The 115,343-nt window shown below is 58.8% G+C and carries 113 protein-coding genes, 1 pseudogene and 1 riboswitch (1 of these 115 running past the window's edge); of the genes and pseudogenes, 60 read left to right on the forward strand and 54 right to left on the reverse strand.

From position 1 onward, the window contains the following. The first annotated feature begins 306 nt into the window (after nt 1-306). Nucleotides 307-2,769 (forward strand): sensor histidine kinase, encoded by a 2,463-nt coding sequence (locus SMC1_RS06425; protein ID WP_207799335.1) that lies wholly within the window; start codon nt 307-309, stop codon nt 2,767-2,769. Here SMC1_RS06425 and SMC1_RS06430 read toward each other — a convergent pair. The 3 genes from SMC1_RS06430 to SMC1_RS06440 all read right to left on the reverse strand — a co-directional run bounded on the left by SMC1_RS06430 (nt 2,766) and on the right by SMC1_RS06440 (nt 5,008). Further along, nucleotides 2,766-3,215 (reverse strand): CGGC domain-containing protein, encoded by a 450-nt coding sequence (locus SMC1_RS06430; RefSeq protein WP_119085956.1) that lies wholly within the window; start codon nt 3,213-3,215, stop codon nt 2,766-2,768. The genes SMC1_RS06425 and SMC1_RS06430 overlap by 4 nt on opposite strands. A gap of 202 nt (nt 3,216-3,417) precedes the next feature. After that, nucleotides 3,418-4,341, reverse strand: a complete 924-nt coding sequence (locus SMC1_RS06435; RefSeq protein WP_207799336.1) for an Mrp/NBP35 family ATP-binding protein — start codon at nt 4,339-4,341, stop codon at nt 3,418-3,420. Further along, on the reverse strand, nt 4,268-5,008 hold the full coding sequence (locus tag SMC1_RS06440) for a NifB/NifX family molybdenum-iron cluster-binding protein (protein WP_119085957.1): 741 nt from the start codon (nt 5,006-5,008) through the stop codon (nt 4,268-4,270). Before SMC1_RS06440 ends, SMC1_RS06435 begins: the two co-directional genes overlap by 74 nt. Nucleotides 5,009-5,329: 321 nt before the next feature. Here SMC1_RS06440 and SMC1_RS06445 point away from each other — a divergent pair, with 321 nt between their 5' ends. Next, nucleotides 5,330-7,648 carry a plasma-membrane proton-efflux P-type ATPase gene (locus tag SMC1_RS06445; protein ID WP_207799337.1) on the forward strand — a complete coding sequence of 773 codons (2,319 nt, stop codon included), beginning with the start codon at nt 5,330-5,332 and terminating at the stop codon, nt 7,646-7,648. On the opposite strand, the gene SMC1_RS06450 is transcribed toward SMC1_RS06445, so the two are convergent. The 10 genes and pseudogenes from SMC1_RS06450 to SMC1_RS11285 form a co-directional block, all read right to left on the reverse strand. Next, nucleotides 7,556-8,725, reverse strand: a complete 1,170-nt coding sequence (locus tag SMC1_RS06450; RefSeq protein ID WP_119085959.1) for a hypothetical protein — start codon at nt 8,723-8,725, stop codon at nt 7,556-7,558. The genes SMC1_RS06445 and SMC1_RS06450 overlap by 93 nt on opposite strands. 136 nt (nt 8,726-8,861) lie before the next feature. After that, on the reverse strand, nt 8,862-9,464 hold the full coding sequence (locus tag SMC1_RS06455) for a glycerol-3-phosphate acyltransferase (RefSeq protein ID WP_119085960.1): 603 nt from the start codon (nt 9,462-9,464) through the stop codon (nt 8,862-8,864). A gap of 24 nt (nt 9,465-9,488) precedes the next feature. Next, a complete protein-coding gene (locus SMC1_RS06460) occupies nt 9,489-9,992 on the reverse strand; it encodes a hypothetical protein (protein ID WP_119085961.1) in 504 nt (167 codons plus the stop codon). A 131-nt stretch (nt 9,993-10,123) separates the two neighbouring features. Further along, entirely contained in the window at nt 10,124-12,319 is a 2,196-nt protein-coding gene (locus SMC1_RS06465; protein WP_165849278.1) for an ABC transporter substrate-binding protein, read from the reverse strand. Between the two features lie 314 nt (nt 12,320-12,633). After that, nucleotides 12,634-13,998, reverse strand: coding sequence for an oxaloacetate decarboxylase subunit alpha (locus SMC1_RS06470; protein WP_119086087.1), 1,365 nt, complete (start codon nt 13,996-13,998; stop codon nt 12,634-12,636). Nucleotides 13,999-14,498: 500 nt separating this feature from the next. Further along, nucleotides 14,499-14,753, reverse strand: coding sequence for a hypothetical protein (locus SMC1_RS06475; protein WP_119085963.1), 255 nt, complete (start codon nt 14,751-14,753; stop codon nt 14,499-14,501). 64 nt (nt 14,754-14,817) lie between these two features. Next, on the reverse strand, nt 14,818-15,333 hold the full coding sequence (locus SMC1_RS06480) for a hypothetical protein (protein WP_119085964.1): 516 nt from the start codon (nt 15,331-15,333) through the stop codon (nt 14,818-14,820). Between the two features lie 273 nt (nt 15,334-15,606). Then, nucleotides 15,607-16,128: a hypothetical protein gene (locus tag SMC1_RS06485; protein WP_119085965.1), complete on the reverse strand. Its 522-nt coding sequence runs from the start codon at nt 16,126-16,128 to the stop codon at nt 15,607-15,609. A 143-nt stretch (nt 16,129-16,271) separates the two neighbouring features. Beyond that, complete coding sequence (locus tag SMC1_RS11025; RefSeq protein WP_243626516.1) at nt 16,272-16,664, reverse strand: hypothetical protein; 393 nt, start codon at nt 16,662-16,664, stop codon at nt 16,272-16,274. A gap of 222 nt (nt 16,665-16,886) precedes the next feature. After that, a pseudogene (locus tag SMC1_RS11285) lies at nt 16,887-16,988 on the reverse strand (zinc-ribbon domain-containing protein); the annotation flags it as partial. A gap of 481 nt (nt 16,989-17,469) precedes the next feature. On the opposite strand from SMC1_RS11285, the gene lysA reads away from it, so the two are divergent. Then, nucleotides 17,470-18,657: a diaminopimelate decarboxylase gene (lysA, locus tag SMC1_RS06495; RefSeq protein ID WP_207799338.1), complete on the forward strand. Its 1,188-nt coding sequence runs from the start codon at nt 17,470-17,472 to the stop codon at nt 18,655-18,657. A gap of 189 nt (nt 18,658-18,846) precedes the next feature. On the opposite strand, the gene SMC1_RS06500 is transcribed toward lysA, so the two are convergent. Further along, nucleotides 18,847-19,875, reverse strand: coding sequence for a 3D domain-containing protein (locus tag SMC1_RS06500; RefSeq protein ID WP_119085968.1), 1,029 nt, complete (start codon nt 19,873-19,875; stop codon nt 18,847-18,849). Nucleotides 19,876-19,986: 111 nt separating this feature from the next. Then, on the reverse strand, nt 19,987-20,715 hold the full coding sequence (locus tag SMC1_RS06505) for a Bax inhibitor-1/YccA family protein (RefSeq protein WP_119085969.1): 729 nt from the start codon (nt 20,713-20,715) through the stop codon (nt 19,987-19,989). Between the two features lie 275 nt (nt 20,716-20,990). Here SMC1_RS06505 and SMC1_RS06510 point away from each other — a divergent pair, with 275 nt between their 5' ends. Beyond that, nucleotides 20,991-21,404 (forward strand): hypothetical protein, encoded by a 414-nt coding sequence (locus SMC1_RS06510; RefSeq protein WP_119085970.1) that lies wholly within the window; start codon nt 20,991-20,993, stop codon nt 21,402-21,404. Between the two features lie 68 nt (nt 21,405-21,472). Here SMC1_RS06510 and SMC1_RS06515 read toward each other — a convergent pair whose 3' ends face one another. The 4 genes from SMC1_RS06515 to SMC1_RS06530 are packed head-to-tail and all read right to left on the reverse strand — an operon-like array spanning nt 21,473 to nt 25,179. Next, complete coding sequence (locus SMC1_RS06515) at nt 21,473-22,135, reverse strand: hypothetical protein (RefSeq protein ID WP_119085971.1); 663 nt, start codon at nt 22,133-22,135, stop codon at nt 21,473-21,475. A 12-nt stretch (nt 22,136-22,147) separates the two neighbouring features. Next, nucleotides 22,148-23,101, reverse strand: a complete 954-nt coding sequence (locus SMC1_RS06520) for an ArsA family ATPase (protein ID WP_119085972.1) — start codon at nt 23,099-23,101, stop codon at nt 22,148-22,150. A 9-nt stretch (nt 23,102-23,110) separates the two neighbouring features. Beyond that, nucleotides 23,111-23,389, reverse strand: coding sequence for a hypothetical protein (locus SMC1_RS06525; RefSeq protein ID WP_119085973.1), 279 nt, complete (start codon nt 23,387-23,389; stop codon nt 23,111-23,113). A gap of 11 nt (nt 23,390-23,400) precedes the next feature. Continuing rightward, a complete protein-coding gene (locus SMC1_RS06530; protein ID WP_119085974.1) occupies nt 23,401-25,179 on the reverse strand; it encodes a carbon starvation protein A in 1,779 nt (592 codons plus the stop codon). 400 nt (nt 25,180-25,579) lie between these two features. On the opposite strand from SMC1_RS06530, the gene SMC1_RS06540 reads away from it, so the two are divergent. Beyond that, complete coding sequence (locus SMC1_RS06540; RefSeq protein ID WP_207799339.1) at nt 25,580-28,195, forward strand: PAS domain S-box protein; 2,616 nt, start codon at nt 25,580-25,582, stop codon at nt 28,193-28,195. Between the two features lie 101 nt (nt 28,196-28,296). Here SMC1_RS06540 and SMC1_RS06545 read toward each other — a convergent pair whose 3' ends face one another. From SMC1_RS06545 to SMC1_RS06560, 4 genes are all read right to left on the reverse strand, one after another. Continuing rightward, nucleotides 28,297-28,476, reverse strand: coding sequence for a stalk domain-containing protein (locus tag SMC1_RS06545; protein WP_119085977.1), 180 nt, complete (start codon nt 28,474-28,476; stop codon nt 28,297-28,299). After that, nucleotides 28,430-29,332 carry a cation diffusion facilitator family transporter gene (locus SMC1_RS06550; protein ID WP_165849283.1) on the reverse strand — a complete coding sequence of 301 codons (903 nt, stop codon included), beginning with the start codon at nt 29,330-29,332 and terminating at the stop codon, nt 28,430-28,432. The genes SMC1_RS06545 and SMC1_RS06550 overlap by 47 nt, the downstream gene beginning before the upstream one ends. Beyond that, nucleotides 29,325-29,627, reverse strand: coding sequence for an ArsR/SmtB family transcription factor (locus SMC1_RS06555; protein WP_165849284.1), 303 nt, complete (start codon nt 29,625-29,627; stop codon nt 29,325-29,327). The genes SMC1_RS06550 and SMC1_RS06555 overlap by 8 nt, the downstream gene beginning before the upstream one ends. A gap of 100 nt (nt 29,628-29,727) precedes the next feature. Then, complete coding sequence (locus tag SMC1_RS06560; RefSeq protein ID WP_119085980.1) at nt 29,728-30,798, reverse strand: lipocalin-like domain-containing protein; 1,071 nt, start codon at nt 30,796-30,798, stop codon at nt 29,728-29,730. A 334-nt stretch (nt 30,799-31,132) separates the two neighbouring features. Between SMC1_RS06560 and SMC1_RS06565 the strand changes: the two genes are divergently transcribed. The 5 genes from SMC1_RS06565 (at nt 31,133) to SMC1_RS06585 (ending at nt 35,874) form a co-directional block, all read left to right on the forward strand. Continuing rightward, a complete protein-coding gene (locus SMC1_RS06565) occupies nt 31,133-33,205 on the forward strand; it encodes a RecQ family ATP-dependent DNA helicase (RefSeq protein WP_119086088.1) in 2,073 nt (690 codons plus the stop codon). Further along, nucleotides 33,202-34,413 (forward strand): DNA-processing protein DprA, encoded by a 1,212-nt coding sequence (locus SMC1_RS06570; protein WP_119085981.1) that lies wholly within the window; start codon nt 33,202-33,204, stop codon nt 34,411-34,413. Before SMC1_RS06565 ends, SMC1_RS06570 begins: the two co-directional genes overlap by 4 nt. Then, on the forward strand, nt 34,400-34,897 hold the full coding sequence (locus SMC1_RS06575) for a virulence RhuM family protein (protein ID WP_207799341.1): 498 nt from the start codon (nt 34,400-34,402) through the stop codon (nt 34,895-34,897). Before SMC1_RS06570 ends, SMC1_RS06575 begins: the two co-directional genes overlap by 14 nt. Before the next feature lie 22 nt (nt 34,898-34,919). Beyond that, the gene (locus SMC1_RS06580; RefSeq protein WP_165849285.1) at nt 34,920-35,258 is read left to right on the forward strand and encodes a type II toxin-antitoxin system death-on-curing family toxin; all 339 of its coding nucleotides are present in this window, start codon (nt 34,920-34,922) and stop codon (nt 35,256-35,258) included. Between the two features lie 91 nt (nt 35,259-35,349). Then, nucleotides 35,350-35,874, forward strand: a complete 525-nt coding sequence (locus SMC1_RS06585) for an AAA family ATPase (protein ID WP_119085983.1) — start codon at nt 35,350-35,352, stop codon at nt 35,872-35,874. Here SMC1_RS06585 and SMC1_RS06590 read toward each other — a convergent pair. The 5 genes from SMC1_RS06590 to SMC1_RS06610 all read right to left on the reverse strand — a co-directional run bounded on the left by SMC1_RS06590 (nt 35,871) and on the right by SMC1_RS06610 (nt 43,109). Further along, complete coding sequence (locus SMC1_RS06590) at nt 35,871-36,884, reverse strand: FecCD family ABC transporter permease (protein ID WP_119085984.1); 1,014 nt, start codon at nt 36,882-36,884, stop codon at nt 35,871-35,873. The genes SMC1_RS06585 and SMC1_RS06590 overlap by 4 nt on opposite strands. Further along, nucleotides 36,881-37,672, reverse strand: a complete 792-nt coding sequence (locus tag SMC1_RS06595) for an ABC transporter ATP-binding protein (RefSeq protein WP_119085985.1) — start codon at nt 37,670-37,672, stop codon at nt 36,881-36,883. Before SMC1_RS06595 ends, SMC1_RS06590 begins: the two co-directional genes overlap by 4 nt. Nucleotides 37,673-37,675: 3 nt before the next feature. After that, nucleotides 37,676-39,115, reverse strand: coding sequence for an ABC transporter substrate-binding protein (locus SMC1_RS06600; RefSeq protein WP_119085986.1), 1,440 nt, complete (start codon nt 39,113-39,115; stop codon nt 37,676-37,678). A 349-nt stretch (nt 39,116-39,464) separates the two neighbouring features. After that, nucleotides 39,465-41,171, reverse strand: coding sequence for a peptide ABC transporter substrate-binding protein (locus SMC1_RS06605; RefSeq protein ID WP_119085987.1), 1,707 nt, complete (start codon nt 41,169-41,171; stop codon nt 39,465-39,467). Nucleotides 41,172-41,399: 228 nt separating this feature from the next. Next, the gene (locus SMC1_RS06610; RefSeq protein WP_165849286.1) at nt 41,400-43,109 is read right to left on the reverse strand and encodes a peptide ABC transporter substrate-binding protein; all 1,710 of its coding nucleotides are present in this window, start codon (nt 43,107-43,109) and stop codon (nt 41,400-41,402) included. 203 nt (nt 43,110-43,312) lie between these two features. On the opposite strand from SMC1_RS06610, the gene SMC1_RS06615 reads away from it, so the two are divergent. After that, nucleotides 43,313-45,046 (forward strand): peptide ABC transporter substrate-binding protein, encoded by a 1,734-nt coding sequence (locus tag SMC1_RS06615; RefSeq protein ID WP_165849287.1) that lies wholly within the window; start codon nt 43,313-43,315, stop codon nt 45,044-45,046. Nucleotides 45,047-45,130: 84 nt separating this feature from the next. Here the strand turns inward: SMC1_RS06615 and SMC1_RS06620 are convergent, their stop codons facing one another. Next, nucleotides 45,131-45,988 (reverse strand): M55 family metallopeptidase, encoded by an 858-nt coding sequence (locus tag SMC1_RS06620; protein ID WP_119085989.1) that lies wholly within the window; start codon nt 45,986-45,988, stop codon nt 45,131-45,133. A gap of 274 nt (nt 45,989-46,262) precedes the next feature. On the opposite strand from SMC1_RS06620, the gene SMC1_RS06625 reads away from it, so the two are divergent. Genes SMC1_RS06625 through SMC1_RS06635 form a run of 3 tightly spaced genes read left to right on the forward strand, consistent with a single transcriptional unit; the run spans nt 46,263 to nt 49,833 of the window. Then, nucleotides 46,263-46,835 carry a GNAT family N-acetyltransferase gene (locus tag SMC1_RS06625; RefSeq protein ID WP_119085990.1) on the forward strand — a complete coding sequence of 191 codons (573 nt, stop codon included), beginning with the start codon at nt 46,263-46,265 and terminating at the stop codon, nt 46,833-46,835. Then, a complete protein-coding gene (locus tag SMC1_RS06630; RefSeq protein WP_119085991.1) occupies nt 46,832-48,550 on the forward strand; it encodes a DUF4910 domain-containing protein in 1,719 nt (572 codons plus the stop codon). Before SMC1_RS06625 ends, SMC1_RS06630 begins: the two co-directional genes overlap by 4 nt. Further along, nucleotides 48,547-49,833, forward strand: a complete 1,287-nt coding sequence (locus tag SMC1_RS06635) for an AAA family ATPase (RefSeq protein ID WP_119085992.1) — start codon at nt 48,547-48,549, stop codon at nt 49,831-49,833. Before SMC1_RS06630 ends, SMC1_RS06635 begins: the two co-directional genes overlap by 4 nt. Before the next feature lie 239 nt (nt 49,834-50,072). On the opposite strand, the gene SMC1_RS06640 is transcribed toward SMC1_RS06635, so the two are convergent. From SMC1_RS06640 to SMC1_RS06685, 10 genes are all read right to left on the reverse strand, one after another. After that, nucleotides 50,073-50,999 carry a GNAT family N-acetyltransferase gene (locus SMC1_RS06640; protein ID WP_119085993.1) on the reverse strand — a complete coding sequence of 309 codons (927 nt, stop codon included), beginning with the start codon at nt 50,997-50,999 and terminating at the stop codon, nt 50,073-50,075. Nucleotides 51,000-51,071: 72 nt separating this feature from the next. Then, a complete protein-coding gene (locus tag SMC1_RS06645; RefSeq protein ID WP_119085994.1) occupies nt 51,072-51,413 on the reverse strand; it encodes a DUF3795 domain-containing protein in 342 nt (113 codons plus the stop codon). Between the two features lie 713 nt (nt 51,414-52,126). Next, a complete protein-coding gene (plsY, locus tag SMC1_RS06650; protein WP_119085995.1) occupies nt 52,127-52,717 on the reverse strand; it encodes a glycerol-3-phosphate 1-O-acyltransferase PlsY in 591 nt (196 codons plus the stop codon). Next, on the reverse strand, nt 52,714-53,706 hold the full coding sequence (locus SMC1_RS06655; RefSeq protein ID WP_119085996.1) for a ketopantoate reductase family protein: 993 nt from the start codon (nt 53,704-53,706) through the stop codon (nt 52,714-52,716). The genes plsY and SMC1_RS06655 overlap by 4 nt, the downstream gene beginning before the upstream one ends. Nucleotides 53,707-53,827: 121 nt before the next feature. Continuing rightward, nucleotides 53,828-54,871: an NAD-dependent epimerase/dehydratase family protein gene (locus tag SMC1_RS06660; protein ID WP_119085997.1), complete on the reverse strand. Its 1,044-nt coding sequence runs from the start codon at nt 54,869-54,871 to the stop codon at nt 53,828-53,830. Then, nucleotides 54,868-55,470: a TetR/AcrR family transcriptional regulator gene (locus SMC1_RS06665; RefSeq protein WP_165849288.1), complete on the reverse strand. Its 603-nt coding sequence runs from the start codon at nt 55,468-55,470 to the stop codon at nt 54,868-54,870. Before SMC1_RS06665 ends, SMC1_RS06660 begins: the two co-directional genes overlap by 4 nt. Before the next feature lie 133 nt (nt 55,471-55,603). Then, nucleotides 55,604-55,786, reverse strand: a complete 183-nt coding sequence (locus tag SMC1_RS06670) for a DUF1294 domain-containing protein (RefSeq protein ID WP_165849289.1) — start codon at nt 55,784-55,786, stop codon at nt 55,604-55,606. A 442-nt stretch (nt 55,787-56,228) separates the two neighbouring features. Further along, nucleotides 56,229-56,522, reverse strand: coding sequence for a hypothetical protein (locus SMC1_RS06675; protein ID WP_119086000.1), 294 nt, complete (start codon nt 56,520-56,522; stop codon nt 56,229-56,231). Between the two features lie 72 nt (nt 56,523-56,594). Further along, entirely contained in the window at nt 56,595-56,930 is a 336-nt protein-coding gene (locus tag SMC1_RS06680; RefSeq protein ID WP_119086001.1) for a pirin family protein, read from the reverse strand. Nucleotides 56,931-57,129: 199 nt separating this feature from the next. Beyond that, nucleotides 57,130-57,825: a RibD family protein gene (locus SMC1_RS06685; protein WP_207799343.1), complete on the reverse strand. Its 696-nt coding sequence runs from the start codon at nt 57,823-57,825 to the stop codon at nt 57,130-57,132. A 266-nt stretch (nt 57,826-58,091) separates the two neighbouring features. On the opposite strand from SMC1_RS06685, the gene pxpB reads away from it, so the two are divergent. Genes pxpB through SMC1_RS06700 form a run of 3 tightly spaced genes read left to right on the forward strand, consistent with a single transcriptional unit; the run spans nt 58,092 to nt 60,631 of the window. After that, nucleotides 58,092-58,808, forward strand: a complete 717-nt coding sequence (gene pxpB / locus SMC1_RS06690) for a 5-oxoprolinase subunit PxpB (protein ID WP_119086003.1) — start codon at nt 58,092-58,094, stop codon at nt 58,806-58,808. Next, nucleotides 58,750-59,871 (forward strand): biotin-dependent carboxyltransferase family protein, encoded by a 1,122-nt coding sequence (locus SMC1_RS06695; RefSeq protein ID WP_279386569.1) that lies wholly within the window; start codon nt 58,750-58,752, stop codon nt 59,869-59,871. The genes pxpB and SMC1_RS06695 overlap by 59 nt, the downstream gene beginning before the upstream one ends. Further along, a complete protein-coding gene (locus SMC1_RS06700) occupies nt 59,855-60,631 on the forward strand; it encodes a LamB/YcsF family protein (RefSeq protein WP_119086005.1) in 777 nt (258 codons plus the stop codon). The genes SMC1_RS06695 and SMC1_RS06700 overlap by 17 nt, the downstream gene beginning before the upstream one ends. Here SMC1_RS06700 and SMC1_RS06705 read toward each other — a convergent pair. After that, nucleotides 60,621-61,103: a methylated-DNA--[protein]-cysteine S-methyltransferase gene (locus SMC1_RS06705; RefSeq protein WP_119086006.1), complete on the reverse strand. Its 483-nt coding sequence runs from the start codon at nt 61,101-61,103 to the stop codon at nt 60,621-60,623. The two genes, SMC1_RS06700 and SMC1_RS06705, sit on opposite strands and share 11 nt — an antisense overlap. 49 nt (nt 61,104-61,152) lie before the next feature. Further along, complete coding sequence (locus SMC1_RS11115) at nt 61,153-62,277, reverse strand: DapH/DapD/GlmU-related protein (protein ID WP_165849291.1); 1,125 nt, start codon at nt 62,275-62,277, stop codon at nt 61,153-61,155. A gap of 329 nt (nt 62,278-62,606) precedes the next feature. Between SMC1_RS11115 and SMC1_RS06715 the strand changes: the two genes are divergently transcribed. From SMC1_RS06715 to SMC1_RS06735, 5 genes are all read left to right on the forward strand, one after another. Beyond that, the gene (locus SMC1_RS06715) at nt 62,607-63,911 is read left to right on the forward strand and encodes an MFS transporter (protein WP_207799344.1); all 1,305 of its coding nucleotides are present in this window, start codon (nt 62,607-62,609) and stop codon (nt 63,909-63,911) included. A 38-nt stretch (nt 63,912-63,949) separates the two neighbouring features. Beyond that, on the forward strand, nt 63,950-64,759 hold the full coding sequence (locus tag SMC1_RS06720) for a phosphotransferase family protein (protein WP_165849292.1): 810 nt from the start codon (nt 63,950-63,952) through the stop codon (nt 64,757-64,759). A gap of 130 nt (nt 64,760-64,889) precedes the next feature. Continuing rightward, nucleotides 64,890-65,219, forward strand: coding sequence for a hypothetical protein (locus SMC1_RS06725; protein WP_119086009.1), 330 nt, complete (start codon nt 64,890-64,892; stop codon nt 65,217-65,219). Further along, the gene (locus SMC1_RS06730; protein WP_126855184.1) at nt 65,216-65,608 is read left to right on the forward strand and encodes a hypothetical protein; all 393 of its coding nucleotides are present in this window, start codon (nt 65,216-65,218) and stop codon (nt 65,606-65,608) included. The genes SMC1_RS06725 and SMC1_RS06730 overlap by 4 nt, the downstream gene beginning before the upstream one ends. Before the next feature lie 90 nt (nt 65,609-65,698). Further along, entirely contained in the window at nt 65,699-67,171 is a 1,473-nt protein-coding gene (locus SMC1_RS06735; protein ID WP_119086011.1) for a pyridoxal-phosphate dependent enzyme, read from the forward strand. Nucleotides 67,172-67,633: 462 nt separating this feature from the next. On the opposite strand, the gene thrB is transcribed toward SMC1_RS06735, so the two are convergent. Continuing rightward, on the reverse strand, nt 67,634-68,563 hold the full coding sequence (thrB, locus tag SMC1_RS06740; RefSeq protein ID WP_165849293.1) for a homoserine kinase: 930 nt from the start codon (nt 68,561-68,563) through the stop codon (nt 67,634-67,636). Nucleotides 68,564-68,732: 169 nt separating this feature from the next. Between thrB and SMC1_RS06745 the strand changes: the two genes are divergently transcribed. Then, a complete protein-coding gene (locus SMC1_RS06745; RefSeq protein ID WP_207799345.1) occupies nt 68,733-69,443 on the forward strand; it encodes a metal-dependent hydrolase in 711 nt (236 codons plus the stop codon). Nucleotides 69,444-69,516: 73 nt separating this feature from the next. Then, on the forward strand, nt 69,517-70,977 hold the full coding sequence (locus SMC1_RS06750; protein ID WP_119086013.1) for an aminotransferase class I/II-fold pyridoxal phosphate-dependent enzyme: 1,461 nt from the start codon (nt 69,517-69,519) through the stop codon (nt 70,975-70,977). 52 nt (nt 70,978-71,029) lie between these two features. On the opposite strand, the gene SMC1_RS06755 is transcribed toward SMC1_RS06750, so the two are convergent. Continuing rightward, nucleotides 71,030-71,941: an IMP dehydrogenase gene (locus SMC1_RS06755; RefSeq protein WP_320409815.1), complete on the reverse strand. Its 912-nt coding sequence runs from the start codon at nt 71,939-71,941 to the stop codon at nt 71,030-71,032. 78 nt (nt 71,942-72,019) lie between these two features. Next, a complete protein-coding gene (locus SMC1_RS06760; RefSeq protein ID WP_165849294.1) occupies nt 72,020-72,523 on the reverse strand; it encodes a DUF4388 domain-containing protein in 504 nt (167 codons plus the stop codon). A 108-nt stretch (nt 72,524-72,631) separates the two neighbouring features. Between SMC1_RS06760 and SMC1_RS06765 the strand changes: the two genes are divergently transcribed. The 4 genes from SMC1_RS06765 (at nt 72,632) to SMC1_RS06780 (ending at nt 75,528) form a co-directional block, all read left to right on the forward strand. Beyond that, a complete protein-coding gene (locus SMC1_RS06765) occupies nt 72,632-73,105 on the forward strand; it encodes a COG2426 family protein (protein WP_165849295.1) in 474 nt (157 codons plus the stop codon). Nucleotides 73,106-73,203: 98 nt separating this feature from the next. Continuing rightward, complete coding sequence (gene rsmG / locus SMC1_RS06770) at nt 73,204-73,896, forward strand: 16S rRNA (guanine(527)-N(7))-methyltransferase RsmG (RefSeq protein ID WP_165849296.1); 693 nt, start codon at nt 73,204-73,206, stop codon at nt 73,894-73,896. Next, nucleotides 73,893-74,657, forward strand: a complete 765-nt coding sequence (locus SMC1_RS06775) for a ParA family protein (RefSeq protein WP_320409814.1) — start codon at nt 73,893-73,895, stop codon at nt 74,655-74,657. The genes rsmG and SMC1_RS06775 overlap by 4 nt, the downstream gene beginning before the upstream one ends. Next, nucleotides 74,644-75,528, forward strand: a complete 885-nt coding sequence (locus SMC1_RS06780; RefSeq protein WP_119086019.1) for a ParB/RepB/Spo0J family partition protein — start codon at nt 74,644-74,646, stop codon at nt 75,526-75,528. Before SMC1_RS06775 ends, SMC1_RS06780 begins: the two co-directional genes overlap by 14 nt. 139 nt (nt 75,529-75,667) lie before the next feature. Here SMC1_RS06780 and SMC1_RS06785 read toward each other — a convergent pair whose 3' ends face one another. Genes SMC1_RS06785 through SMC1_RS06800 form a run of 4 tightly spaced genes read right to left on the reverse strand, consistent with a single transcriptional unit; the run spans nt 75,668 to nt 79,187 of the window. Beyond that, nucleotides 75,668-76,696 carry a radical SAM protein gene (locus tag SMC1_RS06785; RefSeq protein WP_126855185.1) on the reverse strand — a complete coding sequence of 343 codons (1,029 nt, stop codon included), beginning with the start codon at nt 76,694-76,696 and terminating at the stop codon, nt 75,668-75,670. Beyond that, nucleotides 76,680-77,513 carry a hypothetical protein gene (locus tag SMC1_RS06790; protein ID WP_119086021.1) on the reverse strand — a complete coding sequence of 278 codons (834 nt, stop codon included), beginning with the start codon at nt 77,511-77,513 and terminating at the stop codon, nt 76,680-76,682. The genes SMC1_RS06785 and SMC1_RS06790 overlap by 17 nt, the downstream gene beginning before the upstream one ends. Nucleotides 77,514-77,518: 5 nt before the next feature. Next, entirely contained in the window at nt 77,519-77,776 is a 258-nt protein-coding gene (locus tag SMC1_RS06795; RefSeq protein WP_119086022.1) for a hypothetical protein, read from the reverse strand. 37 nt (nt 77,777-77,813) lie between these two features. Continuing rightward, on the reverse strand, nt 77,814-79,187 hold the full coding sequence (locus tag SMC1_RS06800; protein WP_119086023.1) for a response regulator: 1,374 nt from the start codon (nt 79,185-79,187) through the stop codon (nt 77,814-77,816). A gap of 154 nt (nt 79,188-79,341) precedes the next feature. Between SMC1_RS06800 and SMC1_RS06805 the strand changes: the two genes are divergently transcribed. From SMC1_RS06805 to SMC1_RS06870, 14 genes are all read left to right on the forward strand, one after another. Beyond that, the gene (locus SMC1_RS06805; protein ID WP_119086024.1) at nt 79,342-80,034 is read left to right on the forward strand and encodes a hypothetical protein; all 693 of its coding nucleotides are present in this window, start codon (nt 79,342-79,344) and stop codon (nt 80,032-80,034) included. Nucleotides 80,035-80,106: 72 nt separating this feature from the next. Continuing rightward, complete coding sequence (locus SMC1_RS06810) at nt 80,107-80,289, forward strand: hypothetical protein (protein ID WP_119086025.1); 183 nt, start codon at nt 80,107-80,109, stop codon at nt 80,287-80,289. Between the two features lie 3 nt (nt 80,290-80,292). Further along, nucleotides 80,293-80,925 carry a TIGR01906 family membrane protein gene (locus tag SMC1_RS06815; protein ID WP_119086026.1) on the forward strand — a complete coding sequence of 211 codons (633 nt, stop codon included), beginning with the start codon at nt 80,293-80,295 and terminating at the stop codon, nt 80,923-80,925. A gap of 76 nt (nt 80,926-81,001) precedes the next feature. Beyond that, the gene (locus SMC1_RS06820) at nt 81,002-81,808 is read left to right on the forward strand and encodes an S-methyl-5'-thioadenosine phosphorylase (protein WP_119086027.1); all 807 of its coding nucleotides are present in this window, start codon (nt 81,002-81,004) and stop codon (nt 81,806-81,808) included. Nucleotides 81,809-81,811: 3 nt separating this feature from the next. Further along, complete coding sequence (locus SMC1_RS06825; RefSeq protein ID WP_119086028.1) at nt 81,812-82,495, forward strand: rhomboid family intramembrane serine protease; 684 nt, start codon at nt 81,812-81,814, stop codon at nt 82,493-82,495. 14 nt (nt 82,496-82,509) lie between these two features. Further along, nucleotides 82,510-83,343 carry a 5'/3'-nucleotidase SurE gene (gene surE / locus SMC1_RS06830; RefSeq protein ID WP_165849297.1) on the forward strand — a complete coding sequence of 278 codons (834 nt, stop codon included), beginning with the start codon at nt 82,510-82,512 and terminating at the stop codon, nt 83,341-83,343. Between the two features lie 38 nt (nt 83,344-83,381). Then, complete coding sequence (locus tag SMC1_RS06835; protein WP_119086030.1) at nt 83,382-84,941, forward strand: MBL fold metallo-hydrolase; 1,560 nt, start codon at nt 83,382-83,384, stop codon at nt 84,939-84,941. Nucleotides 84,942-85,008: 67 nt separating this feature from the next. After that, a riboswitch (TPP riboswitch) is annotated at nt 85,009-85,108 on the forward strand. Nucleotides 85,109-85,160: 52 nt separating this feature from the next. Next, nucleotides 85,161-85,967, forward strand: coding sequence for a bifunctional hydroxymethylpyrimidine kinase/phosphomethylpyrimidine kinase (gene thiD / locus SMC1_RS06840; RefSeq protein ID WP_119086031.1), 807 nt, complete (start codon nt 85,161-85,163; stop codon nt 85,965-85,967). Next, complete coding sequence (gene cytX, locus SMC1_RS06845) at nt 85,960-87,174, forward strand: putative hydroxymethylpyrimidine transporter CytX (protein WP_119086032.1); 1,215 nt, start codon at nt 85,960-85,962, stop codon at nt 87,172-87,174. The genes thiD and cytX overlap by 8 nt, the downstream gene beginning before the upstream one ends. 23 nt (nt 87,175-87,197) lie before the next feature. Then, nucleotides 87,198-88,016 carry a hydroxyethylthiazole kinase gene (thiM, locus tag SMC1_RS06850; protein ID WP_119086033.1) on the forward strand — a complete coding sequence of 273 codons (819 nt, stop codon included), beginning with the start codon at nt 87,198-87,200 and terminating at the stop codon, nt 88,014-88,016. Continuing rightward, entirely contained in the window at nt 88,006-88,653 is a 648-nt protein-coding gene (thiE, locus tag SMC1_RS06855; protein ID WP_119086034.1) for a thiamine phosphate synthase, read from the forward strand. The genes thiM and thiE overlap by 11 nt, the downstream gene beginning before the upstream one ends. Continuing rightward, complete coding sequence (locus tag SMC1_RS06860; protein ID WP_119086035.1) at nt 88,646-89,290, forward strand: HAD family hydrolase; 645 nt, start codon at nt 88,646-88,648, stop codon at nt 89,288-89,290. The genes thiE and SMC1_RS06860 overlap by 8 nt, the downstream gene beginning before the upstream one ends. A gap of 210 nt (nt 89,291-89,500) precedes the next feature. After that, nucleotides 89,501-90,763, forward strand: coding sequence for a S1C family serine protease (locus SMC1_RS06865; RefSeq protein WP_165849298.1), 1,263 nt, complete (start codon nt 89,501-89,503; stop codon nt 90,761-90,763). Between the two features lie 189 nt (nt 90,764-90,952). Further along, nucleotides 90,953-91,408, forward strand: coding sequence for a hypothetical protein (locus tag SMC1_RS06870; protein WP_119086037.1), 456 nt, complete (start codon nt 90,953-90,955; stop codon nt 91,406-91,408). Between the two features lie 6 nt (nt 91,409-91,414). Here the strand turns inward: SMC1_RS06870 and SMC1_RS06875 are convergent, their stop codons facing one another. The 5 genes from SMC1_RS06875 to dnaA all read right to left on the reverse strand — a co-directional run bounded on the left by SMC1_RS06875 (nt 91,415) and on the right by dnaA (nt 96,339). After that, nucleotides 91,415-91,816 (reverse strand): methylglyoxal synthase, encoded by a 402-nt coding sequence (locus tag SMC1_RS06875; protein WP_119086038.1) that lies wholly within the window; start codon nt 91,814-91,816, stop codon nt 91,415-91,417. 252 nt (nt 91,817-92,068) lie between these two features. Beyond that, nucleotides 92,069-92,629, reverse strand: coding sequence for a DUF721 domain-containing protein (locus SMC1_RS06880; protein ID WP_119086039.1), 561 nt, complete (start codon nt 92,627-92,629; stop codon nt 92,069-92,071). Nucleotides 92,630-92,646: 17 nt separating this feature from the next. After that, nucleotides 92,647-93,714 (reverse strand): DNA replication/repair protein RecF, encoded by a 1,068-nt coding sequence (gene recF / locus SMC1_RS06885; protein WP_119086040.1) that lies wholly within the window; start codon nt 93,712-93,714, stop codon nt 92,647-92,649. Between the two features lie 18 nt (nt 93,715-93,732). Beyond that, the gene (dnaN, locus tag SMC1_RS06890; protein ID WP_119086041.1) at nt 93,733-94,812 is read right to left on the reverse strand and encodes a DNA polymerase III subunit beta; all 1,080 of its coding nucleotides are present in this window, start codon (nt 94,810-94,812) and stop codon (nt 93,733-93,735) included. Nucleotides 94,813-94,998: 186 nt separating this feature from the next. After that, nucleotides 94,999-96,339: a chromosomal replication initiator protein DnaA gene (gene dnaA / locus SMC1_RS06895; RefSeq protein ID WP_119086042.1), complete on the reverse strand. Its 1,341-nt coding sequence runs from the start codon at nt 96,337-96,339 to the stop codon at nt 94,999-95,001. A gap of 236 nt (nt 96,340-96,575) precedes the next feature. Here dnaA and SMC1_RS06900 point away from each other — a divergent pair, with 236 nt between their 5' ends. The 7 genes from SMC1_RS06900 (at nt 96,576) to SMC1_RS06930 (ending at nt 102,285) form a co-directional block, all read left to right on the forward strand. After that, complete coding sequence (locus SMC1_RS06900; protein WP_165849299.1) at nt 96,576-97,904, forward strand: GerMN domain-containing protein; 1,329 nt, start codon at nt 96,576-96,578, stop codon at nt 97,902-97,904. A 10-nt stretch (nt 97,905-97,914) separates the two neighbouring features. Next, on the forward strand, nt 97,915-99,432 hold the full coding sequence (locus SMC1_RS06905) for a DnaB-like helicase C-terminal domain-containing protein (RefSeq protein ID WP_119086044.1): 1,518 nt from the start codon (nt 97,915-97,917) through the stop codon (nt 99,430-99,432). An 82-nt stretch (nt 99,433-99,514) separates the two neighbouring features. Beyond that, nucleotides 99,515-100,027, forward strand: a complete 513-nt coding sequence (locus SMC1_RS06910) for an RNA polymerase sigma factor (RefSeq protein WP_119086045.1) — start codon at nt 99,515-99,517, stop codon at nt 100,025-100,027. Beyond that, nucleotides 100,024-100,479 carry a hypothetical protein gene (locus SMC1_RS06915; protein WP_119086046.1) on the forward strand — a complete coding sequence of 152 codons (456 nt, stop codon included), beginning with the start codon at nt 100,024-100,026 and terminating at the stop codon, nt 100,477-100,479. Before SMC1_RS06910 ends, SMC1_RS06915 begins: the two co-directional genes overlap by 4 nt. Continuing rightward, the gene (locus SMC1_RS06920; protein ID WP_119086047.1) at nt 100,476-101,348 is read left to right on the forward strand and encodes a hypothetical protein; all 873 of its coding nucleotides are present in this window, start codon (nt 100,476-100,478) and stop codon (nt 101,346-101,348) included. Before SMC1_RS06915 ends, SMC1_RS06920 begins: the two co-directional genes overlap by 4 nt. Next, entirely contained in the window at nt 101,345-101,875 is a 531-nt protein-coding gene (locus SMC1_RS06925; protein ID WP_119086048.1) for a hypothetical protein, read from the forward strand. Before SMC1_RS06920 ends, SMC1_RS06925 begins: the two co-directional genes overlap by 4 nt. Further along, nucleotides 101,872-102,285, forward strand: coding sequence for a PspC domain-containing protein (locus SMC1_RS06930; RefSeq protein WP_243626517.1), 414 nt, complete (start codon nt 101,872-101,874; stop codon nt 102,283-102,285). Before SMC1_RS06925 ends, SMC1_RS06930 begins: the two co-directional genes overlap by 4 nt. Nucleotides 102,286-102,417: 132 nt before the next feature. Here SMC1_RS06930 and SMC1_RS06935 read toward each other — a convergent pair whose 3' ends face one another. Then, a complete protein-coding gene (locus tag SMC1_RS06935; RefSeq protein WP_119086049.1) occupies nt 102,418-103,302 on the reverse strand; it encodes a hypothetical protein in 885 nt (294 codons plus the stop codon). Between the two features lie 180 nt (nt 103,303-103,482). Between SMC1_RS06935 and SMC1_RS06940 the strand changes: the two genes are divergently transcribed. The 11 genes from SMC1_RS06940 to purL all read left to right on the forward strand — a co-directional run. Then, a complete protein-coding gene (locus SMC1_RS06940) occupies nt 103,483-104,013 on the forward strand; it encodes a DUF2179 domain-containing protein (protein ID WP_119086050.1) in 531 nt (176 codons plus the stop codon). A gap of 3 nt (nt 104,014-104,016) precedes the next feature. Further along, nucleotides 104,017-105,150: a carboxypeptidase regulatory-like domain-containing protein gene (locus tag SMC1_RS06945; protein ID WP_119086051.1), complete on the forward strand. Its 1,134-nt coding sequence runs from the start codon at nt 104,017-104,019 to the stop codon at nt 105,148-105,150. Nucleotides 105,151-105,160: 10 nt separating this feature from the next. Then, on the forward strand, nt 105,161-108,607 hold the full coding sequence (gene dnaE, locus SMC1_RS06950; RefSeq protein WP_165849300.1) for a DNA polymerase III subunit alpha: 3,447 nt from the start codon (nt 105,161-105,163) through the stop codon (nt 108,605-108,607). A gap of 211 nt (nt 108,608-108,818) precedes the next feature. Beyond that, nucleotides 108,819-109,268, forward strand: coding sequence for a ribosome maturation factor RimP (rimP, locus tag SMC1_RS06955; RefSeq protein ID WP_165849301.1), 450 nt, complete (start codon nt 108,819-108,821; stop codon nt 109,266-109,268). Further along, nucleotides 109,258-110,346: a transcription termination factor NusA gene (gene nusA, locus SMC1_RS06960; protein ID WP_165849302.1), complete on the forward strand. Its 1,089-nt coding sequence runs from the start codon at nt 109,258-109,260 to the stop codon at nt 110,344-110,346. Before rimP ends, nusA begins: the two co-directional genes overlap by 11 nt. Then, entirely contained in the window at nt 110,324-112,327 is a 2,004-nt protein-coding gene (gene infB / locus SMC1_RS06965; RefSeq protein ID WP_119086054.1) for a translation initiation factor IF-2, read from the forward strand. The genes nusA and infB overlap by 23 nt, the downstream gene beginning before the upstream one ends. A 576-nt stretch (nt 112,328-112,903) precedes the next feature. Further along, complete coding sequence (gene purE, locus SMC1_RS06970) at nt 112,904-113,428, forward strand: 5-(carboxyamino)imidazole ribonucleotide mutase (protein WP_119086055.1); 525 nt, start codon at nt 112,904-112,906, stop codon at nt 113,426-113,428. Continuing rightward, on the forward strand, nt 113,425-114,141 hold the full coding sequence (gene purC, locus SMC1_RS06975) for a phosphoribosylaminoimidazolesuccinocarboxamide synthase (RefSeq protein WP_119086056.1): 717 nt from the start codon (nt 113,425-113,427) through the stop codon (nt 114,139-114,141). The genes purE and purC overlap by 4 nt, the downstream gene beginning before the upstream one ends. Next, nucleotides 114,138-114,389, forward strand: coding sequence for a phosphoribosylformylglycinamidine synthase subunit PurS (gene purS, locus SMC1_RS06980; protein WP_119086057.1), 252 nt, complete (start codon nt 114,138-114,140; stop codon nt 114,387-114,389). The genes purC and purS overlap by 4 nt, the downstream gene beginning before the upstream one ends. Next, nucleotides 114,386-115,102, forward strand: coding sequence for a phosphoribosylformylglycinamidine synthase subunit PurQ (gene purQ, locus SMC1_RS06985; protein ID WP_119086058.1), 717 nt, complete (start codon nt 114,386-114,388; stop codon nt 115,100-115,102). Before purS ends, purQ begins: the two co-directional genes overlap by 4 nt. Beyond that, nucleotides 115,083-115,343 carry the start of a phosphoribosylformylglycinamidine synthase subunit PurL gene (gene purL, locus SMC1_RS06990; protein WP_119086059.1) on the forward strand. Its footprint extends 1,950 nt past the window's final position, so 261 of the gene's 2,211 nt are visible here — the first part of the coding sequence; the start codon lies at nt 115,083-115,085; the stop codon falls past the right edge of the window. Before purQ ends, purL begins: the two co-directional genes overlap by 20 nt.

The following is a 115,343-nucleotide window of genomic DNA, read 5'->3' on the forward strand; positions in this document are numbered from 1 at the left end:
GGCAACCTTGATGAACACAACGACTGCCGCGATCAGCAGCCAGCCAATAATGACATCAGCCCACAGTTTCCATTTGCTCACGGGCATATCCATTGTCGAACCACCTCCATGTGCTGCCGTCCATGCCTCATTTGGCAGTATAGTACTACATCGTTAACGCAACGTTAAAACGAGAGCGTCTCTGGACACAACACCTCAATACAGTTAACGTTGTCTTAACGCAGACCTGCTATGGTAGAAGAGCGGCCCCACTTTGGTGAGAGTCGGAGACTTTGGGGACAATCCCTGGCAAGCGGGAGGAATACAATGGTCTGGATGAAGCGAATGCGACACCTTGGAGCACTTGGAGTAGCTATATTGCTACTCATTACTGCGATCGTCCTGGGCAGTCTCATGCGCAGCTCTACACGGGGCGCCGCCGACCCGGATACCCAGGAGATCACGACGGCCGAAGTGAATACCACGGTCAGGGAGCGTATCACAAGTCTCGACCCCGACGTGATGACCGAAGCAGCAGTACGGGGTGCGATCGAAGACCAGCTGCCGGCCCTCGGAGCCAGAGGGTTCATCCGCCTGAGCATTCCGAGCAAGCACATCGATGTTCTGATAGGAACCGACTACAGCCTCGACAACGTCATGGGAATTTCTGTTCAGCAGAACACGTGGCAGTACCGCCTGTCGCTGGCCCCCGTGAATGCGCCGGAAGAACTCCAGTCGCTGTACGTTACCTACATGAGTACCGGCATGGGCAACATCTCGGGTGAGCTCATGATCGGCAGCGCAGGTCCTACTGCCGCACAGGTCAGGACCTCGTTGTCACTGATGATCGCCATGTGGGCGTGTCTGTGCCTTGCAGCTGTCTGTATCATCGCGGTGTTTGTAACGCCTGCGAACCACATCGCTCACAGAACGAGGGCCTGGACGCCGCTGCGTCGCGGATTGACCATGACGCTGGTTGGCGCGCTCGTCGCCGTTCCCGTCGTGTGGACCCTCGCCAGCAGGACACACGCCGCCGCGCGGGAACAGTTTGCCAGAGGAACGGACCTCGTCGTGACGTCTGCAGTAAACACTATGTCCGAGTGGCTCTCAACAGGCGAGGTTTCGGCGGCGTACCTGCACGCGACGTATACCATGTCGTACCCGGATTGCTCGTTCCGTATCCTGGTGGACGGCAAGCTGCAGGATCGGGCGGGCGTGGACTACGGTCCCGCCGCATATCAGAAACCTGGCGACCCGGCCACGTGGCGCCAGTTGGCCCCCTTCATCGAGGGTGGCACGCCGCGGCCCGCCTACCTGACGACCGCCACCAAGGGTGGCGTCCGCGTGGAGCTGGTGGCTCCGGAGCCAGACTACTGGCAGGACATCCACCTGCGCCATATGCTCTTCTGGGCTATTCCAGCCCTCTTTGCCGTCCTCTTCGCACTGGGATACCTGACGGGCCGCCGGCCCGAGTCCACCGTCCCATCTTCCGAAGAGATCCTCCGTCATGCTGTCGCGCGCCAGGCGGTCCTCACGGTCCTCGTCGTCTGCCTGGCGCTGGTGCCCGCTGCCGGCTGGTTTGTCCAGACGTATGAGGCAGCAGCCGTCGGCCAGCTCGACAAGACCCTGCAACATGATGCCGCGGCTCTCAGCAGCCTGCTGAGCAGCCTCGACCCATCAGTAGCCGCCAAGAAATCCCTCCAGATTGCAGATTCTACGCTGGCTGTCGCCCGGACCGGCATGGTCTTCTCACTGAAATTTCAGCTGAAGGATGGGCGAACGGACGGTTTCAACATCAACCCGGCGGAGAGTATGCTCAGTGTCGTGACGGGCACGGACACACCCACGGTCCGCATCATCGCAAATAACTCCGACTGGTCCGTCCCACCCGGCCACAGCCTGGCCGTACGTGTCATCGGCGCAAGCGGCCGGCTGAAGGACGGCACGGTCTACACATTCCTGCTGGGAACGACGATGCGGCCTGTCCAGCAGGACATGCAAGAACTGTGGAAAGCTGCCGCATGGGCTGGACCCGTCGCTTTCCTGTTCATCGTCCTGGCCGGTCTGATCGCGGCCAGCCTCGCCCTGCACCCGGTCGCCGAGTCGATGCGCCGGCTGGAGCGATTCACGGGGGACGCTGGGCATGAACTGCGGACTCCGCTCAGTTCCATCCGCCTCAACGCGCAGGTCGCACTCAACCAGGACCAGCAGCCGGAAGAATTCCGCAGACACCTGACCGCCATCACATCACAGGCGGAGCGCTCCACGCACCTCTCGGAGTCACTGCTCCTGCTGGCAGGTCTCGACCGCGAGCAGTCTGCTCCACTGGCCCCCGTTCAGCTGCTGGACATCTGGACTGACCTGCACAGCGCACATGCTGAAGCATTGAATGCGAAGTCGGTGACACTGCAAACGCCGTCCAAGGCACTGACCGTCACCGCCAATCGCGAATTGCTGACCATCGCACTGGACAACCTGGTCGAGAACGCCGTCCGCTATGCGCCCGAAGGGACAACTGTCGCCATCACGGCTCTGCGAACCGGAGGGACGGTGACCATCGCCGTCGCCGACCAAGGCCCCGGCGTGCCGCCCGAGGCTTTACCCCACATCTGGAACCGCTTCACCCGCATCGACCCCAGCCGCAGTCGGGAGTCGGGGGGAAGCGGCCTGGGCCTAGCCATCGTCCGCAAGGCAGTGGAGGCCATGCATGGCCGTGTCGCCGTCACCAGCGAGGTCGGCAGGGGAAGCACGTTCTCCATCATCCTGCCGGCTAGAACCGCAGACCTCTAGTCGTATGCCAGGCGGATCTCCTCGGTAGCAAGCGTGGGCTGGATGAGCTCCTGCCATAGCGGGCTTTTCCAGGAACCCAACGCGTCGTGGATCTTGAAGTACTTCTGAGGGATGGGATGGGTTCCGACGACGACAGGGATGCCGTACTGCTCCCGGATGAACTGTCGGAAGTAGTCGATCCGCGTGCAGGGCGGGTAACCGACAAGCATGCCCGTGGCCAGATGGATGACCGTCACCCCGTTCTTCTTCATCTCGGCGGGAGCATATTCGATGTTGCCCCCGGGACACCCGCCGCATGTGGTACAGCCGACGAGTTCGACTTCTTTCCCCGCATAGATGCTGAACGCACCCTCACGGTTCCTCAAGGCACGCAGGCATTTGCCGGCCGCGCAGGTATGGTACCTGTTGCACATGATCATCCCCACACGCACGATTTCGTCGCTCATTGAACCTCCTCATCACACAAAACAGATCTACACCACAATTCTAGCCATATTCGGTCTGGCAGGCCAAAGCAAGACGCCGACCGACGATGCAATGGCGTACCTGCAAACACAAAGAAATCCCCAGGCCAAGAACCTGGGGATCTGACTCACATGCTGCGACAGGGCTTGCACCGTCTGTCTATCAGATGATATCCGGCTGACGTCAGCCCGTGCTGTCGCCGGAACACGGCGAGCATGACACCTTAGGAGCAGGTGCAGGATTCGGAGCGGGAGGAACTGTGGACGGCGTGGCAACATACTCCGCCAGTGCCTCGGCGACCGGGGCGAAGGCTGCCATCTTCACGTCCTCCACATGTCCCGTGTCGGCAAGAGCGGTCACCGTGGGGTCGATGGGCAGCCGTGCAAGGACGGGAGCTCCGATATGATCTGCCAGTTCCTCGGCATGACTAGGCCCAAACAGCTCAAATGCCTCACCACAGTGAGGGCACGTGACCATCGCCATGTTCTCGACGATGCCCAGAATCGGCTTGTGCATCTGCTTTGCCAGGCCTGCAGCCTTCTCGACGATCATGCTGGCCAGCTCCTGCGGCGTCGTGACCATGAGGATGCCGTCGACAGGCAGGGACTCGAAGGTCGTCAGGGGGACATCGGCCGTTCCCGGCGGCAGGTCTACGATGAGGACGTCGAGGTCTCCCCACGCCACGTCAGTCCAAAACTGCTTGATGGCGGACGTGAGCAGCGGGCCGCGCCAGATGACCGGTTGGCCGGAGTCGTACAGGAACAGGTTCATCGAGATGATCTTGACGCCGGTCTCCGTCTCGGGCGGGATGATCCCGCCCATCGAGGACGCGGGACGCGCGGTCATGCCGAACAGGCGCGGGATGGATGGGCCTGTGATGTCGGCATCCATGATGCCTACTTTCAGTCCGCAACGTGCCAGCTCGACTGCCGCCATGGCGGACACCAGGGACTTGCCCACGCCGCCCTTGCCGCTGGCAACCGCGAGCACGTGCCGCACGTGGTTGACCTGCGAGGACATGTTCTGTTCATTTTCAGCGGGTGCGATGTCCTTCTCCTTCGTGATGGCAGGATACCTCTCCAGCGAGGTTGACGAAACTCCTTGCACAGTAGGCCTCCACAATGTCGTCCAGATTGCTCATGTCCGTCTGCATCACGGTGTAGCCGGCAGCAGTCAGTGCGTTCATGGCACCCATCCCCATTCCGCCAGCGATGATGGTGTCGCAGCCGTGAGCTGCGTCGGCCATGCGGCCGTGCACCTCTTCGTGGCTCACATCGGATTCTCCATGATTCTCCTCACCATGAACATGCGCAAACTTGTCACGCAATTCTGATGAAGTCACCTTGCCGTCCGCGATCTCGACGACCTTGTAGTAGTGAGCGCGGCCGAAGTGCTGACACAGCCTCGTGCCATCGTCTGTCGGTAGTGCGATACGGGTTATCATGCTGATACCTCCTGTGCGATTTTCCTGGTGTCTCCGGACTCGTGCGCCGTTCAGGTCTGCGTCCCACGCCCGGGCGACCGTCAGCGGATAGCCGCCGACGAGCGATGCCACGACCTTGTGGCGGGCGCCCATAAGGATGCGATGGAACGTACTCTGGGAAATACCCATGCCGCGTGCCGCTTCCGTTTGGTCCAGGTCCAGCAGGTCGCTGAGACACAACGCCTCCATTTCGTCGGCCCCAAGGAGGTGCAACGTCCCTGCAGCCTCCGGACAGAAGGGCTGTGCTCGGTCATATGTACCGCACCTGCGGGCAACCTGTCGTCCTGGCATGTCATCTCCTTGTACGAAATGAATATATATTCATTTCGCTAAAACGTCAAGTCAGGTGCAACTGAACATTAACCTCCGGTTGCATGTACACAGGTCAGACGTGCTCTCACATACCGTGATGATCATGTCCCCATTAGACCCCACATCCAGGCGGTCCAGGCAGAGGAGGTCCCGTAGAGCAGAGCCGTCGCATCCAATGCAGTAGTCGGAGTCCTCGAGGGAATTGACTCATGCACATCGTCAACGAAATGGTATACCATGTTGGCACACCTGCAGGAGACCGCCGACAAAATGAACAGTCCACAGGTACGGGAGAAACCCATGGAACCAGGGTTGTCAAGCACAGAAGCACAGAAAAGACTTGAACAGATCGGGCCTAACGAGATTCCTGAGCACCATGACCCCTCGTGGCTGGTCCTGTTCCGTAAGGTATGGGGTCCTGTCCCGTGGACGCTCGAAGTCAGCCTGATTCTTGAACTGGTTACGCACCACTACACTCAGGCGACCATCATCGGCGCGCTCATCGTTTTCAACGCCGTCATCAGCTTTGTCCAGGAGCACCGGGCACAGGACGCGCTGAGACTTCTACAGCAGCGTCTGGTGGTTCACGTCAGGGTCCTGCGTGACAGTACGTGGCAGGCCATGGATTCACGGCTAGTGGTGCCCGACGATATCGTCCACCTGCGCATGGGAGACCTGGTTCCTGCAGATATGACCCTGTCAGACGGCAATCTGTCTATCGACCAGTCTGCACTGACCGGTGAATCGCTGCCGGTAGATGCGGCCGTCGGCAGTAGCATCTATGCCGGCAGCGTGGTGAAGCGCGGCGAGGCAAGCGGCAAAGTCACGGGCACCGGCACCCATACCTATTTCGGGCGGACTGCCCAACTGGTCGGTTCGGCAAAGACCGCCAGCCATCTGCAGGAAACCATTCTCGGCATTGTGAAGTACCTGCTTGTCCTGGATGTGCTGCTGGTCATTGGCGTCCTGGTCTACTCGTGGGTACACGCCATCCCGCTGCTGGACACGGTCTCCTTTTCGCTAATGTTATTGGTCTCCTCTGTGCCCGTCGCGCTGCCCGCCGTCTTCACTCTTGCCTCCGCAGTCGGCGCTCAGGAGTTGGCCAGCCGTGGAGTTCTGGTGACTCGCCTTTCAGCCATCGAAGAAGCGGCTGCCATGACTATCCTGTTCAGTGACAAGACAGGAACGATCACCGAAAACCGACTGAGGCTGGTCGATATGGTTCCAGTGTCAGGCATGACGCAAGATGATGTTCTGCGTCTTGCGCTGCTGTGTTCGGACGAGCGTTCGCAGGACCCTATCGACCTTGCCGTCATCACACACGCACGCGAGTCAGGCATCTCACCCGGTACGGCCACCATTTCCAGCTTCATCCCGTTTGATTCGGCGACCAAGCGCACGGAAGCGATTGTTGCTCAGAACGGTGTCAGCACTCGAATTGTCAAAGGCTCTCCGCAGATCATTGAAGCTCTCGTCACAGACGGTCAGCCCTTTGCACAGGATGTCGAGCGCCTTGCTGCGATGGGAAACCGCGTACTCGCTGTGGCGGCCGGGCTCGAGGGTCATCTGGCTATGGCTGGATTGTTGGCACTGGAGGACCCGCCACGCAGTGACTCGGCAGAGCTGATCCATAATCTGAAGGACCTCGGCATCAGGGTTGTGATGGTCACCGGCGACACGCCCGAGACTGCTCGCACAATCGCCGCGCAGATCGGGCTGGGCACACGCGCATGTGATGCGGTCACACTGCGGGACAACACGCCTGGCACAGGTGCTCTGGACTGCGACGTCGTGGCCGGAGTTCTTCCGGAAGACAAGTATGCGCTGGTTCAGCACTCTCAGCATACCGGTAGCATCGTCGGCATGACCGGCGACGGTATCAACGACGCGCCCGCTCTCAAGCAGGCGGAGGTAGGCATCGCCGTCTCCAACGCGACGGATGTCGCAAGAGCAGCTGCAAGCGCTATTCTGACCAGCCCCGGTCTCAGCGGAATCGTTACGGCCGTGACGACGGGACGCCAGATCTATCAGCGCATGCTGAGCTATACCCTCAACAAGATCATCAAGACCCTGCAGATAGCCCTGTTTCTCGCCGTAGCATTCTTCCTGACCGGCCACTTTGTAACGTCGCCGCGCCTCATTATCCTGCTCCTGTTCGCCAATGACTTTGTGACCATGTCCCTTGCCTCTGACACGGCAACAGCGTCGCAACTGCCGGACCGGTGGCGTGTGTCGCAGCTGACCGGTAGTGCTCTCCTGCTGGCAGTCGCCTGGCTGGCAGTCGCATTTGGCACGCTGTACGTCGGAACCAGCATCCTGCACTATGACCTGCCGCACCTGCAGACTCTGGTCTTTGGCATGCTGGTCCTGACTGGACAGGCCAACGTGTATCTGGTCCGCGAGCGTCGCCACTTCTGGCAATCGCGGCCGGGACGGGCGCTTATCCTGAGCACGCTGGGAGATCTGCTGGTGATTGGGTTCATGGCTTCACGTGGAATTCTCATGGTGCCACTGCCACTGAACGTTCTAGCAGTCATGCTCCTGGGCATCGTGTTGTACAGTGTCCTGCTCGACTTCTACAAGCTGGTCGTCTTCCACTGGTTTCGCATCGCCGGTTGAAGCAGGCGCGTGCCCGGTCTGGGCGCTACACCATGCGGATGCGTTCCCGGGGCCCCAGGGACTGGATGACAGCGCGCTCACCTTCCAGGCGCCACCGCCCTGCGGGATGAGTTCCACCCAGCGGACGTTGCAGCCGTTCTCCCACCCATACTTCTCCGGCAGTTCGGACGTCTGCACGTCCAGCGTCACCTTGTAGAACTCGCGTTCCGCCGTCCATTGCTCCAGGCTCGCCTGCTCCACGCTCACGATGGTCAGCGAGTTCAGGCTCCGGAAGTTGGCCAGCCACATCTGCGCGGTGGCGTCGTCGGGCGATGCGGCGTAGGCAAGCTGACGTACTGCCCATTCGGGCTGGCCTGTGCTGATGAAGCCGAAGAACTGGCGGAGGTCCTTCTCGTGGTTGTCCGTCCGCGGCTTCTGCAGTGCTTCGCGGTCGATGGGCAGCGTCATGCGCTCCTCCCTCTCGTTGAGGGCCAGGAGGACCTTACCCGTGATGCCGTCCACAAAGACCCTGTAATTCAGCGTGCCGCCAGAGCTGAGCGTCTCGGAGAAGGCGAACACCCACACCGGCTTGCGGCGGACGTCGCTGGCCGGATAGTCGCACGTAAACTCCGTCCATGTGAAAGCTGCAAGCTCTACGCCCTGTGCTGCGGCGGCCTTTGCAGCATCCTTCATGGCGACAGCGGGGTGCTCCCTCAGCCAGTCAGCGCCCATGGACATCTGCGATCCTCGGGTCCCGATGTCCCTGCTGACGATGGCCGTACCGTGGATGCTGAACATCATCCAGTTCTCGCCGGCGGGGTCGGCGTACCAGACGAACCAGGCCGCCGACCGGTCGCTGTCCTGCCAGTCGGCGGCAAGGCCCATTGTAGCCGCCTCAGGTTCCTCAGTTGGCGCGAGCCGCCACAACACGGCGTCACCAAAATCACGCTTCGCCTCTGGCCACGCGAGTTCGGCAGCCTCGACGGAGGTCAGGCCGGCTGTCTGCGACGGACCGCCGGACGTGCGCCGACATCCGGCCAGTGAACACGAGACGATACACAGCAGAACACAGAGTACCAAGAGACGACGAGACGTCATAGCCACCTCCGGTGGACGATGTCCTTGGGTTTCTGCCCTCAGTGTGGACGGAGCAGGACGTCTGTCAAAAACGCCCGGCGCGCGCTCGTGTGTTCCCTCGCGACAGACTCTTTTCGGTACCAGGTATGGCAGGTTTCTACACCAGGCCGGACTGGCGATGCTGGATCGCAAGGCGCCGGTGACGGTCGAGCAACTTCTTTGTGGGGACAGCCACCAGCGACGTCGCCATGTGGAACAGCAGCACCTGTGAGCGCCCCCCTCGGTACTCGATGTATAGGCCACACGCCAAGCCGATGCTCGCGCCTAGATCGGAGTTGTGCGTCAGCAGGTACAGACCGCCGAACAGCCCCAGCGCCACCGACATCTCAAGTGGCATCAGCACGAGCAGGGTCCCCAACGTGGTCGCCAGGCCCTGCCCCCCGCGGAAGTGTGCGAACAGCGGGAAGTCGTGGCCAAGCACGGTCGCCCAGGCTGCCGCAAGGAGCCAGCCCTGCGAGAGGCCGAGAGCCCGTGCCAGCAGGACTGCCGCCGCTCCCTTGAGGAAGTCGCAGATTGCCACGATCACGGCGGGACCGGCTCCGATGGTGCGCGCCACGTTGCGTGCCCCCATGTTCCCGTCGCCCACCTCCCGGATGTCGACACCTTTCCGCCATGCCACGATGACCGCCGACGGGATGGACCCCAGCAGATAGGCAACAGTCACTACAAGAATGGCCGGAAACAGTTCCAAGTACGTCATACCACCCACCTCCTCGTCGGACGGCTACCGGACGAGGAGCGCGACGACGAACAGCACGACCATCAGAGCGGAGGCGATGAACAAGATCTGACGCTCCTGCTTCGTGGGTGTGGGGATGGAACCCAGCCACCATGAGCGCGCAGGGAACCGGGCCGGCTGGAACGCAGACCATGAGGTGCCCCGGCTCGTCGTCGACCACGAGTCCCCCGGAACGGAGCGCACTCTCGTCCAGGAACGCCGCCCGGCGCGCAGCATGGCCTCTCGGACACGTGCCAGCACAGGACGTGCGCCGGATGACCACCACGAGATCCGCCTCGCCGAGCGGGACACAGACGGAGGTATCTGTGAGGGACCACGCCCTACGCGCTCTATCAGGACGCGCCCGCAGGACGGGCACCGTTCGGACTCCCATGGGATGACGGAATGGCAGAAAGGGCAGGGACGGTGGCCGGTGGGCATGTCTCCGCCGGTGCCGTTCGTCCGTTGCTGATACTCCTGTCCCTGCACATGCGATGGACCGTAATCCATGACGACCTCCTGTCGTGGCAGACAGTATACAGCGGTCGCGCTGGACATGAAGGGGGCCCCACGTCCTTGCCGACGTGGGGCCTTGAGGCTATGCGATGTCTTTTCTCGTGGTGCTATGTGTCAGGTCTTGCCTACTTGAACCAATACCAGTACTGGACGTTCCAGTTGTTGTAGATGGTGCAAGAGAAGAAGTGATCGTAGCCCTTGAGACCCTTGCGGACTTCGTCGGGATAGATGCGCTGTTCGAGATACAGGCACGGAAGATCTTCAGCAAAGATGTCCTGGATGTGAGAGTAGGCTTCCTTGAGGGCAACGGCCGTGGTGGCCTTCTCCGCTGTGTTGAGCCACTTGTCCATATCAGCGCTGCTGTAGCGGTAGTTGTTCTGGCCGTTCATGCCATTCTTCTCAGTGGGAATCTGATCGCTCCGGAAGGCGAGCACTGATCCGAATACGTCATAGTTGTCGAAGCTGACACCGTGCAGGTTGACGATGAAGGTTCCGGCAGTGGCAGCATCCAGGATGCCGTCGAAGTCCTTGGGGTCCTGCTCGACCGTGATACCGAGCTTGGCGAGCATGGGCTGCATGAGGGTGACTTCGCGTTCACGGAAGGTGGCACCAGTCGAATACGGAATCTTCAGGGTGGCCGGGGTACCATCCGGAAGGGCGCGCGCCGTCTTGGCGGCGTTCCACTTCCAGCCGGCGGCATCCAGGAGCGCGTTTGCCTTGGTGGGGTTGTACGCATACTTGGCCAGGACCGGCTTGAAGTAGACGGAACCGGAGGACAGGGGCGACAGGACGGCTTCAGTACCAACCAGAGCCTTCAGGGTGATGGTCTTGCGGTCGATACCGTAGTAGAAGGCCTGGCGAACGCGCTTGTCCTTGAACCACGCGGAGGTCAGGTTCCACTCCATGATACCTGCAGAAGTGGACTTGTTGTAGTACACGTTGAAACTCTTGCCCATCTTTGACTCGAACTGCTGGGCAAGGTCAAGGGTCAGCGATTCGGAGGAGACGTCGGGCTGACCGGTCAGCATGTTAATCAGCAGGGTGTTGGTGGCGAGGATGAACTTCTCGGTGATGGTATCGAAGACGGGCTGACCACCGAACCAATTCTTGTTCGCAGCAAGGGTCATGTACTGGCCTTGGACGTTGGTCTTGACGGTGTACGGGCCACAGTAGACCGGTTTGTTGTTGAAGGCGGAGGTGTTGATGCTCTTGGGATCCTTGACGAACTGAGGTCCCAGGATGTGCTTCGGATAGATGGTCCAGCCCACGGGGATGTAGGTATTCCAGCTCTTCCAATAGATGCGGCACGTGTAGTTGTTGATCTTCTGGATCTTGGTGACGAGGTCCATGGGTGAGCGCGTCACGACCTGGATGGCGTCGGACATGTAGAGCTGATGCGAGAAGATGTAGTCGTCGATGGTGACAAGCTGGCCATCGGACCACTTCATGCCCTTGCGGAGCTCCACGTCGGAGATGACGGTGCCGTCAGCGTTGCGGATGAGGTGCTTGTTCGCAAGCGTCGGAACGTACTTGGCCATCTCGGGGAAAGGAACGCCGTAGGGGGTCACCGAGATCGGAGCGCTGGCCAGGAAGGTCACGGCCTTCATCGTATACGCGGAGTCGGAGATGAGCGGGAACAGGTTCTCGGGGGCGTTCTCATCAACCATGGTTATCGTCTTCTTGCCGGTGGCAGGAGGCGTTATGGTGTTGTAGATAGCGAACGCGCAGTCGCCACGGGTGGCGGACATGGTGGGGTTCAGGTTGCGGGATTTGTCCCACGTCAGGAGCTGGACACGCGGGCGGACAGCGATGGTAACGGCGCCGATCGCGTAAGTACCGATCTTGGGCTCGTCGTTGGCGAAGGCGACGGACTCCTTGATGGTCTTGGACTCAGCTTCCTTGCCGATGACGCGGACCAGCAGGACAGCCATGTCCTGACGCTTGATCTGGGCAGCGGGAGCGTACTTCCCGCCACCGATGCCCTTAATGTAGCCGGCCTTGACGGCGGCTTCGACATAGCCATATGACCAGCGGGATGCTGCAACATCGGTGAACGAGGCCTTTGCGGGCTTCACGAGGGCGAGACCCTTGGCGACAACGATCATCTTGGCGAACTCTTCGCGGGTGACCTTGCCCCCGGGCTTAAAGGTCCCATCGGTGTAGCCGGCGAGAACTTTCTTCGCGGCCAGGGCGGTGATCTCATCAAATGCCCAGTATGACGCGGCGACATCCTTGAAGCCGGCGGCGCGCGCGGTCAGTACTGGAGAACAAACGGCAAGCAGCATAACAACTGCAAGAACGATAGATAGGAATCTCCTCATGTAATTCTCCTTCCTTAGCAGGGTAGTTGCTGAAATAGTTGCTGCAGATGGTTTCAGGTGGAACGGTGGTTGGCAAGCACCTCCTTCTTCGCAGGCAGTTATCGCATTCATTGACCTGAGTTACTCAGGCACGGTTACCAATTGGAAAAGATGCACCAGCAGCCTCCTAACATAGTGCACGTTCATGTTGCACCACAACGCACGGCAAGGCACGTCAACGTCTACTTGAACATTACACGAACGGCTATTTTTGTCAAGCAACAGGTGGGGCCCTGAGCACTGAACCCGACAACTGGTGGACAAGAAATGGTCGATCAGACCTTGTTCTCCTGCTGTTCCTTGCGCCACTTGAAGAAATCGAGTGCGACCTGTGGGAAGATGGCATAGGACAGGACGTCTTCCTCCTGCTGGGTATACTCCTTGATCTCTTCGCGGAACTTGGCCATCTGGGGCTCAATCAGGTCTGCAGGGCGACAGTCGATGGTCGGTTCGTCACCGATGATCAGCTGCTTGATTTCGTCGGAGATTGGCACCGACGCGCGGCCATACTCGCCCTTGACGAGAGCCTTGGTTTCCTTGGTGCACTGGACGTACCGGCCCATCATCACGTTGAACACGGCCTGCGTGCCGACGATCTGTGACGTAGGGGTGACGAGGGGTGGGTAGCCCAGATCCGCGCGCACCTGTGGAACCTCCTTGAGAACCTCCTCGTACCGGTCGAGCATGTTGGCTTGCCTGAGCTGGCTGACCATATTGGAGATCATGCCGCCGGGCAGCTGGTAGATGAGCGCGTTCACGTCGACCCCCATCACTTTGGCGTCCAGCAGACCCGACTCCAGCGCCTTCTCGCGGACCGGGATGAAAAACTGTGCCACAACGTTCAGGGCTTCAAGGTCGATACCGGTGTCGTATGGCGTGCCTTTGAGTGCGGCCACCATCGTCTCCGTACAAGGCTGGGAGGTCGCCATCGCGAAGGGCGAGATGGCGCAGTCGACCACGTCGGCGCCCGCCTCGATCCCCTTGAGGTACGACTGTCCAGCCAGCCCGGTCGTGTAGTGGCTGTGGATCTGGATGGGCAGGCTGGTCATCTTCTTGAGTGCTGCCACCAGGTCATAAGTCGCATAGGGGGTCAGCAGACCGGCCATGTCCTTGATGGCGATGCTGTCCACACCCATCTGCTCAAGTTCGCGGGCGATACCCACGTACTTGTCGACCGTATACGTCGGGGCAATGGTGTAGACAATGCAGCCCTGTGCGTTCCCGCCCAGCTTCTTGGTCGTCCGGATAGCGCGTTCCACATTGCGCATGTCATTGAGCGCGTCAAAGACGCGGATAATGTCGATACCATTTGTGAGCGACTTCTCGACAAAGGCGTCCACGACATCGTCGGCGTAGTTCTTGTAGCCGAGAACGTTCTGGCCGCGCAGCAGCATCTGCAGCTTGGTATGCTTCATGGCATGGCGTACCGTGCGCAGACGTTCCCATGGGTCTTCGTGGAGGAAGCGCAGGCAGGAATCGAAGGTTGCCCCACCCCACATCTCGATGGAGTGATATCCGACCGCATCGATCGCCTCGAAGGCAGGCTCCATCTCCTTGGTGGTCATGCGGGTGGCAATGAGCGACTGCTGCGCATCCCGGAGGACCGTCTCCATGATGCCGACCTTGTGAGCCGGAGCCATACTGGAGGATGGGGATGCTAAGTCGGGTCTGCTTTCGGCGCTAAGTTCCTCAATCTCGACGTCGAACGACTTGCTACCGACGTTCATGCTGAACTTGTTTGACACGTGAACCCCCTCTGCAGCGATTTCTCCATCTCGAACCCGGCAGGACAGCGGTACCCCCGGCCACCAGCGTTTTGTCATTATACCCTATTGTGTCCGATGTGACACAACACTCCAGCCCACACGCCCCGGGGTGAAGACTCTCTGTCATCATGCCGGTGGACCCCCGCAGTGCCCGGACCACCGACAGCCTAGTCCACCGGGCCGGTGTGCTCGCGCCGAAACACCGAAGGCCGAGCCACTCCGCGCAGTGAGTTTCATGTGCATCTCTGCCAGTAGTGTAGTCAACGGTTTCCAGGACGTCAACAACGCACCTGTCGTCAAGGAACTACGAGAGCCCCAAATGCTCGACCCCCGCTTCGGCGGGGGTCGACTTACGTCCTATGAGGAAGAGCGTGCTATGTGTTGGACGGTGTCGAGAAGCCCGAGGCAGATCCTGGCCCCTTCATGCCGCCACCGAACCCACGGCCATCACCCCGGTCGCCACCTCCAAATCCTTTGCCACCAAGAGTTACGGTCTTGCCGTCTGTGCCGGTGAAGGACGTAGCCATGATGGTGTTCGCGTCCGCCGACGTCTTGAAGCCTTTGATCTTGACCTTCTCGCCGACCGTCACGGTGATGCTGCTCGCATCACGTCCGAGGATCACTATCACGATGGTGCCGTCGTCCTAGCTGACCTTGATCGTCGCCATTGCCTTTGGAGCTGGCTTCGTCGTATCACCCAGTCGCGGGGGTCGTCGTGGTCGGCACGTTGACTTCAGTAACGGTTCCAGCGACGCTCACCGTCTCGATGTTAGGCGTTCCGTCGGCCTTGCACAACGTAACGGTCTTGTCGTCAGCGCCCGTGAACGTCCAGACGTAAAGCTCATTGACGCTATTTCGTGTTGCCGACGTCCCTTCGACGGTGACGGTGTCACCGGCCTTCATCGTCATGCTTGCAGCCTCTCCGCGGCCAAACTCAAGCGTGTAGATCGTCCCGTCCGCATTGTCCTTAATCTTCGCATAGCCCGCAGGTCCACGGCGGAACATGCCCATGAAGCCGTGGCTGGACTCAGCCGTGCTGGGCGTCGAAACCTCCGTTACTGTGCCGGTTACCGAGATGACATCGACAGTAGTTCCTTGTGGCGTCGTCACGGTCCGTACCTTGGTCGCTGCTGATACTATGGCGATACCGCCTGTAAGGAGCCCGGCGATGACAACCGCCAGAACAACCTTTCCCAACGTCTTCCTCATGGTGTTCTTCCTTCTTACGGGGTCACCCCCGGAGTACAGCACCCATAGATGTTGCCACCTGTAGTACGCCGCAGGGAGGGGTTTCATACGCGCTAGCCTGTGAAGAAAGCGCACGTCGGTCGTGATACTGATTCGGCCGCGCGGACTCGACGCAAACCGCAACCCAACTGTCAAACGACTGCGCCCACACGTCCGCGGAAATGACGCGTGCGAATGACAGGTCAACTACAGCGGAAAAAGGGAAAGGTCAGGAGTGGAACTGGAAACCGAGATCTATGGAGCGGCAAACTCCGCGGTGAACGTAATCGTCTCTGCGGCGCGACCCAACTGCGAACCCACCGGTGCAACGCTGAGCAGCCTGGCATCGGGAGGTCCGCCTCCGGTCACGGTCAGGGTGTAGACACCTGGGCGCACAAAGACCTCGTAGGGGACCATTGAGCCGGTCCACTGCTGCGCTCCATTCAACCGGAAGGTGAGGCGTCCCGACCATGCCGTCCCCTTCTGGGTCGCCTCGATGTGGACAACGGTCTCACCGTCCGGCACCATGACGCGCCTGACCTGTCCGAAGAAAACGGGCAGAACCATCCCCAGAACAACGCAGAACGCCAGGAAGACCGGCAAGCCGCGCTTCGCCTTTGACAGTTTCTCCGAATCGCGCCAGCCGGAGCGTGCCTGTTCCGACCTAGCCGAAGGCGCCACCTTGTAGCGGGATCGACCATGATAGCGGGCACCATCTGCACTCCTAGATGGGCGAGGAGCTGTCGTGTATGAACTGCGTGACTTGTAGAGTCTCATCTATTCTCCATCTTCAGTATAGCAGGCTTCGATGCACTGCCAATCCTGGCGCGACAGTTGACAGGGTCGGTATGTCCCGAACCTGTCGAGGCGATCCTTGAGTGTGAGACACTGCAGCTCTTCGGACGTGCCGCCCGCTCGCGCTATGAGTGACGGAACAGACTGACCAGCGCAACCAAGAACCCAACCAGAACCATCACCATCGCTGTCACCGACACCCACGCTCCTGACGACAGAAACGTTCCGAGGCCGCTGGACCCGCCGGCGGCTATCGCCGCGAAAACTGCCCACAGAAGGATCAGGTCGACGACCGATACGGCCAGACTCGCCACGAAGGCAAGCGCGACGCTGAGCCCCCCGCGGGCAAACAGCATGAGAAAGCCGCATACGATGATGGACAGATCAACACCCACGTTCGACGGGGTCAGCCCCCCTTCGAGCACCAGGGCATGCATTGCCAGCATGATGATTCCGGCGATCAGAGTCAGTGCTCCACCACCAACGCGCTTCCGGGACGGCGCTCGCTGTGCTGTCATCCTCCCCTGCTGTGATCCAGCACGATAAACGCCGACAGTGGGAGGGGGACCAGCATATGTTTCCTGCGGCGGGGTAGTAGCGATTTCACCATGTGGAGCACGCTGCTGCGAGGCAGGCGTGCCATACGGTCCTGCTGACGGCGTCTGCTGAGGAACAGGCGGCGAGGGGGGAACGGGTCGCTCGACTTCGCCAGGCCCTGGCGTCTGCACGACCGTGACTTCCGCCCCACAATGTGGACAGTGCTTCACCCCAGGTGGCAACGTCTCACCGCACTGAGTACAGAACTTCGCAGTTTCCATGCTTACACCCCCATAGAATAACATGTAGCAGCTCTGACAGCTGCCTGGACCTGCCTGAAGTAACCCTCGATAGCGCCAGTATACGGAACGCCTCTCTTGCTACAAGAGCGCATATGGACTCCTTCAGAACATATGAACTGACTGCCTCCCCTGCTGGATGCCATCCGGCGTCGCCGGATGAAGGCCGGCGATTTCCGGTCCACAGTTCGGGCAATGCTTCCCCTCGGGGACAGAGGTTTGCCACACTCGATGCAGAACTTCATAGGTTCCATCGTTGGTCCTCCGGGGCCGTCTGGTCTTCTCCATGCAAGTTCGGCGGTCATGTGATCATCCATGCTGCGCTCAGTATACGGGGTGGGCGACGGGTTTCAACGACGACTGCGACTTACTTGACAGGGCGGGGCACAAGGTCATGATAAAATGATCGGTCTGGGTGCAGCCCGGACGCGCGGACCATCGTCTCGTCCAATCACAGATGTGCCGTATTGTGCTAGAAAGGACCAGGATGAACAACGACCTCATATATCAGAGCTCGGATCTTATGCTTGACCGTTTGCCTCTCGCCACTATCGCGAGGAAATATGGCACACCCGTCTACGTCTACTCGGCCTCCTCGATCCGCGGGCAGGTCACACGTCTGATGCAGAGTCTGGGCACGATCGGATCACTGCGCTACGCCGTCAAGGCCAATGGGAACCCTGCTCTCCTTGCACTCATCTTCAGCATGGGCATCGGGGCCGACACGGTGAGCCGCGGAGAAATCCAGGCGGCCCTGGATGCCAGATGTCCTGCGGACCGCATCGTCTTCTCCGGTGTCGGAAAGACACCGGACGAACTGGCATTTGCGCTGGACCACGGCATCTTCATCAACGCCGAAAGCGAGGAGGAGTTGACTGCGATTGCCCGCCTGCGAGCGGGCGCCCATGTCGGCATCCGCATCAACCCCGGCGTCGATGCACGCACCCATCACTACATCACCACCGGAACAGAGGAGAACAAGTTCGGCATCCCGGTCGACGCCGCCCCTGACGCGTTCCGGCTGGCAATGGACGCTGGGCTGGTGCCCGACACCATTTCCTGTCATATCGGCAGCCAGATCACGAGCCTCGAGCCCTATCGCAAGTCTCTGGCGCGCCTGCTGGAGCTGCATGACTCGCTGATGGGCGACGGAATCCCTGTGAGCAGTCTGGACATCGGCGGAGGATTCGGCATCAACTATGGGGAAGGCGCCGACTTCGCCGTGGAGGACCTGCAGGCTCTCCTGCGCCGCGACGTTCCCCAAGGCATGAAGCTGTGGTTCGAACCAGGCAGGTACATTGTGGGACACGCAGGCACGCTGGTGACACGTGTCCTGTACCGAAAACGCTATGCCAGGACATTTGTGATTGTCGACGCTGGCATGAACGACCTCATTCGTCCCGCGCTGTACCAGGCGCATCATGCGATCCTCCCAGTGACCCGGAGGGATGCGGAGCCGACCCCGTGCGACATCGTCGGCCCCGTCTGCGAGTCCGCAGACTGCTTCGACCGGGACGTCCCCATGCCACTGCCTGAGCAGGGAGACCTTCTTGCTATCTGCGACACGGGCGCGTATGGATGGTCTATGAGTTCAACCTACAACGGTCGTCCGCTGCTGCCAGAAGTCCTCATCGAAGATGGAGAGCCAGTCCTCATCCGCGAACGCGGCCTCTGAGCGTACCATGATCCGCACCTGTGTCCTCTGACTGTCATGCTACGATACCACACGGGACGAACCCACACACAGAGTCGTGCTGGACGGTGACAACGTCAGAATAGACGTGACCCGAAGCAAGTACGGGGAGACCAAACCAGTGAACCCCCAGCATCGCTGCCGGGGGTTCACTGTTACACAGTATCTATCTTACTTTATGCCAAGTTTCTTGTACAGCTGACTCCGTGTGATGGGAAGGACGTAGACTTTGACCGATTGGCGGCCCCAGTGGCACGCGTCGCCAAACGAGTTGAAGAACAGGTCGATGCGGTTTCCGTTGATGCTGGAACCCGTATCCGCTGCGACCGCGTAGCCGTATCCTTGGACATACAGCACCGTCCCCATGGGGATAAGGCGCCGGTCGACTGCACAGGTGCCGTAGTGAAGCGACAAGCCCGAGTAACCATAAAGGTGGTCCTTGCCGTCGAGGATTGCGGATGATCTATTGGAATAGGCAGTGGCAGACATGGTGTAGGTGCGCGTAGGCTTGAGGTCCAGACGAGCCGTACCGACGTCATAGACCTCATGGACGACGGCCTTGATGGTCTGCGTCTTGACGACAGCTGAACCGACTGCCTGCTGGCCGACCTTGGTCACCTTGATGGTCCTCTTGAGGAAGCCGTTCTGACCCATGACGCTGAGATAGCTGCGTCCGACTTCCATGTATGGGTTTTTCTTGTAGACACGCTGATATGCGATGGCCTCGGTCTTGCTGGTGTAGGCATACGTCGTGCGCTTGACGACGACATCCTCGGTGTACGGCACGGGATCCTTTGGATCCGGGCTAACCTTGTCTTCCGTGTTCAGTTTGACGCCGTTGTCCGCCAGAAGCTCTCCGACCGTCCAAACGGTCGAGTAGATGGTTTCGCTTGTATGATCAATGGTGAGTGTGACCGGCTTGGCGCGCACGATAGCGATTTCCCCCTGGGGGATGACCGCGGCGACATCCGGTGTTACCACATCTTCCGGGCGCAGGACACGAGTGTTCGCCTTCGCCAGGACCGTGCTCACCGACATGCTGTGGAACGCGACGATCCGCGTCTTGTTGCCCGCATCATTGACAACATAAGTGTGAACGCCTGCACTCCAGAGGAAGAGCCCACCAAGAAGGACACCCAGGACAGCAAAGAGGATGGCCTTTCTCCTGTGGAACACCCTCACGAGTCGTGTTGTGTCCATAGTGAGCAGATTATATCACCCACTAAAGCGGCTGTAAAGGTCCCCTTGAACAAGCAATGGCTGGGCCGCTATCTGGAGGGGTCCAGCCGCATTCACAACATAGGGGCTGAGTCAGTCGCGCCTTCGGCCACCGAAGAACCTGAGGACGAACAGGAACAGGTTGATCAGGTCCAGATATAGACTCAGAGCGCCGATGACTGCCGCCTTCTCGGCCTGCGGGTTGCCTCCGGCCATGGTAATCGGGCTATCGCCGGTGGGGTCCAGGCTAAGTGCCATCCTGCGCAGCTTCTGGGTATCCCAGGCGGTCAACCCCAGGAAGACGACGATGCCGATGATGCTGATCAGGAAGTCCAGACCAGAGCTCTTCGTGAAGATGTTGATGATGGACATGCCAATGATGCCAAACAGCCCGAAGAGGGCAATGTTGCCGACCCTCGACAGGTCCATGCGCGTAGCCGACCCAATCAGCGACATGGCCAGGAACATGCCTGCCGAGGCGACAAACGCCATCGTGATATCTCCCTTTGCATACACCATAAAAATGGACGACAGCGTGAGTCCATTCACTGCGGCATACGTGAGGAACAGGAGCCCCGCCGTCTGCGGAGACATCCTGGCGATAGCGCGCGAGAGCCCAATGACCAGACCGAACTCGGCAACAATGAGGAGTATGAACACAAGCGAGTTGCCAAAGATGGCCTGCTGGATCGCCTGGTTGCTTCCGACGAACCAGGCAATAGCTGCGGTCAGAGCGAGTCCTCCGGCCATCCAGCCATAGACCCGGTTGAAGAATGCCCGGACACTGTCCTCCGGACGTATGACGGTTCCCTGATATTCCATGGAATCATCTCCTTTCTAATGCGCCAGATGCCGCTGTGCGGCTTCCAGGTGCGCAGCAATCATAGTCGGCCACTCTGCCTTGTCAAGCACGGGTCGACCCGGCGGACGTACGCGGCCCTCTGCTTATCAATACAGCGGTTACCGGATTTTCGTGTAGATGGATTGTGAAGCCGCCAGCCTCTCGTTGCAAATCCTCTACCACTTAATAACATAGACGAAGTGATGCGTTGCAACGGAAATGGGCGCTGTCTCTAACGTTACAGGGAGGTGTCACGATGTTCGCCGACTATGCACGAGTCTGGCCAGTTCACGCAATCCTTATGGGCAGCAGTGTCCTGTCGCTTCTCACGGCCGCCTGGGCTGTCACGTTCGGACACCACCGCAAGGGATCCTTCCGCATTCATAAGGCTGCCGCCGTGACAGCGTTTGTGCTGCCTGCAGCAGGGCTCGTCGTGGCCGCCGGCATGGTCCAAGCCAGTGGCGGACCACACCTCCGCGTCCCCCACGGTGTCTTCGGTGCCATAACCATCGTAGTCGGATTCTTGACGGGCGCGGGAGGGCACATAACGACCAAGGCGCGCTCCAACAGGAAGCAGCTACGGACCGTCCACCTGTGGGTGGGCCGCGTTGCTGTCTTACTCTTCCTGCTCACCGTTTTCGCCGGACTGCGCCAGGTGGGCATCCTCTAGAACCTGTCTGTCGATCGGTCCCCCGGGTGCGGTCACCGTGCACACACAACGACGAGTACGCCTGGAACCTAGCTGGGCGTTCCCCCGTTTGAGAAGTACTTGGGAAAGTTCTCAACGAGTTGCTTCAGCTCATCAGGAGTCTTAAAGGGATCTGGCTTTATGAGGCAGTACAGAACATTGGTCTCCTTGACAACCGCTATGTGCCGTAGCCTCTTTGGGTCCATCGACGCCTCGACGAGTTTCCTCAGCTTTGCAATGTCGCCTTCTTCTTCGTAGAGAGTATAGAAACCCTTTGCGTTTGGAAACTCGGCCTTTCCCTTCGTGAGGTCTTTGACCTCCCTGATGGCAGGCCCAAAAAGGTAGTAGAAGTTCCTGATAATGTGCGCATCGGCATGTACCTTGAAGCTGGGCCTGAGCACGATGTACAGCCGATCTCCCCTCTTCACGGGATACGAGAACGGCAGCCAGAAGAGGCTCTGCCGCGCCAGAAGCGTCAAGGTCATCTCGACTTTCTTGATGGACTTCTCGTTCACGTCATAGTCCGCCTTGAAACCGGAATACCCGCCAATCCAGGTATAGAGCTGGTCACGGATTGTGAGGTTGCTCTCGAAACCATGAACATAGTGCTTGATCAGGGCAATATTCAATCGGCGCCCCTGGTAGAACTGCAATACCGCAACTCCTGCAAGAACAACGAGAACCAATATCCAATTGCCGCTTATGTCCTGCATCTTTTCTCCTTGTCAGACCAGATACTTCAAGTACACGTGAAGAAGCTCATCAATGCCCCTCGGAGACTTCCTCAACAATGGAATGTCCTTGACCTCGATTCCCCTTATCTCGGCTTTCATTCTCTTGATAACCCCCTCCTGCTCTTCCATTTTGCCCTTGATCTCCTCGGGGGGGTTGGCCATCGCGAAGAATTTGTTCAGAAAGATAGTCCTCACTCGTATCTTGAATGTGCCGAGTGATTCGATGATTCTCTTCGTTTCAAGCAGGGCAAGGTCCTCTGCCATCGTCACTATGTTGACGTAAGACTGCTCGGAGGAGAACATGTCCCTCAAAGCCCTCAGTTCCTCTCGGTAACTGACCAGTTCCTGCATGATGGGGTCTTCTTTCTCGTTCGAGGAGAGCACGACTCTCTCTCCATCGACTTCGGCCTCGAATTTCCCCTGAACATTTTCGACCATTCCCCGTGTCGAAAGAATCCTCTTGCGCATCTTGACCAGCTGGTCGGTCCACAAGAGAGACACACGAGGCATTGCAAGCACTCGTATCGTCATGCCTGTCGGGGGTGTGTCGAACACCACCGCGTCGTACCCTTTGAGGGCGACAAATTTCTTGATTGCCTCCATTGTGGCGTATTCCTCAATGCCGGGCGAGTTCTTGAGAATGTCGAAATACCCGTCAATGTTCATCGCCGACAGGTACCTGTAGGTATTCTTCATTTTGGCCGAGAGATCATCGAGATATGCTCTGATCATGTCTTCGATATTCACCTCGACTGCGTCAAGGTTGTCACCGACGTGCATGATCCTGTCACCGATTCGGACGGCGAACGCATCGCCAAGGTTGTGTGCCGGGTCGATGGATGCAACAAGCGTTTTCAGACCGCTTTGTGCCAGACCCACGCTCCAGGCCGCTGAAGCGGTCGTCTTGCCGACGCCGCCCTTGCCAAGAAAAAAGTAGGTTTTCAACCGACTCTCCTAGTCGATGTCGAATGTCCCCAACGTCTGGGCAAACACATCATCGAGACCAGCGCTTCTCCTGGTCATAACAGAAATCTCCCGGGACATATGCGGGAGGATTCTCAGGACAACGCCTGTCGGAGGGGACGGTATGCCTGAGAAAACGCCCATCGTAAGAAGGGCAAATATGTTCTCTTCTTCGTCGAGCTGCTTACGGATGAGGAAGGTAGCATCCTCCCTCATCCCTTTGTCAAACGTCTTGAAACTCTTTTTCAACGAATCGAGGAGTCGCCTCATTCAGTTGATACTTATGCCTCTCCTGCCCTGTTCTGCTGCCCCTGATTCCAGCTCCTGAAGAAATTGATCACAAGCATGATATCAAGAATAAGCATGAGAACCACAAATCCGCCCAGTACTACCTGCAGTGCTGCGGCAGTGACCGGGACAATCACGAACAGGAACCAGACTAGAGCGGCAAAGACGGTGACCCAGAGAACGAATGTAGGAATAAGGACTGCTGCAAGCATGCCTTTGCCTACTTTCTGTACCTTCTTGACCCAAGTTGCGGCAGTGAGCATTGCGATGGACGCAAGCAACTGGTTTGCACCTGCAAAACCTGCCCACAGTGCAGTGTACATATTGCCACCCTTTGTAATCAACCACAGACCAAGGACTGCCGCTAAGATCGAAGCAACCCATTTGTCTGCAAGGATTCCATGGAGCCCTTTAGAAACTTTCTTGAGCGGCTCAACAAGTTCCTGGAAGGCATACCTTGCAAGACGATTGGTCGTATCGAGCGTCGTGAGAACAAACGCGGAAGCCCAGAGGCCGCCGAGTGTCTCCCCAAGCTTCACGGGGACTTTAATAACATTGAGCAGCTGTCCAAATGACTTGGTGAAAATGCCGAGTGCTCCGCCGATGCCGATGTCTTTGGAGTTGATAACGGCGGCGCCCACCTGACCGAAATACCCAGCATCAGATTGCATTTTTGCCAGATCAAAACCAGCTGCGGCAATTTTGTCGGCAAAACCCTGGAACACCGTGAACCCAAATGCTCCAATGGAGGTGATGACGATGGTGGAAAGCATGCCCTCCATGAACATGGCACCGTACCCTACAAACAGTCCACTCAGTTCGCTATCAAGCTGCTTGGAAGTCGTGCCTGACCCGACGATGGAGTGGAATCCCGATAGGGCGCCACAGGCAATGACAAGCGGAACAGTGGGCCAGAACGGCGAAGGCTGCCCCGAAATGACTCTGGCTGCGAAACTCGTGTACGCGGGCCAGCTGAATCCACGGAACGCAAACACCGCTGCGATTGAAGAGATGATAATGCCGCCCCACAGGATGTATGAGTTGAGGTAGTCTCTTGGCTGAAGCAGAAACCACACAGGAAGTGCTGCAGCAAGGATAATGTAAATAACCTGGAACACGTAGAGAAGGTTGATGTTGGGGCACTTGATGAACGGCCACAAGAACCCGACCACGATCGAAAGGATCGTAAGGGCGACGCCGATTGCTGACGAAAGCCAGAATGGAAGCTTCGTCTTGTAGAGCAGCTGCCCTTCAACGACTGCTGCAACCATGAATAAGACAGAAGCAGTAAGGATTTCAGGGCTCTTTGAGGCAAGGGCTCCATAGACGCCCATAAATGCGGCGACGATAAGGATCATCGTGAAATAGATATACACCTCGAAGATGTATTTTGATGATTTCCCCATCAACTCGCCCGAGACATGCTGGATGGATTTGCCGTCATAACGAACGGACGCCATCAGGGACAGGTAGTCGTGGATGCTACCGATGAAGAGGTTGCCAAACCACACCCAGAGCAGTGCGGGTAACCATCCCCATACTACTGCGATTGCAGGGCCCACGATTGGACCTGCACCTGCAATGGATGCAAAGTGGTGACCGAAGAGAACGAACTTGTTTGCAGGCACATAGTCGACATCATCACGCAACCTTACGGCGGGTGTTGGTCTCGTGCCATCTGCCCTGACGACATTTCTCTCTAGCGACTTGCCGTACGTAAAGTAGAAAAAGATGTAGAACGCTGCGGCAAACAGGACAATCAATGCGGTCATCTTTCAGTACCTCCTTATAGATTCTTGCTACCTGCGACTCCTCTGCTTCGCAAACTGCGTTTCCTTCTTGCTACGCCCTTTTCGATGTCAACCCGTTACGTCTCCCCTCCTTATGCCGAATATGCCCTCTGTCCTCCTCAACATATCCCTTCTCATTTTTTTCACAATACCCCCCATTGACCACTCCGAATATGCCCACATGGGATACTGCTCCCGCTTGTCCGCCGACCAGGTCCTCCAGGGAGAGGGGGACACTTGCAAATCGACGACAGGATATGGAATAGCGTCCGATACCGTGAGCGTCATCACAGCAGGACACCTTGGTTGATTTTTCAGATCCGTCAACGTATACTTGGCTAGCACCACGCTATGTGTCATGACTCTGCAACAGGAGGTCCTCGTGGAGGAGCGATCGGACAAGCACCTGGAAGGAAAGCACGACGACTTCTCTGCGTGCGCCGAGCCAGTCGATGCCGTAAGATTCGCTGCGCACCAGTGGCAGGAGTTCCTGGAGTCCTCCCCCGACCCGATGTGGATCAAGGATACTCAGGGTCGCTATGTTGCTGTCAATAAAGCCTACCTGCGCGCCGACCCGGGACAGACACAAGACGTTATCGGCAAGACTGATTTCGAGGTTCAATCCCGTGATAAAGCCGAGATGTACCTCGCCGACGATCAGGTCGCCATCCATGACGGCGTGTGCGAGCACGAGTTCAGCGCGGTGGATCAGGAAGGCAACCTGAAGTACTACAATACGAAGAAGACCGCGCTGCATGATGTTGACGGCCTTCTGACCGGTGTCCTCGGCCAGGCTCGTGATGTCACCAGTCAGCGGCGCCTCGAACTCGCGCTCGCTCTGGAAAACCGCCGGTTCCGTCTGTTTCAGCGCATTCTCGAGGCAGCGGCCACAGCCACTTCTGTCGGTTCGTTCCTTGCAGACGTCCTCACTACGGCACATGAACTGTTCGACTACGACCGCGGTGGCGTCTATATGCTGACCCCCGACGGGAAAACGGCACACCTGGTGTCCGCACAGGGAGACTCTCAAGCAGTGCAGGAGCAAGCCACGTCCGTCCCCTCGGACGAAGAACCATTCTCCCGGGTGTACCGGACTGCCGAGCCCTTCTTCAGCAACACCTGGCACAACCTAGGATCTTCGGGCCGTCCTGATGACCAACCCCTGGCACTTGCCGTCGTGCCCCTTGTCAGCCTGGGAAGCGTCGTCGGTTCGCTCAACATGGCATGGCGTGTGCCACCGAAACCCGAGGAGAACTGGGAGGAGGCGCTGGCGACCATCGCCCGCGAAATCACTATCGGTATGGACCGCATCCAGACGATGGCAGCACTGCAGGATAACAGGGCGAACCTGCAAGCGTTCTTCAACTCTGTGCAGGGATTCTTCTTTGTCGTCGGCCGGGACGGCAAGATCCTGGCTGTCGGAGAGCAGGGAGCCCGTCGGCTGGGACGGACACCCACAGAGCTGGGCGGAACGGACATCAACGACCTGCACCCACAGGAAGAGCGCGAGTTGTCGCGCATCATCCTGGGCGACATGATCAATGGCACGAGGACGAGTAGCACACAAACACTTGTGGCCGCAGATGGCACGCAGATCCCCGTCAACACCCTTGTGACGCGTGGCTCCTGGAACGGTAGCCTTGCGCTGTTCACCACCAGTCAGGACATCACCGCATCGCGGAGGGCGGCTGAGGCGCTTGCAGCCGACCGGAGGCGGGCGGACGCCCTCTATCACATCATTGAGGCAGCAGGCAGGGCGCGGTTGATGGAGGAGTTCCTGCCCGCGGCGCTGACCATCGCTCTCGAGGCTACACCATTTGAGGGCGGCGGCATCTACATCATCGACGGGGACCACGCCGCGCTCGCCTGCACGACAGGCCTTGGCAGAGAACTCATCGAACGGGTCCGCTCCCTTCCCATGGACGAACAGCCCTATCGCACCGTCCTCCGCGAAGGAAAACCCACGGCGTTCACCAAACTCGACCAGCTACCACCCGACATTACCCAGCAGTACGGCGTCGTTTCATTGATCTCCATCCCCATCGGGGCAGGCGACACCGTCGTCGGCGCCCTGAACCTCGCCAGCACCCACAGCCATAACGCGGAACTGCAAACCGAACTGCTGATGTCGATCGGCCGCACCATTGGCGAAGCCGTCGTCCGCCTCCGCGCCGACGAATCTGCGCGAGTCAGCCTACAGGAGTTCAAGACGCTGTTCGAGGCCATGCCACATCTTGTGTTCATACTGCAAGAGGACGGAACGATCGCCAGGATCAACACCGCAGCAGCAGAAAGGCTGGGGCGGAAACCAGACGAATTGTGCGGCACATCGGTGCTGGACCTCTGCCCGCCGGACCGACGAGCAGAGACCGCTTGCATTCTGGCCGACATGATCGCGGGCAAGGCCAGCATCTATACCCTCTCCCTCGTGAGCCACGAAGACGAGCTCATCCAGATCGAGACGCGGGTCGTTCGCACTACGTGGGGCGGCAAGCCTGCCATCTTCGGGGTGAGTCGTGAGTTGACATCACATGGGCTGGACGAACAAACCGTGCTGAACGACAAGCTGACCGGCCTGTACAGTGCTTCCGGTTTTTCCGCCATCGCCAGCCAGCAGCTCAAGATGGCACATCGAGGACACATCAACGCGGCGCTGGTCGTCACAGAAATCGTCAGCGGGGCCGATGCGGGACCCCCGGAACCTCATATGCTCGCCGACTTCGCGGGCGTCCTTCGTCAGACATTCCGGGGCTCTGACACCATCGGGCGTATTGGCACGGCTCGATTCGGCGTCCTGGCTATCCAGACAGACAACACTTGCCTTGATCTCCTTGCACAACGCCTGCAGGAATCTGTCGCAACTCTCAATGCCCAGCGGCCGACCGGCAAACCCGAGCTGGTGGCGCACGTCGTGGTCATGCCGGTGGATGCCATGAGACCAGCTCTCCTAGACGACCTCCTGTTTCAGGCCGACGCGCAGTTAAACAGTCCCGACTGACCGAAACCTCTCCTGGACGTTAGCCTTCCGTAGCAGGCCCATGTTTTTGTGGGCCTTGTACTCCACCTGCAGGGTGGCTCAGGTCTTCGGAGAAGTGACGATTACACCCTCGTCTTCGCGTCGTAGCTGACCGCGCATCCCAGCTGCTCGGCGACAAACCGGGCGGACAGCATCGTCCTCCCGTGGAGGATGACCGGCACCACGCGGACGTCAGCCGGGTCGAACCGTCCCCTACTAGTCTCTGCTGTGTACGATGAGCCCAGCTCCCTTGCAGGACTCATACTCGAACTGCAGGGTGGCGTGCGTGACGCCGTACTTGTCGTGCAGCAGTTCCTGGATCTGCTCTCGCACCGGCCCGGTGTCGCAGACCGAGATGTTGTCCACGTTGACGTGCCCCTCGAACATCGTCTCAGTATCGCTGAGCTGCCAGACATGGACATGGTGCAGGTCCTTGACGTGCGGCAGCGCACGGATGTCGGCGTCCAGCCGCGCCAGCTCCAGCCCTTCCGGGGCCCGCTCCATGAGGATGCCACCTGCCTCGCGGACGACCGAGAACGCCTCCTTCAGAACCCAGGCTGCCACCAGAACCGTGACCAGCGGGTCCACCCACGTCACGTGCCACAGCGTGACGACGACACCGCCCACAACAACGCCAACCGACGAGAGCGTGTCCGAAAGCAGGTGCAGGTAGGCACCGCGGATATTGAGGCTTTCACCGGCGGAGCGGTGGAGCAGAAGGACCGACATGAGGTTGGCCACCAGCCCGACCAGGGCAACGGCCAGCATGATGCCGCCCTTGATGGGAACCGGATGCAGGAACCGTTCGTATGCCTCGCGGAACAGGACGAACGCGATGACGACCATGGCCCCGGCGTTGATGCCCGCGGACAGGATCTCGGCGCGGCGATACCCGAACGTGTACTGTTCGTCATGAGCGCGCCGCCCCAGGCGCAGCGTCCACAGCGCCAGGACACCGGCCAGGGTGTCTGTCGCATTGTGGAATGCGTCGGCAAGCAGCGCGAGCGAGCCGGAGACGAGACCGCCGACCACCTCCGAGACAGTGATGACGACGTTCATCAGGATGGAGATAAGCAGGTTGCGCCCAGTGGGCAGCTCGTGGTCGTGGTGGTCACTCATGATGCAGTTCCTTTTCTGCAAGGTGGTCCAGCGCGAACCCGACGATGATGTCGATGTGTTTGTCCGCCAAGGCGTAGAACGTGCGCCGTCCGTCCTTGCGGGAACGGACGACATCGCTGCGGTGCAGGACGGCCAGCTGGTGCGAGACGAGCGTCTGGCTCAGGGCCGTGCGACCACAGATGCCGGCAACGTTGTCCTCACCGTCGCGGAGGGCAAGCAGGATGGACAGCCGGGATTCGTTTGCCAGCAGCTTGTAGAAGGACGTCAATGCGTCAAGTGTCGTGTTGGTTTTCATGATGGCTGTATCATATGATAATACCATCATGTGTCAAGAGGTCCATTCTGTCATTCCCGCGAAGGCGGGGATCCATCCTTGCATCACCGCGTGAGGAGTCCTACCGTTCGTATCCCGTCAGCTCCACGTAAGCGAAGCCGTCCAGTACCTTTTTGTCCAGGAAGCGGGTGCCGTCCAGCTCGACCGGGGTCATGATTTCGCCGTGAATGGTGCACAGGCCCTCCCAGTAGTCTGGCGTGATCAACGACGACAGGTACTGCCCCTTGAGCATCGCCCTCACGTGCGCAGTCATGAAGGGCGTAGGTGCGTCGGGGCTGTCGAAGATCCGTATCTCCCAGTCGACGGGGTACGTGACACCGTTCCGAGCCATGCAGACATCCGACGCCCGCACCTGGAACCGTTCGACGCGCATCGTTTGCCCATGCCGGTATATGTTCCCGGCTCCATACGTCGTGCCCCACCGGTCAAAGTTGAACAGCATGACGTAGAGGTCGTCGGAGTCGAATCGAAGCGAGAACCAGTCCCACTTCATCTTGACCGCGTTGAAGTTGCCCCACTGGTGGTCATGCCACGTCAGCCCGGTGACGGGCAGACTCTCGCCGTTCAGGACGATCGTGCCCTCGGTCTTCATGTTGGGCAGCGTGAAATAGTAGGAGGCATCGCCCGGACTGTTCTGCATCTCCTGGATACCGCCCCCTCCTTGTGCCATGAGGTTCCGGATGGCACAAGAGCAGTGCACCCGCAGACCCCTCAAGCGTGCGTCGATGACGAGACTGTTGCTCTCCTCGTTGAACCCAATCTGGTTGCCGAAGAGCGCAATCACCGTTTGAGCGTCGGAGGTGAAGGGGATGTGCACAGGCAGGACCATACCGGTAGAGGAGAACCTCTGGCCCTCGACGTCGGTGACAGCCGCGTGGACGATCACACTGTCGACCAGCGTTTTCACCCTGAAAAACGTCACTTCGAGTCCAACGGGAGCTTTCCTCTTTGGTGTCGTCAGAACGCTGGTGAAATACCACCACTCGATGCGCGCGCCCCGGTGAGGAAAGTGGTCCCTGCTGGTGAAGTCGACGGGAGGAAGCGGGCGGCGTGACGCGCCCCGGACCATCAGCTCATAAAGTTCGATGGGCAATTGGGTCAGCGCTCCCTTGAGGATTCCCCTGAAGGTCATCTGTAGTCGCCTCTCATGGCCACAGTATCGCCGGATCCTGTGACTCGCTCAAGTGCGACAAGAAATGGCTTCCCGCTGTGGTAGGCTGGTGGCTCCGAGGATGGCTCAAACCATAGCATAGGGAGCGACACTTAGTCGGCGCAAGGCTGCCCTCGGCGGTTGTCTCGCTGACCGAATCCTGCTAAAGTATTCAATGAGTCCCGAAAGGAGCCGTCGAGGAAGGGGCAAGGGGCGTCAATGGGGAACGGAGAGGTCAACTGGACTACGATCCTGACACCGTGGACCAGAGCGACGATGCTGTCGACGCGGACTCCGATACCGAGGAGAATTTATGATCACCTATTCCCATGAATGGTCGTTGCAACTTCTGCGCGTCGGGACTGGTCTGGCAGACGCGCAGTTCCGCAAGGGACAGGAAGAGGCCATCCGCTCCATCGTCGAACAACCTGGTCGGTATCTCGTGGTGCAGAAGACCGGCTGGGGCAAGAGCTTCGTCTACTTCATCGCCACCAGACTACTGCGCGAGGTGCATCAAGGACCTGTCCTGCTGGTCTCTCCCTTGCTCGCGTTGATGCGAAACCAGATAGCCGCCGCTGAACGCATGGGTGTGCGGGCTAAGACGATCAATTCTGACAATCCAGATTCCTGGAATAGTATCGAAGCTGCTGTGCAGCACGACGAGGTGGACATTCTGCTCATCTCACCAGAGCGGCTGGCCAACGAGCACTTTCGCACAGAGATCCTTGCCCACATCGCTGCAAAAATCTCTCTGCTAGTGATTGACGAGGCGCACTGCATCTCGGACTGGGGCCATGACTTCAGGCCACACTACCGTCTGCTGCAGCACACCATCGAGGCTCTGCCTTCCAACATGCGCCTGCTTGCAACGACGGCAACCGCCAACAACCGCGTGATACAGGACCTCCAGACCGTGCTGGGACCCAACCTCAACGTGTCTCGGGGGGAACTGAACAGGCCATCGCTCAAACTTCAGGCCATCCGTCTGGCCAGCCAGGCTGAACGCCTGGCCTGGTTGGCCAAGCAGATACCGACCATGCCTGGCAGCGGCATCATCTATACGCTGACGGTACGGGACGCCGTCCAGGTAGCCGAATGGCTCACACTGCACGGAGTGCATGCAATGGCGTATACTGGCGACAGCGGCAGCGGCCGGCCTGAACTCGAACACACATTGCTGGACAACCGGGTGAAGGCGCTGGTGGCAACCACGGCATTGGGCATGGGCTTTGACAAGCCAGACCTGGGCTTTGTCATTCACTACCAGACCCCGGGGTCGGTCGTGGCCTACTACCAGCAGGTGGGCCGCGCAGGGCGCGCACTGGATGCAGCCTATGGCATTCTGCTGAGTGGCACCGAGGAGAACGACATCAACGAGTACTTTATCAAGACCGCCTTTCCGACACGCGACGAAGTACAACAGATCGTGAGGGCACTGGAACGCAGTCCTCAGGGACTCTCGCTGCCCGGCCTCATGGCCAGTGTCAACGTCGCCAAAGGTCGCATCGAGAAGACCATCGACCTGCTGGCTCTGGAGTCACCCGCACCCATCGTCAAGCAGGGTACCAGGTGGCAGCTGACGACGACCAACCTGAGCGAAACGTTCTGGCAGCGGGCGCAGCGCCTGACCGACCTACGGCACGCTGAACAGGGACAGATGCAGAAATATGTGGATCTGCACACCGGACACATGGCCTTCCTCATCCGTGCCCTTGACGGGGATCCCGGCGATTGTTGTGCTCCTGACCTGCCAGATCTGCCTGCAACTGTCGACCAGCTCCTGGTGCGGGAAGCCGTGGCGTTTCTTCGCCGGACCAGTCTGCCCATCGAGCCCCGCAGACAATGGCCACTGGACAGCATGCCTCTATACGGCCTCAAGGGCAACATTCCCCGCGAGCTCCAGGCAGAACCGGGGAAGGCACTCTGCACATGGGGTGACGCCGGCTGGGGCGATCTGGTGCGCCAAGGCAAATGCCAGGACCACCATGTTGCAGATGATCTGGTCACGGCGTGCGCGTCGATGGTTCAGGAATGGAACCCACAACCTGGGCTCACCTGGGTCACCTGCATACCGTCCCTGCGCGACCCGGCGCTGGTACAGGATGTTGCCGAGCGCCTGGCACACCGGCTGGAACTACCGTTTCGAGCTGTGATTCGCAAGAGCATCGACCGGCCTCCGCAGCAAACAATGCAGAACAGCATGCAGCAAGCCCACAACCTCGATGGATCGTTTGAACTCACGGCGACGTTGCCCGAAGGGCCCGTGCTGCTGGTGGATGACACGGTCGATTCGCGCTGGACCATGACCGTCGCAGCGTGGCTGCTGCGGTCCCATGGCAGTGGCGACGTCTACCCAGTGGCACTCGCATCCATAGGACCCAAAGGATGAGTACAACACTGTCGCCAGACGGCCAAGCGATCCTGCTGCTTACGGCACCCTTGATGGCGGGGCGCATGGAGCTATCGGCCGACCTATTGACGCTGGGTGAGTATGGGTGTCTTGCGGTCTTCCTGCACGAGGTGCAGAGAGGTCCCGGCGATCTTCTCACTGTTGATGCGGATAGCCTGATTAGACAATGCCAGGAAATCGTGGACGGTGACCGCCTGAGACAGCTGCTTGGCCGAGGCTTCCTGCTGAGCCAAGCGGTCGACCGCTGGCAGGCCCGCGCCATCTGGGTTGTCACGAGCGCGGATACGTCATACCCGCAGCGGCTCAAGGAACGGTTGAAGGACAATGCGCCGGCGGTGCTGTATGGCTGCGGAGACGCCACGATCCTGGAGACAGGTGGATTGGCTGTGGTCGGTAGCCGCAACGCGACCCCGGCACTGCAGACGTACACAGAGCACATCGGACAACTGGCAGCTCATGCACAGCAAACAGTTGTATCGGGCGGAGCGCGCGGGATCGACCAGGCGTCCATGCGCGGTGCTCTGGAAGCCGGTGGAACGGCTGTTGGCATGTTTGCAGACAGTCTGGAACAGGCAGCCCTCTACCGCGAGTATCGCTCCCCACTCATGGAGGGCAGGCTGGTCCTCGTGTCGCCCTACGATCCGATGGCCGGGTTCAATGTGGGCAACGCCATGCAGCGCAACAAGCTGATCTACGCTCTGGCCGATGCAGCACTGGTCATCAGTTCCGACTATCAGAAAGGCGGGACGTGGGCCGGTGCGGTGGAACAACTGACGAAGTTGAGGTTGGTGCCGGTGTTTGTCCGCTCATGTGGCGACATCGGAAAAGGAATCCAGGAACTGCAGAACATGGGTGCATTGCCATGGCCGAACCCCAGCAACCCTGCAGAACTGGTTCGCACTCTGAGACTGGAGCAGGATCCAACCACAACCACTCACAACGAGGAAGTGGTGCCCACTCACGCGCATCAATCGATGGCGGAACCACCAATCGCAATGCAGACCAAACCCGCCCCGACAAAGCGTCGTGCCAGACCCGCGAAGCCGGCAGGGATCATTGCCGAGCCGACGCTGTTCGACTCCACGCCGGAGGCGATAACCCCGAAAAAACGTGCGGCGACGGCACACAAGAAAACCGAGGGTAAGACTGACGGAGAAGAGGGAGAGGCTGACCATGCCGATGACTGATAGCAGTAATAAAGGACTGGGGGCACTTCCTGACTTCTGCGGCGACGGCATCGTCTTGTGCACGGCGCCCGACGGTACCATGAAACTTGATGTCCGACTCGAGAAGGAAACCGTCTGGCTGACACAACCATCCATCGCGGAACTGTTCCAGACCACGGTGCCCAATATCAGCATGCACTTGCGCAACATCTACGAAGAAGGTGAGTTGAGCGTTGAAGCAACCCTTAAGGATTTCTTAACGGTTCGCCAGGAAGGCACCCGCCAGGTCAGCCGGAACCTCGAGTATTATAACCTCGACGCCATCATCTCCGTGGGTTACCGCGTGATGTCCCGCGTGGCCACGCAGTTCCGCATCTGGACCACAAACGTGCTGCGCGACCGCCTCATCAAAGGCTACTTAGTCAACGAGCAGCGCCTGCAGGAGCTCAATCAGGCTATCCGCCTGGTTGCCGACCTGGCCAGTCGGCGGGATCTCACGGGATGAGGCGATAGCACTGTTGCGTGTCGTGGGCGAGTACAGCTTTGCGCTCGACCTGCTGGACGACTACGACTATCAGCGTGTAGCGGCTCCTGGTGCCGGTTCCACGGTCATCCATGCCCTCAGCTACGACGAGGCGATCCGCATCGTGGAGCATCTGCGCGGACGCTTTGGCAGTTCGGAGCTGTTTGGACGCGAGAAAGACAACAGTCTTCAGAGCGCGCTGAGCGCGGTGATGCAGACCTGGGGCGGGGCCGACCTGTATCCAGGCGTCGAGGCAAAGGCTGCTAACCTGCTGTACTTTGTGGTCAAGAACCATGCGTTCTTTGATGGGAACAAGCGCATCAGCGCCGTGACGCAAGGATAGATTCCCGCATGCGCGGGAATGACAGAGAGTGGCGACGGGCAGCAGTCGCAGCGACCGTTGCACAGCAGCCTCCGTCTCGTAGACTGATTGCATGAGCTCACATGTCATCCTTATCACTGGTCCGCGTGCGGCCGGCAAGTCAACGTTCGCGGCTGAGGTCCACCAAGCACTTGCGGGCTCGGTCCTCCTGCATGTGGACGACCTGTTCCATGAGCTGCTGGCGCAGGACTGCAACAGATGGATGGGCAACGAGGCTGAATTGTACACCGTGATCCTGCTCCACCAGCTGGCCCTCGCGCACGACCTCGCCCTGGCGGGCAGCTGCGTCATCGTCGACGCGACCGTCCTGCCGGATCAGCTCGGCCCCCTTCAGGAGACGCCGGCTTCCGACGTGAGCGTCGTCGTCCTGTTGCTGTCCTTGGAGGAGTGCCTAGCGAATGAGCATCGGGCAACGCGGACAGTCCCGGTTCGAGAAGAGAAGGTGACCGCCACGTGGCAGGAGATGCAGGAATGGCGCACGGGGACAGAAGTCCCGGTTCGAATCGTCGACGGGGATGAAGTCGAGCGCAGAAAAGCGTTGTCCATGGTCGTGAAACAGCTGCAGCAGGCGCCCTAGTCCCAGTCCGATCGGCTCCGGCGCAACAACAGCGCGAAGACGGGCGCACCAACGATCCCGGTCAGGATGCCCAGCGGGATCTCCGCCATCGTCAGGCTACGCGCCACATCGTCGATGATCATCATGTAAATTGCCCCCAGGGCGATGGAAGCCGGGATGAGCCTGCGGGAATCCGGCCCGACGATGCCGCGTGCCAGATGCGGCACGACCAGCCCCACCCACCCGATGACACCGGAGAGCGCCACGCTGACAGCGGTGGTCATGGTCGTCAATCCGATGAGGACAACCCTCATCGCCGCTGGGTTTTCGCCCAGCGACCGCGCCTCGTCGTCGCCCATGGAAAGGATATTGAGCTTCCAGCGCAGCACCGTGATGACCACCAAACAGGGCACGATCACGACGACGGCCCTGAGGAGGTCTGCCCACTGTACAGACGCAAGCGAACCCATCAGCCAGAAGACGATCTGAGGCAACTTCGTCGACGGGTCAGCCACATATTGCGCGCCCGCCACCAGCGACGAGAACAGGCTGCCGACGACGAAGCCCGCGAGCACCAGGGTCACGTGCGACCGGTCACGTCCGGACCTGGCGATCAGCCATGTCAACGACACCGCCACAGCTCCTGTCGCAAAGGCTGAGGCTTGTGTGACTGCTGCGCTTGCGCCCAGCAGGATAGCGACTGCTGCCCCGAACCCTGCACCCGAGGAGACACCCAGAACATACGGCGAGACCAGCGGGTTGTGAAACAGCCCCTGGAAGACTGCTCCGCCAGAGGAAAGCGCGGCACCGACCAGCGCAGCCGCCAGCGCACGGGGAAGGCGCACCTGCCAGACCACCGTCTCGACGGTCGGATCCCATGTGCGGATGATTGGTACAAACCGGGAGACCAGCGCCCGCAGGACTGTTTGCGGGGCGATGGAATAGCGGCCCAGGCAAAGCGACGCAAGGAGCACCACCAGCACGCCCACCCACATGAGGAGCAGGGTCGGCAGAAACCGCCCACGCTTCATGAACCGATCCCCGCGACAATCACGTGCCGTGTGCCATCAGTCAGGACCTCGATGGGCATGCCATAGAGCTGTCCCAGGTTATCTGCCGTCAGGACCTCTTGTGGAGTCCCGAGGGCGACCAGCACCCCATCACTCACAAGCCCCACCCGGTCGGCGTACTGCATGGCATCGTTTGGGTCATGGACGGTCATGATGACCGTCAGCCCACGGCGGACGGCAAGATCGCGTATCCTGCTCAAGACCAGGTGCTGGTTCCGGAAGTCCAGGTGGGCCGTCGGCTCGTCCAGCAGCAGGACCTGTGTCTCCTGCGCCAGCGCGCGGGCAAGCAGGACCATTTGAAGCTGTCCACCGGAGAGCTGGGTGTAGGGACGGGCGCCGATCGCACGTATGCCGAGTTCGTCCATGGCCTCCTGTGCCACCGCCACGTCATGCGGACCGGGCTGAGAGGCAGCGCTCAGATGCGGATTGCGTCCCATCAGCACAATGTCCTGGACGGTATACGGGAACGCAGGGGTATGAGACTGTGGAACGGAAGCCACACGCCTGCTCACGTCGCGTGCAGACAGTGACTTCAGGTCGCGCCCGTCGATGCGGATCGTCCCAGTTCGGGGGCTCAGGACCCGCTCAACACATCGAAGGAGCGTCGTCTTGCCAGCCGCGTTCGGTCCCACGATGGCGAAGACCTCGTGGGGACCCACAGCCATGGTGAGATCGTGGAGGATCATGGCCTCGCCGTAGGCGAAGCCCAGGCTCTGGATGTCAACGACCGACGGACGGGCTTGTTCCATGCTCTACTGGGAAAGCGCTGCGAGGTCGGCCGCGGGGACCGTGAACTGGTAGAACTGCCGATAGAACTGCGTAATCTCGGCAGACATATCGAACCGGACCTGATCGGGATAGAGCTTGTGGGCCAGCCACATCGTGCCCAGAAACGACTCGGGGACCGGCATGTCCCACGAGACGACGTATTTCGGCATCACGTAGACCCTGTGGTCCCGCACGGCCGCCACATTCTGCAGCTTGGGGTTGGTAATGACGTCACTCACGGTGTCGGTGGTATAGGACGTGAGAATGATGACGTCTGGGTTCCAGACGAGCACCTGCTCGGGAGAAACGTCAATCTTGCCGCCGGTCAGCTGCTCGGAAACGCTCACTCCCCCCGCGTTCCTCACCATGAACGTCTGGAAGAAGTCGCCGGCAAAGGTCTTGAAGATGCCCGTCCCTGCGACGTAGACCCTGAGGCGTCTTGCAGGTTCCACGGCACCGACCTCGTCCGCGATTTCTTTCATCTTCGTGGTCAGCAGGTTGAGCGAGGCAGCTGCTTCTGCCATGTGACCAGTTAACACTCCCATCCGCTTGATAGCATCATAGAGTTGCCCCGGCTGCTCGGCCGAGAACGCATACGCCGGCAGTCCGACCGCCTTCATCTGATCCAGCGCTGGACCCTCTTCCGTCAGGACGATGTCCGGACGGGCCGCAAGCAGGGTCTCGATGTTCGCCGCATTCTGGTTGCCGGCTTCGGGGACCTGGTTCATCCTCGGATAGATCGCTCCCATGGCCTTCCCTTTGACCGCGGAACCAAAGCTTGCGACGACGAGCTGGTCCTGTGCTCCGACGGCAAAGACAAGCTGTGTGGCAGTCGCAGAAAGGGTCGCGATGCGTACGACGTGACGCGGCACAGTCACAATGTGCCCCATCATGTCAGTGACCTGCTCCATCTGTTTGGGCAGGGTGAGCGTAATCGTCCTGCTCTGGAGAGTCCAGGTTGCGAGCCCCCCGAGCGACTGTGCGGCAAACCGAACCGGGACCATGACATGACCGAGAACAATGGTCGGCACGACCCGGTGGTCTGTGTCGATCCATACCGTGCGCCCGTCGACGCGCGCATTGGCGTTCCCGACCGTCAGTTCCACCACGTGCGACTCCAGCGACAGCCAGACCGTTTTGGCAGCGGGCGTCCACGTCACGTCACCACCAGTCAGCTCCACGACGTTGCGAATCGGCACGAGGGCTCTGTCCCAGGCTGCTTCAACAACAGGAACCACCTTCGGGTCCACCGGGTCGATTGGGAAGCGGAAACCGTTCACGGTCATCGTGGGGCTCCCCACAGTCAGAACGACGGACGACACCGGTTGGTACGCCGCCCGTGCAGTGATGGATGGAAAGCCGACGACAAGCATGGCGGTGACAATCACGACAAGACAGATGGGACGATAAACTCTGGTGTGCATAGCGCAATCCTCCGAGGCAATTAGCAAATAAGGGCGACAACACGCCCTATCTTACCGGAGGCACAGCGCACGACGGCGCAGAACCTGAAGCCACACGCACGACGGCGTACAGCCATAGCGACAGCCCACGACGGAACTGAAGCCGGTTTACTCTTGACCACGAATAGTATAAGTCCTGGAGGCCTGGTGTCAAAAACCCGTGGTGCATGAACACAAACGGCCCTTGCCCACAGGCTCCCGCCTCCTTGGGGAACGGCGGCATTCCACGACATGCAGAGCGGCCGCAAGTTCGCGGCCGCTCTCTTCACTCCTGATGTGTTGGGCTGTGATCTTCAGAGACTCCTGAGGGCTACCCCATATAAACGTTCTTCCAGTCGACAATTCCCAGCGCCGACTCGTAGAAGTTCTTGATGTGCTTGCTCAGAAGCATCGGGTTCGTGTAGAAGTAGACTGGAGCAATGGGCATATCGGTCATGAGGATCTTCTCTGCGGCATGCAGTACCGTCATGCGCGCCTTCGGGTCGACAGTGGCCTTTTCCTTTGCAATGAGAGTATCATAAGCCTTGTTGCTGTACCCAGTCATGTTCCTTCCATTGCCTGTCACCCACAGCTCCAGGAACGTATTGGGGTCCATGTAGTCAGCAGTTGGGGCCCTACGCACGACATCGTAGTTGAGGCTCGCCTCGTCAGCCAAGTAGACACCCCACTCCTCGCTCCTGAGGGTACAGGTGATACCAAGGTTCTTCTTCCACATCTGCTGGATCGCCTCGGCGACGGATTTGTGCAGGTCGGAGGTGTTGTAGAGCAGTGAGAAGGCTGGGAACCCCTTGCCATTCGGATAACCAGCCTGGGCAAGCAGTGACTTTGCGGTAGCGATATCGTTGTCCTTGAAGTATGGACCACCCACAGTGCGGAAATCGCTGCCAGGAAGTGCGTCCGGAATACCGTTGGAAACCATACCCAGCGCGGGAACCTGCCCGCCCTTCGTGATGGACGTGGTGATCTGATGACGATTGATTGCGAGCGTCAAAGCCTTGCGCACTCGGACATCGTTGAACGGCTTCTTGGTGACGTTGAACATATACAAGTATGTCGCAAGCATTGGAAGGATCTTTACATCGCCTGAGGCTACCAGTTTGGGCAACTCCGAGCTGGGCACGTCCGCCGCGGAGTCCAACTGACCGCTCTCATACATCGAAAGCGCAGTCGAACTATCCTCGACCATGAGGAAGGTGATCTTGGTGAGCTTGACTGTGTCCTTGTCCCAGTAGGTCGGGTTCTTGATAAAGACCATCTTGTCGTTGTGTGACCATTGCGTGAGTTTGAACGGTCCATCGGTCACATATGTCTTGACATCGGAAGCCCACTTGTCATTCGTGCTGACAACAGCCTTGCAGACCGGATACAGCGTATTGAACGCCGTCAACGCGAGGAAGTAGGCGGTGGGCGACTGGAGATAGACCTTGAGCGTCTTGGCATTCAGTGCTTTGACGCCGACGTTCTTGCTGGGGTCGATCTCTTTCGCCATGTTTGCAACGGGGACGTCCTTGCCCCCTACTTTCTTCGTAAGAGGATTGCCTTTAGCATCGACAGCCTGGACATAGTACTTGGTGCCGACCTTGATGGACTTGTTGAATGCCTGACCACCATACACGTAGTAGAGCTGGGTGGCGTATTCGGCAGCCAACTCTGGGTTGAGCACGCGCTTCCAGGCATACTCGAAGTCATACGCCGTGACAGGCGTTCCGTTCGTCCAATACGCGCCGCGAAGCGTGAAGATGTAAGTCTTCCCGTCCTTGGAGATCGTCCAGCTCTTTGCGATTGCTGGCTGCGGCACATTCTTGTTGTCGAGACGCGTCAACCCATCGAAGACCTGCATCTCGATAGTGGCTTCCGGAACGCCAATGGTAATGCCCGGATCGATTCCAGGTGGCTCAGCCCCCAGGTTGTACGTCACCTCCTGAGCGACAGCCTTAGCTGACGGTACCGCAGACAGTCCACCAAAGATTGAGACCACAAAAAGCAGTACCAAGACAAGCGATAGTACCTTTTTCATACACGAACCTCCCCTTTTCAAAAAAAGCGTGCCGCATCTTACGGCTACCGAAATAATAACAATACGCCAAGAAAACGCAATACGACCTGGTCTGGGTGGCGACCCAAGGGTGTCCTCTGTTTCTGCAGCGGCTACGGTCTCCTGCAAACATGCAGAGCGGCCGCGAGTTCGCGGCCGCTCTCTTCATTCCTGATGTGCTGGGCTGTGGTCTTCAGTGACTCCTGAAGGCTACCCCATGTAGGCGAGCTTCCAGTCGACAAATCCCAGCGTCGACTGGTAGAAGTTCTTGATGCTCTTGCTCAGGAGCACTGGGTTCGTGTAGTAGTAGATTGGAAGAATGGGCATATCTGTCATGAGGATCTTCTCTGCGGCATGCAGTGTCGCCATGCGCGCCTTCGGGTCGACAGTCGCTTTGGCCTTTGCGATGAAAGCATCGTAAGACTTGTTGCTCCAGCCAGTACCGTTGTTTCCGCCGCCCGTGACCCACATGTCCAGGAACGTGTTGGGGTCCATGTAGTCACCAATCCAGCCCGCACGCGCAACAGTGTAGTTGAGGTTTGTCCGGTCATCCAAGTAGACGCCCCACTCCTCGTTCTTGAGGGTGCAGGTAATACCAAGGTTCTTCTTCCACATCTGCTGGATCGCCTCGGCAATGGATTTGTGTGCCTCGGAGGTGTTGTAGAGCAGTGTGAAGGCTGGGAACCCCTTGCCATCGGGATAACCGGCCTGAGCAAGCAGTGCCTTTGCAGTTACGATATCGTTGTCCTTGTAGAAGCTCTCCTGGGAAGCCTTGCGGAAATCGCTGCCAGGAAGCGCGTCTGTAATACCGTAGGGAACATACGCCAGCGCGGGGACCTGTCCGCCCTGAGTGATGGACTCAGTGATGCTCTTGCGGTCGATCGCCAGGAGCAAGGCCTTACGGACGCGGACATCGTTGAACGGCTTCTTGGTGACATTGAACTGATAGTAATATGTCCCAAGGTACGGAAGGATTTGTGCATCACCTGAGGTGACCAGCTTGGGCAACTCTGAAAGGGGTACGGTGGCCGATGCATCCAACTGACCACTCTGATACATCGAAAGCGCAGTCGACGCATCCTCGACCATTAGGTAGGTGATCTTCGTGAGCTTGACCTTGTCCTTGTCCCAGTACGTCGGGTTATTGACGAAGACCATTTTGTCGTTGTGTGACCACTCCGTGAGTGTGAACGGTCCATCGGTGACGTAGTTCGTCGGATCGGAGGCCCACTTGTCATTTGTGCTGACAACGGCCTTGCAGACCGGCAACAGGGTAGGGAACGCCGTCAAGTTGAGAAAGTAGGCAGTGGGTGATTCAAGATTAACCTGGAGCGTTTTGTCATCCAGTGCTTTAACGCCGACGTCCTTGCTGGGGTCGATCTCTTTCGCCATGTCCGGCACGGCAACGTCCTTGCCCCCTACTTTCTTCGTAAGAGGATTGCCTTTGGCGTCGACAGCTTGGACATAGTACTTGCTGCCGACCTTGATGGACGTGTTAAAAGCTTCACCACCAGAAATATAGTACAGCTGATATGCATATTGTGATGCCAGTTCCGGGCTGAGTGCGCGCTTCCACGCATACTCAAAATCGTATGCAGTGACGGGTGTTCCGTTCGTCCACAACGCATCGCGAAGCGTAAACACATACGTCTTTAGGTCTGTAGAGATTGTCCAGCTCTTCGCAATCGCTGGCTGCGGCGTATTCTTGCTGTCGATACGCGTCAACCCGTCAAAGACCTGTAGTTCGATGTTGGCTTCTGTAATGCCAGTCGTAATGGCCGGATCGATCCCAGCAGGCTCGGTCCCCAGGTTATACGTTACCTCCTGCAAGCTGCCTTTGCTGGCGGTGCAAGAAACGGTCCCCAAAAGAACGACAACAAGGAATGCCGATATCAAGACAAGCCACAGTGTTTTCCTCATACAGTAGCCTCCCCTTCCCAACAGGATTCGTGGCATCTTGCGGCCACCACAAGAGTAACCTAACTATTATAAGGATAACAGTACATCAGGAAAAAACAACACGATTCTGTATTGCGTATGGTCTTGCAAAAACACACAGGCATCCATACAATTGCTCTTACGTCAGGTTTTGCTCGGGAGACAAAAAACATCGGAGGAATCACATGAGGAGAAAAGCTGTTGTATTCCTGGTTCTATGCATGCTGGCCGCTACGCTCGCCGGTTGTGGAACCAAGAGCACGGGTGGTGTCAGTACATCTGACATGGCAGCCGATCAGACGGTACGGTACAATCTTGGTGTCGAGCCGGGCAGTCTTGATCCTGCGCTTGCAGTTGGTAATCCAGAGTTGGGAACGCTGATCCAGCTTTTTGACGGTCTAACGCGCAACGATAAGAACAATGTGCCCCAACCAGCTATCGCAACCAGCTGGGACGTCTCGGATGACAAGCTGACCTATACGTTCCATCTTCGGGACGCCAAATGGAGCAACGGCGATCCTGTTACGGCACAAGACTTTGAGTATGCCTGGAAGCGAGCGCTGGCTCCTGAGACGGCGGGTGATTTTGCATATCAGTTGTATTACGTCAAGAACGGCGAAGCATTTAACAAGTGCTTGGTACAGGACGGAAAGTACTATGCCGTCAAGGTAGACGCGAAGGGCAATCCTGTGACCACGACGGTCAACGGAACTGCAGTCCCAGTAGCGGATACGACCAAGCCGTTTGACGTCAACTCGGTCGGAGTAAAAGCGCTGGACGACAAGACGCTGGAGGTGAACCTGGAGGGGCCTACTCCATATTTCATCGACCTCACAACCTACCCCACCCTGTTCCCAGTTGACAAGAAGGTCGTTGAGGCGAACCCGAAGTGGGCTGCCGATCCATCGACCTATGTTTGCGATGGTCCCTTCAAGCTTACTGAATGGGCTCACAACGATCACTTGACGATGGTCAAGAACGACACATATTGGGATGCCGCCGCGGTGCGTCTTACCACCGTTATGTACGATATGGTCGAAGACTCGTCGACAACCCTGACAATGTATCAATCTGGACAGATCGATGCCGCAGCTGACGTCCCCACCTCCGAACTGAAAAGCCTTGTCGCTTCAGGCGACGCGCAGATTCTGCCATATCTTGGCACCTATTATGTCAATTTTAACAGCAGCAAGAAACCGTTCAATGACCAGCGTGTCCGTCAGGCCCTGACACTGGCGATCAATCGTCAGCAGATCGTGGATAACATTACCAAAGGTGGCGAGCTGCCTGCGATGGCGTTCATCCCCTATGGCTTTCCTGATGCGACCTCGAACAGTGATTTCCGCAAAGTAGGCGGTGAAACGTACTTCAAGGACAACGATATCGCAACTGCGCAGAAGTTGCTGGCAGACGCAGGATATCCAGGAGGAAAGGGATTCCCTGCATTTACCTATCTGATGAACACCTCCACCACACACAAAGCGATTGGTGAAGCGATTCAACAAATGTGGAAGAAGAACCTGGGGATCACTTGCACGATTCGCAGTGAGGAGTGGGGTGTGTTCCTGCAGGACAGGGACAATCTCAACTATGACGTTTCCCGTGCGGGATGGACTGCTGACTACATGGATCCCAATACATTCCTTGATCTGTATATTACAGGTGGTGGCAACAATGATCTCGGGTGGAGCAGCAAGGTTTATGATCAGGCTATTGCAGCCGAGAAATCGACTGCTGATCAGACGGCTCGCCTGAAAGCCATGCACCTCGCCGAGGATACATTAATGAAGGACTTCGCCATTTGCCCAGTCTACTTCTACACGAACCCTATTCTGCTGAGCAAAAGGGTCAAGGACTTCTATCAGGGCAGCATCGGGTTTGTCGACTGGAAGTACGCGTACATGGCACCAAGCAACTAGGATAGCTTTACAGAAAGACTGTATGCAACAATGCCGGGCACATCGCGTGCCCGGCATTGTCATCGACTGAGAGAACGTGATGGGCTACAGGTCGCGGTCGTACTTCCCTGCGACCGTGCAGCTCATCAGGAAACGGTAAAGCTCGGTCGGCTCATCCGAGGTGTACGAAAGTTCACGGCCACCGGAACGTCGGGAGCCGGGGATCCAGGCGGCGACGTCGCAGGCGCTGGTCGTCAGGAAGCGCACAGTCCAGGTCGATGTCGAAGTTGCCAGAACCTCATGCTGGACGGTCCCCTGAAGCTGCTCGTCAGCGAGGTTCGTGCGGCCCCGGGTCATCAATTGACGCGTCGCATTGGCGGCACCGTCGCGGATCAGCGTCTTCGACGCCTCGGGCATCAGCGTCCGCTGGGAATACCGGCCGGTGGCCCACTTGGTCGTGACAAAGACGGCGTGGGGGAAAAACTGCTGTGAGAATCCGCAGTACTGCTCATCACCGCTGCCGAAGATGAATGGGATGCCCAGGCGGGCCAACAGGACCATGTTGAGCTCTGTCTCACCCACGACGTGCCCGTTGGCCAGAACCTCGTAGATGGCGGACGAGGAGTAGGTATGGTCCATGGACCCATTGCGCGTTCCGATGGGAGCATGATAGCCGACAAACAGGGCTGCGTCGCAGGTTGCATCTGCTCCTTCGACCATATACAGCGGGCGCGGGTAGCCCCGCACGACCTGCACGTCCTGTGGGAGCCTGTCGAGCAGCAGGTTCTGCCCACGGCTGTGACTGTCGGCGATCACGATTGCAGCTTTGTTGTCGACACTCCGGATGCCTTCGATGGCGGCGCAGGTCTCGCCCGTCATGAGCTCTCGCTGCTCCTGGCTGGTTTCCGACCATGACGCAAGACCAGCTACACCCTCCATGTCCAGACTAATGAAGTACTTCATTTCAGATACCTCCCAGCGGCAACCGCCGCAGTAATCTACAGTTTCTCACTAGCGACACAAGTATATCCGGATTTCGCCGTTTCATGTCGCAAACATCTACGTTGCATGCATTCATGGCAGGCTTCTGCCATGCTGACGCCATTCCATGGACATGATGCAGGACGCGGGGCGCAGAAGCCCACAGTACCCAAACATGCCCGTCATCGGCTCAGACGCTTGCATCACAGCGCCCTTTTGGGTATGCTGGTCTCATCGATTCTGAGGAGGTCGGAGCATGGAGAACCTGCCTGTTATCATGCGTGGAACCAAGGTCGTCCTGACGCCTGCCTGCCGCGAAGACGTCCCGGCGTACTTGCGCTGGATCACGGACTCTGAACTGAACGTCTTTCTCCTCAACTACGGCAAGGTATTAACACTGGAGCAGGAGTATGCCTGGTACGACGACGTCGTCGCAAAAGCCGCCAGCCACCACCTGGTCCAGCTGGCCATCCGGCTGGCCGGCGACCAGAAGCTCATCGGCAACTGCAGCCTGCTCGACATCAACAACAGGGAGGACACCGCCGAGGTCGGCATCCTGGTGGGCGAGAAGGAGTATCAGAGCAAGGGATACGGCAGTGAAGCGCTGTACCTCCTGTGCCGCTACGGGTTCGACAAGCTGAACCTGCACAGCATCCTCCTGCGGCATCTGTCCATCAACACGCGCGGCGACAAGGCCTACCGCAAGATCGGCTTCCGGGAGTTTGGCTGCTTCCGCGAGTCCGTCGTCCGCGACCGTGTGCGCTACGACATGGTGTACATGGACCTGCTCGAGTCTGAGCTGCGTAATCCGGCTGCAGGAGAAGGATGACACTCCGCGAAGACCTGCTCCGGGAGTTCTGCCCGCAGAACGCGCTAGAGCTGGAGCGCGACCTTGCCCTCCTGCATCGTTCGAAGGGTGGACGGGGATTTGTCGACGCCATCACCAGATTGCAGGAGTTCGTGGGAGCAAGTACGGTGAGCCACTACCCATGCGCCACCACATGCCAGGGGTATGTCGTGCCGCGCCCCTGGAACCTCAAGGACGGCTTCCTGCGCCTGTCCACCGGCGAGTGGCTGGTCCCCGACCTGAGGATGGCCCCCATCGGCGGCATCTTCCTGTCCGGGGCAAGTCACGGCATCGAACGTCTCCGCATCGTCGACGTTGGGTCCGGAACGGAGGACGCCGATTACGCTCAATCGGTCAAGGGCTGTGCCGTCCTTGCCACGGGCAAACCTCCGGTCATCTACCGCGAAGCAGTCGCCAAGCGCGGGGCGCGCTGTGTCATCACGGACTTCATGCCTGCGCAGGACGCCCGCATCGGCCGGACGCCCGAGGAGATGCCCGACACCGTGAACTATGCCTCCTTCGGCTCCGAGGTGCAGGGCGAGGGCTTCGGCTTCAACGTCAGCCACCGTACGTTCAAGCATCTGCAGGACATGGTCGGGAAGAAGGTCGTCGAAGTCGACGCCTTCTTCGATGCTGACGCCGGCACGGGCGACCTGCAGGTGCTGGAAGCTCACGTGGGTGCGCCGGGAGCGCAGAAACCCATCCTCCTGCTGGCGCACCTGTGTCACCCCCGGCCGGGAGCGAACGACAACGCCAGCGGGGCCACCCTGCTCGCCGAACTTGTGCGCGTCCTCCACACCGTACCGCTGGAGCGCGAGGTCATCGCCCTGTGGATGCCCGAGTTCTATGGCACAATCGCGTGGCTTGCCGACCAGAAACCCAATCTGGCATGCGCCATCAACATCGACATGGTCGGCGAAGACCAGACGAAAACCGGCTCCACCCTGGAAGTCACCGCGACCCCATGGTCACTGCCGTCGTTCATTGCGGACCTCATGGCCGTCAACTTGACCACTCACGACTTCCGCCTGACGCTCACCGGGTTCACATGGGGCTCCGACCACGCCATCCTCAACGATGCGAGCGTCCACGTCCCTGCTCTGTCGCTGACCCAGTGGCCCGACCGCTTCTATCACTCCAGCGACGACACGCCGGACAAGTCCAGCGTCCAGTCATTCGAGTGGGTGGGCCATGGCGTTCTGGATACTCTTGCAGATCTTGTCTCCGGCATCCCGGAAGAGCGCGCCGCCGCCGTCGCAGCCCGCATACGTGAACAGGGACTGGCAGACAGCGTACGGCACAACGACCCATTGATACGGGACTGGGTGGCTCGGCGTACCCGTGCCGCACTCCTCACGCTGCAGGAGACCACCGACACCCCGGTCGTCCGCGCTGAACTGGCTGCGGCGGGCACGACCGCTCCCATGCCAGCATTCCAGCCAAGGGTCCCGATCATTGGCCCCATCGAGGAGGTGTGGATGACCCCGGAGGACCTCCAGTGGAATGACCGTCTGATGCGCGATTTCCCCTGCTGGTACAACCTAAAGGGAGAGGTAGTCAACTTCATCCAGCTGGACGTAGAACGCGAAGACGCCCTGAAACTGGCCACCGCGGAATTCGACGCGCCAGCCGCCGCCGTCCACGCAGCACGGCACTATCTCGACCTTCTGACAGGAAAGGGGTACCTTCTTCCATGACCACGCAACTCTCAGGACCCAGCATCGCGCAGGGGGCGCTCGTCGTCCTCATCGGCCCGTCCGGGTCTGGCAAGTCGACCTTTGCACAGCAACACTTCAAGCCGACCCAGATCGTGTCGTCCGACGCCTGCCGCGCCATGGTCGCCGACGACGAAGCGGACCAGGCTGCGACCACAGCCGCATTTGCGGTCCTGCACTGTATCGTCGAACAGCGTCTGCGCGCCGGCCGCCTCACGGTCGTCGATGCCACGAACGTGCAGGCAAAGGCACGCCGGCCACTGCTAGACCTCGCAGTCCGCTATCACCGTCCGCGTATGGCTATCCTGTTCGAGCTTCCACCCCAGGTGTGCAAGGAGCGCAACCGGCAGCGGCTGGACCGCGTCGTAGGCGACTTCGTCGTGGACCGCCAGTGCGCCCAGGCACCCGTCAGCGAGGGTGTGTTGAGTCGTGAGGGATTCGACCACGTCATCGTGCTACATTCCGCGGAAGAGGCAGACGCCTTTGGAATGCCCTCTCATCCCTCGCCGACCCTGTGGCGCGACAGAGCCGGCTCCTTTGACGTGATCGGCGACCTCCACGGGTGCTGTGATGAACTCCTCTCACTGCTCAGGATCATGGGCTACAAAGTTGAGAATTCGAGCGCCCTGATTCCCCGCATTACGGCGCCAGAGGGTAGGACGGCGGTTTTCGTCGGCGACTTCGTGGACCGTGGACCCGACAACGTCCGCACGCTCCTCATCGTCATGGCGATGGTCCGTTCCGGCGCTGCCCTTGCTGTACCTGGCAATCACGACGACAAGTTGCTCAGGGCATTGCAGGGATCTCCGGTCAAGATCAGTAACGGACTCGACCATACACTGCAGGAGCTAAGCGCGGCGGGCGAGGAGATGCAGGCGCTTGTCCGCGAGTTCCTGGACGGACTGCCCTCACACCTCATCCTGGACGGCGGCAACTTGGTAGTCGCACATGCAGGCCTGCCCCAGGACCTCCACGGCATCGACTCGCCGCGGGCCCGCGACGTCGCGCTGTTTGGCTCCCCGACCGGCCAGCGGGACGAATTCGGACTCAAGGTCCTTGCCGACTGGGCACATGCATACGAGGGCGACGCGGTGGTCGTCTGGGGACACCTGCCCGTCGCCGAAGCGACATGGGTCGGGAACACGATCAACATCGACACCGGCTGCGTCCACGGAGGTGGTCTGACTGCACTGCGCTATCCCGAGCGCGAGCTAGTCAGCGTACCCGCCGCGCGCGTCTACTCCTCGCCGATCAAGCCTCTGTAACAGACATGAAACCACCCCTGTTGTTAGTGTAACAGATATGGAACCGTCCCGAATGTTACAGGGCAGGGGTACCTGGTGACAGGCGCCACACGCGGCATTGGCGCAGCCATAGCGGAAGCTCTTGCCTATATGGGGGCGACGGTCGGCGCCGCTCAGTAGTGCCTCTGGCTCATCAGCGAGGAGTTGACGGGCCTGTCTGCGAGATCTGGCACGTAGCCGGCGCCCGCAAAAGCGTGTAGCTATCGGTCGAACAGGAGCTCGGGAGCCGTGGGAATCCTGGGCAGCTCCAGCAGTTCGTAGTCCGTCGCGTTGACCGTCACAAACCCGCACCGCTGGTAAAGGGAAAGGGCGTTCCGGTTCTCTGTCTCGACCTCGATGGTGATCCATTGGCTGCCGCTGTTTTGCAGGCCGCGGACAATGGCCATCAACATCTGTCGCCCGATGCCCTGTCCCTGCATCTCGGGCCGCACTGCGAAGTGGATGATGAACGCGCGGCCGTCGCTGACGGCCGACTGGATGACCCCGACGGGCCGCCCGTCCTGCGCCGCCAGGTAGGTCGTCCGCGTAGGGTCCTTCATCAAACGCACGAGAGCCTGTTCCTCTTCCCCAACCGGCTGTGCAAACGCTGACGCAACAATCGCCGCCATGACCGGCACATCCTCAGTACCTGCAGGCCGGAGTTCCACTGGGTCAGGCATGGTCTCGAACGAAGGGACCCGCGTCACATCGAGGTCCATCGTGTACTCGCTGTGGGAGTGCCGCGTTCCCGTTGCACGAGCGAACTCGGCGCCCTCTCGCGACTCCTGCGGCACGGCGAGCAGGAGTCGCCTCACTCCGCGTTTCTGGCACTCCCTCGCCACGGTGCGCGCCATGATACGCCCCATGCCCCTCCTGCGGAAATCCGGATGGACGAGGATACTTGCCTCGACTTTCGAGGGGTCGCCGTAGCCGTACATGCCCGCGAACCCGACAAGCTGTCCGTTCTCATACCAGAGAACGTCGCTGGACGACCCCTCACACCGTGTCTCCAGCGTGCCGAAGTCCAGCCGGGCCTCCATCGAGTAGCCATCTCTCGCCTCGCAGGCGCCCGCAAGAGCCCGAATCTGGCTGACCTGCTGCGTCGAAAGCCATGTTGGTATCATTATGCCATCGTCGCCAGTCGACATGCGATCCTCCAGTGTACGTCATGAATCCGCCGCGTGCCCTGCAGCGGTCCGGGACTTCAGCCACCGGGCCGACTACTTCGCTCTCAGGCTGTCCAGGGTGGGTTTCGCCTCGGGGCAGAACCCAAAGAACCCGTTGATGCTCTTGCACTCGTTATATTCGCCGCACTCGGCGCAGGTGGCGTAACCCTTGTCGTGGGCACACGCCCTCACGTCGCAGACGGCACAGTGCGAGAACAGTCGCGGTCCAGCCGACTGACACCCGTCACAGACAACGTCTTCAGGCTTGACCTGAATGCCGTAGCCTGCCGACCATTCGGCGGCCGTCTTCTCCTGCAGTGCCCTGTCAGTCATCCTGCCAGCCACATATGCCGGACAAGTCGTACAAACGAGACCACACGCTGCAATCATCTCCATGTCCCTCTCCTTTGTCTGCGAAGCTCCTGTGGTGGTGCGCCCTGCGCAAGTTTCTCATCCAGTATAGTGTCACATAGGGGAAACGCCACGCCCGTGCAAGAAACGACGAACGATGTGATGAGTATGACCGGCGGCTCACGCCCCTTGGGGTGGAGTCGAGTCCAGGAAACTCCCGGTAAGCGTTCGACTGAGAGCCGGGATTCCCGGCTTTCCCCAAAGATCAGTGCGGTCCGGGGAGGCGCAGCGACGCGTGGTCCCAAGGAACCCGAATATGTCATTGGCAGCCTTGTTGACGTGTGCGGTCGACTGCCACTTGTATGCACCGGTGCGGGTCGTGTGAGGCAGAGTCTAGGCCTTGCCCTCGGGCACGAGAAGGACGTGTGCATCGTCCGCGTCCGGGACGATGAAGTAGTGCTCGCGAATTGGGTCGCTCATGGGTTTGTTCCACAATTCCTTATGGGTACATTCTGATCCGCATGGCACCGGACCCGCATCCCCGCCCACAAGTTGAAATGATCTCCACAACCCTCTCCTGTTCCGACGGCGCAGTGAGTCATCTCACCCTACTCTGTCCGACTAAATAGTAGTACACCGCTTGTCACAGAAGATGCCACACGCGCAAGCTCCCCGTCCACTTGATCTCGTTCGCCTACGACTTCTCATATTGGATATGATGACGGTTCAAGCAAGAATTCTCAAGAATAAGTGTCTGGTTACCATATAAGGGGGGTATTGGGCTCAGTTCCTTTGCGAAGTCTTTTAATATTGTCCCTCAAAGCAAACACCAAGAAGGATGCCCCCAACAAAGCGAAGATGGCGTAGTATACTGGAAAAAAGATGTACATCAAAACTACCAGGACCCACGAGAATACTAAGTTAGACAAACTCGTTTTCTTGGTCACAAGAAAGGTGAGCAACAAGACAGGGAAAAAGCAGACAAAATACCGTGGCCCTATGAATGCAAGAGTCGCGCCATAGAAAGTAGAAGCGCCCTTTCCTCCTTTGAATCTAAGAAAGATCGAGAAGACCTGTCCAAGGGTGGGGAGCAATGCGACAATCACAATCTGCCAGTGACTCGACAAGAGCGTCTTGGCCAAATATGCTGGCAAAAAGCCCTTTGAGAAATCGAGGAGTGCCGAAACAACCCCCCATTTCCAGCCAAGCGCCCTTGAGACATTTGTCGATGAGGCAGATTTTGAGCCAATCGTCCTTATGTCCACTCCCTTCAATTTGCCTACCAGAAAACCAAAAGGAATAGAGCCCAAAAGATAGGCGGCAATCGAAAGCACAATGAACACGGTCATCCCCTTGCCTTCATCGTTTGGCAAATCTTCCTATTCACCGGAGTATCAACGTTGAATCGCTCCCCAATTCTTACGACTGCACCGTTATAGTAATCAATTTCGTCAATGTTGCCTTTTTCCTTCCCTCCTCTCCCTTTCGCAATTGCTTTGGCAATCCGCTTTCTGAAAAGGCTCAGAAGGGGTAAAGGAAGAGAGCTAAGCAAAGAAGCATACAGACGTATTGGATACTGGTGCAAATTCAAAAATCTTCCTCCACTTTCTTTGACTGTTCTTGCATACTCTCTCAACGATTCAATTTCTTCCTCGAAAACCTTCTTGTCTGCAAAACCCTCTTCAATGGTCAGCCCGTACGAAGAGGAAGACATTCCCAACAGATTCGTAAAGAGCTTCGAAAACTCCATGTTCTTGACATTTTCGGATGCAATTTCCTCGGCTTCAAGTTCGGCCTCGAGGAAAAGTCCTCTTAGGTCCTGTATCTCATCAGGCCCAAACGCCACTCCGAAAGCCAATCTTATTGGTTCAAAATACGAAATCACCGTATTCTCAGCGGTTTTTTCCATGGAAACGGGGTTAAACAGGCTAACCCTTATTATTCTGATCCTTTGGGCGTTGGAACCGAACATTCTCCCAAGTTCGGTTCTTGCCTCTTCCGCTGCAAAAACACCATTTTGAGACAAGATCAAGTCAGGAGGGTTTTCTTGTTGTACTCTTTGGTAGTAGTACCTCACTGATGGAGCAACGGGATTTTTCGTTGTCAGAAGAATAAAATCCGGGGCAGTTTCCTTGGTGAATGCATCTTCTTCAATGACATCACATTCAAATCTTGTCGGCTTGCTCCCTTGCCTTGCAACAAGGACTTTGCCGTCCTTAATATTGTCCATTTGCACATGCCTTGCAACTCCCAGTATTTGAGCAGAGTTCCGCATCTCATAGGCAAACAGCGTCCCCGTCCTGCCACCAACTCCAACAACAGCAATCTTCTTTGTCATGTCACTATTGTATCAATGGGGGAGCGTTTTCAGTGGTCATTGCAGCAGCTACTTCGGAACATTGCCCCCTGGGAAGAAGGGTACGGATACTCCCTCCTTGATGCTGCGACATGTCCGTACATTACGCTTCAATTCTTGATCGTGCGCCGTTGCTCCGGTCGACGATAGAGGGAATTGCTCGGGCAGGTCCGGGGCTTGCCTTCGGGGCTTCTCGACCACTGTGACGCTTGTAATAGGGTGACATGGCAAGCAGTTTCCGACGGATGAATGGCCGTGCGATAGGCACGAACAGCTTCTTCCATCCCAAGGTCTTCCGCTGCAGCGCCAGCGTCTCGTCAAAGCTGTGGTGCTGGTAGTGCAGCAGCTGCTCGCTCTCCTCGGTGTCCATGAAATCACAATGGAACGGTGTCTGCGAGAACGCCGACTCAGGCAGCATCCCGATGCCCAGCGCGTCGAACGAGCGCTGCATGAACTGCCGTCCGGTCACCTGGCAGGACGGGCCGCCCGCGACCATCAGCGTCTTTCCTTCCAGTCCAGACAGCATCGCTGCCGCAGCAACCGCCGTGCCAGCGTCCATGGGCGCAAGGTACTCCATGCGGTCGTCCATCCGGACCTCAAACATGAGAGGGTCCAACTCACCGAATTCGATGGGAGGAACGGCACCGAACCGGAGGATGACCCAGGGCAGGCCCGACGCATGCAGCATGTGCTCGCAAGTCAGCTTGTGGTAAGCGTAGTCCTCGTATGGGTGCAGCTGCTCGTCAGCCTTCCGCGGAGGTGCGAGGTGTTGTGTACGACCGTACAGAGCGATGGAGGAGCTGAAGACAATGCGCGGCCTGCGCCCCGAGGCGAGCGCGGCCTGCAGGAGATTCCACGTGCCGCCGACGTTGATAGTCTCAGCCCACGCGGGACGCTGCTCGCTCTTCGGCGGGATGATAAAGGCCAGGTGGACGATGGCATCGACACCCTGGACGGCCCGTGCCACGATCTCCGTGTTTCGGATGTCACCCCATGTGATTTCGATCTTGCCGGCATAGGGCCGGGCTTTCCACTTCGACATACGCGACGGGACATCCAGACATCGGACGGTCGCTCCACGGCGCAGCACCTCATCGACGGCGTACGTTCCGACGTTCCCAAATGCACCCGTTACCAGGACCTTCATGGTTTCCTCCCACCCATGGACTCCATGAGCATGGCCAGTACGCGCTGCATGAGTGCCCCCCAATCCTGGCCTTCGGGGTCCAGGATGCCCTGGAGCAGCAGCCCCAGCACGACGCTGAGCATGAGGGTCGCTGCCAGGTTCGAATCATTCACCTTCAGACTCCCTTCGGACACGCCGCGGTCCAGCACCTGCTGGAAGAACCCCTGGTATCTGCGAATCATGTCGACAGTGCTGTGTGCCACTTCGGGATCTGCCTTGGACTTGGCCCAGAATTCGAGCAGGATGTTCCACTTGGCGCCAGCGACGTGATAAATCCCGTTCACTCCTGCCGCCATTGCCGCAACCTGCTGAGGCACAGATTCACCGCCGGTTTGCGCTGCAGCGAACTGCCCATCGAGCTCTGCCAGCCAAGCATTCAGCAGTGCCACAAACGCCGACCCCTTGCTGGGAAAATGATGATAGAATGCTCCCTTGCTGACACCGGCGGCGCGACAGATGCTGTCGACGCTCGTCACATCATAGCCGTGTTCAGCAAAACTCTGCTCAGCGGCCGCAAGGATACGGCTTTGTGTCCCCTGCGAACGTTCTTCCTGTTTCACGGTAACCCCCAATCCTTCGGCCTCAGCCACACAAACCGACCGGTTGGTCTTATTGTCGCCTGATGAAGGCGGCGGTCAAGCCCGATGATGGAGACGCTGTTCGCAGATGCGGTCGGTTTCTGTAAAGGAATCCTCAGTGCGGGCGCAGGAAGAGGTACCAGCTGGCGACAGCCACTGCCTGCAGGGCGACAATAAGCCCGAAACGCTCGAGAAAGGTTTCCCTGCTCGTCTTGTGGTGAAAGACCCGCATGCCGAGGAGCGCTCCAACGGTACCGCCGGCAAACGCCAGTGTCAGCAGGACCTTCCCCCAGTACACGGGTTGCTCCGGTCCCTGCAATCAGCTTGTCATAGCCATAGGTAAGAAACGTGATGCCCATGACGGCCAGCACCCACGACTGCACCCAGTCGAGTGCCGGCAGGTAGCCATGCAGCAGAAACATGCCCATGACGGCCAGCCCCAGCGTGAGAACCAACGCTCCGATCACGGTACGACGACGGGCACGGACGACGACAGTCACTGCCCTCCGTGCTCCCCACCGCCCAGCGTCTACCGAACCCTAGCTGCCAGAGCCTGCACGGTAAACGAATTGTCGATCAGACTGACTATGATCATCCTTGCGCTCCTCTGCTCACACTGACTCGACGTGCAGGCGCTCCAGACCATGATACGAAGCTCCCCGTCACGTGCAACGTGACGGGGAGCTCGCCGGCGTCTTCAGAACAGGGAGGTGACGCCGTCGGCAGAGACGGAATGGCAATTAGACAGAAACGTCTACGAGGACGAAGCTCCCGCCCGTTGCCGAAGCAAGGGAAAGCGCCTTGGTTTCCCAGGTCACTCGTCCCTGGTCTCCTTGCTCCAATAGGGTCCCGTTGAGTGAAATGGATCCGGATGTCACATACAGCAGGACACACCGGTCGCCCGTGATGGGGTACTCAAGCACAAAGGCTGGAGAAAACGTCGACAGCGAGACGGAGGCATCGGCATGCAGCGTCACCGCACCGGGCTGTCCCTTGCCAGAGGCCACCGTCAGCAACCGCTCCTGCCGCGACATCTGTGTGAAGTCCTTCTCTTCGTGCGATGGTATCAGCCCGGGCTTGTCCGGGAAGATCCAGATCTGATAGTATCAGGCCGGATCGCTCTCCTGGTTCTTCTCCATGTGCCGCGTCCCCGTACCGGCAGAGATGCGGTGTACCTCGCCTGCATGGACAGTCGTGCGCTCCCCGGCATCATCGGTGATGGTCAGTTGCCCCACCAGCATGATCGTGACTATCTCCAGCTCCTCGTGGAGATGCATCCCGAAGCCTTCCCTCGACTGGATCAAGTCGTCGTTGAAGGCGCGCAACTTGCCCAGGCGCACGTTGTCTGGCACATACCACTCGCCGTATGAGAAGAGCCAATAGGCCTGCATCCATGACAGGTCGACAAAATGGCGTTCCTGTGCCGGTATGCGGGTGACCACGTCAGACCCCCTTATGACAACCGTACAAAACCTGCAGCGTACCCGATCCAGACCAGCCAGGATCTCTCCCTCAAGGCCGTGACAGAGCAGACCATTTCGCTATGATTCTTAATGATGCAATGACTCACACGTTCACGATGATTCCTATATGATGCAATACGCAAGTGCCAGGATGCGCACCACTCTGGGGTGGATTGCTTCAGGTCGTTCGGGGAGCCTTCTTCTTTCTCCTGCCGGCGACCTTGTAGCGCAGCCACACCAGGCCCTCACCCATTGTCTCGGCGCTGACAAGTGCGAGAGGAATGACGCCGTCGGGAGACGCCAGGTCTGGCGCGCGGAACATGGAGCGCTGCGACGTCCCACCCACCAGCGCGGGATGCACGAGGATGCTGACCTCATCGACGAGCCCCGCGCGGAGGAGCACGCCGTTCAGGATACCGCCCGAGTCGACGCGCACAGTTTGGATGCCGTAGCGTTCGTTCAACTCTTCCAGTGCGGCTCTCATGTCGACCTTCTCGGGTCCAGCAACGATGAAATCGACCCCCACCTCGGCCAGGTACTGCAGATATTCGTCCGGCGTGCTGTCTGAGCAGATCGCCACGCCCCCTCGCCAGTAGGGCATCGCCAGCCACGTCTTCCAGCAGCGGACGCGCCCCCGACCGTCCACGATCGCCAGTAATGGACGTGTGTCGGTCGGGAGGGCGACCTGTGGTTCCCAGGGACCCTTGTCCCGTGCCGCCGATTCGGGAGCCGCCAGCACCGTTCCCGAACCGACCAGTGCGCAGTCCTCATGCCATCTCCCAGCGAGGTCGTACAAAACCCCGACGTCGGCTTCAAACCAGTCGATACGTCCGTCCGCGCTCACTGCATTGTGTATGATCACCCGAGGCAACATATGGCACCCCTTGTCTGCTGACTGCATCATACTGCAGGAGTGGAAGCGGTCAACGTGGCGACGCGTGCGAATGCATTGACACCCATGAACGTCGATTTTCCCAGTCTAAAGGCACTGGTGCCTATGCAACACATGGATTCCCGCCTGCGCGGGAATGACAGGCCAGAAGATCAGCCGATGCGCTGCGTCGTCCCGCGGGAACCTCGTCCTCACGGTCCCGACGAGCCCGGGAGCGTACTCTGAGCAAACAGAGCTATCATGATACTATGGAATCGCAGGAATGGGCCGTATCTGTAGTGCAGGACGGCGACAGCTGCTGGCTGGTCGTGGTCGGAGGTGACGTCTCGCCCTCGAACAGTCCGCGCGTCCACGCGCTGCAACGCGCCGTCGAGACGCTGAGTCCTGCCTGGCTTGTGGAAACGGTGCCAGGGTACTGTTCGCTGGGGCTAGTCGTCCAGCCATTGCAGGTCTCACTGGAAGAGGTCGAAGAGCTTGTATCCACAGCCGCAAGAAACGTCACGGCTGCCCCGCTGGTCCAGCCCAGGACCGTCACGATCCCAGTCTGTTATGGCGGCGCATACGGTCCGGACATGGAGGCCGTCTGCCAGCAATCTGGACTGAGCGAACAGGGGGTCGTGCAGCGACACACCGCAGCGATCTACCAGTGCTCCATGCTCGGGTTCCTGCCCGGCTTCCCATACCTCATGGGCCTCGACCCGCAACTGGCGACGCCGCGAGCCGTCGTTCCGGCAGGGAGCGTGGGGATAGCGGGCGCGCAGACGGGCGTCTACCCGGTGTCCAGCCCGGGAGGCTGGAACATCATCGGCCGCACGCCTCTCACCTTGTTTGACCTGTCGCGCGAGCAGCCCTCGCTGGTGCAGGCAGGAGACCTCGTCCGCTTCTCTCCCATCAGCCTTCAGGAATTTGAAGAGCAGCAGTCACATAAAATGTTATCCACAGGTATGCGATGTTACGGAGTATGAGGTTGGTGGGTGCGACGTACTCGAGCCCGGCATGTTGACGACAGTACAGGACGACGGGCACTGGGGACTGCAGAACACGGGGATCCCCGTTTCAGTGGCCATGGACCAGCAGGCGCTGGCGCTCGGGAACCTTCTGGTTGGAAACGAGGAAGGGGTGGCGGCTCTGGAAATCACCTTATTCGGTCCACGCCTAGCATTCACGATAGACGCACTGATGGCCGTGACGGGCGTGGACATGGGCCTGCAGGTGGATGGACACGATATCCTGGCATGGACCGCGATCCTGGTACGAACCGGCAGCGTCCCCTCCATGACCGGTTTCACTGGAGCCGGTTGCCGTGCCTGGCTATGTGTCGCTGGTGGTATCGACGTTCCAGACGTACTAGGCAGCCGTTCGACGCTACTGCGCGTTGCACTAGGAGGATTCAAAGGACGAGCCCTTCGTACGGGAGACAGTCTGCATCTGCGCCCTCTGACACAACAGGTAAGGCGTCTCGATGGGTTCTCCTGCCCTGTCGGGTTGCGACCGCAGTATACCGTGGACGCTCCGGTCCTGCCGGGTCCACAGGCAGAGTCGCTGACACCCGGCACACGACAGGCATTCCTCGACGCGACGTGGACTGTGAGTGATGCCAGCGACCGCATGGGCTGCCGGCTGGAGGGGCCACAGCTTGCGCTCGGTCACGGTGCCGATGTCATCTCGGAGGTCATCCCTGAGGGAGCTGTGGAAGTGACGGGCTCGGGGTTGCCCATCGTCATGCTGGCGGACCGCCAGACGACAGGAGGATATGTCAAGCCGTTCGTCGTCGCCTCGGCAGCACTCGGGTGGCTGGCCCAGCGTCGACCGGGTGACAGCGTCCGCTTTCGCATGTGCTCCCGCGATGACGCACGGGAGATGCTTGAGAAGCAATCTTCTGCAAGGAAAGAATTGACCCGCCTGCAGGCCATCTGGCGCCAGCGCCACGCAGGTGGTACACTGCATCTAACCGTGAACGGCGTACGGCACGTGGTTGAATGGCAGGACGTGACTTCTTTGGAGGCGGACCATGAGCATGGCAGCTGATCTCAACGGCGACGTAGGCGAAAGCTTCGGGGCGTGGACACTTGGCGATGACGCACATGTCCTAGACCATGTCACCAGCGCCAATGTCGCCTGCGGCTTTCACGCAGGGGACCCACAGGTCATGCTGGCGACGGTGAGGGCGGCACGTGACCGCGACGTCGCTGTCGGAGCACACCCGGCGTATCCAGATCTGGTCGGATTCGGACGCCGCGCTATGACGTGTACCCCCGATGAAGTCTACGCCTTCTGCCTGTACCAGATTGGAGCTCTGGCAGCCCTCTGCCGTGCCGAAGGAGTCCCCCTGTGCCATGTCAAGGCACACGGAGCGTTGTACAACCAGTCGGCCAGGGATCCAGATCTCGCCCGCGCTCTTGCGCGAGCGACCCGGGATGCAGCCCCTGCTCTGATCCTGCTTGGACTGCCCCGGTCACAGCACGAGGCTGCTGCCCGTGAAACAGGCATCCCTTTTGCCGCCGAAGCTTTTGCCGATCGCGCTTACCAGGCGGATGGTTCGCTGGTCGCTCGCGCCCATGAGGGCTCAGTCCTGCACGATCCGGAGGCTATCACCCCACGCGTCATCAGGATGGTGACCGAGGGAACCGTCGAGACAGTGCAGCGAGAAGTCGTTACGATACTTGCCAGCTCCATCTGCGTTCACGGGGACAATCCGGCTGCGCGCCGAATCCTGGAGGCGGTCCGTCATGCTCTGGACGAGGCTGGCGTGCACATCAACCCTCTGCGGGAAGTGCTCAGCCTCTAGCGGCCAGAACCCTCCGCTCGTGCTCCAGCAGCCACCGCTTGCGGTCGAGACCACCCGTGTAGCCAGTGAGCGCTCCGTCGCTGCCGATGACACGATGACAGGGAACGATGATGGCAATGGGGTTGTGCCCGACTGCTCCACCCACCGCGTGTGCCGACCTGGGACGGTGGATGGCCATGGCAACGTCTCGGTAGCTTTTCGTCTGGCCAAACGGGATTTCGCACAACGCAAGCCAGACCAACCTCCGGAACTCCGTGCCTCCTGGGTTCAGGAGAACGGAAAACATCGTCCGCTTGCCACCGAAGTACTGACTCAGCTCTGTAATACACTGCTGTACGACCGATGTCATGCAAGCCGCTCCTGTGTCGACGTTCTCGACGAACGTCACCGACATGATGCCATGTTCAGTGCCTGCGACCTCCAGTGCGCCGATGTCCGTGAAAAGGTATCCCTTATCCAGCTGTTCCATCATACGACCCCCTGAACGACCGATCGGATGCATCGACATCCGTGACACAGCATCAATCCTCTACGGGCAGTTCCTTGACACGCCGGGCAGGAACGCCGGCGTACATGCCATTGGGGGCGCAGTCCTTGTTGACGACGGCTCCCGCGCCTATGACGCAGCCGTCCCCAATCGTCACGCCCGGCAGAATGACTGCGCGTGCGCCGATCCAGCAACCGTCCCCGACCGTGATGGGTTGGGGATTGACGTGCCCCGCCCTCTCGGTCGCCGACCCCATGATGTGCGTCGACGTGCAGAACAGCACTTCCATGCCAATACCACATTTCCTGCCGATACGGATGGGCGCTGAGCCATCGAAGAAGCAGCGGTAGTTGACGAACGTGTCTGCACCGATGACGATGTCGCGGCCGGCAAAATAGCATCCGGGCCGAATCCCGTGCGTGCTTGTCCGTATCCCATAGAGGCGCATCAATGACGCTCTGACCGGATTCACGAGAAGTGGACTGGCTGCCAGCCAGTTGATGAAGAAGCCTCTCCACATGCGATCGGCCACCGTGATGATGACAGTCAACCGGTCTGTGCCAGTACGCTGTGCTACCATGTCCACACCCCTTGTTCGTTTTTGACGCTGCCCTTGCCTTCCCTGCCACGAACGGGTTCCATTAATAGGCCCCCGCCAGCCTCCACCCTCGCACTTCAGATCGGATGAAGAACGATGAGAGCGGAACGTGCATGTCAGAATCGCAGCGGCTGCACGGACGTCACCCGTCCATGCCTCCATGCTGCTTTCGATGATTCCGTGCCGCATCGAGACGACACTGCCTGTGAGTTTTACGACTGCGCCGGGGAGGACCGCCTTGAAGAACCGCGCCTCTCTGATGCCGACGAAGTAGCCGATCTGACCCGAGCAACGCGGTGTCGTCAGCATCATCAGCGAGGCGGCCTGCGCCATCGTCTCGATGACGATCACACCGGGTGTCAGTGGAAATCCGGGGAAGTGCCCAGTGTAGAAGGAACTGTCCTCCGGATAGGTAGCCTGCGCTGCCACACGGACGCCGGGAACGACATCCGCAGGGCCGTTGACGAACAGAAACGGCTCTCTCTGGGGCAGGAGTTCACGGACCTGTTCCGGGCTTAGTCTGAGAGTACTTTGCGCCTGTACACTTGCTTCTGATATCATGTTCGCCCTCTCGTACTGGAGTGACCGTCTGCCCGCGTCGAGCGTGCAGAATTGGCATTCCATTCTATGCAATTCGCTCCCCGTGACCACCCTGCAACCGTACCAACCGACGAGAGGATGCCGTAACATCGGGGACAGGTCCAGATGTTACGGGTGGCGGAGGCCGTTGATGGGGATGGAGGTCTCCAGTCGGCATGTCCATCAAGATGCCGGCCTCCTCAGCACGAGTTGCGCAGTTCTTGGCTGCTGCCGCCTTCTCTCACCGGTTTGTGCTAAACTCATATTGTTCTGTGCGTAACGCACGATCCCTGGTAAACGAGGTTGGATAGATGGTTGATGAGAAGATGAACGAGCGTTCTGCGGTGGAGTGCTGCGATACGCAGGACATGGTTCCTGAACAGCGCATCAGCCCACGCAATACATTCGCGGCCATGCAGTACCCGAACTACCGCATCTGGTTCGCCGGACAGTTTGTTTCCCTCTTTGGGACCTGGATGCAGGTGACAGCGCAGGGGTACCTTGCCTACCAGTTGACCAAGTCATCAGCCTTCCTCGGCTATGTCGCGTTCGCCAATGGCGTCCCGGTCTGGCTGTTCATGCTCTATGCGGGTTCGGTCGCAGACCGCGTGCCCCGCAAGACGCTGATGCTCTATACGCAGTCTGCCATGCTGGTGCTGGCCTTTGTCCTGGCATTGCTGACATTCACCGGCGCCGTGCGCCCGTGGCACATCCTAGTCCTAGCGTTTCTACTTGGTATCGCCAATACCTTCGACTCCCCAGCGCGCCTGGCCCTCGTGAACCAGCTGGTCGACGACAAGCGGCACCTGCCCAACGCCGTCGCGCTCAACGGTTCGATGTTCAACATGGCGACGGCTCTGGGACCGGCGGCCGCGGGTGCTGTGTACGCCCTGCTGGGACCGTCCTGGTGCTTCACCATCAATGGCCTGTCCTTCGTCGCGGTCATCGCAGCCCTCTTGCTCATGCGCCTTCGACCGGTGCCATTATCTCCCAGGGATCAGAGCCCCATGGTGGGAATCGTCGAGGGGCTCACGTACGTCTGGAGACACGAGAACATCCGTGCACTCATTCTCCTCATCGGCGTCACGTCGCTGTTCGGCCTCTCGTTTGCCGCGCTCATCCCTGCCTGGGCAGTCAAGGTCCTGCACGGCAACGCAACGACCGGCGCGACCATCAACGGCCTGCTCCAGTCTGCACGGGGCATCGGCGCCCTGCTGGCAGCGCTGACCATCGCGACCGTAAGCCATCTCAAGGTGAAGGGGCGCATTGCCACGTTCGGAACCTTCGCTTATCCCGCCGCTCTTCTGGCCTTTGCCGTTGCCCGCTCGACGGCCCTTGCGTCGCTTCTCATGGCCCTGGTCGGATTTGCCAGCATCCTGGTCGTCAATCTCTGCAACGTGCTGATCCAGTCGCAGGTGGAAGACTCTCTGCGCGGGCGCGTCAGCGCTGTCTACAGCCTGGTGTTCTTCGGCATGATGCCCATCGGCTCGCTTCTGACAGGCTGGCTTGCACAATGGACCAGCGAGCCCGTGGCTATCATCGTGAGCGCTTGTGGAGCATTGACAGGCGCAGTTCTCATCTGGATACTCGTTCCGCGTCTCAGGGCCATGCCATGAATGACATGCCTGCTCAGGGTCGTCACCAGGAGGCTGACATGGAAGAACACATCGGCTCGGCAAGACTGCTCGGTCATGGACGAACTGCAGAGGTGTATGCCTGGAAAGAAGGCAGTGCCCTCAAGCTTTTTGTCCCCGGGTTTCCTTCGCATCTCATCGATCAGGAAGTGGAGGGGACACGGGCAGCCAACACCGCCGGCATCCCTTCGCCTCAGTTCAAGAGTGTCATCACGGTGGACGGTCGCCGAGGGCTAGTGCTGGAACGGCTTTCAGGACGCAGCATGCTCACTCTTCTCGGCCGTGAACCTGCGCGGGTGACGCACTATGCTGGCCTCTTCGCCGAACTGCAGGCCCGCATGCACGACTGTCATGCACCAGACCTGACGTCTCGCCGCGAGGACCTGGCGCGGCGCATCGCCCGGGCCGGCGTGGTTGCACGCGTCAAAGGCGACGCCCTGGCCACCCTCGAGCGGCTTCCCGACGGAGATAGTCTGTGCCACTGCGACTTCCACCCGGACAACGTACTCATGACGCCGCAGGGTCCGTCTGTCATCGACTGGTCGTTTGCGGCATGTGGAACACCCGCATCCGACGCTGCATGCACGGCGCTGCTGCTCCGGATCGCGGATGCCCCGCCCGAGTCCTTTCGCGTAGCATGGGTTGAGCGCGAGGCAAGGGACCGGTTCTACAGAACGTGGCTGAAGCACTACCGAGAGCTACAGCCCGACGCAGCAGGCGCCATGTGGAACTGGCTGCTGCCGGTGGCCGTCGCACGCCTCGCAGATGACATCCCCGAAGAGCGGCCGCGCCTGATGACCCTCATCGAAGAACTGCAGCAGAAGCGCTGACTGCACGAAACTGCTCTCGTCGATTGCTTTTCGCCCGTGGCTTAGTACAACGACGGGCTGTTCTTTGTCCGTGCTTTCGGGGCACGCCTACAGATGATGAGATCGGCGGGCCGCCCCGCTTGGAGGTACCATGGAAAAACTCGATGTGATCCTGCTCATCGGTCGACCAGCAGCAGGCAAGAGCGAGACGATAGACTTTCTGAAGCAGCTGCCCGACGACAAGCGACTGCAGGAGTATCACATCGCCCCATTCGAGGAACTGGACGACTTTCTCTACGTCTGGCAGACCTTTGAGAACGACGCAATCAGACAATCCATGGCCTTGGCAGGCGGGACACGGACGATGCCCTGTACTTCCTGGACAACCGCATCTGGGACTTCTTTATCGAACGCATCGACCTGGGTTTCCGCAAGAAGCTGGCACGGGACCTGCTCTTTCTCCAACACCATACGGTCATGATGGAGTTCGCTCACGGCGGGGAAAACGGCTTTGCGAATGCCTTCCAGCATCTGTCGGACGATGTGCTCGAGCGCGCCGCCATCGTGTACATCGACGTCTCATTCGAGGAATGCCTGCGCAAGAACCGCAGGCGCTATCGCCCCGAACAGGCCGATTCCATCCTGTATCATTCACTCAAGGACGCCAAGATGGAGCGATATTACAAGGTCAACGACTGGGCACGCCTGTCCGAAGGACATGACGAGGGATTCATCGCAGTCAAGGGGCACCAGGTCCCTTTTGCCGTGTTTCACAACGAACCGGAAAAGACCCTCGACCCCGAGCTTCTGGGCGCTGCCTTGCGCGACGTCACCGGCCGGCTTGTCAAGCTCTTCACACACAAGGGTTGAACAAGTCTCCGAGGGTGCTAGACTCAAAAGTTGGTTTCTATAAGTGTTTCCACGCCTGACATGCGGATTCTTTGACAAGAGGAGTGCAACATGGCCGTATTTGATATGACCGTCCACGAAGACGTTCTGGCAGAAACCGTCAAACTGGCTCAGGACCGCAACATCATCATCCCCACCTTCGCACAGCAGAAGGACCCATCGCTTGTCCCGGAGAAGGTCAAGGCCAGGCTCAAGGGCGTCGGCCTCTGGGATGTCAATCCCATCAACCTGTTCCGCATCACGTGGCACAACGACGTCAAAACGGGCCTGTATGGCGACGTGAACTATATCGAACTCCCGAGTTCCATCACTGGCATCAAGGCTCGCGTCGTGGGCATCGTAGGCAAGTATTTCCCCACCGGCGCACACAAGGTCGGCGCTGCATTCGGCTGCCTCGTCCCACGACTCGTGACCGGACAGTTCGACCCTACCCGGCAGGCGGCCGTATGGCCGTCCACAGGCAACTACTGCCGCGGTGGCGCCTTCGACTGCGCCCTGCTGGCCACGGATGCCGTCGCCATTCTCCCGGAGGGGATGAGCAAGGAGCGCTTCGACTGGCTGCGTGAGATTGGAACCAAGGAGGTCATCGGGACTCCTGGAACCGAGTCCAACGTCAAGGAGATCTACGACAAGGTGCACGAGCTGAAAACCACCCGCGGCGACAACATCGTCGTCTTCAACCAGTTCGAGGAATTCGGCAATGCGCTGTGGCACTACGACATGACAGGCTCCGCATTCGAGCAGGTCTTCAACAGCATCAAGGGTCCAAGATCGCGCATGGCGGGCTACGTCTCCGCCACTGGCTCGGCCGGGACCATCAGCGCCGGCGAGTACCTGAAGAAGGTCTATCCATACAGCCATATCACGGCCGTCGAGGCCCTGCAGTGCCCGACCCTCTACGCAAATGGGTTTGGTGCGCACCGCATCGAGGGCATCGGCGACAAGCACGTCCCCTGGATCCACAACGTCCGCAACACCGACGCCGTGGCCGCCATCGACGACGAATATCCGATGCATCTGCTGCGCCTCTTCAATGAGGAAGCAGGCAAGGCCTACCTGGAGAAGAAGGGTGTCCCACGCGAGATCATCGAGCAGCTCAACCTGATGGGCATCTCCTCTCTGGCGAACATGGTCGCGACGATCAAGATGGCCAAGTACGAGGAGATGGACGAGAACGACGTCGTCTTCACCGTGTTCACGGATTCCGCCGACCTGTACCTGTCACGCATCGAAGAACTGCGCGCCGAGTATGGCCCCTACACCGAGATGGATGCGGCGCTCGACTATGCAAAGTACCTCGAGGGCATTCTGACGGACTGGTACCGCGAGCTCAACTATCGCGACCGCAAGCAACTACACAACCTCAAGTACTTCACCTGGGTCGAGCAGCAGGGCAAGACCGCGGAGGAGCTGCGCGAACTGTGGGAACCGGAGTTCTGGAATCAGATTTGGACTGCTGCACCAGCGTTCGACAGACTCATCGACCAGTTCAACGAGAGGACGGGACTGCTGGCGAAGCTGTAGAGTCGCCCGTTCCGACCAATCTGCACCTGTATCGAACCTCCAGGAAACGCCCCGACATGAACCACCGGGGCGTTTGCGCATGTTCTTCCTGAAATCGACTTTTCTCCACAGCCGCTGTTGATTATGTGGAAAACTAGTGGAATCACGTACGGTCGTGTGGTGAACAACCTGTCAGGAACTGTGGAAAACCCCCCGCAAGGCCAGGGTTCAGGTCACCGTTCTGGGCTCCGCATCCCAGGCTCATTCCAGTAAACAATGCTCATGGTGCGGCTGAATGCATCGCAAACGTACAGGGATACGGTATATAGTCCGAAATCGTCTGACAGGGCCACTTTTCGCGATGTGATTCTCAACATCCGCTTCTGAAGCCACTTTACGGGCTTCCGGTACAGGATGGACGGGAAAATTGAGAACCTCCCACCACAAAAGGCGGGCGGGCGGCAATTCCAAGGGAAACAGGGGCTATGCGTTCTCGTCTTCCACGGTTTGCAGGATGACTCCCTGGGCTGAAATGTCGAGGACGAATGTCTCAGCCTCTGCATCCAACTCGATCATCGCCTTCTGCATCGCCTTAGCAACCTTCTCCGCCTTGGCGGGCTCGGCGAGAGCAGCAATGCTGGGTCCGGCTCCCGACAGGAAACTGCCATAGGCCCCAGCCCGGTCGGCGGCACGCGATACTTCGCGGAATCCGGTGACAAGCTTCTCGCGGTAGTGCTGGTGGAGACGGTCATGAAGCGCGAAAGACAGGAGGTCATAATTGCCGCTGAAGATGCAGGCAGACAGCATCGAGGCACGACCGATGTTGAAGACGGCATCTCTGCGTGAATACATGTCAGGAAGACACGCTCGGGCCTTCTTTGTCGACAGGAAGCTGGACGGGACCGTGACGACGACCTTCAGGTTCTGGGGAACGACCTTCATGTAGGCCACCTCGCTCCTGTCGCTCGCAGCGATGGTAAACCCGCCGACCAGCGATGCGGTGACGTTGTCGGGGTGTCCCTCGATGGCAATAGCGTACTTGAGGACTTTGCCAGTATCGAGCTGCGTGTTCATCATGACCTCGAAGCACGACAGGAGCCCCACGATGGCGCTGGCACTGGATCCCAGACCGCGCGTCAGAGGAATGCCGGTGTGAACATTGATGCTCAGCGGTGGCAGGTGCACCGATTCGGCACGCTCGAAGTAGTCCATGACCTCGCTGACGAACTTGAAACCCTTTTCGTTGAGAACATCGGCGCCCATCCCTTCGAAGTGGACGCTCCACTTCTCTCCCGGAGAGAGCACCTCGACGGTATACGTACTACGCATTTCGAGGGCCAACCCAAAAACGTCGAACCCTGGCCCCAGGTTGGCGGTGCTTGCAGGAACGCTAACTATGACTTTATTGATCACGTTTTCTTCCCCCGACGCAACTGCAATTCCTCGATACAGGTGTTGGCAGCGCGCGAACTATCGCAAAACGAATTACTTGACATATCTTACCACGTCCCATGCAATTGCAAGTTTCACTGTGAATGATCAAGCCAAAGCTTGACCGGCATTCTCCAGGAGGTAGACTAAAATGGAGGTATATGACGCTATGACACATGAGCAGCTCACCTACCTTGGTCATTCGGCTTTCCTGATCACCACGCCGGCCGGCGACATCCTCATCGACCCGTTCCTCTCGGGCAACCCTTCGGCATCCATCGGTCCCGACGATGTCCATCCAGACTACATTCTCGTGACGCACGGCCATTCCGATCACCTGGGCGATACCGTCGCTATCGCCAAGCGTACTGGGGCGACGGTCATCGGCCCGGCGGAACTCGTCACCTACCTTGCAGGCAAGGGTGTTGCGAATGTGCATCCCATGCACATCGGCGGAAACCACGTCTTCCCATTCGGTGAACTCTTCCTGACCCAGGCCCTGCATGGCTCCTCGGTGACCGAGAACGGCCACATCATCTACACAGGGAATCCCTGCGGCTTTGTCGTCAAGACCGGAGAGCGGACAATCTACCATGCCGGTGACACGGGCGTGTTTCTCGACATGGAGCTCATCGGCCGCCTGCACCCACTGGACATCGCGCTTCTCCCCATCGGCGGCAATTTCACGATGGGCATCGACGACGCCGTAGAAGCGGTCAAGATGCTTGCGCCACGCACCGTGATCCCCATGCACTACGGGACCTTCCCTGTCATCGCCGTCGACCCACAACTGTTCCGGAAGAAGGTGGAGTCCTCGACGAGCGCCCGTTGCACAGTCCTGGAACCCGGACAGACGTTCTGAGCCAGTTGGCGCCAGGCGCCAGGATTCACCCTCGCGCGTTGACAGCAGGGGTCCGGCCGGTACACTCTTTTCCATGAGAGATCAGAGTCGTACCCCTTTTTTCGATGCTGTCCAGTCATATATCGGCAAGCACCGCGCCGGTCTCCACATGCCGGGGCACATGTCAGGCCAGGGCATTCATCCCCGCCTCAAGGAGTTCTGGGGCGAGAATGTGTTCCTTTCCGACTTGACGGAGGTCGAGGGGCTCGACTACCTCCATCGCCCCATCGGCGTTGTCAAGGAAGCACAGGAGCTAGCTGCTGAAGCCTACGGCGCTATCGAATCATTCTTCCTCGTCAACGGTTCGACGGTCGGAAACCAGGCAATGATCCTCTCGACCTGCGATCCCAACGACCGCGTCATCGTGCAGCGCAACTCGCACCGCTCGATGTACGGAGCACTCATCCTCAACGAACTGCGTCCCATCTACCTTGAGGCCGAAGAAGACCGCCTGCTGCGGTTCCAGACGTTCCCATCCAAGAAAACGTTCGCGCGCGTGCTCCGCGATCATCCTGAAGCCAAGACCGTCTTCGTGACCAATCCCAACTACTTCGGCATCAGCTCGGACATCGACTACTACGTTCAGAAAGCGCACGCCACAGGACGTCGCATCCTAGTCGACGAGGCCCACGGGTCGCACTTCCATTTCCACCCGGACCTTCCCAAGAGTGCTGTCGATGCGGGCGCCGACATGGTTGTCCAGAGCACGCACAAGACACTTGCTGGTCTTACTCAGACGTCTATGCTGCATCTGGGCTCACGGCGCGTGGACAAGGAGCTGGTACGAACCACTCTCACTATACTGGAGAGCTCGTCGCCCTCGTACATCCTCATGACGGCCCTCGACGTTGCCCGTATGCAGATGGCGACGAACGGTCACGACCTGCTTCAGCGGGCCATCGACCTTGCAGAGGATGCTCGCCGGCGCATCAACAACATCGAGGGACTCTTTGCCCCAGGCAGGGAACGCGCTCGCACCGACGCCGTCTATGATGTCGACCTCACCAAGCTGACTGCCCATGTGTCAAGGCTAGGACTGACTGGATTCCAGGTCGAAGAGATCCTCAACAGAGACTACAACGTCGAAATCGAGTTGTCTGATCTTGAGAACATCCTGGCATTCATCACGATCGGGACACCCAAGGAAGCAGTGGAAATTCTCATCAAGGCACTCGAGGATATCTCCCGCAAACGCCACGGCAAGACCTCGACCATCACTCCTCCACCGCCTATCCCCAATATTCCCGAGATGGTCCTCTTCCCGTTCGAGGCATACTATGCCAAGAGGGAGCGCGTCCGCATGGAAGACTCCGTCGGGCGCATCATCGCGGAGCTCGTGACTCCCTATCCGCCTGGCATCCCAATCACGGTCCCCGGGGAAGTCATGACACACGAGTGCGTGGACTACATGGTGTTCATGCGCGACCACGGCGCCGACCTGCAAGGAATCATCGACAAGACAGCTAGGTACGTGCAGGTCGTCAAGGAGCGCTGACCAGCCGCTGGACCCGACCGTTGCCTCTCATGAAAACGCCCTGACGCATGCGTCAGGGCGTTTGACATTTCTGAGGAGAGGTAAAGTCAGACAGGGTACGGCGCACGGATTCGGATGAACTCGGCCTTCTCACGCAACTCCGCAATCGAGCGCGCGCCGACACATAACTGAGACTCTCACGCACCTGCGTCGCAACGTGCGTCATGACCTGCGAAGCAGTGTCCGGCGTCAGGGTATTGAGGACGACAGCTGCGGCCCCTGCGGCAAGAGCCTTGACAACGCTTGCGGCAGAGCACACACCCATGTTGCAGATGATCGACCTCCCATAGAGAGATGCGACATCCTCGACCTCCATGAGAGCGGACAGTTCGGGAACACCGACGCCGGACAACTCTGTTGCCTCTGCAAAGGAACTGAACCCGCTGCCGACAACAACGATGTCCGCGCCGGCATCGATGACGTCTTTGGCTCCGGCGTGTGTCTGAACGTTGCCAACCATTAGCGGCAGCCAGTTATACTCTGCTTTCACCGCCTGGATCTGGCGAAGAATCGCCAAGCGACCAGCATGCGGCACATCCACGACAATGATGTCCATCCAGACTTCCGCGAGCGAACCTATCCATTGCAGCACGCTGTCCCGTTCGAGATCGACAAGGGCGCCGACTACTGGCCGGCCCTTGAGGTCGCAGGCCGCCTCGTCATCCTTGCACATGAGCTCCTTGACCTTGCGCACCTCATGCGCCTGGTCCTCGACACTTCCGAACAGGGGGATGATGCCGATGCCGCCCGCGCGTGCGACGGTTGAAGCCAGACGCGCCGATGTGACGAAGGGGGAGCACAACACGACGTTGGTCGAGAGCCTCGATTCGAGGTTGACATCAGTTGCACCGACCTCGCTCCGGCGAGGAAGAAGCATGACATCGTCAAAGAACAGACCTTCCCGCCCTTCTACTTCCGACTCCAGAGGCCAAAGAACCCACGGTGTTGTGACCGTTCCCGTTCCGCGTCCTGAGGGACGGCTGTAACCTCCACCTCGGCGCCTCTATGAATCCGTAGAGCGCCTTCGACACGGCGATGCTGCCCTTGCCAGTCTTCCTGGAGATCTCTCGCATCGATGCCTTGCCATCACCTGCCACTGTTCCCTCGTAAGGGTCAAGTCCTTTGTGGCGCCGTCTGCCCGCAGTGCATAGACCGCGTCCAGAGAACCGAGTCGCTGGCGCATTGAATTCCACTCGTCGAGAGCGGCCGTCCCCTGGAGGACGATGTCCGCAACCGGCACTGACTCGTCCCTCGTCTTCGGTGTCTCGCCACCCGCAAAAGAGAAGCTCCCTCCCCGGAGACTGAACAAATCGACAAGGGAGCTGTATGCCGTACTGGCACCGACCTCGACATGGACCATTCGCGAATCCTCAATGTAGAACGTCGCCTGGACGCGCCCGCCGAAGATTGACGTTCCCTCGAGATTGAGGCGGCCGGTTCCCTTGCCCTGCACAATCGTCTGGAGGACTTCGTCCACCTGGCAGTTGCCGAACTTCCCCTCAAGCATCCTTGACCCCCAGTTCCACCGCGTATGACGCACGTCCATTGTACTGTGGTGCGCGGCATTTTACAACGTTCGCGTTGCATCCTCGGAGGCCTCCGATATACTGGGAGGGTGCCCACACTCTTACGAAATATCCTGCGTATTTTCCTCATCACCATCATCCCGGGCGTCGAAGTCCGCGGTGCGCTGCCGTATGCCATCGGCGTGCTCAAGATGTCCGTGTGGGAGGCGCTGCTGGTCGCAACGCTCGCCAACCTGTGTATCGCGCCACTGTTCTATCTCCTGGAGAAACCGCTTCTTGCGGTCGCATCCCGGTGGGCATGGTTCCGGCGATACCGCGGTCGCCTCACGGCCCGCAGTGGAAGTACATTGGCAAAGTACGGACTTTTCGTCGGGCTCGCGGTGTTTGTCGCCATCCCTTTGCCGGGGACTGGTGCCTACACGGGCTGTCTCATTGCCGAGATCGTGCGCATGAAGAAGCCCTTGGCCATTGCTTGCATCTCGTTGGGCGTCCTGGGAGCGTGCGCAATTGTTTTTCTCGCATCGGTTGGCGTCATCAAGGGCGTCCTGGCAAAGTGGCTCTGAACATCAAATTGTTCCACGTGGAACAGTAACCGGAGGACCCCATGGATATTGCTGGCAAGCTTGATCCGACGCAACTTCTTCCTGTCGTACGGAGGTCAATGAATGACTTCGCTGCCGCACTGCCTGTTGGGGAGGGGCCAGTGATATGCACCGACACGTTCTGCGCTGGGCTGGCATCGTTTCTGACCTTGCTTGCCCAGACCAACGAAGTTATGAACTTGACGTCTGACGCCGATCCCGGACACCTGCTGGCGACACACATTCGCGACTCGCTTGCGCCTTTGCTTGTGGGTCTCGAGGCCCCGCACTCGCTCCTTGACATCGGAACGGGGGGGGGCTTCCCCGCCGTTCCCCTTGCACTCGCCTGGCCGACCACGACGGTCACGATGTCCGAATCGATCGGCAAGAAGGCACATTTCCTGGAGAGCCTAGTGGGCGGCGTGCCCCTTCCCAGAGCACGTGTTGTCCACGGACGTGTCGAAGACCACGCGAGCGTTCTGCCCGAACGAGCGTTCAACATGATCACCGCCAGGAGTGTCGCCCATATCGCGACTGTCCTCCAGTACGCTCTCCCTCTCCTTGCAAGCAACGGCAGACTGGTGCTGTGGAAAGGAGAAAAGGACCTCGCCGAACTCCAGGACCCACCGTTCGTAGCTACGCTGCATCGCGTCCACTGTACGGCCACGGTTCTCGACTATGCCCTGCCGGGTGTTGAACGTAATTCCAAGCTCGTCATACTGCAGGTGACCCCGACCCTCAGCGGCTGGTCGTCCAGGAGGAACGGCTCGTGAGAATCATCGCCATTGCCAACCAGAAGGGCGGTGTAGGCAAGACGACCACCGCACTGTCGCTCGCCGCATCGCTCGCCGAGCGCAACCATCACGTCCTGCTTGTCGACTTCGACCCACAGGCTAATGCAACCACGGGCCTGGGCATCAACGCGGCGGATATCACGTCCAACATTTACACGTGCCTGTTGTCCGGCGATCCGATCGAGAAGGGAATCCTGCCCAGTCACGAACACAACCTCTCGCTGGTCCCCTCGTCGATCAACCTGGCGGGCGCCGAGCTGGAACTGGCCGGTATGGACCACCGCGAGTACGTTCTTCAGAGCTGCTTGGCTTCCCTGGACGGATCCTGGGATTATATCATCATCGACAGCCCTCCGTCGCTGGGTCTTCTGACCCTCAACACACTGACAGCGGCACACGAAGTCATCATCCCCATCCAGAGTGAGTATTACGCACTGGAAGGGCTGACGCACCTGCTGCGGACGATCAGCCTCGTCAAGCAGCGTCTGAACCCGGATCTTGCCCTGCTGGGCATCCTAGTGACCATGTTCGACAAACGAACCATCCTGTCTGCACAGGTCAAGGATGAGCTCGTCAAGCACTTCGGAGAGACCGTCTTCGCGGCCGTCATCCCCAGGAGCATACGCATGAGCGAAGCACCCAGCTATGGCAAGACCATCCTGGAATACGACACGCTTTCCACCGGTGCCGAGGCGTACCGGCAGCTCGCCAAGGAGGTAGAATCCCGTGAACAACAGTAAGCGTCTTGGACGAGGGCTTGACGCACTCTTCGCCAACGAACCGGCGCAGTCCGCCTTGTTGAGTGACAGGGGAGTTCGGATGCTTCGCTCTGACCAGATCGTCCCTTCGCCGCTTCAGCCACGCCGCCGCTTCGATGAGACAGCGCTCGCAACATTGGGTGAGAGCATCCGCAAACACGGCATCCTCGAACCCATCATCGTGCGCCCACGAGACGACCGATTCGAGATCGTCGCTGGGGAACGCCGCTTCCAGGCTGCCATTCAGATTGGCCTAGAAGAAGTTCCGGTGACAATCCGCGACCTCGACGATCGCACAGCAATGGAGATCGCGCTTTCAGAGAATCTGGAACGCGAGGACCTGTCACCTATCGAAGTCGCCGTCTCCTTCAGTGACTACCTCACCAGGTTCGGGACGACCCAGGACGAGCTCGCACAGCGTCTCGGCAAAGACCGAAGCACTGTCGCCAACTTTATCCGCCTGCTAGACCTTCCGGAGATCGCGCGTACCGCCCTGGACAACAAGATCATCACCGCCGGACATGCCCGCGCACTCCTGCCGTTCAAGGACCAGCGGCAGCTTGGCACGGCGCTGGCAGAGGTGATCCGCAAGCAGCTCTCAGTTCGCCAGACCGAAGCACTGGTCCGCCGTCTGCTCACGAAGAAGCCTCGTGCAGGCACTGTGCATGACGAGGCGCTGCGCAACATCCAGGAGACCATGCAGAAACTGTTGGCCACGCGCGTCAACATACGGGGACAGGTCAACAAGGGCATCATCGAGATCAGCTACTTCAATCAGGAAGACCTCTTGCGCATCCTCGGGATCCTGAACTCCCAGGAAGACGCCACAGACAAAGCCGGCCCCGCAAACTGACCCCGCGATCGCTGTCTGTGACAACGCTCCGGCTCACGCCGGGGCGTTGCAGTTTCAACAGCGAGAAGGCAGCTCAGAAGTCGAGACTCTCCTCGGCCCCGCGGTAGTACTGGACGGCTCCCTTCTGCGCGTCGTCAGTTCATGTGCCTGCGGCAGCGAAATCGAAGCCGTCTGCCTTGACGTCCTCGATGAAGCGGTCGATCTCGAGGTCTACCGTCTCCAGTTGCACGTTCGGATAATTGAACATGGTGCCTCCGGGCGTCTCATTGTAGAACGGGCGGTTGCATCCCGGGCATCCATGTGTCACAAATACAAAATGCCTGTGCAGGAATGACCACACCTGAACTTCATTGAGGCCGAGGCTATGGATGCTTTTTCGGGCGTCATAGGCGACGCCGAAACGCTCTTCTTCCTGCCAATCAAGCAACCCTAGTAGCAACTGAAGCTTCCGGTAGGACACCAGCGCCGGCGGGGCGCCGTGCTCCATATGGGTGCCGCGAACCGGAGTGAAGGCGAACAGCGACACCAGGACGCCTGCCCGGTGCAGCTCGAGCATCAGTTCGGCTGCCTCCATCTCGTCCTCTCCCAGCCCAATAATCAGATGTGTCGAGATACGGCCGGGATACTGCCTGGCCAGCCCCTTGACCAGCGATATCGAATCGGCGAGAGACCCACCCCGAAGCTGAGGATAGAGGCGCTCGGAGCAGCAGTCGATTGCAATACTAATACGTTGCACGCCAGCAGCAAACAGCTGGTCCGCCTCTTCGAACATGGTCACCCGGTACGAGACGGAGATCGGGACTTCGCTTGCCTGGCGGATCCGTGGCACAAGCGCGAGCAGCTGCTCCAGCACTCCGCGTGAAGCCGTTGTCTGGAAACAGACCCTCTGGAATGCCCCAGGATGAGTGACAAGCGCATCAACCAGCTCTTCCTCGCCGACCTCAGGCCAGCTGATGCGTGAAAGCCGGCTGTGATCGCCGATGGCACCCCGCCCCTGTCCACAGTAGGCACAGTCGCCGGAACACTGTCCCCCGACCATGAGGTATGCCGTGGTGGGCGACGCAGCCATCCGGATATCCCTCAGGCCCAGGACAACCAGCGTGCCAATGCTTGCCCGCAGACTCACCGGCTCACCTGCCTGCATTCGCACGTCACTTGTAGAAGACACAGCATTCCTCCACCTGTTCCGCATCCTCTGCGCTCGGCTTCACGCCGACGACGCCCCGGAACTGGTACTGTCCCGCCAGATGCTCCAGCTGCTCACCATAACTGTCAACTCTAGGATGCATGCAGCCCAGTACGAGGTCTGTCGCCGGAAGCTTCAGCCTCGCATAGGCGAACACCGACTCCACAGCATCGACCGGAACAACAGGCACGTTGCCGTAGACCGTCCCCTCCGTGGGGATGAGGACAAGAAAGACCAGCGACGCCGGCTGAAACGAGATCAATGAATCGATCGCCGCATACTCTCCGATAACGACGCCGCCCTTGAGACCGATCGTGAGGTGAAGGTTGACCCTCTGCTTTGCGGACGTCAGTGCCTCTGAACCGCCCGCTGCCAAGAACGCGTCCACCCAGCTCCGGGCTGCGTGCAGGTAGTCGGCGCCAGACCGCTGCAGATGATAAACGTCATGGATAGTCCCATCATCCCATACATAGTCGAGGGAAACCTTGTCGAAATAGGGTGACAACGCACGGACATCCTCGTCCGACTGCAGGCCAACGTGAGCATTGATGCGTATTCCCTGCTCATGGACCCATTCGATGAATGCCAGATGTTCCATCAGGGGCAGGCACCCGTGGAAATCACTTCCACCGGACAGAAGGATGCTCCGGTACTCTCCCGATTCCAGCACGCGACGGGCTGCGGTGACGGGCACCATATGCTGGAGGTAGTGTCCATTGCAGTGGTTGCAGTGCAGTGCGCATTCCTCGCCCGTGACGGACACGGAGAGTGTCCGCCTGGGGACACAATTGAAGACCATGTCTCTCAGGTCTTCCGCCCTATCTGGGGCATGTCGTTGGCAATGACGAGGGAGATGCTGAGCTTGTCAGTAACCGCGATGGCCTGATACGCCTTGTTGATGGTGGAGAGGACCGTATCCATCTCGCCGTAGCAGCTCACCGCCATGTTTCCGACGACACAGCGAACGCCGGCTGCCTCCAATGCACTCTCGAATTCCTTGATTACCACCGCCGTTCTCAAACCATCGTATGGAAACAGAATTGCTTGGACCTCAACGTTCACGAAACGGCCTTCCTTTCCAGCCCCGGCAGGGGGTGAACTACAGATTGTCGAGATCGTCGAGAGAAGTGGACAGCACAGCGATGACCTGTGGATCCCAGCGTCCCTCGTCAGTCTCCTTGTGAAGGATCTCCAGAGCCTGATCACGCGTGAACGCCGGACGATACGTCCGGTCACTTATCAAAGCTTCGAAGCTGTCGGCCACACTGACGATACGAACAAATTGGGAGACCTGATCCCCCTTCAGACCATCAGGATACCCCGAACCGTCCATCTTTTCATGATGATGCCGGACGATATCGGCCACCTCGCCGAATCCATGGACGGGTTTGATGATCTTCTCCCCATACTCGCTGTGTCGTTGCATCTCGGCCCACTCTGAGGGATCGAGCTTGCCCGGCTTGAAGAGGATCTCTCTGCGTATAACCAGCTTGCCAACATCGTGCAGCGAACCGGCCATCTCCAGGACCCATAGCCCGTGCCCGTGGACGCCCATTCTCTTGCCAAGGATGACGCTGATACTTGCGACCTTCTGGTTGTGACGTGGCTCCGTGGCCTCCGCCAGTTCAATGGCGTTCGTGATGACGCCAACGACCTCGGACAACGCGAAGCGCTGTTTGGTCATGCCCCTCAGTCGCGTCAGGGAACGCATGCGCACGCGCAGCTCTTCCCACGATACAGGTTTGTTGAGAAACTCGTCAGCACCGCTCTCGAACCCCTTGAGCTTGTCCACGAGTCCCGACAGCACCGTCAACATGATGACGGGCGTCGTGCCCAGCCGCTCCGTCGCGCGAATCTCCTTCACGACCTCGAACCCGTTGATGTCGGGCAAAAGCCCGTCCAGCAAAATGATGTCGAAGTTATCGGTGGCAGCCTGCTCGATGCCTTCCCGACCCGTCCGAACCCAGGTCACCTGGTACCCCCAGCTGCTCAGCTGCTCCGACAGCGCCACCCCATCGATTGCGCTGTCCTCGACGATAAGCACAGGCGCCTGATCGCCCTCTCCCTGACGTTCGCGCGAGAAGAAAACCAGCTCAACCCTGCGAATCATGTCGTCGTAGGTGATGGGTTTGACGACATAGTCGAACGCCCCCATCTGCATCGCTTTCATGACGTCGTCGTCCTTACTGATGGCAGACACGACGATGATGGGTATGTTCTTGGTCGACAGGGCGGTGCGAAGAGTCTCGAGGACCGTCAGGCCGGTGATGTCTGGGAGGCGGAGATCCAGCAGAATAAGGCCGGGCTGTTCCTTGACAGCCAGGTCAATGCCTTCCCAGCCAGTGCTTGCGGTGAAGGCTGCATAGCCCGCTCGTCGCAACATGTCTCCATACAGATGCAGGCTCTCGATGTCGTCATCGACTACCAAGACCTTTCGTTCCACCAGCGCACCCCCGGTTCTGTCCTTGTTCATCGCCCGCTTCCAACAAACGCGCGGAAACAAATCGGCACCTGCACTCCCAACAACGCTCTAATAGAGTATTATGTATGCATCCGAACAAAAAGCAATTCCGGACAGAATGGCTGCAAGCTCCGGAAACACAGGAAGCCGGACCTCGGAGGCACCAATGCGCACCTTCACCGAAACGGACTTATGTGGCCTGACTCGCCAGAACGGAGAGTCCAGGGAACAGGCAGCCATGGCCTCTGATGCCCATTCGACCCTGGTCGTTCACTCGGCCTCCGGCCACTCGGGCAAGACGACGATCTGCCGATCGCTCGTACGAGACCTTCCTTTTGAGGTGTATATCAAGCTGTCGCGCCACAGCCTGCACCTCGCGACACACTCGCTGGCAGCTGGAACACTGCCCATCGAAGGAGGCGATACTGGACGCCTGAGCCAGTCGGAGCGCTCTCCATGGCTGCGGCCGTTGCGTGACATTATTCTCCTCGACGGACCTTATCAGGAGACAGAGGAGGCGGTGGCCACGACCCTTCAGCAGTGGCCCCTGGAGACACGTGTCCTCATCGAAGGCAACTGTTCATCTGTCCCGGAAAGGTCGCGCTATATGTACGTCCTGCGCTGTCCCCTTCTGCAGAGTGCCAAGCCCGACATGGGCATCATGGCTGCCCGGGCAGACCTGCTCGTCGTGAACAGGTTCCCTGGCTGTACGCCGGCCGAAGAAGCCGCCCTCCTTGCACTCCTCAGAGACTGGAACCCGCACGCGAACCAGATCTCAGGATCCGTACAGGACGCGGTGTTCATCGAGACGGTCGAAGCGGCCGTCCTCGACCTTCTCCCGTTACTGCACTCCGCTTGAAAATGCGCTCCCACATGACACACTATACTGTCGGTGCCTGCTGCCGGTAGAATCAGAAATCAGGAGGTTCCCATGGAAGAAGTTGCACAGGAAGTCCGCGATGAACTGCTCAAGGCAGCAACCGACGGATTTATAGATTGCGGCAAAGCCATAGCCATCGCCCGCAAGCTGAACATCGACCCCAGAGTCGTGGGCAAGGCCTGCGACTTGCTGCACATACGGGTTCGCTCCTGTTCACTCGGCCTGTTCGACTAGCCAGTGCCAGCACTTATCGTCCTCGCCACTGCCACCGCAGTAGTGGCGGTCCTGCTGACGCCGTTTTCACTTCTCGTCAACTTCATGCCACTCCAGAGACTCCTGCTTTCCATGGTCGGCACAACGGGAGGCACGGCGCCTCGCTTTGATGTGGCTGAAGCCGTCCGCCGCGTGGCAGACCTGCTCAAGTATCTTGCGTTCCGCAGACCTCTGCCGAATGACGTCTTCTACTCGCCCCTGGAGCTTGCACACATGGGCGACGTCCAGGCGATCTTCCAGGGGGTCTATCTGACAGCGCTTGTCTCATGTCTGCTGACAGTTGTCCTCATTACTTTCCTTCGCAGAAAAGGACGCGACATTTGCCGTGTTGCCCGGGCAGCCGGCATCACAGTGCTCGCTCTCGTTGCCGCTCTGGGCACCATCTCGGTCACCATCGGTTTTGATGCGCTGTTCATCGACTTCCACGAGCTCACCTTTTCGAACAACTTCTGGCTTCTCCCTGAAGACTCCGGACTCATCCGCCTGTTCCCCGAAAATTACTTCATGAGCTACTTCTTCATCGCACTCAGTGCGACCGTCGTTGTTGCCCTGATCCTCATGATTCTGTCACGCCGCAGGCGCACTCTCCGGCTTTAACCATCGCTCATTGCTGATATACTCCTTGGGTAAGCAGCCATGCACAGCCCCGCTGTGTATAACAAAGGAGACACACATGGAACAACGTGCTGAAATCGGGATCATCGGTGGTTCCGGATTCTACTCTCTGCTCGACAACGCTGAGAACATCAACATCGAAACACCCTATGGAGCGCCATCGGACCTCATCTCGCTTGGTGAGATCGCGGGCCGCAAGGTCGCGTTCCTGCCCCGCCACGGCAAGCACCACCAGCTGCCACCGCACATGATCAACTACCGTGCCAACATCTGGGCTCTCAAGTCTCTTGGTGTCCGGTATATCATCGCTCCTACCGCCGTCGGTTCACTGCAGCCAGACATTAAGGTGGGCGACCTCGTCATCACCGACCAGTTCATCGACCGGACGCGCCGCGCCGATACGACGTTCTACAACGGGCCTGTCGTCACCCACGTCTCCACGGCCGATCCGTACTGTCCCGTCCTGAACAGGATCGCAGTCGCGACCATCAGGAGCCTGGACTTGCCGGTGCACGATGGCGGCACCTGTGTCGTCATCGAGGGACCACGATTCTCCACCAAGGCCGAGAGCAACTGGTTCACCCGTATGGGCTGGCACACCGTCAACATGACACAGTATCCCGAGGTCGCCCTGGCCCGCGAGCAGGCGATGTGCTACTGCAATATCTCGGTCATCACGGACTATGACGCCGGGCTGGTCGCAGAGGGGGCAGTCGACCCCGTCAGCAACGAAGCGGTCATCAAAGCATTCACAGCCAATCTCAAGAACCTTGTGACCATCATCGAGAAGATGGTCCCGCAGATCCCCGGCCCCGACGAAGACTGCACTTGCTTTCACGCCCTGGATGGCGCCAGCATCGGCTAACCCATGCTTCCTATTCGCGACGACACGCCATCCCGCACGTTTCCGCTGGTCACGTTCCTGCTAGTCCTGGCCAACGGTCTCGTGTGGCTGTGGGAGGTGTCGCTGGGCAGCGGCGCGGCCCTGACCTCCGCATACCTCCGCTTCGGTTTCATGCCTGGCGTCCTGACGGGCGCCCACGAGGCCCCGCCAGGGGCGCTCCAGCCGTACATCCTCACGACCCTGACATCCATGTTCATGCACGGGAGCTGGACCCACATCCTGGGCAACATGCTGTTCCTGTGGATCTTTGGCAACAACATCGAGGATCATCTTGGCCACGGCAAGTACCTGCTGTTCTACCTGGCGGGCGGCGTGGCGGCCGCCATGACCCAGCTGCTTTCCGGACCGTCTTCCATGCTCCCCACCATCGGAGCGAGCGGCGCTATCGCCGCCGTCATGGGAGCGTACTTCTTCCTGTTTCCCAGAGCCAAGGTTCAGACCCTGGTCTTCTTCATCTTCATCACGACCGTGCGCCTGCCTGCCTGGATCTTCCTCGGCATCTGGTTCGTGATGCAGCTGTTCGAGGGGACGTTCGGTACAGCCCAGGGAGTCGCCGTATGGGCACACGTGGGAGGCTTCCTGTTCGGGGTCCTGATTGCATGGATCAGCAGCAGGCGAGGACGGACCCGTATGGAGTACGAGGTCTGAGGAGGAACACATACATGCACATCCTTGTCACCAATGACGACGGACTGTGGGCGCAGGGGATCCAGGCTCTCGTCGCGGCCATCCCTGCGGAACATACGATTTCGGTCGTTGCGCCCGCGTCTCCCCAGAGCGCCAAAGGGCACTCCCTTACCATGCACAAGCCTCTGCGCGTCACCAAGGTGGACGACTATGTCCACCCTGGCGTGGATGCGTGGTCCGTTTCGGGCACTCCCGTCGATTGCATGATGCTGGGACTCGACACACTGGTAGAGCAGAAGGTCGACATTGTCTTCTCCGGCATCAACCACGGTGACAACCTGGGCGACGACCTGCCATACTCCGGTACGGTATCGGGCGCCTATGAGGCGTTTCTGTCCGGGTACCCCAGCATCGCATTCTCCACGGCATTTCCACGGACAGGAAACCCTGGGTTTGATTTCAGCCCCATCACTTGGTTCCTGCAGAAGATGCTCCCCCTCATACCAGAACTCATCGGGATCAACCAGCCCCTCACGAAGAGCTTCAGCAATGAGCTCAACGGGAGCCTGTTCCTCAACGTCAATGCCCCCAACTGTCCGGTTTCAGATGTCAAGGGAATCCGGATCGTCCCTCAGGGGCGCCGCCGCTACGCGCATCGTGTCACCGCTAGTGTGGACCAGTTTGGAGCCCCCATCTACTGGATAGGGGGAGACGTCCCACCGATACCACAGGAAGGAACTGATGTCACCGCCGTAGCAGACGGGTACATCAGTGTCACGCCCCTGGGTATCGATCTGACGGACTATATCCTTCTGGAGCGGCTGCAGCAACTCGGCACGTTCGCCGGCCTCACGCCGGCCTCGCAGTAGACACATCGATAACTGGCACTACGAAGGAGGGCCTCTTTATGGCACAGTTTACAATGCTGGACGGCGCCACCACTATTGGCGGCACCAAGCTTCTGTTCGAGGCGAGCACGTCTCCCAATACGACGCGTCTGCTGTTCGATTTTGGGCTCAGCTACACCACCATGGGCGCATACTTCGAGGAATTCCTTACGCCGCGCACATCGGCGGGTCTCACGGACTACCTGACGACAGGGCTGCTGCCAAAGCTGCGATTCTACCGTTCCGACCTCACGGCGCTCCTTCAGGAGATGCAGCCTGAACTGGCCAGACAACTGGCGGACCCTGGTCACATCGACGCCTGCTTCATTACACACGCGCATGTCGATCACACTGGTTCGATCTCGTTTCTGGACGAGATCATCCCGCTGTATGCCACCCCGGTGACAGCAGCCATACTGAGCGCTGTCGAAGAAAGCCAGTTCAGTGCTGGACCAGAAAACAGCGTCACGGATTTCATCCTGCGCCCCAACCTAGGCTCCAACAAACACGGCCAGCGAACGCTGCATGAGCTTACTGCACCCGTCACGTTTCCTGATTGCCGTGTGACGGCGTACCCTGTAGACCACAGTATCCCCGGAGCCTGCGCATATCTCATCGAATATGATGGCGGTACTGTCGTCTATACCGGCGATCTGCGGTTCCACGGCCGTATGGGGCATGTCACCCGTGAGACCATCACGGCACTCGCTGGCCTCCATCCGGACACCGTCATCATAGAAGGAACGAATCTTCGGCCCGATCATCAGGAAGAACCGATGGAGCCAGCATTCCGGCGCCGTTGTGCCTTCTGGTCGGAACAAGAAGTAGAGCAGAAGGCGCTGGAAGAAGCGACAAAGGCGACAGGCCTCATCCTGGCCGACTTTGGCATGAAAGACCTGGACCGCCTCATGACCTTTCAGCGTGTCGCACGTGCTACCGGCCGCAACCTGGGGATCGTTCCGCGGGACGCATTCATCGTGCAGCGGGCGCAACAGGCCGGCTACCCGACCATCGACCTGAACGATCCATCAGTCGTGCTCTATGTCAAGCGCGGCGGCAGCGGCATGTATGACAAGGGTGATATCAAACAGGACTGGGCGCGCAGCCCCCTCCTACGCTTTGCAGGGACGGATCCCGATTCCCTGGATGCCCAGGGACGTCGGGATGCTGTTGAGGACGTCCTGAACGGTTCCTGCCCACGCATCGTCCGTGCAGCAGAGGTCTCAGCTCATCAGTCAGCGTACCTTCTCTCGCTGGGATACTGGGATATCCAGGAACTGTGTGATCTGCGCCCCGGGCCTGGTTCATTGTATATTCACTCCTCCGCCGAGGCGTTCAATGAGGAGATGCATTGGAGTCAGGAACGCCTCGCCCGCTGGCTGAACCTTGCAGGAATGGATTCCATTCACATCCATGCATCCGGGCATGCACCCCAGGAGGATCTGTTCCGGATCGTCGAAGAGCTTGCTTCCACCCATGTCTATCCCATTCATACGGAACATCCGGAACGATATGTTGAGCAATTCGGGAGCTTGGCGACGCTTCTTGCTAACGGCCAGATAGCCCAGCTCCACAATTGAGCTTTGACTAGAGGCTCATCACGGGAGCAATTGATATCATGGTGTAACGTGATACTATGAAATAGTAAAGCAATTGCGGGGGAACTCTTCGGAGTTGAGAAGGTTAAAACCTGACCCTTTGAACCTGTCAGTTCACACTGTCGTAGGGAAGCGAATTAACGTGATAAAAGGCATCCGCTGAACTCGGCGGATGCCGTTTTGTTATATAAGGAGACAACCATGAAAAAAGTTCTGACTATCGCCGGTTCGGATTGCAGTGGCGGCGCTGGTATCCAGGCCGATCTCAAAACCTTTGCAGCCCATGGCGTTTACGGCATGAGCGTGATTGTCTCGGTGGTTGCGGAGAATACGTTTCATGTCATAGACATGCAGGATATCACCCCCGAACTGATTGAAAAACAGATCGACGCAGTTTTTGAGGATATCGAGGTGGATGCTGTGAAAGTAGGCATGCTGTCGCACTCCTGCTGCATGGAAGCTGTAGAGCGCAAGCTCAGGAAATACAGGCCGCAGCATGTCGTGATCGACCCCGTGATGGTCGCCAAAAATGGCTGTCCTCTCATGGACCCGAATGCTGTCGACACGCTTATTCACAAGATACTCCCGCTCGCAGATGTCCTTACTCCGAATATCCCGGAGGCCGAAAAAATCGCGGGATTCCAGATAACCTCCACCGGAGATATGAAGCAGGCAGCAAAGTGCATTTATGAGCTGGGAGCAAAAAATGTCCTGGTCAAGAGCGGCCATGCCAGCGGCGACGCACTGGACATCCTGTACGACGGCAAAAGGTTCTATTATTTCAGTGCAGAGCGCATCAACACCAAAAACACACATGGCACTGGATGCACGTATTCCTCTGCGATCGCTTCCAACCTTGCGCTGGGGCTTCCGTTGGAAGAAGCAGTGAAACGGGCAAAAGAGTATGTCACAACAGCGATCCGGCATTCGCTTGCCATAGGAAAAGGCTGTGGGCCGACCCACCACTTTTACGACCTTTACAAAGCGGCGGGCATCCCCGATGTATAACGAAAAAAAGCTCGGCACGTTCAGCCTTTTCAACCTCTGGGCAGGAGCAGCTATTTCGCTTGCAGAAATCATGACCGGTGCCTTGTTCGCGCCACTGAGACTGCTCAAGGGGATACTTCTGATCCTGGCGGGGCATCTCATCGGCTGCCTGCTCCTGTCGCTGACTGGCCTGATCGGATTTCGGGAGAAGAAGCCCGCACTGATCGCCAGCCGCATGGCATTTGGCCGGTACGGCTCCTACCTGATCTCTGCAGCCAACATTATTCAGCTGATGGGATGGACAGCAATTATGCTCATCCAGTGCGCCAATTCGATCAGTGCCATCACATCAAAACTTGCCGGCTTCACGGGCTTCACGCTATTTGTGGTCATCGTTGGCGCCATTGTCGCGGTTTGGGCTCTTGTTGTCGACAAGGGTGGCAATGCCCTCAACAGCGCGGCGGTCATTCTACTTTTTATGCTTTGCCTGCTGATCCTGGGACTGGTGATCGGCGGTCGAGGCATGGTTTCGTCGTCGGGCACGAGGAGCACCGCCACAACGCTTTCGGTCGGCGCAGCACTGGAAATGAGTATCGTCATGCCGCTGACTTGGCTGCCGCTGATTTCGGACTACACCATGTGGGCAAGCAGTGCAAAAGCAAGTTTCTGGGGGAGTTTTTCTGGATATTTCATAGGCAGTTCCTTTATGTACATCACCGGGCTTGCCGCTGTGCTGTTTACCGGATCGTCCGATATTGCTACTATCATCCTGCATCTGGGCATTGGCGTCGCCGGGCTGCTTGTGGTGGTGCTCTCGACGGTAACGACGACCTATCTGGATGTTTATTCGGCAGTCATGTCTATCCTGAACATCGCTCCGAAGGTATCAAAGAGGCTGTTGATCCTTCTGGTGTCGGCGCTGGGGGCGTTGATAGCGCTGTTTTTCCCCATGGAGCAGTATGAAGTTTTCCTGTATGCGATTGGCTCGATTTTTGCACCGGCCTTTGCAGTGGCGCTTCTCGACTATTTTGTTTTTCGCGCTGACCGTTCGACGACCACCTTCAACGCCGCTGGCATTCTTTCAGCCGCTATAGGTACAGCAGCCTATTACTTCTTTATGAAGCTGGATCTTCCTGCTGGATCGACAGTGCCGTCGATGCTGTTGACGGCGGCGGTCTACGCCGTTTTTCGGAGCGTGCTGAAGGATCGAAACGCACAAAAATGTTAACAATTGAGATCAGGAGCGTGAACATGATTCAGGACATCGTAGAAAATCTCAGAGCAGTCCGCGAAAAAAAGCCGCTGGTCCACCATATCACCAACTATGTGACGGTCAACGACTGTGCGAACATCGTGCTTGCCATCGGCGCTTCTCCGATCATGGCAGACGACATTGACGAGGTGGAAGCCATCACCGCTATTTCTTCGGCGCTGGTGCTGAATATCGGGACACTGAACAGCAGGACAGTCGCATCAATGCTTGCTGCCGGGAAAAAAGCCAACGAGCTCAACATCCCTGTCATTCTCGACCCCGTGGGCGCAGGTACATCAGAGCTACGGAACCGGACGACCGAAAGACTGTTGAAAGAAGTAAACATAGCCGTTTTGCGCGGGAACATGTCCGAGATCCATTTTGTTGCGGGGCTCCAAGCCACCACAAAGGGCGTTGACGCCTCTGAAGCCGATCAGAAAAGCGGGAAAGAAATCGGCCGGAACATTGCGGAGAAAGTGGCAAAGCAGTTCGGTTGCGTAGCAGCGATCACGGGCGCAACGGATATCGTGTCGGACGGAAGACGTACGGTTTACATCGAAAACGGGACAAACCTGCTTTCCAATGTGACAGGAACGGGATGCATGTGTACCTCCTTAGTGGGCGCTTTTTGTGGAGCTGCTACCGACTTCCTCATCGCAGCGACGGGAGGCATCCTCTCCATGGGCATTGTGGGCGAGCTTGCAGCAGAAAGCGCCGGCGACAAGGGAAATGGCAGCTTTCACGTGGCCATCGTTGATGAAATCAGCAAGCTAAACACCGAAACCCTTGTGAAGAGAGCGAAAATCCATGAAGCCTGAGATCGATTACAACCTCTATCTTGTAACAGACCGCGATCTGATGAGCACGCCGACGCTGGAACAGGCAGTCGAACGAGCAATAGAAGGCGGGAGCACACTCATCCAGCTGCGGGAGAAAACAGCCTCCTCGCTGGAGTTTTATCAAATGGCGGTAACCATCAAACGACTGACCGACAGCCATCATATTCCGCTGATCATCAACGACCGGGTCGACATAGCCCTGGCGGTCGACACCGCTGGTGTACATATCGGGCAAAGTGATCTGCCAGCCGGGATCGTCCGCCAGATCATCGGGAACAGCAAGATCCTTGGCGTTTCCGTCTCTTCTGTAGCCGAAGCCGTGAAGGCGAAAAAGGATGGCGCGGATTATCTTGGCGTCGGTGCCATGTTCGCCACAGGGACAAAAACCGATGCTGAACTAGTGACAATAAACGAATTAAGGGACATAAGATCCGCCGTATCTTTGCCGATCGTTGTCATCGGCGGGATCAACCTCACGACCATACCGTCCTTCGCGAACACGGGGATCGATGGGATCGCTGTCGTTTCCGCGCTGATTGCCGCGAAGGACATTACCGAGGCGGCAAAACAGTTAAGAGCATCGTTTTCGCGGACAAAAGGAGAGGAGGATGCTTGATTTTAAAGCGGCGATCTTTGACTTGGACGGGACACTGATCGATTCCATGGGGGTATGGGAGGATATCGACATTGATTTTCTGGCAAAACGCCATTTATTCGTACCGGAGGGATATATCAGTGAAATTTCCGCAAAGAGTTTTAAAGAAGCTGCAGAATATACGATCGCCCTCTTTGGCCTAAAAGAGAGGGCAGAAGATATCATCGAAGAATGGAACCGGATGGCCATTGACGAATACAGTCATCATGTCCCGTTAAAACCTTATGCAAAAGAATATCTCCTCTTTTTAAAGGGACAGGGGATCAAACTTGGCGTAGCTACCGCGCTGCCAAAGGTACTTTATGAGCCTGTATTGAAAAACAATGGCATTTACACCTTGTTCGACGCGTTTGCTTCCACTGATGAAGTTGTCCACTGGAAAGGAAGCCCTGATATTTATCTGTTGGCAGCCAAAAAATTGGGTGTTCCCTCTTGTGACTGCGTTGCCTTTGAAGATGTACTGGCCGGTATTCAGGGGATTGTATTGGCGAGCATGCAAGCGTATGGCGTATATGACAAATATTCAAGTCATGAGCAAGTGCAGATTCAAGAATTGTCAAAAAGGTATATTCATAGCTTTGCGGAAGTGCTTCCATAACAGCGCCTCCAGAGCCGTTCAGAAATCGGCTGGCCTTTTACGCCAACCGATGTGCATAGGCATTGAGGGAATAGCCCAGGTCCACAATTGAAGCAGTGCTTCGCTTCTTGTGGCGATTTCCTCACACTCTCTGTAACGAAATCAGGCATAGTTGTGTATATAGAGGTGTATATGACAAGTGGACACCTGTTGCAGGTGAGGAGGTACGATATGATCGACGAGAATGGCTTCATCAAGCCAGATGCTGAGGAGACTGAGCATCCGGACACATCAAACACCGTGGAGGGCTACGTCACCCCCGAGACTCCCCCGACTGTTCAGGGGTATAGCACACCTTCGCCGCAGCCTCAGCCCGCCCGGCGTTCGAATCCAGGGCGCGTGTTCCTGGTATGGGGACTCATCATCGGATTGCTGCTCGGCAGCGTCCTGGGTGGAATTCTGGGTAACTATGTCGTCATGTCCAACCCGGGAACGTTCCCTTGGGCACGCACGGTATCGACCACGTACCCAGTAGGAACGTCCGGCTCCGGCACGACCATCGTCACGACGGAAGAACAGGCCATCGAGAACGCCGTCAAGATCGCTTCGCCTGCTGTTGTCCAGATCAACATCACCTCGGTCAGCCAGAACCCGTTTGGCTTCTCGTCCGGAACGCAGGAAGGTCTCGGCTCGGGCTTCATCATCACCTCTGACGGTTACGTGCTGACCAACAACCACGTCGTGGAGAATGCCACCAAGATCACCGTCATGCTCAAAGACGGGCGTGAGTTCAGCGGCCAGGTCGTGGGCACGGACGCCACCAGCGACGTCGCCGTGGTGAAGATCAGCGGCACCAACCTGCCAACTGTGGAACTGGGCGATTCGTCCACGCTGACCGTGGGCCAGAAGGTCATCGCCATCGGCAACCCCTACGGCCTGAGCCAGACGGTCACGACCGGCGTGATCTCGGCCCTCGAGCGGAACGTTCAGGCGTCAGCGACTGAGACGCTCGTCGGCGTTGTTCAGACTGATGCGGCCATCAACCCCGGCAACTCAGGAGGACCCCTGGTCGACCTGTCCGGCCGCGTCGTCGGCATGAACACGATGATCTACCAAGACGCGCAAGGCCTCGGATTCTCGGTCTCCGTCAACACGGCAAAGAAGGTGTATGACGCTATCATCAAGAACGGCAAGGTCACGTGGCCGGCTCTGGGCATCCAGGGAGCAACGCTCACGACGTCTATTGCCCAGCAGTACAACCTCAAGGTCTCCCAGGGCGTCTACATCGTCCAGATCACGTCCGGGTCCGGCGCACAGGATGTCGGGCTCAAGGTCGGGGACGTCATCACCGCGATCGACGACAAACCGATGACCACAATCGACGGAGTCCTGAGCTACATCCGCTCCAGGAATGTGGGTGACACGGTCCAGGTCGTCGCCGACCGCAACGGCACGACCAAGACGTTCTCCGTGATCCTGAAAGCTCTCGGCTAGTAGACTCCAGTACCTGCTCAGTCTTGAAGGAGAGACCCCGGCACGCTGTGCCGGGGTTGTTTCATGTCGTCCCCGTCTTGCCAACAATGAAAACAGGACAATCCTGTACATGGATGCAGGTGAGTGCGTCCGAATCTGCCGGGACGGAGGAATGGATGACAACAACACAGAACCTCAGGGCATGGACTCATGAGTGACATGACACATCTGGTGCGACCCGACCTCCACGTCGCGCTCGACTGCCCTGTAGACTGGACCGTTATGGAACTGGACGAGCAGGCAGGACTGCGAGCATCCAACCCCACGGACCCACGTGTCGCCCTGCAGGTTACATATGACGAGTCCGGTTCGGCTCCGGACGAAGTGTCTGAGCGTCTCCGCAACGGCTTGCCGGAAGACGCCCTGCGTGAGCGGGGGACACTGAGAAAGGGAAGAGTGGAGGCAGACGGCCGAGCACACCCTGACGGTCCGCCTGTGGAAGCGCTGATATTCTCCGCGCGCGACGGCTCGTTCGTCTATCGGGTTCTGGTCGCAGAGGACACAGGGCACCGATGGACCGTTCGTCTCGAGACACTCCAGCGCAAGGAGTGGTGGCAGGAGAGCCGGACGCTGGAAACGATGCTCGCCAGTCTGCTCTTGCTGTAGAAGAACCTACGCTGTAGGGGACTCTTCGACGCTCTGCAACTCCTTGAGATGTCCGAGGACCAGCCTTGCCGTCGCGATGTTGGTGGCGAGGGGGATGTTATTGACATCACAGATCTTGAGCACGGCGTTGATGTCCGGCTCATGAGGGTGTGCGGTCAGAGGGTCTCTGAGGAAGACGACTGCCTTGATTTCGTCGGAGGCGATCATCGAGCCAATCTGAAGGTCCCCGCCTTTCTCTCCGGAATTCACCCTGGTGACGTGAAGGCCGGTCAATTCTTCGATGAGACCACCTGTGCTCTTCGTGGCAACCAGCTCCTCCTGAGCCAGCATCTCCTGAAAATCCCTGCACAGCGCAATCATCTCAGGCTTCTTGCGGTCATGCGCAATCAGTGCAACTCTTGTTCTCATATGTCCATTTTACCATACAAGAGTGTGAATCAACAAGGCTGTTTTCAGACGTCCTTCGCACTTCAGGTTATCCACAGGATGTTGTGAATATCTGTGGAACACAATTCCGGGTAAGTCTCAACTATAATATTGATGCCGGGTTCTCGTTGCACAGCAGTCCACGGGCTCCAATGGAACCTGCGACGCCGTCAAACCCGCTGTGGACAACGCGTCTGCATCTCGAAAAGTTATCCACAGTGCCTGTGGATAGTGTCAGTACTTCCTTGACGTCGCCCGGTTCGTCCGGCGTTTCTGCCGTTCCTGGTGTCGCCAGATATCCCAGCGCAACCAAGCCTCATAGGCACGCAGAAACGAAAGCCGCAGAGCAGGGTTCTGAATGACCTGCACTGCCTTCTCGGCTTTCGCCTTCTGCTCCGGGGACAGCTGAATCGTGGCAGCCAGAGAATCCGGATCCGGCTGGAAAACAGAAGACGTGACCTGCGGCCGATGGATGCGGACCTCGTGGACGTTGTCGAGCCCAAAGGACAGGTCCGTCACGAGCTTGCCGCCCATGTGAACATTCAAGCGTTCTACAATGAGGGTTTTCTGCTCAGACAAGACCTGCATGATGGACGGATTGGCGCAGAGAATCGTCAGCGTTCCATTCTTGAATTGGACCGGATGAGAGTTACGGGCGACGTACGCGCCGATGGTACGCTCACTCCACAGAGACTGGACCGCGGGCCAGACATCGCCCAGTGACTGAACCTTGATGCCCTTGTCGAGGCGACCGGTACGCCGCATCTCATCGATAACCTCTCCGATGCGCTCCATATTGTTATCGTTTCTTTTTACAGCCGTACGGACGTAGCGTTCAGTCCGCCTCCAAGACGCGCAACATCAAAGGTTGTGATGAAGACCTGTTCGAACCTCGCCAGGAGATGAACCAGTCGATCAAGGTTCGGGATGTCGATATCACCTTCCAAATCGTCCAGCAGGAGCACCGGGTATTCTCCCGTGACCATCCGTATATATTCGGCACCTGCAAAGGTGAGCAGCAGTGCCACAAGCTTCGCCTCACCCAGTGACGCCGTATCCCTCAACTGCCTTTTCCTTCGGAGCAGAACAAAATCGTCGAGGTGACACCCGGCCAGACACGCATGCCGCGCCAGTTCCTGGCCCCGGATAGCACGGATGGACTCGGCGGAAATGGGCGGCGGATCATAGAGAATAGACACATCCGACAGCGGTTCAAACAACCCGTCGGCAATCAGGCGCGTCATTGCCAGACCCACAGCGGCGAGAGCCGATCGCCTCTTTGCACAAATGGTGTTTGTCAGGGTAACGATCTGCTCGTCGAACAGATCCAGCAGGGACGCGTCGACGACGCCAGAGCCCGACTGCCGCAGCAGGGCGTTCTTGCGTGTCATGACAGCCGAGTATGCAGAGAGTGCTTCCAGGTACGTGCGATCACACGACGCGATCAGGAGGTTGATATACTGGCGTCTCACCGAGGGCATGCCCTTGACCAGAAACAGCGAACTGAAGTTGAACTGGGCCACGCGAAGCCCACCGATAAGACGGATAAATCCATGATAGGCAGTACCATCGATACGAAGTTCCTTGCGCCCCTCCGTCGTGAACATGGCCTGCGCCGCATGACTGACAGACCCTCCGGCGACCGGGTCACGCGTCCGATATCTGCCGCCGACGACAAAATAGGACTCCCCGTCCCTGATAAGCTCCGCATTTGTCAGCCCCAGACATGATTTTCCAGAAGCCAGAAAATGCACGGCATCGAGGAACGTCGTCTTGCCAGCGCCGTTGCTGCCTTCGACAGCAGTGATGGGTGCAGTGAAGTCGATACGCTGTTCAGCCAGCGCTCTGAATCCCTGTACCCAAAGCGATTCCAGATACATTGCCCTCCGAGGGGGCGACTACTCCATCTGCTTGTGTGGCATGACAAGGTACAGGAAATCTTCCTTACCCTGGTCCTTAATAACCACCGGATGAATAGCGCTGTTCATATGCAGTTCCGCATTCTCGGTACCGACGGAGGAAATGCCGTCCAGGAGTTTTGTCCCGAAGAACGAAACAGAAAGACCCCCGGCCTCTCCCTCATAACCCAGCTCGTCACTGGCATTGCCCTGATCCTGGGCCGTGCCCTGAACAGTCAGCCGCCCTTCCTTGAATGAGAGTGTGATGACATCTGTTCCGCCAAAAACGACGGCACCAACCCGGCGCAATGCGTCCAGCAACTCTGACTTCTTGACACTCACGGTATATTCCCATTCGCGAGGCACGATATCATTGTAGTTGGGAAACTCGGCGCCAATGAGGAGAGAGATAATCTGTGTATCACCAGACGAAAACAAACACTCGTCCTCGGTAATAACAACATGAACGTCACCCGCCGGCTTGAACGATTCGAAAACCTTTGTCGGAACGATCGCCCGGAGCGGTTCACGCTTGAAGTCGAACTGAACATATCCGAGGCGCCGTGAATCCGTCGCGACGAATCGGAAATAATCTTTTGTCTGCTCAAGCAGGATTCCCTGAAACTCGAGGCGACGTTTCTCATTATGTTCTACACAGGGAAGAACACGGTCGATGGCACTGGAATATTCATTCAGGCTGAACTGATATTCCCGACCTTCCTTAATCTCCGGGATGCTTGGGAATGTATCCATCTGATAGCATGCTAGATCATAGTGCGCCTTGCCGGATGATATCTGGAGTTTCTTGTCGTCTCCTTCAATCATGAGTTCACCAGACAAGGCTGAGATAATGTCCTTTAGAAACTTGAAGGGAATCAAGGCACGTCCGGCTTCTGTGACTTCAGCCGGTTCGGCGTTCACGAGGTACGTGGTCAGGTCAGTGCTCGTCAATTGAAGCGTCGTACCGTCTGCAGAAAGGAGAACGGCATCCGACGTGAAGGTCGAGCTTTTCTGTTGGATGACCTTGGCGTGCTGTGCCAGTTTCTTGCTCAAACCTTCAGCTTTTGTCGTGAGTTTCATCCTTCCTCCTTTTAATATGAAAAATCTCTCTTAATCATAATCATCAAGATAAGGCGCTTGGTAGTGTTGGTATGTCTCGTGAAGGTAGTTGTATGGCTTGTGGTGTCTGTGGGTGCAGCTGTGGATAACTTGCGCGGGTTATCAACACTGTGCACATCCGGAACGGTCGGGATAACTCTCCACAGGTTATACACCTCTCTTCAACTGCTTTACCAAGCTGTCGAGCAGTGCTCTCAGGGTGTCGTCACTCTTCATGTCTTGCTGGATCTTCTGACAGGCGTAGATGACCGTCGTGTGGTCGCGCCCGCCGAACTTCTCGCCAATATATGGCAGAGAGGCTTCGGTCAGGTCCCGGCTCAGATACATGGCAATCTGCCTCGGCATCGCGATATCCTGACTGCGCCTCTTGGCCTGGAGGTCGGCAACCGAGATGTGAAAGTAGGACGAGACTGACTGCATGATGGCGTCGATGGTAATTGGCTTGTTGATAACCGGGATGATATCCTTGAGTGTCTCCTCGGTGAAGGGGAGCGTGACCTCTTCGTTGGTGAGCGAAGCTGTCGCAAGGACGCGCATGAGCGCGCCTTCGAGCTCGCGGATGTTGCTCCCGATGTTTGCGGCGATATACTCCAGCACTTCCTGGGGGACGTCGATCTTGTCCAGCTCGGCCTTCTTCTTCAGGATGGCAACCTTGGTCTCGTAGTCGGGGCGGCTGATGTCGGCGATGAGGCCCCACTCAAAGCGCGAAGTGAGGCGTTCCTCGAGGGTGGCGATCTCCTTGGGCAGGACGTCGGACGTAATGACGATCTGCTTGTGGGCATCATACAACGCATTGAAGATGTGGAAGAATTCCTCCTGCGTGCGTTCCTTGCCTGCCAGAAACTGGATGTCGTCGATGAGCAGGATATCTGCCCCCCGCGTCTCCTTGTGGAAGTTCTCGATGACGGAGTTGTTGTTCCGTGCATTCTGGATGGAACTGACCACCTCGTTCGTAAACTTTTCGCCGGTCGTATAGACGATCTTCTTGCCCGGGCCCTGTGCCAGGATATGGTGTGCGATACCCTGGAGAAGGTGGGTCTTGCCCAGCCCGACTCCACCGTAGATGTAGAGAGGGTTGTAGACGTTGCCAGGGTTGCCCGCAACGGCGTTCGATGCCGCGAAGGCAAGGCGGTTCCCTGCGCCGACGACGAAGTTCTCGAAGTTATAGCGCCTGTTGAGGATCAGCGTATTGTTGTGCTGGAGCATACCGGGCTCGGTGGGGATCTCTTCCGGCGGCTGTTGCACAACTTCCACCGCGATGGTGGTCGGTTGACCCTTGATCGCGTCGATCGTCTCCTTGATAACGTCATAGTACCGGCTGACAATCCAGTCCCTCGCAAACTCGCTGGGGACGCCGATGGTGAGAGAAACGTTGTCCTCGTGGAGCGTCGTCGCGTTCTTGAACCACATCTCGAACGTCGGGCGCGCGAGTTGCTTGCTGAAGATGTCGAGCAGGTGCTGCCAGGAATCCGACCGTTGTTCTTCCATGTTCTGCTCCCTTTGCTCTCGCGCTAAGTGACCACACCCCGGCCAGAGAAAAATCAAGCCACGACATGGGCCGTACATACACATACACCAGCGCAACCACCCCGCCTTTGTGACGGAACACCGGAGCGTTGTCAGGCCATGTGCATCCGTTTTGTGTGATATAGTATAGACGAAATGAAGACTAGCGGCAATCAGAAAAGGACTCACAGATGACAATCCGCAGCAGACAAGGCAGGATGAGGAGCAGGCGACGTTCCCAGGATGGGGGACTGCTTGTTCTGATCCTCGCACTGGTTCTGGCCCTTGTCGTCGGCTCAAGCTTCCGCAAGGCCGGTGGGCGGAGTACGCCCGTGGTCCTGTGGTATCTCGACGCCTCGACCCGGGAACTGGTCAGCAATCCTGCTGTGGCAAAACTGCCGACACGGCGCGTGGAACAGGTGGCGGGAATTATCGATCTCCTGCGTACGCCGCCTGCGGACCAGGGGCTTGCGACGGCTGTCCCTGCCGGCTTCACTGCGCATAGAGCGACACTTCTGCCCGGTGGGATCCTCGACGTGGTCCTGGGCGTGGCACGCGATCAGCTTCCCATGGGGTTTGCGGAAGAAAATGCGCTCTACTGGCAACTTGTCAACTCCATGCTGGGTCTGCCGGGCGTCCTCTCGATCGAACTCTCGGTCGACAGTCGTCCCACAGGAACCTTCCTCTCCTTCGTCAAGACTCAGCGAGAACTGGGTGCCAATGAGGCCATGTTGGACAAGGGACAAGCGGTCGATCTGTATTTTGTGGGCGGTGACGGCCGCTATGTTGTTGAACGCCGCGCACTCCCGACTGGGCTGACACGCTCTCAGCTGGCATTGCAGGCTACACGCGCTCTCATGGAGGGCCCGACGCATCCCAGTCTCGTGAGTCCTCTGCCCGGAACGAATATGCTTCGCGGAGTCACCGTCTCCGGTCGAACAGCGTCTGTCGATTTTGAGGAGAGCGTCCTCAAACTGAGCATGGGGGCTCAGGAAGAAGAGCAGGCCAAGAACTCCCTGGTCCTTACGCTCACGAGACTCGCGGGAGTCAGTCGCGTCCGGCTCCTGGTAGGCGGACACAGTGTGGAAAGCCTGTTTGGACACGTGGACACGGCTGATCCATTGTTCAGGCTGGATGGGCGCCTGGAAGAAGGTACGGCCCTCGCCGTCTACAGTCTCACCGAGGTCGACGGCGACAAACTCCCGGTACTGACTGTTTATCAACAGAAGCAGGCGCTCATGGGACGCAGCGTCATGATCTCGAAGTCGGTCGCCCAGCTGGGGAATCCGCCCAAAGGCGACGCGTCACTTGTCCCACACGGCACCCGGGTCACCTCCATGGTTCTGGAAGCCAACACGGGGACGTTGCGTCTATCTCTTGCTATGACTCCTCTCCCCAAGGACCAGGCGGCCGAGGTGCTCATGGTCGAACAGTTGCGGTTAAGCCTTACCGAACTGCCGTCCGTCACGTCGTTGCAGGTAGGGGTCAACGGGTCTGTTGCTTTCTTGCCGGGAGGCTACTATATAGGCAAGCCATTCTCGCGATAGGGGGAAAACCATGACGACAGACAGGACCGAATTCCGGTTGGTGGCTGGGGCTCTGGCGGCTCCTCAGCATCTTGAGAAGCTCCAGAAGCTGGGTATGAGCTCTTCGCTGTTCGAAGACGGCGACCTCAAGGCTGTCTTCGACGCATTTCAGTGGTACTGCTCCAACCACAAAGGGGAAGGTGGCAAGATAGACCTTCCGCTGTTCACGGCCTATCTGACCGAAGAACGTCATGTGACTCCGGCTATTGCGACGCTGGTGGGCAAGTTGACTGACGGTGGTGGCGAGGACATGACGACGCTGGTCGAGATGCTGGACCGGCTGAAAACGCGCGCAGCACGTCGGAAGCTGCGTACGATTGCCGACAGCATCAACAGCTTTACCGATGCCGAGAAACAGGGGCGGCGCGTGGAAGACTTCGCCGCCGAGATCTCCGAGCAGCTTCGCCAGGTGGCGCGCCTCTCGTCCCAGAGCAGGCAGGAGCCAATCCGTGACGAACTGCTGCGGTACGTTGAGGAGGTCCGCACTCGGGAAACAGGGCGTCCCTCGATCCTCGGTATGAGCATAGCCCCTTATGACAACCTCAATACGGCGATCTCAGGGCTGCGCCCTGGTTTCTACTACGCGGTCGGCGGCGCTCCGAGGCGAGGGAAAACCAACCTGATGCTGCGACTGGCCACGCTCATTGCGCGCAATGAGAAGGTTCCGGTCCTGTACTATTCCTATGAGCAGACGAAGCGCGTCCTCCTGACTCGCGTCCTGTCACAGGAATCACTTATCAACCCGCTGATCCTTCAGAAGGGAGACATCAGAAACAAGGCTGAGCTCGTCACCCGGTTCAACAAAGGGATCAAGGAGACCTCGGCCTACATGGACAACTTCTACCTCTTCGAGGGGGACCGTCAGGATACGCTCGAGCATATCCGCAGTGTCGCATATGGGATCATGGACTCCCACCACACCGACCACTGTGCCATCTTCATCGACTACCTGCAGAAGGTGCCGACGGTCAACCCGTACGCCAGTCTGCAGAAGCAGGTCGACGAGGTGTCCGGCCTCATCGCACAACTCTCCACCGAGCTGCAGTCCCCCATCGTGGCTGTGTCGTCGTTCGACAAGGACGGCTGCCGCCTCGATAGCGAGACGTCCAAGGACCGCCCCACGATGTTCAATTGCACGGGCGGCGGCGACATCGAATATGACGCGGACGTGGCATTGATCATTGTCAAGGACTATCACGACACCGCGCAGCTGGAAGAGAAGATTGCCAACGCCGTACGTGAAGGGGGAGTGAACCCTCACCACATTCCCCACTTTGACATCCTCAACCTGTTCATCGACAAGAACCGCGACGCCCCCGAGGGAGGCAATATCATTGTCCAGTTCCTCTTCCTGATCGAAGATAACCAGATGGTGGAGCTGGGCTACAAGGATGTAGAAGAACGCTACTCCTATGCCAAAGCCGGAAAGATCTTCGAGTGGCTGCTCGAGCGCGGATATCTCGAGGCGGTCGGCCCGGGCGAGCACTGAATCTCCCCTGTAACCTTTTCTCTCCTGCTACCGTACGCTTGATGAACACGTAGGGCAATCAACCACGGAGAGGAGTAGGTGGATGGAAGCAGTGGCTGACCGCGAGCTCTTCGCCCAGTTGATGGCGGAAAGTGAGCGTCCTGTGTACGCCTTTCTGGCGAGCAAGGTCCGGGACCGGACAACGGCGTCAGACATTGCACAAGAGGCTTTTTTTCTGGCATACAGGCGATTTGACTCGTATGACAGAAGCCGCCCTTTTCTCCCGTGGGTCATGACGATTACATATAACTGCTTGGTCGACTACTGGCGGAAGTCAGCACGCGAAGGTGGGGATCTGCCGGACGAGCAGCTCCTGGCGGCTCCTGAGCAGGACAGGGACGATGTGTGGAAACAGCAGGAGATCGTAGAGGCAATGACGAAGATTTCTCCGGAAGACAGCGCGCTGCTGACGATGTTTTATGCAGAAGAGTGCTCTCTTGCGACGATTGGCGGACGACTCGGTGTAGCCGAGGGTACGGCGAAAGTTCGGCTGTTCCGGGCGCGGGCCGCATTGAAGAAGCAGGTGGAAGCCCTGCACGAGCGAGGTACTGCATGAGCACACGACATCTGACAGACGAGGAAGTGGAACGTATGATTGCCAACACACTCTCATGTCCTCCCGACCTTGTTCCACCGCCCGGGTTTGCCCGTGGCGTGTGGAACCGTGTCGACGCGTGGGAGGCAGAGCAGGAGCGGAAGAGGGCATCACGCAGCATCCTGGCTCGTCTCATGGAAACGCGCATGAGGAATGGAGAACCGATGGCCGTCCTTGCCGCAGCGCTACTGTTTGGTGCCCTGTTCGTCGGGCTCTTCCTGACCGGGGCCTACATGCTCGCCGCGCATTCATCAGTTGTCCTGCGGGTTGTGCAGTTCCTTGTTGGGCCCAACCTTGATGAACTGAGATCCTTGCTGATCCTGTGCACGCTTACGGCCGTGGGTGGGCTGCTGCTCGGCAGTCTTGCTCTGAGTGAGCGTCTGTTCGGCCAGGGCGGAGGGTCGGCTGCATGATGCAGTCTGCTCCCACGACCGGCCGCAGGCGCGTTCTGGTCGCCGCCCTCGTCGTGAGCCTGATTGTCGTTGGCTCCGCGGTCGTGACGGTGGTGACGCGGAACGGTGGACTCAGGGCTGTTCCGGCGTATGTAGAGGGCACAATCCTGGCACTCCCGGGTGGCTCGGCGAGCAGTATATCGGTCGTAGGCGACAACCTCGAGGTCGTCGTGGGCACATCTCCCACCGTGACCTCAGCGAGCATCGTTCTCGGCAGTCAGGGATTCCGTCAGGATTTCCGTGCGAAGACCGGTACGTACGGATTGTACTTCGACAGTGTTCCTGGCGTCCAGGCGGGGGTCAAGCGTCTGACGGTTGTGGTTCCCGAGAATGGTACGCTGACGCTGACGCTCGTCGGTGAAGCCCGACTGATCCTGGATCAGGCTCGGCTCAAGGAGCTCCGTCTGGCTGGGGCGTCCTCCGCACTTGAACTGGACGCCACCGAATCCGGATCGATCATCGACCTTGTCCAGATCGAGAACGTCACCGGTGGTTTCTCGACAATACGCCTCGGCAACCTGGATATGGCGGACCTTGTCATTGGCAACATCGTCGGTAGTTACGACCTCGACTTTTCGGGGTCGCTGGGCAGGCACTGTGACGTTTCACTGCACACAGCTGTGGGAAATGGTACGCTACGTATCCCCGGCAAACCGGGAGTACAACTTTCCATCGGGAATGTCCTGGGTAGGGTCCTGTCGTCGGGATTTGTGGCTGAGGGCAGTAAATCGTTTCTCAACGCCTCGGCAGCCACTGGAGCTGACCGGCAGCTCGTCGTGCGTATCGACAATGCAATTGGACAAATTCAACTTGTGGAGGTACAGCAATGAACAGCAACAACATTGACCGGCGGGTGGCCCTGAGCACTTTGCTCATCGTCTTTGGCGTCCACTTCCTGCTCCAGGCGTTTCCCCAGACGGGATACCATTTCGGCATCCTCGTTCCCCTGGCGGCGTTTGTGATCCTGCTGGGCATCTACGGCGTCGCGACGGGCTTTCAGCGGGATGCGCGTGAAACGGTGTTCTGGAGTGCTATGCTTGGTTTCGTCGGCATCATCGTCCTCCTGCAGGTCCTGGGGGTCGTCCGGTTCAGTCTTACGACCTTCGTCGGAGCAGCCGTGATTTCCGCGGGACTCTCCATCCTGTTGTCTACGCTGTTTGACTCGATTGAAAGCAAGACGTCGAAAAACGGGCTGATATGGGGAGTCGTGGCTGTCGCCGCGGGCTCTCTTGCGTTTCTTTCGGGGTTGGACATCTTCTCAGCTCAGGTGGTCGATATTATTCGGAAATCGGCAGTCGGGGGACTGTTCCTTGTGCTCGGACTGGTCGTTCTTATCAAGGGAGGTACCAGGAAATGAAGAGTTTTGACAGACCAGATGAAGAAGCAGTCGGCGTCTGCACGAAGTGCGGAAAGGCGCTGGCTCGTGAGGAAGTAGTGATGGTGGATGGCAAGATCATGTGCGGCACCTGTGTACCAACGCAGCCCAGCGTTGCATCCGGTGAGCAGGGACCCATCCAGGACAAGTGGCAGCATCCGCAGGCTGAGCGTCCGGTCTCTTCGGGGCTCGGCTATGATTCCTCTAGGAGACTGTACCGCTCACACAGGAATCAGGTGATTGGCGGCGTGGCGGCCGGCGTGGCGGAGTACTTTGACATTGACCCGACCATTGTCCGCATCGCCTGGGCGTTGCTTGGGATGGCATGGGGGACGGGTATCCTGGTCTATCTTATCTGCTGGCTCGTGATCCCGCTCAACCCCACCCAGTAGATCAGGTACGAAAACATAACATATCTGTGGATAATGTGGAAATAGTCCCGGCGACCTTGCTGGGATGACAAGTCCCCGACAGCTTGTATAGGCTGTCGGGGACTTGTTTTCATGCTGTCTGGGAGGAATCGTTCAGTGGACGGGAGGAGGCACCTCTCTTCGCCCGCCCGGAGCTGCGCGGAGGTACCGGCTGACCGTCGTATAGTGGACGCCCAGGTGGTCACCGATCTGTACGAGCGAATAACCCAGATGGACGGCTGCTGCGACGCGCAATGGGAGCTGCGAGCGTTCACGCCTGACATCGGGCCCGAAGATCTGGGTCAGGGAGGGCCGCGCCAGCATCAGAAGTAGTGCGGCGACCGAGGGTTCAGACGCTCTGCTCACCAGGTGCTCAGTGACCACCTGGACGAACGTCTGTGTTCCCAGAATGCCCGGTGGCATCACGTGCGCGAGAGGGGTCGGCTGGCCGATGCCCGCCCGAACGTAATCGGCATAGACGGCGACAGCCTCTTCCTGTGTTCGGCCGAAATGTGACAGCAGAGACTCGGCGGCAAGTGGGGCACTCCGTACGTGGGTACTCATGACTGTCGCCTGGTAACTGCTCCAGGGCCATTCCTCGGGGGTGGCGACCACAGCGGATGCCACGGGCTGGAGGACGACGTAGCGGCAGACCGGCATGAGCCACACGTCGGGTTCCAGGAGGATGGCCCGATAGGCTCCGCGGAAGACTCGCCCCGAGCATTTATTCTGGCGGTTTATATGCCGCGTGTAGTTGCTGATGAACCGACGCATGCCTGTGCCGAGATCTCCGCCAGGCGTCTCCACGACGAAGCTGTAGCGGTCCGGCAACATGCACCATGAGTAAATATGCCAGTCCAGGTCCGTCGCCACCGTCGTGAGGTCAGCGAGGAACTGCAAGCGAGCGTCGTCGCTCTGCATGATGGATCGACCAGCAGGAGCAACGTCGGAAATCAGATAGACGGCACCTGGAAACTCGATGCGCAACGGTTGAGCCACAAACCCTCCTTTGCCGAGAGGCGTGGATGACAATTCTATCCACACTGTTCACATGTTATCCACAGCAGCGCAACATTTCAATATCCGACTCCCACGCGCCGACCTTCGCGTACTTCAGCTTGTGCGGCGGTCAGCGGGCACTATACTTGAACTCGGCAGTACAGGAACGGGAGGTTTCGCGTGGCACAGTTCTGGGTGGTAGCCGAGTCAGTCCTGATCGTGTTCGTCATGAAGTTCGTAGACGTGGCTCTTTCGACTCTCTTCACGAACTTCCTGGTCAGGGGACGCCGCCTGTACACGTTCATCTTTGGATTTCTCGAGGTGAACGTCTATCTGCTTAGCCTCGCTCGGGTCCTGAGCAGTATGACCATCTACAAGATGCTCGGCTATGCCATTGGCTATTCACTGGGAGCGCTGTTTGGTATCTGGCTGGAACAGAAGCTGGCTATCGGCAACCAGACCTGGCTGATCATTCCCAACGAGAACCCGTATCGACTGGCGTATCATCTGCGCGACCGGGGTTTTGGCATCACGACGATCTCAGGGTCGGGCATGGACAGTAACCGCATGATTATCCTGACGACCACAATGCGCAAGAACATCGCACTTCTCAATGCCTCGCTTACCGAGCTGGCCCCGGACGCTTTCGTGTCCGTGCTCGACACGCGAACGACGATGGGAGGGCATGTGACTCGAATTCCGAGAGGTTGAATCATGATGAAAAGGACTACCTTTCACCGGGCGCTGGCGCTCGGCCTCGCTCTGCTGCTTGTTATTTTCTCTCTCGCTGGCTGCGCCCGCCGAGGCGCTGTTTCGCTCCGGATCGTCTCTGCGTACTCAGGCAAGGGCGTAGCCAATGCGACGTTGACGTTCACCGGCTCAAGCGGCTCCGAGACCCTCAGCTCGGATGCGACCGGAACCGTTTCGGGACAGGTTGAGGCCGATCGGACACAAATGGGTGTCGAAGCTACCGGGTATCAGAAGGCCTTCATGCAGGTGACAGACCTCACGAAGTTGCCGACGACTGTCCAGCTGACCCCACTCTTTCTTGGCGTCGGGACAGTGATATCCGGCGGCCAGCCCATAGCCGGAGCCTCCGTGACCGTGTGGAACACGACCACGACGACAGGGCCGGATGGAACGTTCACGTTCGAGGGGCTCGCAGAAGGGGCCTATGCGGGAAGAGTCACGAAGCAGGGATTTGCCGACGGCACATTCGACCTGGTGATCGGGAAGAATGCCAAGGCGGTCAAGGTAACGCTCCAGGAGGGGCAGCTCCTCCCGCTCTCCTCTCTTGCCACGCTTCCGGCGTACGAGCTCACAGCCTCGTACCACCGAACACTTGGTGGCGAAGACAAGTCGTTCGATGGCCGCGTCGTCAAGAATGGGAGTGACATCCTTGTGATGAGCGGTGACCCGGTGAATCCGACGGCATCACTCATGGTCCGTGGTGGAACAGGTTATGTGTTCGACAACGGGGCGTACACTGCCAGCGGCGAGACTGCGGCCGCAGCTGCGCACGTCCTGCAGGAAAGCTGTGAGGGTCTTCTCGGACTGCCGGCGACATTCTCGCCACGCCTCTTCACCATCGAGAAGCAGCCGCCGGTACAGCTGCTGGGGCAAACGTGTGACGTCTGGAGCATGAGCGGCCGGTTCATGTTCGAGGGAGAGGCCGTCACGGCCACGGCGACGGTCACCGTGGGCGCGACAGGCGCGCTGGCCAACGTCCCGGTGAAGATCGTTCTCAACGCGCGCTCGCAGGAGTTCTTCAATTTTGTCTATGACGCCGTGGTCGAAGTGGTTTCTGTCGACCAGGTACAGGCTGCTGCCCGCTTCCCGGCTCAGTGAGGAACCCGACATGAGCTTCGTCCACCTGCATCTCCACACCGAATATTCGCTGCTGGACGGCATGAACAAGATCGGCCCGCTCGTCGCCCGTCTCAAGGAGATGGGGCAGACCGCGTGCGCCATCACCGACCACGGCAACATGTACGGCGTGCTGGATTTCTATATGAAGATGAAGGACGCCGGGCTCAAGCCGATCATCGGCAGCGAGGTCTATATGGCCCCGAATGGTCGCCTGAACAAGGACAAGGAGGCAGGATTTCCCAATCACCTGATCCTCCTGGCGAAAGACTTCAAGGGCTATCAGAACCTGAGCCACATCGTTTCCATCGGCTACCTCGAGGGTTTCTACTATAAGCCGCGTGTCGATTATGAAATACTGGAGAAGTACCACGAGGGGATCATCGCCTTGTCCGCCTGCCTCAAAGGCGAGGTCGCCGAGACGGCCGCAAAGGGCGACGAAGAAAGGGCGCTGACCATTGCCAAAAGGTACCAGGACATCTTCGGCAAAGAGAACTACTTCATCGAGCTCCAGAACCACGGCATCGAAGGGGAACGCCGCGCCCTTCCTATCCTTCGCAGCATCGCGAAGCGCATCGGCGCGAAGACCGTGGCTACCTGTGACAGCCACTACCTCGGCAAGGACGATTACGCCGCACACGAGGTCCTGCTCTGTGTCCAGACGTTGCAGAAGATGACCGATAAGGACCGCATGAGCTTCAACGGTCCGTACTACCATGTCATGACCGAGCAAGAGATGCGCGAGCGCCTGCCCGAAGACGAGGAGGCCATCCAGAACACCCAGCTCGTTGCCGACATGTGCAACGTCGAAATGCCTCTTGGCACCTATCACCTGCCCCGGTACATCGAAGAAGGGCAGACGACGCCATGGGATGCCGAGGTCAACCGCCAACTGCTGGAGAAGATGACCATGGATGGCATCCAGCGCCTCTACCCTCCCGAACAGCTGGAAGAGGCGACGGCCCGGGCGCGCATGGAGCTGGAGACCATCGAGAAGTGTGGGTTTGTCGACTACTTCCTCATTGTTCAGGACTTCACCCGCTTCGCTCGCCGCAAGGGAATTGCCGTTGGCCCCGGCCGTGGATCTGCTGCCGGCGCCATCGTCGCCTACGCGACCGGCATCACGGAAGTTGATCCGCTGCGGTACAACCTGCTGTTCGAGCGCTTCCTCAACGCAGCCCGCATCTCGATGCCCGATATCGATATGGATTTCGAGGATGCGCGCCGGGGTGAGGTCATCCAGTATGTGCGCGAGCGGTACGGCGAATCTTCGGTCGCCCAGGTGGCGACCTTCGGCAGGATGGAGGCCAAGCAGGCTGTCCGTGACGTGGGGCGAGCTCTGGGCATGCTGCCCAAGGAGACGGACCTGATCTCCAAGCTCATCCCGTTCGGCACGGGCCTGGAGGACGCTCTCAAGACGGTCGAGCAGCTGAAGAAGATGTACGATGACGGCACAAAGTTGAGCGGCACCACGGTCAAGGAGCTGTTCGATACGGCCATGAAGTTGGAAGGCGTCAACCGCAATTTCAGCACCCATGCAGCGGGCGTCGTCATCGCCGACACCGAGCTCACCAACTACCTGCCCCTGCAGCGTGACAAGGACGGCAACGTCATCACGCAGTGGGACCATAACTTGGTCGAGGCCTTTGGCCTCCTCAAAATGGACTTTCTGGGCCTCTCCTACCTGGGAGTTATCCAGAACACCGTCAAGATGGTCAAGGATCAGCTTGGCGTGACAGTGGACATCAGCCACATCGACACGGAGGAACCGGCTGTCTACAAGCTCATCAGTAGCGGCGACACGGTCGGGGTGTTCCAGATGGAATCCAGCGGTATGAAGGGTGTCGCGTCCGGCATCCAGCCGTCCTCCATCGAAGACCTGACGGCCATCATCTCACTCTATCGCCCCGGCACCATCAAGGCCGGCGGTATCCAGAAGTACATCGACCGCAAGAATGGCAAGGAGAAGGTCAACTACTACCATCCCAGCATTGAGGGTGTCCTCAGGCCGACCTATGGAATCATCGTGTACCAGGAACAGATCATGCAGATCGCCAACCGCATGGCCGGGTTCACGATGCAGGAAGCAGACATCCTGCGCAAGGGCGTCTCCAAGAAAAAAGCGGACATTCTGGCCAAGCAGCGGACCGTCTTCGTCGAGAAGTCGATCGAGAAAGGTGTCCCGAAGAAGACCGCTGAGGACGTGTTCGCTCTCATCGATTTTTTCGCCGGCTACGGGTTCAACAAATCCCACGGGGTCGCCTACGCCATCATGGTCTACCGCACGGCGTGGCTCAAGTTCCACTATCTCGTTCAGTACCTGACGGCCCTCATGAATTCGGGCATCGATACCGAAGATCGTCTCAAGGAACTGGTCGCTGAGTGTCGTAGTAAGAATATCTCCATCCTTCCACCGGATATCAACAAATCCGACAAGCTGTTCACGGTGGAGACGCAGGCCGACGGTTCTCAGGGCATCCGGTTCGGTCTGCTTGCCATCAAGAACCTGGGCTCAAAGGCGATCGACGAGATTATGGAGGAGCGGTCCAACCGCGCCTATTCGACGTTCAAAGATTTCCAGCGGCGTTCCGGCGGCAGCAAGGTCAACCACAAGTCCGTCGAATGTCTCATCAAGGCCGGGGCGTTCGAGAGCCTGGGCGAGGACCGCGTCACTGTTCTGAGGGAGTTCAGCAACCAGAACGGCAAGGCGCCGGTTGCAGACGACTCGGGGACAGGCCTGTTTGGCGGCTCGGTCAACGAACCCGGAACCCCCGTTTCCTCGTGCGATACGGCAGGTGCGGCGGCGATGGAGAAGGAAGCGTTTGGGTTCTTTTGCTTCTGCAGCCCCTTCCAGCAGTACGAGCCGCTCCTCGCCAAGTACAAGGCGAAGCGCGTTGCGGAATGCGCGGATCTTGACGACGGATCCACCGTCACGGTCATGGGCCTCCTCACGTCCGCGAAGACCGCCAAGTCCAAGGCGGGTCACGCCTATGGCAAGTGTATACTTGAGGACGATAGCCGCAAGGTGGAGCTGATGGTGTTCGAATATGTCCTCGGGCAGTTCCAGCCGTGCTTCGACCGCGAGGGAGCCATCGTCCTGGAGGCGAACGTACGTATGGATGGTGACGAATTGTCTCTGACGGCCAAGAAGTTCATCGACTTCGTGACGCCCGAACAGGCAAAAGGCTCGAAGCCGGTTTCTGTGACCCATCCAGTGCTCAAGCTCACAATGACGGAAGAGCAGGTGAACGGCGAGATACTCAAGGACGTTCTCCTCCTCACACACCAGTATCCTGGCAAAGAGCATTGGCGCATCCTGTACCGCAACGGAACCGAGCACTGCCTGGAAGTCGGCAACAGGCATTGGGTCACTGTCACGCCCGCGCTCCTGAAGGGACTTGCCGAGATCCTTGGCCCCAGTGGGGTGGACTACTCGTAACCGCGGGTCCAAGGGGCCCGCCAAGTTGTAAAGGAAATTGAGGTTGTCATTCCGACATTCATAGGTATACTGTTAAATGTAATGTCATGAACGTGACACGTAACTGAGCGACATGACGTCCGGAAGCTCTGCTTTCGGACGTTTCATATTAGTGGAAAGCGAAAAGTGGGCGCGTGAGCGAGCCACTTTTTTGTTTCACATGGAGAGATGTATGGACACGAGGTTTGAGGATATTGTGCTGCTGGAAGTGGCAAAGAGCAATACCACGCTCGTCGCCATTGAGAACGCTCCGGGCATGGCGAGCGTTGTGCTCATGACGCCCGGGAGAGACATCTCGGTCGATGAGCTCGAGAGCGTCAGCCGGGCAATCAGTCATGCGTTCATTGAGCTGTATGGCGACGACTATCTGCCTGCGTTCGAGGTGACAAGCCCCGGACTGGACCGCGTTCTCAAGACGGCGTGGGAGTTAGAGCTCTTCGCTGGCAGGTTCGTGCGCGTGGCGACCAAGGAGTCCAGGGAGCCGATCATCGGAACTCTGGGAGCATCGGACGGGGACAGCCTGCACGTGACGGTGCTCGGCGTAGACCGCGTGTTCGATATGCGGCAGGTGACGAAGATCTCGTTGTGGGACGAGATATTGGGAGGTGCGTGTGAGGGATGAGATCCAGAGTGCCATCTACGAACTGGAGAAGGAACGGGGAATCTCCAGGGAATACATCGTGACGGCGATCAAGGAAGCCTTCGAGGCGGCATACCAGCAGCAGTACCAGAAAGACAACTTCCTGGTGAAGGCTGACACGGGGACCGGCCTTGTCCGGCTCTATTCGCGCAAGACGGTTGTGGCCAAGGTCACGGACAGCGACACTGAGATCACGCTGAAGGACGCCCGTAAGGCGGAACCAGAGGCGAAGACCGGGAACGACGTGCTCATCCAGGTCAAGATCGAGCAGCTTCCGCTGTCGGTGATCGTGAAGGCACGCAAGTTCATCGATGACAAGATCAAGGAACGTGAGAACGATCTGGTCTATGAGCGCTTTCACTCGCAGGTGGGCACGCTGGTCAACGGCGAGGTCCTCCGCCAGAACAAGGAGGGATTGCTTATCAACCTTGCCCGGTGCGAAGGGATCATGCCGAAGGATCAGCAGATTCCCGGCGAACGGCTGCGCTTTCAGGGTGTCGCCAAGGCGCTCATCCTGTCGGTCGACAAGTCGGCGCAGGGACCGCGCGTGGTCCTGACGCGGTCGCATCCGGACTTCATCCAGCGTCTCGTGGAGCTTGAGGTCCCTGAGGTCGGCTCAGGTCTCGTCGAGGTCAAGCGCATCGTCCGCGAGCCGGGCCAGCGCGCAAAGGTCGCCGTCTTCAGCCGCGACCCCAAGATCGATCCCGTGGGCGCAGTCATTGGGCCGATGGGTGGACGCATCCGTGCAGTATCGCGTGAGATCGCGTTTGAGCACATCGATGTCATCCGATATGATCCAAACCCCGCAAAATACGCAATCAACGCCTTCAGCCCAGCCAAGGTGCTGGACGCAGAACGCAGGCCGGAGGACGGCACCTTCGTGGTGCACGCCACTGCCGAGGCGTTCCCCGTCGCCCTGGGTAAGGGCGGGGTCAACGTCCGGCTCGTAGAGCGGTTATTGGATGCGAAGGTGGAACTCGTTCAGATAGAGGAAGGGCAGCCACAAGCGGCCCCAACGCGTGAGGCAGGTGAGACGCATGAAGAAAGTACGAATCTATGAGCTCGCTAAAGAACTGAATCTGAAGTCGGCACGCATGCTGGAGATCCTGGCTGAGCTGGGAATCCCGGGGAAGGGCGTGGTCGGCACAATCGAAGAAGAAACGGCAAACCTTGTCAAGGAGATTGTCGACAAGGAGAAGGCCGCCTCGTCGGAGGTCAAGAAAGAGGCCCCAAAGGCAGCCAAGGCGACCCCTAAGGCCGCACCTGAAAAGGAGAAGGAGAAACCTACTCCCGCACCGGTCGAACCTGTCATCACTGTAGAGAAGCCCAAAGCATTTGTCGAGTCTGTCACCTATACGGCCTTTGCCAAGCAGTTTGACCTCAAGCAGCACGAGGTCAACACCATGATGCTCAAGAATGGTATCCCAGTGCGCGAGTGCGGTCTGCTGGACCCCAGTGACGCCGACTACCTCGCCCGTATCCTCGGCGAGAACTATGTCCAGCCGTCGGAGAAGTTCATGAAGTCCTTCGAGACGCGTCCGCCTGTCGTGACGGTCATGGGCCACGTCGACCATGGCAAGACGACCCTGCTGGATTTCATCCGCAAGAGCAGCGTCGCCAGCCGCGAGAAGGGTGGCATCACCCAGAAGATCGGCGCCTACGAGGTCCAGATCAAGGGCAAGACCATCATCTTCATCGATACTCCCGGCCACGAGGCATTCACCTCAATGCGTCTCAAGGGCTCGCAGGTCACCGATGTGGTCATCCTGGTCGTCGCCGCTGAAGAGGGTGTCAAGGAACAGACCCTCGAGGCGCTTGACCACGCGAAGGCGGCCAAAGTCCCGATCATTGTTGCCATGAACAAGATCGACAAGCCCGAGGCGAACCCCGAGCGCGTCAAGCAGCAGCTGGCGGACCGTGGTCTGCAGCCAGACGACTGGGGTGGAGACACCGTCTTCCTTCCCGTGTCTGCCAAGACCGGCAAGGGTGTGGACGAACTGTTGGACATGATCCTCCTGCAGGCGGAGATGGCAGGACTCAAGACCCGATCCTCCGTCGAAGCGTCCGGCTCCGTCATCGAGGCACGCGTCGACAAGAACATCGGCGTCCTGACTCGCCTGCTTGTGCAGACCGGCACGCTCCATGTCGGTGACGACATCCGCGTCGGCGACTGTGTTGGCAAGATCAAGCGCATGACCAACGAGGCAGGCGCGAACCTGCGCGAAGCGAAGGCACTCATGCCCATCGAGGTTATGGGCCTGTCGGAACTGCCCGAGGCCGGTGAGGTCTTCCATATGGTGGAAGACGTGGACTCCTGCCGCATGATCATCGACGAGAAGCGGCAGAAGGAGCGCCTTGCGTTCCTGGCGCAGGAACAGAAGAAACCACTGACGCTGGACGACCTGTTCAACGAAGAAGAGGCGCTGGAGAAGAAGAAACTCACCCTCATCCTGAAGGCCGACGCGCTCTCCACACTGGACGCCGTCAAGTTCGAGCTGAGGAAGGTCAAGACCAAGACCATTCCGCTCGAGATCCTGCACGAGGGCACCGGCGGTATCACGAAGTCCGACGTCCTGCTGGCTTCCGCCAGCAACGCTGTTATCGTTGGCTTCAACGTCGTCCCTCTGGCCGAAGCGCTCAAGGTCGCCGCAACCGAGAAGGTTCAGATCCGCACCTATGATCTTATCTTCGAACTGGGCGACTCCATCGACAAGATGATCGCCGGGCTGACCAAGCCGGTCTTCGAAGAGATCGTGCAGGGTCGTGCCCACATCAAGGACGTGTTCAAGATCACAGGTGTCGGCGCCATCGCCGGCTGTCTGGTTGAGGATGGCAAGATCATCCGCGGTGCCAAGGCCCGCGTTGTCCGCAACGCCGTCGTCGTGTATGCCAACTCCAGCATCTCCTCGCTGAAGCGCTTCAAGGAAGACGCAAAGGAAGTCCTCAAGGGCTACGAGTGTGGTATGGGCCTGCAGAATTTCAATGACTTCAAGGTCGACGACATCATCGAAACCCTGGTGATGGAGGAGAAGAAGCCGTAAGGCACGGTCTTCCACATTTTAGCTGAACGACAACCACCGCGCCGGGCGTTCATCGTCCGGCGCGTTTTTCATGCCAGACGACCGGTGTGGGTTCCCGCCTTCGCGGGAACGACGGAGAAGGGCACTCAGGGGCGACGGGAGCACGCTAGGAGGCAGTCTGTTCACAGTGTCTTCATCCCGGAAACGTGGCTCTGTGCCATGAATGGACACTCGAACCTCTATTACGGGACATTCGCGGTCTGGGTTGACAACGCGGAAGACGTCGGATAACATATATATGTTACCATTCCGGGTGGGAAACTGAGCCACCTGTTCAAAGGAGAACACTTGATGGTCTTGGCTGAACTTCTACAATCAGCGACCACTACCGTCACCCGAATTCCACCTTTACCCCATCCCCTGCTGGAAGACCAGCGCCTTCTCCAGGTACCACTGCCATGAGACAGTGGGGTCTGTCCCTCTATCCGGGGAAAGACTCCGACCTCATACCAACCAGACGAGACCACCCCGGCTGCCCTGAATCCAAGCGACCGGGGTTTTTCCATTTCCTGACCGCATATCAGCGAGGAGGCTATCATGCCACAGATTGTCATCGTCATGGGCAGTGACGCAGATCTGCCCGTCCTGGAGCAGGCCTTTGCCATGCTCCGTTCCTTTCCCGTTACCTGGGAAGCACGTGTCATTTCGGCGCACCGCACGCCCGAGGCGGCTCTGGAGTTTGCCCGGGGCGCTCGTGCCAGCGGCGTGCAAGTCATTATAGCGGCAGCGGGCAAGGCCGCCCATCTGGCCGGCGCTCTGGCCGCATCCACGACCCTGCCGGTCATCGGCGTTCCAATCAGTGCGCCTGGTCTGGGGGGCCTGGACGCTCTGCTTGCTACCGTGCAGATGCCGGGCGGCGTGCCAGTGGCGACGGTCGCTATCGACGGTGCGAAGAACGCTGCTCTGCTGGCGTTGCAGATTGTGGGACTGGGGGACGCGCGGGTCGCGGCACGGCTTGTGGAGGAGAGACAACACCTGGCGGAAGAGGTGGGCAGCAAGGACAAGGCGATCCGTGAGCACTACTGCAGTACAGCCGAGACTGAACAGGGAGGTCCAGCATGACACGCAAGGAACTGTTGTACGAGGGCAAGGCCAAGCGGGTATATGGTACGGACGATCCGACACGCTGTATCATCGAATTCAAGGACGATGCGACAGCATTCAACGGCGTCAAGAAAGGGACGATTGCGGACAAGGGGGTTATGAACAACGAGATGTCCTCGTACCTGTTTGCCATGCTCGCGGCAGCCGGCGTCGCCAATCATTTCATCCAGCGTCTGAGTGATCGGGAGATGCTTGTGCGGCGGGTGCACATCATCCCGCTCGAGGTGATCGTGCGCAACATCGTCGCAGGGTCGATGAGCAAGCGTCTGGGTATTGCGGAAGGGGCACGACTTGCAACGCCGGTCATCGAGCTCAGCTACAAGAACGATGAGCTGGGAGATCCCCTGGTGAACGAGGACCACATCCGGGCGCTGGGCGCCGCCACGGACGCCGAAGTGGCGGACCTCCGGCGGCTGGCGCTGGAGGTGAACGCCCTGCTCAAGGAACGCTTCGCGGCAGCGGGCATCACCCTGGTCGACTTCAAGCTGGAGTTCGGGCGTGCAGACGGAGCGATCCTCCTTGCTGATGAGATCTCGCCGGATACCTGCCGTTTCTGGGACAGCGCCACAGGAAAGAAGCTGGACAAGGACCGCTTCCGTCGCGACTTGGGTGGGGTCGAGGAGGGCTATCATGAAGTCCTTCGTCGCCTGCTGGCTGGGAGGACGCAATGAAGGCCCGAGTCCTGATCAGCCCCAAGAAGGGGATCGCCGACCCCCAGGGGACGGCCGTCGAGCAGGCACTCCACACGCTCGGGTTTGCCGGCGTTCGCGCGGTCCGGGTAGGCAAGGTCATCGACCTGGAGCTGCCGGAGGGCGATCACACGGCAGCACTCGCAGCGCTCACATGCATGAGTGAACAGCTCCTCGCCAATACCGTTGTCGAGGCATATTCCTGCACCATCTTGGACGAGGGCGCATGAGGTTCGCGGTTGCCGTCTTCCCCGGTTCCAACTGCGACGTGGATGCGTACCGCGCTCTTCACGATGTTCTTGGCAGGGATGTCGAGTATCTCTGGTATCGCGAGACGGACCTGTCTGGCTTCGACGGCGTGATCCTGCCGGGCGGTTTCTCATACGGTGACTACCTGCGGCCGGGAGCCATCGCGCGGTTCGCGCCGCTCATGGAGGCGGTGGTCCGGTTTGCCGGCCGGGGAGGCATGGTCCTGGGTATCTGCAACGGCTTCCAGCTGCTCACAGAAGCAGGGCTGTTGCCGGGCGCCTTGCTGCGCAACCGCGACTTGACCTTTCTCTGTGACACCGTACCGGTGCGCGTCGAGAATGCGGACACTGCGTTCACGCGCTGCTGCCAGAACGGGCAGGTGCTCCGGCTGCCCATTGCTCATGGCGACGGTAACTATGCCGTGGACGCAGCGACGCTGGCTGTCATGGAACAGCGGGGACAGGTGATCCTTCGCTATTGCGCCCCGGACGGCACGGTGGACGAGCAGCACAATCCAAACGGCTCGGTCGCAAACATTGCGGGCATCATCAACGGGCAGGGCAATGTGGCCGGCATGATGCCACATCCCGAGCGGGCGGCGGAGGAGTTGCTGGGTGGGACCAACGGTCTGTTCATCCTGCAGTCCATGGTCCAGGAACTCGAAAGGAGGCAGCATGAAGCTTCCCGGTGCTGAACGGACTGCACGCGTCGGCCTCACGGATGCGGAGTACGCGCGCATCGTCGAACTCGTCGGACGCGAACCTGGAGACCTGGAGCTGGACCTCTTCGGCGTCATGTGGAGCGAGCACTGCAGCTATAAGACGTCGCGCCCGCTGCTGCGCCTGTTCCCCACGACGGGAGCAGCCGTGTTGCAGGGGCCAGGCGAGAACGCCGGCATCGTCGACATTGGAGACGGGTTGGCGGTGGTCATGAAG

This window comes from Candidatus Cryosericum septentrionale, from assembly GCF_003570995.1.
Classification (GTDB): Bacteria; Caldisericota; Caldisericia; order Cryosericales; family Cryosericaceae; genus Cryosericum; species Cryosericum septentrionale.

Coding starts and splice junctions, on each gene's coding strand:
- SMC1_RS06425 (WP_207799335.1), top strand. CDS start 307: ATGGTCTGGATGAAGCGAATGCGACACCTTGGAGCACTTGGAGTAGCT.
- SMC1_RS06430 (WP_119085956.1), bottom strand. CDS start 3,215: ATGAGCGACGAAATCGTGCGTGTGGGGATGATCATGTGCAACAGGTAC.
- SMC1_RS06440 (WP_119085957.1), bottom strand. CDS start 5,008: ATGCCAGGACGACAGGTTGCCCGCAGGTGCGGTACATATGACCGAGCA.
- SMC1_RS06445 (WP_207799337.1), top strand. CDS start 5,330: ATGGAACCAGGGTTGTCAAGCACAGAAGCACAGAAAAGACTTGAACAG.
- SMC1_RS06450 (WP_119085959.1), bottom strand. CDS start 8,725: ATGACGTCTCGTCGTCTCTTGGTACTCTGTGTTCTGCTGTGTATCGTC.
- SMC1_RS06455 (WP_119085960.1), bottom strand. CDS start 9,464: ATGACGTACTTGGAACTGTTTCCGGCCATTCTTGTAGTGACTGTTGCC.
- SMC1_RS06460 (WP_119085961.1), bottom strand. CDS start 9,992: ATGGATTACGGTCCATCGCATGTGCAGGGACAGGAGTATCAGCAACGG.
- SMC1_RS06465 (WP_165849278.1), bottom strand. CDS start 12,319: ATGAGGAGATTCCTATCTATCGTTCTTGCAGTTGTTATGCTGCTTGCC.
- SMC1_RS06470 (WP_119086087.1), bottom strand. CDS start 13,998: ATGGCTCCGGCTCACAAGGTCGGCATCATGGAGACGGTCCTCCGGGAT.
- SMC1_RS06480 (WP_119085964.1), bottom strand. CDS start 15,333: ATGAGGAAGACGTTGGGAAAGGTTGTTCTGGCGGTTGTCATCGCCGGG.
- SMC1_RS06485 (WP_119085965.1), bottom strand. CDS start 16,128: ATGAGACTCTACAAGTCACGCAGTTCATACACGACAGCTCCTCGCCCA.
- SMC1_RS11025 (WP_243626516.1), bottom strand. CDS start 16,664: ATGACAGCACAGCGAGCGCCGTCCCGGAAGCGCGTTGGTGGTGGAGCA.
- lysA (WP_207799338.1), top strand. CDS start 17,470: ATGAACAACGACCTCATATATCAGAGCTCGGATCTTATGCTTGACCGT.
- SMC1_RS06500 (WP_119085968.1), bottom strand. CDS start 19,875: ATGGACACAACACGACTCGTGAGGGTGTTCCACAGGAGAAAGGCCATC.
- SMC1_RS06505 (WP_119085969.1), bottom strand. CDS start 20,715: ATGGAATATCAGGGAACCGTCATACGTCCGGAGGACAGTGTCCGGGCA.
- SMC1_RS06510 (WP_119085970.1), top strand. CDS start 20,991: ATGTTCGCCGACTATGCACGAGTCTGGCCAGTTCACGCAATCCTTATG.
- SMC1_RS06515 (WP_119085971.1), bottom strand. CDS start 22,135: ATGCAGGACATAAGCGGCAATTGGATATTGGTTCTCGTTGTTCTTGCA.
- SMC1_RS06525 (WP_119085973.1), bottom strand. CDS start 23,389: ATGAGGCGACTCCTCGATTCGTTGAAAAAGAGTTTCAAGACGTTTGAC.
- SMC1_RS06530 (WP_119085974.1), bottom strand. CDS start 25,179: ATGACCGCATTGATTGTCCTGTTTGCCGCAGCGTTCTACATCTTTTTC.
- SMC1_RS06545 (WP_119085977.1), bottom strand. CDS start 28,476: ATGAGTCCTGCAAGGGAGCTGGGCTCATCGTACACAGCAGAGACTAGT.
- SMC1_RS06550 (WP_165849283.1), bottom strand. CDS start 29,332: ATGAGTGACCACCACGACCACGAGCTGCCCACTGGGCGCAACCTGCTT.
- SMC1_RS06555 (WP_165849284.1), bottom strand. CDS start 29,627: ATGAAAACCAACACGACACTTGACGCATTGACGTCCTTCTACAAGCTG.
- SMC1_RS06560 (WP_119085980.1), bottom strand. CDS start 30,798: ATGACCTTCAGGGGAATCCTCAAGGGAGCGCTGACCCAATTGCCCATC.
- SMC1_RS06570 (WP_119085981.1), top strand. CDS start 33,202: ATGAGTACAACACTGTCGCCAGACGGCCAAGCGATCCTGCTGCTTACG.
- SMC1_RS06575 (WP_207799341.1), top strand. CDS start 34,400: ATGCCGATGACTGATAGCAGTAATAAAGGACTGGGGGCACTTCCTGAC.
- SMC1_RS06585 (WP_119085983.1), top strand. CDS start 35,350: ATGAGCTCACATGTCATCCTTATCACTGGTCCGCGTGCGGCCGGCAAG.
- SMC1_RS06590 (WP_119085984.1), bottom strand. CDS start 36,884: ATGAAGCGTGGGCGGTTTCTGCCGACCCTGCTCCTCATGTGGGTGGGC.
- SMC1_RS06595 (WP_119085985.1), bottom strand. CDS start 37,672: ATGGAACAAGCCCGTCCGTCGGTCGTTGACATCCAGAGCCTGGGCTTC.
- SMC1_RS06600 (WP_119085986.1), bottom strand. CDS start 39,115: ATGCACACCAGAGTTTATCGTCCCATCTGTCTTGTCGTGATTGTCACC.
- SMC1_RS06605 (WP_119085987.1), bottom strand. CDS start 41,171: ATGAAAAAGGTACTATCGCTTGTCTTGGTACTGCTTTTTGTGGTCTCA.
- SMC1_RS06610 (WP_165849286.1), bottom strand. CDS start 43,109: ATGAGGAAAACACTGTGGCTTGTCTTGATATCGGCATTCCTTGTTGTC.
- SMC1_RS06615 (WP_165849287.1), top strand. CDS start 43,313: ATGAGGAGAAAAGCTGTTGTATTCCTGGTTCTATGCATGCTGGCCGCT.
- SMC1_RS06620 (WP_119085989.1), bottom strand. CDS start 45,988: ATGAAGTACTTCATTAGTCTGGACATGGAGGGTGTAGCTGGTCTTGCG.
- SMC1_RS06625 (WP_119085990.1), top strand. CDS start 46,263: ATGGAGAACCTGCCTGTTATCATGCGTGGAACCAAGGTCGTCCTGACG.
- SMC1_RS06630 (WP_119085991.1), top strand. CDS start 46,832: ATGACACTCCGCGAAGACCTGCTCCGGGAGTTCTGCCCGCAGAACGCG.
- SMC1_RS06635 (WP_119085992.1), top strand. CDS start 48,547: ATGACCACGCAACTCTCAGGACCCAGCATCGCGCAGGGGGCGCTCGTC.
- SMC1_RS06640 (WP_119085993.1), bottom strand. CDS start 50,999: ATGTCGACTGGCGACGATGGCATAATGATACCAACATGGCTTTCGACG.
- SMC1_RS06645 (WP_119085994.1), bottom strand. CDS start 51,413: ATGGAGATGATTGCAGCGTGTGGTCTCGTTTGTACGACTTGTCCGGCA.
- plsY (WP_119085995.1), bottom strand. CDS start 52,717: ATGACCGTGTTCATTGTGCTTTCGATTGCCGCCTATCTTTTGGGCTCT.
- SMC1_RS06655 (WP_119085996.1), bottom strand. CDS start 53,706: ATGACAAAGAAGATTGCTGTTGTTGGAGTTGGTGGCAGGACGGGGACG.
- SMC1_RS06660 (WP_119085997.1), bottom strand. CDS start 54,871: ATGAAGGTCCTGGTAACGGGTGCATTTGGGAACGTCGGAACGTACGCC.
- SMC1_RS06675 (WP_119086000.1), bottom strand. CDS start 56,522: ATGTCGCGGCAGGAGCGGTTGCTGACGGTGGCCTCTGGCAAGGGACAG.
- SMC1_RS06685 (WP_207799343.1), bottom strand. CDS start 57,825: ATGTTGCCTCGGGTGATCATACACAATGCAGTGAGCGCGGACGGACGT.
- pxpB (WP_119086003.1), top strand. CDS start 58,092: ATGGAATCGCAGGAATGGGCCGTATCTGTAGTGCAGGACGGCGACAGC.
- SMC1_RS06700 (WP_119086005.1), top strand. CDS start 59,855: ATGAGCATGGCAGCTGATCTCAACGGCGACGTAGGCGAAAGCTTCGGG.
- SMC1_RS06705 (WP_119086006.1), bottom strand. CDS start 61,103: ATGATGGAACAGCTGGATAAGGGATACCTTTTCACGGACATCGGCGCA.
- SMC1_RS11115 (WP_165849291.1), bottom strand. CDS start 62,277: ATGATATCAGAAGCAAGTGTACAGGCGCAAAGTACTCTCAGACTAAGC.
- SMC1_RS06715 (WP_207799344.1), top strand. CDS start 62,607: ATGGTTGATGAGAAGATGAACGAGCGTTCTGCGGTGGAGTGCTGCGAT.
- SMC1_RS06720 (WP_165849292.1), top strand. CDS start 63,950: ATGGAAGAACACATCGGCTCGGCAAGACTGCTCGGTCATGGACGAACT.
- SMC1_RS06725 (WP_119086009.1), top strand. CDS start 64,890: ATGGAAAAACTCGATGTGATCCTGCTCATCGGTCGACCAGCAGCAGGC.
- SMC1_RS06730 (WP_126855184.1), top strand. CDS start 65,216: ATGATGGAGTTCGCTCACGGCGGGGAAAACGGCTTTGCGAATGCCTTC.
- SMC1_RS06735 (WP_119086011.1), top strand. CDS start 65,699: ATGGCCGTATTTGATATGACCGTCCACGAAGACGTTCTGGCAGAAACC.
- SMC1_RS06745 (WP_207799345.1), top strand. CDS start 68,733: ATGGAGGTATATGACGCTATGACACATGAGCAGCTCACCTACCTTGGT.
- SMC1_RS06750 (WP_119086013.1), top strand. CDS start 69,517: ATGAGAGATCAGAGTCGTACCCCTTTTTTCGATGCTGTCCAGTCATAT.
- SMC1_RS06760 (WP_165849294.1), bottom strand. CDS start 72,523: ATGCTTGAGGGGAAGTTCGGCAACTGCCAGGTGGACGAAGTCCTCCAG.
- rsmG (WP_165849296.1), top strand. CDS start 73,204: ATGAATGACTTCGCTGCCGCACTGCCTGTTGGGGAGGGGCCAGTGATA.
- SMC1_RS06790 (WP_119086021.1), bottom strand. CDS start 77,513: ATGGTCTTCAATTGTGTCCCCAGGCGGACACTCTCCGTGTCCGTCACG.
- SMC1_RS06800 (WP_119086023.1), bottom strand. CDS start 79,187: ATGAACAAGGACAGAACCGGGGGTGCGCTGGTGGAACGAAAGGTCTTG.
- SMC1_RS06805 (WP_119086024.1), top strand. CDS start 79,342: ATGCGCACCTTCACCGAAACGGACTTATGTGGCCTGACTCGCCAGAAC.
- SMC1_RS06810 (WP_119086025.1), top strand. CDS start 80,107: ATGGAAGAAGTTGCACAGGAAGTCCGCGATGAACTGCTCAAGGCAGCA.
- SMC1_RS06820 (WP_119086027.1), top strand. CDS start 81,002: ATGGAACAACGTGCTGAAATCGGGATCATCGGTGGTTCCGGATTCTAC.
- SMC1_RS06825 (WP_119086028.1), top strand. CDS start 81,812: ATGCTTCCTATTCGCGACGACACGCCATCCCGCACGTTTCCGCTGGTC.
- surE (WP_165849297.1), top strand. CDS start 82,510: ATGCACATCCTTGTCACCAATGACGACGGACTGTGGGCGCAGGGGATC.
- SMC1_RS06835 (WP_119086030.1), top strand. CDS start 83,382: ATGGCACAGTTTACAATGCTGGACGGCGCCACCACTATTGGCGGCACC.
- thiD (WP_119086031.1), top strand. CDS start 85,161: ATGAAAAAAGTTCTGACTATCGCCGGTTCGGATTGCAGTGGCGGCGCT.
- cytX (WP_119086032.1), top strand. CDS start 85,960: ATGTATAACGAAAAAAAGCTCGGCACGTTCAGCCTTTTCAACCTCTGG.
- thiM (WP_119086033.1), top strand. CDS start 87,198: ATGATTCAGGACATCGTAGAAAATCTCAGAGCAGTCCGCGAAAAAAAG.
- thiE (WP_119086034.1), top strand. CDS start 88,006: ATGAAGCCTGAGATCGATTACAACCTCTATCTTGTAACAGACCGCGAT.
- SMC1_RS06860 (WP_119086035.1), top strand. CDS start 88,646: ATGCTTGATTTTAAAGCGGCGATCTTTGACTTGGACGGGACACTGATC.
- SMC1_RS06865 (WP_165849298.1), top strand. CDS start 89,501: ATGATCGACGAGAATGGCTTCATCAAGCCAGATGCTGAGGAGACTGAG.
- SMC1_RS06870 (WP_119086037.1), top strand. CDS start 90,953: ATGAGTGACATGACACATCTGGTGCGACCCGACCTCCACGTCGCGCTC.
- SMC1_RS06875 (WP_119086038.1), bottom strand. CDS start 91,816: ATGAGAACAAGAGTTGCACTGATTGCGCATGACCGCAAGAAGCCTGAG.
- SMC1_RS06880 (WP_119086039.1), bottom strand. CDS start 92,629: ATGGAGCGCATCGGAGAGGTTATCGATGAGATGCGGCGTACCGGTCGC.
- recF (WP_119086040.1), bottom strand. CDS start 93,714: ATGTATCTGGAATCGCTTTGGGTACAGGGATTCAGAGCGCTGGCTGAA.
- dnaN (WP_119086041.1), bottom strand. CDS start 94,812: ATGAAACTCACGACAAAAGCTGAAGGTTTGAGCAAGAAACTGGCACAG.
- dnaA (WP_119086042.1), bottom strand. CDS start 96,339: ATGGAAGAACAACGGTCGGATTCCTGGCAGCACCTGCTCGACATCTTC.
- SMC1_RS06900 (WP_165849299.1), top strand. CDS start 96,576: ATGAGGAGCAGGCGACGTTCCCAGGATGGGGGACTGCTTGTTCTGATC.
- SMC1_RS06905 (WP_119086044.1), top strand. CDS start 97,915: ATGACGACAGACAGGACCGAATTCCGGTTGGTGGCTGGGGCTCTGGCG.
- SMC1_RS06910 (WP_119086045.1), top strand. CDS start 99,515: ATGGAAGCAGTGGCTGACCGCGAGCTCTTCGCCCAGTTGATGGCGGAA.
- SMC1_RS06915 (WP_119086046.1), top strand. CDS start 100,024: ATGAGCACACGACATCTGACAGACGAGGAAGTGGAACGTATGATTGCC.
- SMC1_RS06920 (WP_119086047.1), top strand. CDS start 100,476: ATGATGCAGTCTGCTCCCACGACCGGCCGCAGGCGCGTTCTGGTCGCC.
- SMC1_RS06925 (WP_119086048.1), top strand. CDS start 101,345: ATGAACAGCAACAACATTGACCGGCGGGTGGCCCTGAGCACTTTGCTC.
- SMC1_RS06930 (WP_243626517.1), top strand. CDS start 101,872: ATGAAGAGTTTTGACAGACCAGATGAAGAAGCAGTCGGCGTCTGCACG.
- SMC1_RS06945 (WP_119086051.1), top strand. CDS start 104,017: ATGATGAAAAGGACTACCTTTCACCGGGCGCTGGCGCTCGGCCTCGCT.
- dnaE (WP_165849300.1), top strand. CDS start 105,161: ATGAGCTTCGTCCACCTGCATCTCCACACCGAATATTCGCTGCTGGAC.
- rimP (WP_165849301.1), top strand. CDS start 108,819: ATGGACACGAGGTTTGAGGATATTGTGCTGCTGGAAGTGGCAAAGAGC.
- infB (WP_119086054.1), top strand. CDS start 110,324: ATGAAGAAAGTACGAATCTATGAGCTCGCTAAAGAACTGAATCTGAAG.
- purE (WP_119086055.1), top strand. CDS start 112,904: ATGCCACAGATTGTCATCGTCATGGGCAGTGACGCAGATCTGCCCGTC.
- purC (WP_119086056.1), top strand. CDS start 113,425: ATGACACGCAAGGAACTGTTGTACGAGGGCAAGGCCAAGCGGGTATAT.
- purS (WP_119086057.1), top strand. CDS start 114,138: ATGAAGGCCCGAGTCCTGATCAGCCCCAAGAAGGGGATCGCCGACCCC.
- purQ (WP_119086058.1), top strand. CDS start 114,386: ATGAGGTTCGCGGTTGCCGTCTTCCCCGGTTCCAACTGCGACGTGGAT.